Source organism: Streptomyces sp. NPDC047917 (assembly GCF_043204345.1).
Classification (GTDB): Bacteria; Actinomycetota; Actinomycetes; order Streptomycetales; family Streptomycetaceae; genus Streptomyces; species Streptomyces sanglieri.
This window is the reverse complement of the sequence record NZ_JBIDCA010000008.1, coordinates 172,808-288,150: the sequence shown is the minus strand read 5'-3', so window position 1 is coordinate 288,150 and position 115,343 is coordinate 172,808. Positions and strand designations below refer to the sequence as shown.

At 72.0% G+C, this 115,343-nt stretch carries 96 protein-coding genes and 4 tRNA genes (2 of these 100 running past the window's edge); 59 read left to right on the top strand and 41 right to left on the bottom strand.

Features of this window, described 5'->3' with window-relative positions:
* Positions 1-242, top strand: partial view of a hypothetical protein gene (locus ACGF8B_RS21260; protein WP_392740685.1) — the final stretch only. 3,313 nt of this gene lie to the left of the window's left edge; 242 of the gene's 3,555 nt are visible here — the last part of the coding sequence; its start codon lies off the left edge, out of view; the stop codon is at positions 240-242.
* A 70-nt stretch (positions 243-312) separates the two neighbouring features.
* Positions 313-666: a hypothetical protein gene (locus ACGF8B_RS21255; protein ID WP_392740683.1), complete on the top strand. Its 354-nt coding sequence runs from the start codon at positions 313-315 to the stop codon at positions 664-666.
* Positions 667-708: 42 nt separating this feature from the next.
* Here ACGF8B_RS21255 and ACGF8B_RS21250 read toward each other — a convergent pair whose 3' ends face one another.
* Positions 709-1,716, bottom strand: coding sequence for an SEC-C metal-binding domain-containing protein (locus tag ACGF8B_RS21250; RefSeq protein ID WP_392740680.1), 1,008 nt, complete (start codon positions 1,714-1,716; stop codon positions 709-711).
* Positions 1,717-1,802: 86 nt separating this feature from the next.
* Here ACGF8B_RS21250 and ACGF8B_RS21245 point away from each other — a divergent pair, with 86 nt between their 5' ends.
* The 6 genes from ACGF8B_RS21245 (at position 1,803) to ACGF8B_RS21220 (ending at position 6,853) form a co-directional block, all read left to right on the top strand.
* Positions 1,803-2,615: a class E sortase gene (locus ACGF8B_RS21245; protein WP_392740677.1), complete on the top strand. Its 813-nt coding sequence runs from the start codon at positions 1,803-1,805 to the stop codon at positions 2,613-2,615.
* 55 nt (positions 2,616-2,670) lie between these two features.
* Complete coding sequence (locus ACGF8B_RS21240; protein WP_124723383.1) at positions 2,671-2,829, top strand: DUF3311 domain-containing protein; 159 nt, start codon at positions 2,671-2,673, stop codon at positions 2,827-2,829.
* Positions 2,826-4,361: a sodium:solute symporter gene (locus ACGF8B_RS21235; RefSeq protein ID WP_392740676.1), complete on the top strand. Its 1,536-nt coding sequence runs from the start codon at positions 2,826-2,828 to the stop codon at positions 4,359-4,361. The genes ACGF8B_RS21240 and ACGF8B_RS21235 overlap by 4 nt, the downstream gene beginning before the upstream one ends.
* A gap of 128 nt (positions 4,362-4,489) precedes the next feature.
* A complete protein-coding gene (locus ACGF8B_RS21230; RefSeq protein ID WP_124723342.1) occupies positions 4,490-4,822 on the top strand; it encodes a DUF6412 domain-containing protein in 333 nt (110 codons plus the stop codon).
* 166 nt (positions 4,823-4,988) lie between these two features.
* Positions 4,989-5,759 carry a YidC/Oxa1 family membrane protein insertase gene (locus ACGF8B_RS21225; RefSeq protein WP_392740672.1) on the top strand — a complete coding sequence of 257 codons (771 nt, stop codon included), beginning with the start codon at positions 4,989-4,991 and terminating at the stop codon, positions 5,757-5,759.
* Positions 5,760-5,992: 233 nt separating this feature from the next.
* Positions 5,993-6,853, top strand: a complete 861-nt coding sequence (locus ACGF8B_RS21220; protein ID WP_392740669.1) for a fumarylacetoacetate hydrolase family protein — start codon at positions 5,993-5,995, stop codon at positions 6,851-6,853.
* A gap of 164 nt (positions 6,854-7,017) precedes the next feature.
* On the opposite strand, the gene ACGF8B_RS21215 is transcribed toward ACGF8B_RS21220, so the two are convergent.
* Positions 7,018-7,497: a heme-degrading domain-containing protein gene (locus tag ACGF8B_RS21215; RefSeq protein ID WP_392740668.1), complete on the bottom strand. Its 480-nt coding sequence runs from the start codon at positions 7,495-7,497 to the stop codon at positions 7,018-7,020.
* Positions 7,494-8,768 (bottom strand): Gfo/Idh/MocA family oxidoreductase, encoded by a 1,275-nt coding sequence (locus tag ACGF8B_RS21210; RefSeq protein ID WP_392740666.1) that lies wholly within the window; start codon positions 8,766-8,768, stop codon positions 7,494-7,496. Before ACGF8B_RS21210 ends, ACGF8B_RS21215 begins: the two co-directional genes overlap by 4 nt.
* 56 nt (positions 8,769-8,824) lie before the next feature.
* Between ACGF8B_RS21210 and ACGF8B_RS21205 the strand changes: the two genes are divergently transcribed.
* From ACGF8B_RS21205 to ACGF8B_RS21140, 14 genes are all read left to right on the top strand, one after another.
* On the top strand, positions 8,825-9,946 hold the full coding sequence (locus ACGF8B_RS21205) for an ROK family transcriptional regulator (RefSeq protein WP_392740663.1): 1,122 nt from the start codon (positions 8,825-8,827) through the stop codon (positions 9,944-9,946).
* 607 nt (positions 9,947-10,553) lie between these two features.
* The gene (locus ACGF8B_RS21200; protein WP_392740661.1) at positions 10,554-11,849 is read left to right on the top strand and encodes a hypothetical protein; all 1,296 of its coding nucleotides are present in this window, start codon (positions 10,554-10,556) and stop codon (positions 11,847-11,849) included.
* A 173-nt stretch (positions 11,850-12,022) separates the two neighbouring features.
* A complete protein-coding gene (locus ACGF8B_RS21195) occupies positions 12,023-12,793 on the top strand; it encodes a GntR family transcriptional regulator (protein WP_342283698.1) in 771 nt (256 codons plus the stop codon).
* A 238-nt stretch (positions 12,794-13,031) separates the two neighbouring features.
* On the top strand, positions 13,032-14,156 hold the full coding sequence (locus ACGF8B_RS21190) for a TIGR03364 family FAD-dependent oxidoreductase (RefSeq protein ID WP_392740658.1): 1,125 nt from the start codon (positions 13,032-13,034) through the stop codon (positions 14,154-14,156).
* Positions 14,153-14,860, top strand: a complete 708-nt coding sequence (locus ACGF8B_RS21185) for a phosphonatase-like hydrolase (RefSeq protein WP_392740655.1) — start codon at positions 14,153-14,155, stop codon at positions 14,858-14,860. Before ACGF8B_RS21190 ends, ACGF8B_RS21185 begins: the two co-directional genes overlap by 4 nt.
* The gene (locus tag ACGF8B_RS21180) at positions 14,857-15,957 is read left to right on the top strand and encodes an ABC transporter ATP-binding protein (RefSeq protein ID WP_392740652.1); all 1,101 of its coding nucleotides are present in this window, start codon (positions 14,857-14,859) and stop codon (positions 15,955-15,957) included. The genes ACGF8B_RS21185 and ACGF8B_RS21180 overlap by 4 nt, the downstream gene beginning before the upstream one ends.
* Positions 15,950-16,894 (top strand): 2-aminoethylphosphonate ABC transporter permease subunit, encoded by a 945-nt coding sequence (locus ACGF8B_RS21175; RefSeq protein WP_392740650.1) that lies wholly within the window; start codon positions 15,950-15,952, stop codon positions 16,892-16,894. The genes ACGF8B_RS21180 and ACGF8B_RS21175 overlap by 8 nt, the downstream gene beginning before the upstream one ends.
* Entirely contained in the window at positions 16,881-17,678 is a 798-nt protein-coding gene (locus ACGF8B_RS21170) for an ABC transporter permease (RefSeq protein WP_392740647.1), read from the top strand. Before ACGF8B_RS21175 ends, ACGF8B_RS21170 begins: the two co-directional genes overlap by 14 nt.
* A 65-nt stretch (positions 17,679-17,743) precedes the next feature.
* On the top strand, positions 17,744-18,805 hold the full coding sequence (locus tag ACGF8B_RS21165; protein ID WP_342283691.1) for a 2-aminoethylphosphonate ABC transporter substrate-binding protein: 1,062 nt from the start codon (positions 17,744-17,746) through the stop codon (positions 18,803-18,805).
* A gap of 173 nt (positions 18,806-18,978) precedes the next feature.
* Positions 18,979-20,442 (top strand): alkaline phosphatase family protein, encoded by a 1,464-nt coding sequence (locus ACGF8B_RS21160; protein WP_392741018.1) that lies wholly within the window; start codon positions 18,979-18,981, stop codon positions 20,440-20,442.
* Positions 20,443-20,711: 269 nt separating this feature from the next.
* Positions 20,712-21,500 (top strand): HAD-IIA family hydrolase, encoded by a 789-nt coding sequence (locus ACGF8B_RS21155; protein WP_392740644.1) that lies wholly within the window; start codon positions 20,712-20,714, stop codon positions 21,498-21,500.
* Positions 21,501-21,627: 127 nt separating this feature from the next.
* Positions 21,628-22,200, top strand: coding sequence for a hypothetical protein (locus ACGF8B_RS21150; protein ID WP_392740641.1), 573 nt, complete (start codon positions 21,628-21,630; stop codon positions 22,198-22,200).
* A 1-nt stretch (position 22,201) separates the two neighbouring features.
* Positions 22,202-22,882, top strand: coding sequence for a class F sortase (locus tag ACGF8B_RS21145; protein WP_392740638.1), 681 nt, complete (start codon positions 22,202-22,204; stop codon positions 22,880-22,882).
* A gap of 156 nt (positions 22,883-23,038) precedes the next feature.
* The gene (locus ACGF8B_RS21140; RefSeq protein WP_392740636.1) at positions 23,039-24,076 is read left to right on the top strand and encodes a glycoside hydrolase family 6 protein; all 1,038 of its coding nucleotides are present in this window, start codon (positions 23,039-23,041) and stop codon (positions 24,074-24,076) included.
* A gap of 52 nt (positions 24,077-24,128) precedes the next feature.
* Here the strand turns inward: ACGF8B_RS21140 and ACGF8B_RS21135 are convergent, their stop codons facing one another.
* The 3 genes from ACGF8B_RS21135 to ACGF8B_RS21125 form a co-directional block, all read right to left on the bottom strand.
* Positions 24,129-26,063: a galactose oxidase-like domain-containing protein gene (locus tag ACGF8B_RS21135; protein ID WP_392740633.1), complete on the bottom strand. Its 1,935-nt coding sequence runs from the start codon at positions 26,061-26,063 to the stop codon at positions 24,129-24,131.
* Positions 26,060-27,913, bottom strand: a complete 1,854-nt coding sequence (locus ACGF8B_RS21130) for a glycosyltransferase family 2 protein (protein WP_392740630.1) — start codon at positions 27,911-27,913, stop codon at positions 26,060-26,062. The genes ACGF8B_RS21135 and ACGF8B_RS21130 overlap by 4 nt, the downstream gene beginning before the upstream one ends.
* Before the next feature lie 590 nt (positions 27,914-28,503).
* Positions 28,504-28,577 (bottom strand) — tRNA-Lys (locus tag ACGF8B_RS21125).
* Between the two features lie 184 nt (positions 28,578-28,761).
* Here ACGF8B_RS21125 and ACGF8B_RS21120 point away from each other — a divergent pair.
* The 4 genes from ACGF8B_RS21120 (at position 28,762) to ACGF8B_RS21105 (ending at position 34,183) form a co-directional block, all read left to right on the top strand.
* Positions 28,762-30,108, top strand: a complete 1,347-nt coding sequence (locus tag ACGF8B_RS21120; protein ID WP_392740627.1) for a peptidoglycan-binding protein — start codon at positions 28,762-28,764, stop codon at positions 30,106-30,108.
* Between the two features lie 25 nt (positions 30,109-30,133).
* Entirely contained in the window at positions 30,134-31,747 is a 1,614-nt protein-coding gene (locus ACGF8B_RS21115) for an SPFH domain-containing protein (RefSeq protein ID WP_392740624.1), read from the top strand.
* A gap of 157 nt (positions 31,748-31,904) precedes the next feature.
* A complete protein-coding gene (locus tag ACGF8B_RS21110) occupies positions 31,905-32,495 on the top strand; it encodes a lytic polysaccharide monooxygenase (RefSeq protein ID WP_392740621.1) in 591 nt (196 codons plus the stop codon).
* Between the two features lie 26 nt (positions 32,496-32,521).
* Positions 32,522-34,183 carry an AMP-binding protein gene (locus ACGF8B_RS21105; RefSeq protein WP_392740618.1) on the top strand — a complete coding sequence of 554 codons (1,662 nt, stop codon included), beginning with the start codon at positions 32,522-32,524 and terminating at the stop codon, positions 34,181-34,183.
* On the opposite strand, the gene ACGF8B_RS21100 is transcribed toward ACGF8B_RS21105, so the two are convergent.
* The 8 genes from ACGF8B_RS21100 to ACGF8B_RS21065 all read right to left on the bottom strand — a co-directional run bounded on the left by ACGF8B_RS21100 (position 34,180) and on the right by ACGF8B_RS21065 (position 41,278).
* Positions 34,180-35,712: an MFS transporter gene (locus ACGF8B_RS21100; RefSeq protein WP_392740615.1), complete on the bottom strand. Its 1,533-nt coding sequence runs from the start codon at positions 35,710-35,712 to the stop codon at positions 34,180-34,182. The two genes, ACGF8B_RS21105 and ACGF8B_RS21100, sit on opposite strands and share 4 nt — an antisense overlap.
* Before the next feature lie 131 nt (positions 35,713-35,843).
* Positions 35,844-35,917: transfer RNA gene (locus ACGF8B_RS21095), tRNA-Lys, on the bottom strand.
* A 62-nt stretch (positions 35,918-35,979) separates the two neighbouring features.
* Positions 35,980-36,738 (bottom strand): IclR family transcriptional regulator, encoded by a 759-nt coding sequence (locus ACGF8B_RS21090; protein WP_392740613.1) that lies wholly within the window; start codon positions 36,736-36,738, stop codon positions 35,980-35,982.
* A 166-nt stretch (positions 36,739-36,904) separates the two neighbouring features.
* Complete coding sequence (gene ehuA / locus ACGF8B_RS21085) at positions 36,905-37,762, bottom strand: ectoine/hydroxyectoine ABC transporter ATP-binding protein EhuA (RefSeq protein WP_392740610.1); 858 nt, start codon at positions 37,760-37,762, stop codon at positions 36,905-36,907.
* The gene (ehuD, locus tag ACGF8B_RS21080; RefSeq protein ID WP_392740608.1) at positions 37,752-38,393 is read right to left on the bottom strand and encodes an ectoine/hydroxyectoine ABC transporter permease subunit EhuD; all 642 of its coding nucleotides are present in this window, start codon (positions 38,391-38,393) and stop codon (positions 37,752-37,754) included. Before ehuD ends, ehuA begins: the two co-directional genes overlap by 11 nt.
* Positions 38,390-39,130 carry an ectoine/hydroxyectoine ABC transporter permease subunit EhuC gene (gene ehuC / locus ACGF8B_RS21075; protein WP_392740605.1) on the bottom strand — a complete coding sequence of 247 codons (741 nt, stop codon included), beginning with the start codon at positions 39,128-39,130 and terminating at the stop codon, positions 38,390-38,392. The genes ehuD and ehuC overlap by 4 nt, the downstream gene beginning before the upstream one ends.
* Before the next feature lie 94 nt (positions 39,131-39,224).
* Positions 39,225-40,127 (bottom strand): ectoine/hydroxyectoine ABC transporter substrate-binding protein EhuB, encoded by a 903-nt coding sequence (gene ehuB, locus ACGF8B_RS21070; protein WP_392740602.1) that lies wholly within the window; start codon positions 40,125-40,127, stop codon positions 39,225-39,227.
* A 191-nt stretch (positions 40,128-40,318) separates the two neighbouring features.
* Complete coding sequence (locus tag ACGF8B_RS21065) at positions 40,319-41,278, bottom strand: D-2-hydroxyacid dehydrogenase (RefSeq protein ID WP_392740599.1); 960 nt, start codon at positions 41,276-41,278, stop codon at positions 40,319-40,321.
* A 200-nt stretch (positions 41,279-41,478) separates the two neighbouring features.
* On the opposite strand from ACGF8B_RS21065, the gene ACGF8B_RS21060 reads away from it, so the two are divergent.
* Both ACGF8B_RS21060 and ACGF8B_RS21055 read left to right on the top strand, forming a co-directional pair.
* Positions 41,479-42,282: a decarboxylase gene (locus ACGF8B_RS21060; protein WP_392740596.1), complete on the top strand. Its 804-nt coding sequence runs from the start codon at positions 41,479-41,481 to the stop codon at positions 42,280-42,282.
* Positions 42,283-42,439: 157 nt separating this feature from the next.
* Positions 42,440-43,537: an LLM class flavin-dependent oxidoreductase gene (locus ACGF8B_RS21055; protein ID WP_392740593.1), complete on the top strand. Its 1,098-nt coding sequence runs from the start codon at positions 42,440-42,442 to the stop codon at positions 43,535-43,537.
* A 155-nt stretch (positions 43,538-43,692) separates the two neighbouring features.
* On the opposite strand, the gene ACGF8B_RS21050 is transcribed toward ACGF8B_RS21055, so the two are convergent.
* Positions 43,693-45,561: a putative bifunctional diguanylate cyclase/phosphodiesterase gene (locus ACGF8B_RS21050; protein WP_392740591.1), complete on the bottom strand. Its 1,869-nt coding sequence runs from the start codon at positions 45,559-45,561 to the stop codon at positions 43,693-43,695.
* Between the two features lie 409 nt (positions 45,562-45,970).
* On the opposite strand from ACGF8B_RS21050, the gene ACGF8B_RS21045 reads away from it, so the two are divergent.
* Complete coding sequence (locus ACGF8B_RS21045; RefSeq protein ID WP_392740588.1) at positions 45,971-47,185, top strand: M6 family metalloprotease domain-containing protein; 1,215 nt, start codon at positions 45,971-45,973, stop codon at positions 47,183-47,185.
* Between the two features lie 60 nt (positions 47,186-47,245).
* On the opposite strand, the gene ACGF8B_RS21040 is transcribed toward ACGF8B_RS21045, so the two are convergent.
* From ACGF8B_RS21040 to ACGF8B_RS21010, 7 genes are all read right to left on the bottom strand, one after another.
* Positions 47,246-47,319 (bottom strand) — tRNA-Lys (locus tag ACGF8B_RS21040).
* A complete protein-coding gene (locus ACGF8B_RS21035; protein ID WP_392740586.1) occupies positions 47,310-48,026 on the bottom strand; it encodes a hypothetical protein in 717 nt (238 codons plus the stop codon). Before ACGF8B_RS21035 ends, ACGF8B_RS21040 begins: the two co-directional genes overlap by 10 nt.
* Before the next feature lie 164 nt (positions 48,027-48,190).
* Positions 48,191-48,532 (bottom strand): hypothetical protein, encoded by a 342-nt coding sequence (locus ACGF8B_RS21030; protein WP_392740583.1) that lies wholly within the window; start codon positions 48,530-48,532, stop codon positions 48,191-48,193.
* A 283-nt stretch (positions 48,533-48,815) separates the two neighbouring features.
* Positions 48,816-50,150 carry an AAA domain-containing protein gene (locus ACGF8B_RS21025; RefSeq protein WP_392740580.1) on the bottom strand — a complete coding sequence of 445 codons (1,335 nt, stop codon included), beginning with the start codon at positions 50,148-50,150 and terminating at the stop codon, positions 48,816-48,818.
* On the bottom strand, positions 50,147-51,754 hold the full coding sequence (locus ACGF8B_RS21020) for a hypothetical protein (protein WP_392740577.1): 1,608 nt from the start codon (positions 51,752-51,754) through the stop codon (positions 50,147-50,149). Before ACGF8B_RS21020 ends, ACGF8B_RS21025 begins: the two co-directional genes overlap by 4 nt.
* Entirely contained in the window at positions 51,745-52,926 is a 1,182-nt protein-coding gene (locus ACGF8B_RS21015) for a hypothetical protein (RefSeq protein WP_392740574.1), read from the bottom strand. The genes ACGF8B_RS21020 and ACGF8B_RS21015 overlap by 10 nt, the downstream gene beginning before the upstream one ends.
* Entirely contained in the window at positions 52,817-53,803 is a 987-nt protein-coding gene (locus tag ACGF8B_RS21010; RefSeq protein ID WP_392740571.1) for a phosphatase PAP2 family protein, read from the bottom strand. Before ACGF8B_RS21010 ends, ACGF8B_RS21015 begins: the two co-directional genes overlap by 110 nt.
* Positions 53,804-54,049: 246 nt before the next feature.
* Here ACGF8B_RS21010 and ACGF8B_RS21005 point away from each other — a divergent pair, with 246 nt between their 5' ends.
* Positions 54,050-54,646, top strand: coding sequence for a histidine phosphatase family protein (locus ACGF8B_RS21005; RefSeq protein WP_392740568.1), 597 nt, complete (start codon positions 54,050-54,052; stop codon positions 54,644-54,646).
* Positions 54,647-54,781: 135 nt separating this feature from the next.
* Here ACGF8B_RS21005 and ACGF8B_RS21000 read toward each other — a convergent pair whose 3' ends face one another.
* Entirely contained in the window at positions 54,782-56,131 is a 1,350-nt protein-coding gene (locus ACGF8B_RS21000) for a tetratricopeptide repeat protein (protein ID WP_392740566.1), read from the bottom strand.
* A 243-nt stretch (positions 56,132-56,374) separates the two neighbouring features.
* Between ACGF8B_RS21000 and ACGF8B_RS20995 the strand changes: the two genes are divergently transcribed.
* The 4 genes from ACGF8B_RS20995 (at position 56,375) to ACGF8B_RS20980 (ending at position 60,178) form a co-directional block, all read left to right on the top strand.
* Positions 56,375-56,818 carry a hypothetical protein gene (locus ACGF8B_RS20995; RefSeq protein ID WP_392740564.1) on the top strand — a complete coding sequence of 148 codons (444 nt, stop codon included), beginning with the start codon at positions 56,375-56,377 and terminating at the stop codon, positions 56,816-56,818.
* A 140-nt stretch (positions 56,819-56,958) separates the two neighbouring features.
* Complete coding sequence (locus tag ACGF8B_RS20990) at positions 56,959-57,894, top strand: spermidine synthase (protein WP_392740561.1); 936 nt, start codon at positions 56,959-56,961, stop codon at positions 57,892-57,894.
* 140 nt (positions 57,895-58,034) lie between these two features.
* Entirely contained in the window at positions 58,035-58,739 is a 705-nt protein-coding gene (locus ACGF8B_RS20985) for a response regulator transcription factor (RefSeq protein ID WP_392740558.1), read from the top strand.
* Positions 58,736-60,178, top strand: a complete 1,443-nt coding sequence (locus ACGF8B_RS20980) for a sensor histidine kinase (RefSeq protein WP_392740556.1) — start codon at positions 58,736-58,738, stop codon at positions 60,176-60,178. The genes ACGF8B_RS20985 and ACGF8B_RS20980 overlap by 4 nt, the downstream gene beginning before the upstream one ends.
* A 520-nt stretch (positions 60,179-60,698) precedes the next feature.
* On the opposite strand, the gene leuA is transcribed toward ACGF8B_RS20980, so the two are convergent.
* On the bottom strand, positions 60,699-62,465 hold the full coding sequence (gene leuA, locus ACGF8B_RS20975; RefSeq protein WP_392740553.1) for a 2-isopropylmalate synthase: 1,767 nt from the start codon (positions 62,463-62,465) through the stop codon (positions 60,699-60,701).
* 175 nt (positions 62,466-62,640) lie between these two features.
* On the opposite strand from leuA, the gene ACGF8B_RS20970 reads away from it, so the two are divergent.
* The 6 genes from ACGF8B_RS20970 (at position 62,641) to ACGF8B_RS20945 (ending at position 70,195) form a co-directional block, all read left to right on the top strand.
* The gene (locus tag ACGF8B_RS20970; RefSeq protein WP_392740551.1) at positions 62,641-63,333 is read left to right on the top strand and encodes a FadR/GntR family transcriptional regulator; all 693 of its coding nucleotides are present in this window, start codon (positions 62,641-62,643) and stop codon (positions 63,331-63,333) included.
* Between the two features lie 698 nt (positions 63,334-64,031).
* On the top strand, positions 64,032-65,360 hold the full coding sequence (locus ACGF8B_RS20965; protein ID WP_392740549.1) for an extracellular solute-binding protein: 1,329 nt from the start codon (positions 64,032-64,034) through the stop codon (positions 65,358-65,360).
* A gap of 245 nt (positions 65,361-65,605) precedes the next feature.
* A complete protein-coding gene (locus tag ACGF8B_RS20960) occupies positions 65,606-66,604 on the top strand; it encodes a carbohydrate ABC transporter permease (protein WP_392740548.1) in 999 nt (332 codons plus the stop codon).
* Positions 66,605-66,619: 15 nt separating this feature from the next.
* Positions 66,620-67,543, top strand: a complete 924-nt coding sequence (locus ACGF8B_RS20955) for a carbohydrate ABC transporter permease (RefSeq protein WP_392740545.1) — start codon at positions 66,620-66,622, stop codon at positions 67,541-67,543.
* Between the two features lie 52 nt (positions 67,544-67,595).
* The gene (locus ACGF8B_RS20950) at positions 67,596-69,059 is read left to right on the top strand and encodes a GH1 family beta-glucosidase (protein ID WP_392740543.1); all 1,464 of its coding nucleotides are present in this window, start codon (positions 67,596-67,598) and stop codon (positions 69,057-69,059) included.
* Between the two features lie 104 nt (positions 69,060-69,163).
* The gene (locus tag ACGF8B_RS20945; RefSeq protein ID WP_392740541.1) at positions 69,164-70,195 is read left to right on the top strand and encodes a LacI family DNA-binding transcriptional regulator; all 1,032 of its coding nucleotides are present in this window, start codon (positions 69,164-69,166) and stop codon (positions 70,193-70,195) included.
* Positions 70,196-70,876: 681 nt separating this feature from the next.
* Here the strand turns inward: ACGF8B_RS20945 and ACGF8B_RS20940 are convergent.
* The 3 genes from ACGF8B_RS20940 to ACGF8B_RS20930 form a co-directional block, all read right to left on the bottom strand.
* Positions 70,877-70,949, bottom strand: a tRNA-His gene (locus tag ACGF8B_RS20940).
* 126 nt (positions 70,950-71,075) lie between these two features.
* Positions 71,076-71,678 (bottom strand): oligoribonuclease, encoded by a 603-nt coding sequence (orn, locus tag ACGF8B_RS20935; RefSeq protein ID WP_360544527.1) that lies wholly within the window; start codon positions 71,676-71,678, stop codon positions 71,076-71,078.
* Positions 71,679-71,687: 9 nt separating this feature from the next.
* Entirely contained in the window at positions 71,688-72,923 is a 1,236-nt protein-coding gene (locus ACGF8B_RS20930) for a helix-turn-helix domain-containing protein (protein ID WP_392740537.1), read from the bottom strand.
* A 948-nt stretch (positions 72,924-73,871) separates the two neighbouring features.
* Here ACGF8B_RS20930 and ACGF8B_RS20925 point away from each other — a divergent pair.
* Positions 73,872-74,393: a universal stress protein gene (locus ACGF8B_RS20925; protein ID WP_093548508.1), complete on the top strand. Its 522-nt coding sequence runs from the start codon at positions 73,872-73,874 to the stop codon at positions 74,391-74,393.
* Positions 74,394-74,768: 375 nt separating this feature from the next.
* Here the strand turns inward: ACGF8B_RS20925 and glmS are convergent, their stop codons facing one another.
* The 3 genes from glmS to ACGF8B_RS20910 form a co-directional block, all read right to left on the bottom strand.
* Positions 74,769-76,598, bottom strand: a complete 1,830-nt coding sequence (gene glmS, locus ACGF8B_RS20920) for a glutamine--fructose-6-phosphate transaminase (isomerizing) (protein ID WP_342281506.1) — start codon at positions 76,596-76,598, stop codon at positions 74,769-74,771.
* 58 nt (positions 76,599-76,656) lie between these two features.
* Positions 76,657-76,932, bottom strand: coding sequence for a hypothetical protein (locus ACGF8B_RS20915; protein WP_392740533.1), 276 nt, complete (start codon positions 76,930-76,932; stop codon positions 76,657-76,659).
* A 158-nt stretch (positions 76,933-77,090) separates the two neighbouring features.
* Complete coding sequence (locus ACGF8B_RS20910) at positions 77,091-78,020, bottom strand: DUF4429 domain-containing protein (protein ID WP_392740530.1); 930 nt, start codon at positions 78,018-78,020, stop codon at positions 77,091-77,093.
* Positions 78,021-78,156: 136 nt separating this feature from the next.
* Between ACGF8B_RS20910 and ACGF8B_RS20905 the strand changes: the two genes are divergently transcribed.
* Complete coding sequence (locus ACGF8B_RS20905; RefSeq protein WP_392740527.1) at positions 78,157-79,785, top strand: beta-N-acetylhexosaminidase; 1,629 nt, start codon at positions 78,157-78,159, stop codon at positions 79,783-79,785.
* Positions 79,786-79,864: 79 nt separating this feature from the next.
* Here the strand turns inward: ACGF8B_RS20905 and ACGF8B_RS20900 are convergent, their stop codons facing one another.
* Complete coding sequence (locus tag ACGF8B_RS20900) at positions 79,865-80,506, bottom strand: GNAT family N-acetyltransferase (RefSeq protein ID WP_392740524.1); 642 nt, start codon at positions 80,504-80,506, stop codon at positions 79,865-79,867.
* A gap of 94 nt (positions 80,507-80,600) precedes the next feature.
* The gene (locus tag ACGF8B_RS20895) at positions 80,601-81,056 is read right to left on the bottom strand and encodes a MarR family transcriptional regulator (RefSeq protein WP_342281500.1); all 456 of its coding nucleotides are present in this window, start codon (positions 81,054-81,056) and stop codon (positions 80,601-80,603) included.
* A 160-nt stretch (positions 81,057-81,216) separates the two neighbouring features.
* Here ACGF8B_RS20895 and ACGF8B_RS20890 point away from each other — a divergent pair, with 160 nt between their 5' ends.
* Complete coding sequence (locus tag ACGF8B_RS20890) at positions 81,217-82,659, top strand: MFS transporter (RefSeq protein ID WP_392740521.1); 1,443 nt, start codon at positions 81,217-81,219, stop codon at positions 82,657-82,659.
* 128 nt (positions 82,660-82,787) lie between these two features.
* Entirely contained in the window at positions 82,788-83,567 is a 780-nt protein-coding gene (locus tag ACGF8B_RS20885) for a hypothetical protein (protein ID WP_392740518.1), read from the top strand.
* Between the two features lie 64 nt (positions 83,568-83,631).
* On the opposite strand, the gene ACGF8B_RS20880 is transcribed toward ACGF8B_RS20885, so the two are convergent.
* From ACGF8B_RS20880 to ACGF8B_RS20865, 4 genes are read right to left on the bottom strand one after another with little or no spacing between them, the layout of a single operon-like run.
* Positions 83,632-84,798, bottom strand: coding sequence for an acyl-CoA dehydrogenase family protein (locus ACGF8B_RS20880; protein ID WP_392740517.1), 1,167 nt, complete (start codon positions 84,796-84,798; stop codon positions 83,632-83,634).
* Between the two features lie 32 nt (positions 84,799-84,830).
* Entirely contained in the window at positions 84,831-85,772 is a 942-nt protein-coding gene (locus ACGF8B_RS20875; RefSeq protein WP_392740514.1) for a hydroxymethylglutaryl-CoA lyase, read from the bottom strand.
* Entirely contained in the window at positions 85,769-87,853 is a 2,085-nt protein-coding gene (locus tag ACGF8B_RS20870) for an acetyl-CoA carboxylase biotin carboxylase subunit (protein WP_392740511.1), read from the bottom strand. Before ACGF8B_RS20870 ends, ACGF8B_RS20875 begins: the two co-directional genes overlap by 4 nt.
* A 7-nt stretch (positions 87,854-87,860) precedes the next feature.
* Positions 87,861-89,468, bottom strand: coding sequence for a carboxyl transferase domain-containing protein (locus ACGF8B_RS20865; RefSeq protein WP_392740509.1), 1,608 nt, complete (start codon positions 89,466-89,468; stop codon positions 87,861-87,863).
* A gap of 316 nt (positions 89,469-89,784) precedes the next feature.
* Here ACGF8B_RS20865 and ACGF8B_RS20860 point away from each other — a divergent pair, with 316 nt between their 5' ends.
* The 6 genes from ACGF8B_RS20860 (at position 89,785) to ACGF8B_RS20835 (ending at position 97,227) form a co-directional block, all read left to right on the top strand.
* Positions 89,785-91,008: a DUF418 domain-containing protein gene (locus ACGF8B_RS20860; protein WP_392740507.1), complete on the top strand. Its 1,224-nt coding sequence runs from the start codon at positions 89,785-89,787 to the stop codon at positions 91,006-91,008.
* A gap of 33 nt (positions 91,009-91,041) precedes the next feature.
* Positions 91,042-91,647, top strand: coding sequence for a TetR/AcrR family transcriptional regulator (locus tag ACGF8B_RS20855; RefSeq protein WP_392740504.1), 606 nt, complete (start codon positions 91,042-91,044; stop codon positions 91,645-91,647).
* Positions 91,648-91,917: 270 nt separating this feature from the next.
* Positions 91,918-93,009, top strand: coding sequence for a glycosyltransferase family 2 protein (locus tag ACGF8B_RS20850; RefSeq protein ID WP_392740501.1), 1,092 nt, complete (start codon positions 91,918-91,920; stop codon positions 93,007-93,009).
* A 5-nt stretch (positions 93,010-93,014) separates the two neighbouring features.
* Positions 93,015-94,571, top strand: a complete 1,557-nt coding sequence (locus tag ACGF8B_RS20845) for a DUF6056 family protein (protein WP_392740498.1) — start codon at positions 93,015-93,017, stop codon at positions 94,569-94,571.
* Between the two features lie 119 nt (positions 94,572-94,690).
* Positions 94,691-95,476, top strand: a complete 786-nt coding sequence (locus tag ACGF8B_RS20840; RefSeq protein WP_392740496.1) for a phosphatase — start codon at positions 94,691-94,693, stop codon at positions 95,474-95,476.
* A gap of 122 nt (positions 95,477-95,598) precedes the next feature.
* Entirely contained in the window at positions 95,599-97,227 is a 1,629-nt protein-coding gene (locus tag ACGF8B_RS20835; RefSeq protein WP_392740494.1) for an NACHT domain-containing protein, read from the top strand.
* A gap of 6 nt (positions 97,228-97,233) precedes the next feature.
* Here the strand turns inward: ACGF8B_RS20835 and ACGF8B_RS20830 are convergent, their stop codons facing one another.
* The 4 genes from ACGF8B_RS20830 to ACGF8B_RS20815 all read right to left on the bottom strand — a co-directional run bounded on the left by ACGF8B_RS20830 (position 97,234) and on the right by ACGF8B_RS20815 (position 101,075).
* Positions 97,234-98,259 carry a cation diffusion facilitator family transporter gene (locus ACGF8B_RS20830; protein WP_392740491.1) on the bottom strand — a complete coding sequence of 342 codons (1,026 nt, stop codon included), beginning with the start codon at positions 98,257-98,259 and terminating at the stop codon, positions 97,234-97,236.
* A gap of 116 nt (positions 98,260-98,375) precedes the next feature.
* A complete protein-coding gene (locus tag ACGF8B_RS20825; RefSeq protein WP_259935169.1) occupies positions 98,376-99,251 on the bottom strand; it encodes an acyl-CoA thioesterase II in 876 nt (291 codons plus the stop codon).
* 19 nt (positions 99,252-99,270) lie between these two features.
* On the bottom strand, positions 99,271-100,428 hold the full coding sequence (locus ACGF8B_RS20820; RefSeq protein WP_342281486.1) for an acyl-CoA dehydrogenase family protein: 1,158 nt from the start codon (positions 100,426-100,428) through the stop codon (positions 99,271-99,273).
* A gap of 257 nt (positions 100,429-100,685) precedes the next feature.
* Positions 100,686-101,075: a peptidase inhibitor family I36 protein gene (locus ACGF8B_RS20815; RefSeq protein ID WP_392740486.1), complete on the bottom strand. Its 390-nt coding sequence runs from the start codon at positions 101,073-101,075 to the stop codon at positions 100,686-100,688.
* A 538-nt stretch (positions 101,076-101,613) separates the two neighbouring features.
* Between ACGF8B_RS20815 and ACGF8B_RS20810 the strand changes: the two genes are divergently transcribed.
* The 6 genes from ACGF8B_RS20810 to ACGF8B_RS20785 all read left to right on the top strand — a co-directional run bounded on the left by ACGF8B_RS20810 (position 101,614) and on the right by ACGF8B_RS20785 (position 109,614).
* Entirely contained in the window at positions 101,614-102,462 is an 849-nt protein-coding gene (locus tag ACGF8B_RS20810; protein ID WP_392740482.1) for a thiopeptide-type bacteriocin biosynthesis protein, read from the top strand.
* A 1-nt stretch (position 102,463) separates the two neighbouring features.
* The gene (locus ACGF8B_RS20805; protein WP_392740480.1) at positions 102,464-105,388 is read left to right on the top strand and encodes a lantibiotic dehydratase; all 2,925 of its coding nucleotides are present in this window, start codon (positions 102,464-102,466) and stop codon (positions 105,386-105,388) included.
* Positions 105,389-105,406: 18 nt separating this feature from the next.
* A complete protein-coding gene (locus ACGF8B_RS20800; RefSeq protein ID WP_392740477.1) occupies positions 105,407-105,550 on the top strand; it encodes a hypothetical protein in 144 nt (47 codons plus the stop codon).
* Positions 105,551-105,673: 123 nt separating this feature from the next.
* Positions 105,674-106,861: a lanthionine synthetase LanC family protein gene (locus ACGF8B_RS20795; protein ID WP_392740474.1), complete on the top strand. Its 1,188-nt coding sequence runs from the start codon at positions 105,674-105,676 to the stop codon at positions 106,859-106,861.
* A 181-nt stretch (positions 106,862-107,042) separates the two neighbouring features.
* Positions 107,043-109,208: an NACHT domain-containing protein gene (locus ACGF8B_RS20790; protein WP_392740472.1), complete on the top strand. Its 2,166-nt coding sequence runs from the start codon at positions 107,043-107,045 to the stop codon at positions 109,206-109,208.
* A gap of 85 nt (positions 109,209-109,293) precedes the next feature.
* Positions 109,294-109,614, top strand: a complete 321-nt coding sequence (locus tag ACGF8B_RS20785) for a hypothetical protein (protein WP_392740470.1) — start codon at positions 109,294-109,296, stop codon at positions 109,612-109,614.
* A gap of 11 nt (positions 109,615-109,625) precedes the next feature.
* Here ACGF8B_RS20785 and ACGF8B_RS20780 read toward each other — a convergent pair whose 3' ends face one another.
* The gene (locus ACGF8B_RS20780; protein ID WP_392740467.1) at positions 109,626-111,098 is read right to left on the bottom strand and encodes a PucR family transcriptional regulator ligand-binding domain-containing protein; all 1,473 of its coding nucleotides are present in this window, start codon (positions 111,096-111,098) and stop codon (positions 109,626-109,628) included.
* 123 nt (positions 111,099-111,221) lie between these two features.
* On the opposite strand from ACGF8B_RS20780, the gene ACGF8B_RS20775 reads away from it, so the two are divergent.
* From ACGF8B_RS20775 to ACGF8B_RS20765, 3 genes are all read left to right on the top strand, one after another.
* Positions 111,222-112,697 carry a sodium:solute symporter gene (locus ACGF8B_RS20775; protein ID WP_392740464.1) on the top strand — a complete coding sequence of 492 codons (1,476 nt, stop codon included), beginning with the start codon at positions 111,222-111,224 and terminating at the stop codon, positions 112,695-112,697.
* 93 nt (positions 112,698-112,790) lie between these two features.
* The gene (gene speB / locus ACGF8B_RS20770) at positions 112,791-113,759 is read left to right on the top strand and encodes an agmatinase (protein ID WP_124717598.1); all 969 of its coding nucleotides are present in this window, start codon (positions 112,791-112,793) and stop codon (positions 113,757-113,759) included.
* A protein-coding gene (locus tag ACGF8B_RS20765; protein ID WP_392740460.1) for a thiamine pyrophosphate-binding protein crosses the window boundary here: on the top strand, positions 113,756-115,343 show its 5' portion. It continues 98 nt past the right edge of the window; 1,588 of the gene's 1,686 nt are visible here — the first part of the coding sequence; it begins with the start codon at positions 113,756-113,758; the stop codon falls past the right edge of the window. The genes speB and ACGF8B_RS20765 overlap by 4 nt, the downstream gene beginning before the upstream one ends.

Genomic DNA, 115,343 nt, shown 5'->3' with positions numbered 1-115,343 from the left:
CGTCCGGTGTCGGGTTCGCCCTGGTGCTCAACTCCTCGGTGCCGGGCGCGGGGAGGAAGCTCCCGCGCTGGCTCGGCGGCACCTATCGGGGCCCCCTCTACCCGGGGGACCAGCGCGCCGAGCGCCCCGGTCTGCCGCCGCTCACCGTCGCCGAGGGATCAACGCAGGTTCTGCTGGTAATACGTAGCGATGCGGGAATTCCTCAAGGCTGGCGCATCCTCACGTCATACCCGAATAAATGACAATCGAGTGGGCGGGTGTTTTCTGGTGCCACCGAGAAAGCGTCGTAGCAAGCAAAAACTGGAGAAGTACATGTCTCCGGGTGATCCGTACACGGGGAATTCGCCCGGGATCGAGTGCTTCATCTCGTGGCTGCTGGTCTACTGCCTGGACGCATCCGAGGACGAGGCCCGTTCCTCCTGGCGTTCGATGGTCGTCCGCAGTCCGGACCAGGCGGCCGATGAGCTCCGGTGTGTCATGGCTGTCGCGGACGACCCGCCGCCCGACCTGATTCCGGTCATGAAGCAGTACGGGTCCGTCTACCTCTACCGCTGGAAGAAACACGACCGCATCCTGTACAGCGACGCCGAGTATCTCGAATGGCTGCGACGCATGGTGCGTGACTTCCGCGAGATCGCGGAGGAGGCGGGACTGGGGCCGTGTTGAGCGTGCGTGTGCTCAACACGGCCCCAGCGCCTCACCGATGCCTCACTCGCCCCCGTGGCACTCCCGATAGGCCCGCCCCGATCCGCACCAGCAGGCCGCGCTGCGGGCCGGGGGCCAGGGCACTGCCCGGCCGCGGGCGGCGAGGGTGGTGGCGTACTGGGGGAGGAGGTCCGGGTCGGACGGGGAGGCGGCCTCCGAGGCGGCGAACGCCTCGTACGACGGGATCGTGCCGGTCACCATGCCGAGGTTCGGGGTGCCCGCCTGGTGGAGGTCGCGCAGGGCGGCCTCCAGGTGGGCCAGGTGCTCGGGGTGGGAGGGGTACTCGTCGCGCAGGTCCGGGTAGGCGCTGAGGAGTTCGGCGAGTTCGGCGGCCGGCCAGTGCAGCACCGCGACCGGGAACGGACGGGACAGCGCGGTGCGGTAGGTGCCCAACTCGGCGCGCAGGCGGGTGATCTCGGCCTGGAGCTCGCCCGGGTCCGAGGAGCCCAGCGACCACAGGCGCTTCGGGTCGTGGAGCTCGTCCAGCGGGACGGTCGCGGTGTGCAGGGTGTCGGCCAGCTCGTCCCAGACGTCGTGGTCGACGCCCATCAGCCTGCGCACCCGGTGGCGGCCGAAGAGCAGCGAATGGGTGGCGTACGGGACCTCCTCGCCGGGCGCCAGGAGCAGCGTCAGCGCGGTCGAGAAGTAGTCGTGGGCCGCTTCGAGTTCGTCGTGGGCTTCGAGCGTCTCGGCGGCGATCTCCCAGGGGCCCGGGTCGAGCGGGCCCGCGGCACGGATGCCCTCGATGATCGCGCGGGCCTCCGCCTCGTGGCCGTACTCCCACAGGTTGGCCGCGTTGAGGGCCTTGACCAGGTGCGGGTGGTCGAGACCGAGGTCGGGGGAGCCGAGGAGTTCGTCGTAGAGGGTGGTGGCGCGGGCGCGGTCGCCGGCGAGTTCCAGATGGGCCGCGGCCTGGAGGAGCAGCGGCTCACGGTCCTCGGGGTACCGCGCCGCGGCGCGCAGCAGGCGCTCGGCTTCGGTGGTGTGGTCGGCAGGCGTGTCGGGGCGCATGGACCACACCGTACTGCTGTACGCCTTCGGGGCGGAGGGTTGTTCCAGGCCTGGAGAGTTACGGTCCGGGGGCCTATCGTGCGGCCGTGCGGGAGCGGATACCGGTGGTGGTGCAGCGGAACTCGCGGGGGCGCAGGGTCGTCGCGCGCGGGCTCTGGACGGGTGCCGAGTTGGTGGTGACCCTGGGCGTCGTCCTGTTGTTGCTCGTTGTTCATCAGCTGTGGTGGACCAATCGGCAGGCCCGCGCGGGAGCCGACCACCAGGTGCGGGCCCTTCAGCGGGAGTGGGGGGAAGGGCCGGGGAGCAGGACGGGCGGTTCTGATCCCGGAGATGGGGGCGATTCGGACGGAACGGGTAAATCCGATGATTCCGGTGCGTCCAGCGGGCGTTCGGACGAGGGCGGGAGCGAGGGCGAGGGTGGTGCCGCCGCGCGTTCCGCGCCCCGCTGGGACCAGGCGTACGCCGTCATCCGCATCCCCCGGCTCGGGCTCGTCGCGCCCGTCGCCCAGGGCATCAGCAAGAGCGGCGTCCTCGACAAGGGGTACGTCGGGCACTACCCGCGCACCGCGCAGCCCGGCCGGCCCGGGAACCTGGCACTCGCAGGGCACCGCAACACGCACGGCGAACCCTTCAGACACATCAACCGGCTGCGGCGCGGGGACCGGATCGACGTCGAGACCCGGGACGCCGTGTACACGTACACCGTCGACCGGACGCTGGCGCGGACGAGCCCGCGCGACGGCGGTGTCATCGCCGCCGTCCCGCGCAGCAATGTGAAGCCCTACACCGGGTACACCGAGGCCGGTTCCTATGTGACGCTCACTACCTGCACGCCCGAATTCACCTCCCGGTACCGGCTTGTCGTATGGGGGAAACTCGTGGATGTCCGGTCGCGGTAGCGGCATCGCACTAAGGTTCCCTGACGTGCTCAGACGACGTCCGCAGTTGTTGTGGTTGCTGGTCCCCTACGTGCTGTACCTGGGGGTGCTGCCGCTCGTGAACCGGGTCCACCCGGTGATTCTCGGGCTGCCGTTCCTCTTCGTGTGGCTGCTCGGGGCGACCCTGCTGACCCCCGTCGCCGTATGGCTGACCCGGCGGGGGGACCGCCGGTGAACGCCACCGTCGCGACCTCCGTCTTCGCGGTCTTCATGGTCGCCACCGTCGCCCTCGGACTGCTCGCGACGCGCGGGCGGCGCAAGGGGAACGGCGAGGGCGGCGGGCTCGCCGAATGGTCGGTGGGCGGACGCAGCCTCGGGACCGTCTTCATCTGGGTGCTGATGGCCGGCGAGGGCTACACCAGCTTCAGCTACCTGGGCGCCGCGGGCTGGGGCTACAACTACGGGGCACCGGTGCTCTACGTGGTGGCGTACATGTCCTGCGGATACGCCATCGGCTACGTCGTCGGCCCGATGCTCTGGGCGTACGCGCGCAGACACGGACTCGTCGGGATCACCGACATGGTCGCGCACCGCTTCGGACGGCCCTGGCTCGGCGCGCTCGTCGCCGTCCTCGCGACCGCCTTCCTGCTGCCGTACATCCAGCTCCAGATCACCGGCATGGGCGTGGTCGTCTCGACCATCTCCTACGGTGCCATCAGCCTGAACTGGGCCTACTTCATCGCCTTCGCCGTCACCACCGGCTTCGTCGTGGTGAGCGGGCTGCGCGGCAGCGCGTGGGTGTCGGTGCTCAAGGACGTCCTGGTGATCGCCACGCTCGGCTTCCTCGCCGTCTACGTACCGATGCACTACTTCGACGGCTACGGGCCCTTCCTCGACCGGATCGTCACCGAGAAGAGCGAGTGGCTGACCTTCCCCGGGCACGGGGACAGCGGACTCGGACAGGCCTGGTTCATCACCACCTCGTTCCTCAACTCGCTCACCGTGGTGATCTTCCCGACGACCGTCGCGGGCTACCTCGGCGCGAAGAACGCCGACGTGCTGCGCCGCAACGCGATGCTGCTGCCCGCCTACAACGTGCTGCTCTTCGTGCCGATGCTGCTCGGCATGGCGGCCCTCTTCGTCGTGCCGGGGCTCGTCGGCGCCGAGTCCAACCTGGCGCTCTTCAAACTGGTCGTGGACTCGCTGCCGGCCTGGACGGTCGGCGTCGTCGGAGTGGCCGCGGCACTGTCCTCGATCGTGCCGATGGCCGTCTTCATGCTGGTCATCGGCACGATGTGGGGGCGCAGTGTGCTCTCGCTCGTCCCCCGCCTGGAGCGGCGGCAGAAGGGCGCCGCGCAAGTGGTCGTCGTGATCGCGGGAAGCCTCGCCCTGCTGCTCACGTACACCGCCCCGAACACCCTGGTGCGGCTCTCCCTCATTTCGTACGAGGGAATGGCTCAGCTGCTCCCGATGGTGCTGCTGGGGCTGATGTGGCGGCGGCTGACCCTGCTCGGGGCGATGAGCGGGCTGGTCGTCGGCGTGGGCGTGGTGTGCGGGTTCGTGTTCACGGAGAACGACCCGGTCTGGGGTGTCAACGCGGGCATCGTGGCGCTCGGCGCCAACCTCGTCGTCGCCCTCGCGGTGACGTACGCGGGACCGCGCGAGCACGACGGACGGCCGGACGACGAGGTGCTCGCACGGGACGAGATCCCGGCTCCGGAACGGGCGCCGGAACCGGACGGCGCTCCTGCGGGAACGAGCCACTGACCGCCGCCGGGCGGACCGGTGCGCCGGACCCATCGTGTATAACGGCTGGAGAGCATCGGACGCGCGTGCGTACGAACAGCACGCGCGAGCGCGGCCGACCGGCCGCGAAGGGGAAGAGGGGAGGGGCCGTGAACGGTGACGTGAGTCGTCTGCGCGGTGGCCTCGCCCGGCTGCTCCGCCCCGCCGGACTGCTGCTCTTCCTCATCACCGAGGTCCTCCTCGCCGAGGGCGGCAGCCTCTCCGCCGCGGTCGCGCTCGCCGCGACCGCCGCCGCCGGCTCCGCGCTCGCCGTCGCCTCCCTCATCAGCGCCCGGTGCGCCGCCCCGGTGCCCCGCACCCGGGTCCGCACCGCCATCCGCGACCGGGAGAAACGCACCGCGTTCCTGCCGCAGCGGGATCCCGACGCCAAGGGGCGCAGGCGCCCCCGAGCCCCCGGCCGTGCCCTTCCGACGGCCGCGTAGGGGCGCGCAGCACTAGCAGCCACTCCCCGGCGGGCACCACTCCTCGGTGCCTCGTGGGCACCACTCATGGGTGCCCCGCGAGCACCGTTCCCCGGTGCCCCGCGCGGTCCGTCATGCCGAGTCCGTACTCACCCCCGGCACGACGAGACCCCCGGAGGGCTCATCCATGTCCGTCTTCATGTCCGCATTCGCCAGTCTGGTCGGCGCGCTGGCCGATCTGCTGCACCCGTTCTTCCAGACCGCGTCCGCCGCCGCCGCGATCGTGCTGTTCACCGCGCTCGTACGGCTCGCCGTGCACCCCCTGTCACGGGCCGCGGCGCGGGGACAGAAGGCCCGCACCAGGCTCCAGCCGCAGATCGCCGCGCTGCGCAAGAAGCACGGCAAGAACCCCGAGCGGATGCAGAAGGCGCTCATGGAACTGCACAAGGAGGAGAAGGTCTCGCCGCTCTCCGGCTGCCTGCCCAGCCTGTTGCAGATGCCCGCCTTCTTCCTGCTCTACCACCTCTTCTCCAGCCAGAAGATCGGCGGCGAGCCCAACGAGCTCCTCGGCCACCAGCTCTTCGACGCCCCGCTCGGCGAGCGCTGGCACGACGCGCTCTCGCACGGCGGGCTGTTCGGTCCGCAGGGCCTGGTCTACCTCGGCCTCTTCGCGATCGTCGCCGCCGTGGCCACGTTCAACTTCCGGCGCACGAAGCGGCAGATGGCCGCCAACCCCGTCGCTCCGACCACCGGCCCCGACGGGCAGCCGGTGCCCGGCATGGGCGCGATGACGAAGCTGATGCCGCTGATGTCCTTCGCCACCCTGTTCACCGTGTCCGTCGTGCCGCTCGCCGCCGCGCTGTACGTCGTCACCAGCACCACCTGGACCGCGATCGAACGGGCCGTGCTCTACCGCGACATGCCGGCCGCCGGGGCCACCGTCGCCACCGCGGCGTGACCGCGAACGCGAGGGTGCCGGTCCAGGGTGTGAACGGGGTGCCGGACCAGCGTGTGGGCGGGGCGCCCGACCGGTCTGTGAACGGGGTGGCGGCCCGGCGCGTGAAACGGGGCGCTGGTCCAGTGTGTGAACAGGGTCTTGCGGAGTGATCGGAGGTCTTGGACGATCGGACAAGCCTGCGATGGCCGCCACCCATCCGACGGGCCCGATCTCGACCAAGGGGAGATAGACCGTTGAAGCTGCTTCGTGTGGGTACGGCAGGCGCGGAACGACCGGCGCTGCTGGACGGGAACGGAACCCTGCGCGACCTGTCGGGAATCGTCACCGACATCGACAGTGCCCTGCTCGCGGACGAGTCGGCGCTCGCCCGGGTACGGGCCGCCGCGGCCGCGCCCGGCGAACTGCCCGAGCTCGACGCCGAGGGGCTGCGGGTCGGGCCGCCGCTCGCCCGGATCGGCAAGATCGTGTGCATCGGGCTGAACTACCACGACCACGCCACCGAGACGGGCGCGGCGATACCGGCCGAGCCGATCCTGTTCTTCAAGGCGCCGGACACCGTCGTCGGGCCCGCCGACACGGTGCTGGTGCCGCGCGGCAGCGTCAAGACCGACTGGGAGGTCGAGCTCGCGGTCGTCATCGGGCGCACCGCCCGCTATCTGGAATCCGCCGAGGAGGGGCTCGCGCACGTCGCCGGGTACGCGACCGCGCACGACGTCTCCGAGCGCGAGTTCCAGATCGAGCGCGGCGGCACCTGGGACAAGGGCAAGAACTGCGAGACGTTCAACCCGCTGGGTCCGTGGCTGGTGACGGCGGACGAGGTCGCCGACCCGCAGGCGCTGTCGCTGAAGCTCTGGGTCAACGGCGAGCTGAAGCAGGACGGCACGACGGCCGACCAGATCTTCCCGGTGGGCGAGGTCGTCCGGTACCTGAGCCACTTCATGACGCTCTACCCGGGCGATGTGATCAACACCGGAACGCCGGCCGGGGTCGCCCTCGGCCGGCCCGAGCCCAAGCCGTATCTGCGGGCCGGGGACGTCGTCGAGCTGGAGATCGCCGGGCTGGGACGGCAGCGCCAGGAGCTCAAGGACGCGTAGCGGGTACGGAGGGACCGGCGGGGACGGGGCCGGGCGACCGCCCCGCCCGTCCCTCCGCACGGAGCCACGCGTCAGTCACGCTTCGGGCGGGCGTCGGCCGGGCGGGCGCCGGCCGGGCGGGCGCCGGCCAGGCACCGGCCGGGCGGGCGCCGGTCACGCTTCAGTCACGCACCGAGCGTCGACGCGAACCGCTCCAGCGCCGCGACCACCATGGCGTGGTCCTCGGCCTGGGGCAGCCCCGAGACCGTGACCGAGCCGATGACGCCCGCGCCCTCGACCGCGACGGGGAACGAGCCGCCGTGCGCGGCATAGACGTCCGGGTCCAGGCGCGAGGAGTCCTCGAAGGTCGTCCCCTTCGCCCGGAACCTGGTCCCGACCAGGTAGGAACTCTCGCCGTACCGCTCCACGACCCTGCGCTTGCGGTCGATCCAGGCGTCGTTGTCCGCGCTCGAACCCGGCAGCGCGGCGTGGAACATCTGCTGTGCGCCGCGCCGGATGTCGATCGCGACCGGGGCATGGCTCTCCCGGGCCATCGAGACGAGCAGGGCGCCGAGGGCGTACGCCTCGTCGTAGCCGAAGCGCGGCAGGGTCAGCCGGCGCTCCTGGGCGATGAGCTCGGGGACGGTCGGAGCTGTGTGGCTCATGCGGGCTGCTCCTCGGTATCGGGGAAGTCGGCGGAATCGGTGGCGGACGGGGCCGTCGGGGCGGGCAGTTTCACGGTGACGCCCTCGCGGGCCGAGCGGCGGGCCGCTTCCAGGACATCCAGAGCGGCCGCCGCCTGAAGGGCGGTCACCGGATTTTCACCCGTTCCGCGCAGCGCCGCGGCCACCGCCGCGTAGTACGCGGGGTAGTCGCCCGGCCGTGAACGGACCGGGGTGCCGCCGCCCGTCAACGGGGACTCGCCCGAGCCGATCCGGCCCCACAGCGCCTCGGGCTCCTCGCCCCACGGCCGGTCCGCCGCCGGACGCAGGCCCGCGCGCAGATCGGCCTCCTGCGGATCGAGACCGTACTTCACGTAGCCGGCGCTCCGGCCGAGCACCCGGAAACGCGGGCCGAGCTGGGCCGTCGTGGCACTGACGTACAGATGCGAGCGCACCCCGTTCACATGGGTGATCGCGATGAACGTGTCGTCGTCGGCGGCGGCCCCCGGGCGGCGTACGTCGGACTCCGCGTACACCAGCGCCGCAGGCCCGAACAGGGTGAGTGCCTGGTCGACGACATGGCTGCCCAGGTCGTACAGCAGCCCGCCGATCTCCTGCGGGTCGCCCGACTCGCGCCAGCCGCCCTTCGGCTGCGGGCGCCACCGCTCGAAGCGGGACTCGAAGCGCTGTACGTCGCCCAGCGCGCCGTCCGCGAGCAGGCGGGCGAGAGTCAGGAAATCGTTGTCCCAGCGACGGTTCTGGAAGACCGAGAGGAGCAGCCCGCGCTCCTCGGCCAGGGCCGCGAGCGCCCGCGCCTCGGCCGCCGTACCGGCGACCGGCTTGTCCACGACGACCGGGAGACCGGCCTCCAGCGCGGCGGTCGCGATCGGTACGTGGGTCTTGTTCGGTGAGGCGATCACGATCAGATCGAGCGGGCCGCTCGGGCCGCTCGGATCGGGAGCGACGGGGCCCTGGCCGTCCGGACGCTCCCACAGCTCCTGCGGCGACGCGGCGAACCGTACGCCGGGGAACTCGGCGCGCGCCTGCGCCCGCCGCTCCTCGTTCGAGGTGACGATCGTGTCGAGGACGAGACCGTCGGTCGCGGCGATCAGCGGGGCGTGGAAGACGGAACCCGCCAGGCCGTAGCCGACGAGCCCGACACGCAACGGGGCGCCGGACGGCCCGGCGGTCCCGCCCGGGCCTCGGGCCCCGGACGCTGCGGGCGTCGCGCGGGTCTCGTGGGTCGCGTTGCCGGTCGTGTCTGCGCCAGTCATGCCTGCCACTTAAGCAACGCTGTTGCCATAGTGCAAGCGACAGCGACAATGGTGTGGTGAACAGGAGCAATAGCGGCGCGAACCTGCCGACGCTGCGCAGCCACAACGCGGCGCTGGTGCTGGATCTGCTGCGGGCGGCGGGTGAGCGCGGCATCAGCAGGCTCGAACTCGCCGAGCACACGGGGCTCACGCCACAGGCCGTCAGCAAGATCACCGCCCGGCTGCGGGCGGAAGGCCTGGCGGCCGGGGCGGGCCGGCGGGCCTCCACCGGGGGCAAGCCGCGCACCGTGCTGCGGCTGGTGCCGGACGCGGGGTACGCGGTCGGCCTGCACCTGGACCGCGACGAGCTGACGGCGGTGCTCGTCGACCTGTCCGGCGCGGTCGTCGCGAGCCGCACCGCCCCGCTGGACCTCGGTGCTCCGGCGGACGGGGTGCTCGCGGCGGCCACGGACGCGGTGACCGAGGTACGGGCCGGGGCGCCGGGGCCCGGGGCGGGGGACCGGCCGGTGCTCGGGGTGGGCGTCGCGGTCCCCGGTCCGCTCGATCACCGGGGCGGGGTGCTGCACCGCGTCACCGGGTTTCCGCAGTGGGACGGCTATCCGCTGCGGGACGCGCTCGCGGTACGGACCGGGCTGCCCGTCGTCGTCGACAAGGACACCAACGCCGCCGCCCTCGGACTGGCGCTGCGGGCGGCGGGCGGCGGCGACTTCGCGTATCTGCACCTGGGGACCGGGCTCGGTGCCGGGCTGGTACTCGGCGGGACGCTGCATCGCGGGGCCCGGACCGCGGCCGGTGAGTTCGGCCACCAGACCGTCCAGCTGGACGGGCCGGTCTGCGGCTGCGGGGGGCGCGGCTGCATCGAGGCGCTCTGCCTCGCCGCGGTCGCCCGGGGGGACGTCGCGGAGGCGGCCCGGGTGCTGGGGACCGGCGCCGCGAACCTGGTCGGGCTGCTGGACATCGACCGGGTGGTGCTGGGCGGCCGTACGGTGGCCGCCGACCCGGAGGCCTACGTACGGGGTGTCCGGGCCGTGATCGACGAGCGAGCCGCGCTGGGCGGCATGGACGCCCCGGTACCGGTGACCGCCGCCGGAGGAGGCGACCGACCGGTCGCCGAAGGAGCCGCCCAACTGATCCTGGCCCCCCTCTTCGGCCGGGCGGGCGGCGCGTACGGGGCGTGAGCCGGGGAGGCGGGGGAGGCGCGGGCGGGCCGGTCGGGCGGTGTGTACGGGGCGCGAGGCGGGCGGCGGCGGGGACCGGGGACGGACGGGGACGGGGAGGGGCGGGGCGGTGGCCCTGGGTGGCTGGGCTGACCGGGCGGGGCGGTGGTGCTTGCGGGACGTGGGCGGAGTGGAGGTGCGGGTGCGGGGCGGTGGTGTGCGTGGGGCGTGTGTAGGACGCAGGCCCGGGGGAGAGACTCGGGCGGGGATGGAGGCGCGGGCACGGGGCGTGGTGCGTAACGGGTGTGCGCGGGGTGCGGGCGGAGAGAGGTGCGGGCGGGGTGGTGGCGCGTAGTGCGGTGTGGGCGGAGTGGAGGCGCGGGCACGGGGCGGTGGTGCGTAACGGGTGTGCGCGGGGCGCGGGGCATGGGGTGGAGGTGGAGGGGTGAGGTGTGGGCCCCGGTGGCTGGGCCGATCGGGGGGATTGCGGGGGCCGGTCGGGCGGGGCCCCGGCATGTCGGGGCCGGGGGTCTCGCGCGTGCGTGGCAGCGTCGCGGCCCAGAACCGGTGAACTCCGGCGCACGGGGTGAGCCGACCGTTTCGCGACCAGCGAAGGATGATCCCCCAGATGCCCCCCACACCGCCCACGGCCGGGCCGCCTTCCAGGGCCTCCGCACCGGCCGGCCCGGAGCCCGGCCGCGTAACGGGTTCGACGCCCGGCCGGATCGCCGATTCCATCCCCAGCACCAGTCCCACGTCCATCCCCCTGACCACGGCCGCGTCCATTCCGGTGTTCACCGCCCCCGCGCGTCCCTCCTCACCCTCGCCCCCGCCGTCCCCCGGGCGGACCCGGCACGGATTCGCGCTCGGGCTGGCCGCGGCGAGCGTCGTCCCCGCCGTCGTGCTCGGCGGCACATCCGCCGTGCCCGCCTCCGCCGCGTCCTCGGCGACCCCGGTCTCCTCGCCCGGCTCCACCACCGCCGACCAGCAGCCCGCCTGCGGTGATCCGGCGGCGAAGGACTTCCCGATCAGCACCCGCATCCGCGGCGGCCCGGACACGTACGCGTCCGGCGGCGGCTACGGAACCTGGTTCCTGGAGCTGACCAACACCACGACCGAGTCGTGCCGGGCCATCCACCCCGTGCTCGTCCTCACCGACGAGGACCGCAAGCTGACCTCGGACCAGATCCAGCTGAAGTTCTCCGATCAGGCCAGCCCGGGCACCGAGCACCGCGTCACCTGGGAGACCACCGACCTGGACGAGCACATCGGTGTCTTCGGCGGCACGGGTGGCGACTCCTTCGACGGCTTCACCGTCCCCGCCGGGCGCACCGTCACCGTCCAGGTCCGGATGGCGTTCACCTCCGACACCAGCCCCGGCCGGATCACCGCCAACGCCGCCATCGTCCAGCGGCAGCACACGGCGGGCGGCACGGCCGGCAAGCCGGGCAAGGACGACGGGGCCTGGGTCGGTGAGTCCGAGGACTACCCCTTCACCGTCGTCGAGGACAGCGACGCCGGTGATACGAGTGACACGGGCGATACAGGCGATACGGGCGATACGGGTGATACGGGTGACACGGATGTCACTGGTGAGACGGGCGAGGTCGGTGGGACCGGAGAGACCCCGCGCGAAATCCCGCCCGAGACCCGGCCGGACACGAACCGGCCCGGAGTCGACACCGACACCGATGCCGACACCGACACCGATGCCGACACCGATGCCGATGCCGCCACCGACTCCACCACCGCCCCCCGGCCGCCCGCCGAGCCGGGCCGAACCCCTGCGGACAGCGGCCGCCCGGAGCTGGCCGCGACCGGCCCGGGCAGCCTCCTGCCCGCCGGCCTCACCGCCACCGGGCTCCTGATCGGCGGCGGCGCGATGGTGGTACGGACCCGTCGGCCGCGCCGCGCGCACCGCTGAACCGTCCTCGACCACTCCCCCCGCCCCCGCCCCCCCCGTCCCTCGCTCCGCGTACCCCTGAACCATCTCCGACCGTCCCGGCGCACCCCCGGGCCGCCCCGGTCCATCCGCGGACCACCCCTCCCGCGCCCGGATGTTCACAGATGTTCATGTGGGTCTGCCACCATCGGGACGTGGACTACCCGCACGACCAGGCACCTGGCGCACCCATCCGCTCCGGCATCCCGGAGCACGGCCGTATTCCCAAGTACTACGCGGTCAAGGCTCATGTCTCCTCCCTCATAGCGGAGTTGGGCGAGGGCGGCATGCTGCCCACCGAACGCGATCTGGCCGAGCGCTACGAGGTCTCCCGCGAGACGGTGCGCCAGGCGCTGCGGGAACTCCTGCTGGAGGGGCGGCTCGCCCGCCAGGGGCGCGGCACCGTCGTCGCAGGCCCCAAGCTGGAACAGCCGCTCTCGCTGGCGAGTTACACCGAGGGCGTACGCCGCCAGGGCCGCACGCCGGGCCGTCACCTCATCGGTCTTGAGCGGTTCCCCTGCCCCGAGGCGCTCGCCGCCGACATCGGGGTGGAGCGCGGCGAGCCGGTCTGGCACCTGGAGCGGGTGCTGCTCGCCGACGACGACCGGGTCGGCCTGGAGAGCACGTACGTCTCCGTCGCCCGACTGCCCGATCTGGACACGGACTTCGATCCGGACTCGTCCTTCTACTCCTACCTCCGCGACCGGCTCCGGATCCCCTTCGGCGACGCCGACGAGCGGATCGAGACGGTGCTCGCGACACCGCGCGAGGCGCTGCTCATCGGTACGCCGCCCGCACTGCCGATGCTGCTGATCCACCGGATCTCGCGCGACACCGCCGGGAAGCCGCTGGAGCGCGTACGGACCCTCTACCGCGGCGACAGGTTCTCCTTCACCGCGCACCTCGGACCGCAGGACGGCTGCTGAACGACCACGGCCCGGCAACCACACGCACGGCGATCACACGCGCGGCAACTACACGCACGGCGATCACACGCGCGGCGATCACACGCGCGGCGACCGCGCCCCCGAGGCTCCGCCCGTCGACGGTCGGCCGTGAAGATAACGAGAACGTAACGGGTCTAGGCCAAGCTTGGGGCCCAGTTCACCCTCCCGTTGCCGTACGGCTCGATGCGGGTCACTCGCCCCGAGGAGCGTAGCCGCCGTGAGAGTCATCGTCGTAGGAGCCGGCGTGGTGGGAACCATGCACGCCTGGCACGCAGTGAACCGCGGCCACGAGGTCGTACAGATCGAGCGCGAGAGTGAGGCGCGCGGGGCATCGCTCCGCAACTTCGGACAGATATGGGTCAGCGGACGGGCCGGCGGCGAGGAGCTGGAGACCGCGCTGCGCGCCCGTGAGCTCTGGGAGGGCATCGGGGCGCAGGTCCCGGACCTCGGATTCCGTGCCTGCGGCTCGCTCACCCCGCTCCGCACCGAGCTGGAGACCGCCGTCGCCGAGGCGGCGATCGCCCGGCCCGACGCGGCGGCCCGCGGCTACAAGCTGCTCACGGCCGACGAGGCCCGGGCGGTCAACCCCGCGCTGCGCGGGGAGTTCACCGCCGCCCTGTGGTGCGAGCGGGACGCCGCGGTCGAGCCGCGCACCGCACAGCTCGCGCTGAAGCGGGAGCTGCTGAAGTCCGGCCGGTACACCTTCCTCGGCGGCCGCGAGGTCCGCGAGGTGGTGGGCACCGCCTCCGTCCGCGACGACCACGGCGACGTGCACACCGGCGACGCCGTGATCCTGGCCACCGGCGCCTGGCTCGGCGGCCTCGTCCGCGAACTGGCCGGCCCCGATCTCCCCGTGCGCCGCGTCCGCCTCCAGATGATGCAGACCGACCCGCTCGGCGAGCCGCTCACCACCTCCGTCGCCGACGCGGACAGCTTCCGCTACTACCCGGCGTACCGGAGCGAGGCACTGGACGCGCTCAACGCCGGGCAGGCCCAGGAACCCACCGCCGCGGCGCACCGGATGCAGCTGCTGATGGTGCAGCGCCGGGACGGCGGACTGACCATCGGCGACACCCACGAGTACGAGCACCCCTTCTCGTTCGACACCGTCGAGGAGCCGTACGAGCACCTCACCGGGGTCGTCGAGTCCTTCCTCGGCCGCCCGCTGCCGAGGATCCGCCACCGCTGGGCCGGGGTCTACGCCCAGTGCACCGACACCAGCCGGGTCGTCCACCGCCAGCAGGTGCGGGACGGCGTCTGGCTGGTCACCGGACCGGGCGGCCGGGGCATGACCTGCTCGCCCGCCATCGCCGAAACGACCGCCAACGAACTGGGCTGGTGAAGAAGTTGAGCAACACCGAGAAGCTGAACCTGATCGTCCTCGACATGGCCGGCACCACCGTCGCCGACGGCGGCCTCGTCGAGCAGGCGTTCTCCGCCGCCGCCGGACGCCTCGGTGTCGAGCCCGGCTCCGCCGACCACGCCGGGAAGCTCGACTACGTGCGCGCCACCATGGGCGAGTCGAAGATCTCCGTCTTCCGCCACCTCTTCGGCGACGAGGACCGGGCCCAGCAGGCCAACACCGCCTTCGAGGAGGCGTACGGCGAACTGGTCGACGGCGGTCGCATCGCCCCGATCCCCGGCGCCCGCGAGGCCATCGAGCGGCTCAAGGGCGAGGGCCGGACCGTGGTCCTGTCCACCGGCTTCGCCCGCACCACCCAGGACGCGATCCTGGCCGCGCTCGGCTGGCAGGACCTGGTCGCCCTGACCCTCTGCCCGGCCGACGCGGGCGGGCGCGGCCGCCCCTACCCGGACATGGTCCTCGCCGCCTTCCTGCGCACCGGCGCCGTGGACGGCGTCCAGCAGATCGCCGTCGCGGGCGACACCTCGTACGACATGCTCAGCGGCGTGCGCTCCGGGGCCGGCATCGTCGCCGGGGTCCTCACCGGCGCGCACGACAAGGACCAGCTGACCCGCAACGGCGCCACGCATGTGCTCGGCTCGGTCGCCGAGCTCCCGGAGCTGATCGCGCGGGCCGAGGCATGACCGGCGGGGAGCGGTCCGTCCGCAGCGGAATCAGGTTCGACCGGGTCAGCGTCGCGTACGGCCAGAACACCGTGCTCGACCGGCTCGACCTGACCGTCGAACCCGGCGAGGTGATGGCCCTGCTCGGCCCCTCCGGGTCCGGCAAGACCACCGCCCTGCGCGCCGTCGCCGGATTCGTCCAGCCGGCCTCGGGCCGGGTCTACCTCGGCGACCGCGACGTCACCGGGCTGCCGCCGCACAAGCGCGGCATCGGCATGGTCGTCCAGCAGTACGCCCTCTTCCCGCACATGCGGGTCCAGGACAACGTCGCCTTCGGGCTCAGGGCCCGCAAGGCCGCCAAGGCCGAGATCCCCGAACGGGTCGCCGAGGCCCTCGAAATGGTCGGCATGGCCGCCTACGCCAAGCGCTACCCGCGCGAGCTCTCCGGTGGCCAGCAGCAGCGCGTCGCCATCGCCCGCGCGCTCGCCATCCGGCCCGGCGTCCTGCTGCTCGACGAACCGCTCTCCGCCCTCGACGCCCAGCTGCGCTCCGGCATGCTCGCCGAACTGGCCCGGCTGCACCGGGAGCTGCCGGACGTCTCCATCCTGTACGTCACCCACGACCAGGTCGAGGCGCTCACCCTCGCCGACCGGATCGCGGTCATGGACAAGGCGAGGCTCCAGGACTGCGGCACCCCGCAGGACCTGTACCGCCGCCCCCGCACCGAGTTCACCGCGTCGTTCGTCGGCAACGCGAACCTGCTGCCGGTCACCGTCGCCGAAGGCGCCGACTCCGTCGACTTCGGCGGCCGCGCACTCGACGTACCGACCGGCGACGTCACCCGGGGCGCCACCGCCACCCTGTGCGTCCGGCCCCACCTGGTCGGCCTCGGCGACGGACCCAACGCACTGAACGGCACCATCGCCGAGGTCCAGTGGCGCGGCTCCACCCACCGGCTCTACGTCGACATCGACGGGCACCGCATCAAGGCCGACCTGAAGGAGCTGCGCGAGACACCCGCGCTCGGCGACCGGGTCACGCTGCACTTCGCGGCCGAGGACGCGGTGCTGCTGCCCGCGGGCGCGGCACCGGGAGCCGGGGGAGAGGCCGATGGCTAGCGCCGCGCACCCCGTCGCATCGGACATCACGGCGACGAAGACCCCCCGTCGGCGCACCGGACCGTCCGGGGCGGTGCCTCCGAAGGACGGATCGCGGGAACCGGCCCGCCGGGCCCGCCGCGTACCCGCCTTCGTCTGGGCGCTGCCGCCCGTCGCCGTCCTCGCCCTCGTCTTCCTCTACCCGCTGGCCCTCGTCGTCCAGCAGTCCGTCAGCCCGGACGAGGGCGGCACCTCGATCGCCCCGTACGGCGACGTGTTCGCCTCCGAATCGTTCCGCTCGGCGCTGACCACCACCGTCTGGCTGGCGGTCGGCTCCACGGTCGGCTGTCTGGTGCTGGGCTTCGTCCTGGCGATGATCATCGCGTTCGTACCGTTCCCCGGTGGCCGGGCGGTCGCCAAGTTCATCGACGTCTTCCTCTCCTTCCCGTCGTTCCTGATCACGCTCGCCCTGCTGTTCATCTACGGCAACGTCGGCATGGCCAACGGCGTCTGGACGGACCTCACCGGGGCGGCCGACGGCCCCTTCGACTTCCTCACCACCCCGTGGGGCGTGCTGCTCGCCGAGATCACCTACTTCACGCCGTTCGTGATGCGCCCGCTGCTCGCCGCGTTCTCGCAGCTCGACAGCGCGCAGCTGGAGGTGGCGTCCTCGCTGGGCGCCAGGCCGGGCCGGATCGTGCGGCAGGTGATCCTCCCCGAGGCGCTCCCCGCGCTCGCCGCCGGCGGCAGCCTCGTCCTGGTGATGTGCCTCAACGAGTTCGGCATCGTGCTGTTCACCGGGGCCAAGGGCGTCACGACCCTGCCGATGCTCGTCTACAGCAAGGCGATCCTGGAGTCCGACTACCCGGCGGCCTGTGTCGTCGCGGTGGTGAACATCGCGATCTCCGTCGGTCTCTACAGCCTGTATCGGATGGTGAGCCGCCGTGTTGGTGCATAGCCGCACCGGGAAATGGGCCACCTGGTCCGTGTTCTTCGTGCTCTTCGTGCCGCTGTTCGCGGTGCCGCTGCTGGTCATCCTCGCCGCGTCGTTCACCACCAACTGGTCCGGCGCCTTCCCCTCCGGGCCGACCACCAAGCACTACGTGGCGGCGACCGGCGGCGACTCCCTCCAGGCGCTGACCACCAGCCTGATCACGGCCGTCGGCGCCAGCCTGCTCGCCCTGACCATCGGCTCCTGGGCCGCGCTCGCCGCCGCCTCGATGCGCAGCCGGGGCAGGCGCTTCCTCGACGCGCTGTTCATGCTGCCGGTCGCCGTGCCGTCCGTCGTCGTGGGCCTCGCCGTGCTCGTCGCTTTCAGCAAGCCGCCGATGCTGCTGAACGGGACGCGCTGGATCGTGATCCTGGCGCACACCATTCTTGTCACGGCGTTCGCCTATTCGTCGGTTTCGGCGGCAATAGTGCGTCTCGACCCGATGTACGAACAGGCGGCGGCCAGTCTGGGCGCCCGCCCCGGTTACGTCCTGTGGCGCATCAAGCTGCCGCTCCTGCTGCCGTCGCTCACGGCGGCCGCAGGGCTCTGCTTCGCGCTGTCCATGGGCGAGTTGAGCGCCACGATGATGCTCTACCCGCCGGACTGGACACCGCTTCCGGTGCAGATCTTCGCGGCCACCGACCGTGGCTCGCTCTTCACCGGAGCGGCCGTCGCCGTGGTCCTGATGGGAACGACGCTGCTGGTACTGCTCGGCGTCTCCCGGATCCGCACCAGGGCCTCGTACCGCTGATCCGCCGACACCCCCGTACTGACCTCCGGCCGGCTTCCGGCCGACTTCCAGGAGATACGACTGCCATGCGCAAGAACCACCTCAAGCCCATAGCCGCCGTCACCGGCTGCCTCGCCCTCGCCGCCACCCTCTCCGCCTGCGGCGGCTCCTCGGCCGCCTCCGACGAGAAGGTCGTCACCGTCTACAGCGCCGACGGCCTCAAGGGCGAGAACGGCGACGGCTGGTACGACAAGGTGTTCAAGGACTTCGAGAAGAAGACCGGCATCAAGGTCAAGTACGTGGAGGGCGGCTCCGGCGAGATGGTGCAGCGCGCCGTCCGCGAGAAGTCCAACACCCAGGCGGACGTCCTGGTCACCCTGCCGCCGTTCATCCAGCAGGCCGACAGCAAGGGCCTGCTCGCCGCGTACGCGCCGGCCGGGTCCGACAAGGTCGACGGCGCCGACAAGGCCTCCGACTCCAAGTGGACCTCGGTCGTCAACAACTACTTCGGCTTCATCTACAACAAGAAGGAGCTGAAGTCGGCGCCCGCCACCTGGGAGGAGCTGCTCGACGGCAAGTTCAAGGACAAGATCCAGTACTCCACCCCCGGAGTCGCCGGTGACGGCACCGCCGTGCTCATCAAGGCCATGCACGACTTCGGCGGCAAGGAGCCGGCGATGGCGTACCTGAAGAAGCTCCAGGCCAACAACGTCGGCCCGTCCGCCTCCACCGGCAAGCTGGCCCCCAAGGTCGACAAGGGCGAGCTGCTCGCCGCCAACGGCGACGTCCAGATGAACTTCGCGCAGTCCAAGGACATGCCGAACCTCGGTATCTGGTTCCCCGCGAAGCAGGGCGGCAAGTCCACCACCTTCGCCCTGCCGTACGCGGCAGGCCTGGTGAACAAGGCTCCGCACACCGCCAACGGCAAGAAGCTGCTCGACTTCATGCTCTCCGAGCAGGCCCAGAAGGACGTCAGCGCGGTCGGCGGCGGCTTCTCCGCCCGCAAGGACGTCGAGGCCACCGACGCCAACGCCATCGAGCTGGCCAAGCTGATGGACGGGGTGGAGGTCTTCGAGCCCGACTGGTCGGACATCGGCACCAACCTGGACGGCTACGTCGAGGCCTGGAAGTCGGCCACCGGCAGCTGACCGCTGCCGGAGGATTCACGGCACGGGTATGGACCTCCGGCGGATCATCGCGGAAGGATAACGGGTCTAGTCCCACGTTCAACTCACCGCCCCGGGGCGGTGAGTTGAACGTGTGCCCCCACGCCTCGACGGAGGACCCCGTGACCACAGGCATGTCCCGCCGCACCCTCCTCATGAGCGCGGCCGCCCTCGCCGCCGCCGGACCGCTCGCCGCGGCCACCACCGCACGGGCCGCGGCCCGTACCCCCAAGGTCCTGGTCATCGGCCTGGACGGCGCCCTGCTGAACCGGATCAAGGACGCGGACGCACCGAATCTCGACGCCCTGATGGCCTCCGGGCTCACCTCGGTCAGCCCGCTCTACGCCGACCCGATGGCGCCCACCCTCTCCGGCCCCGGCTGGTCCACGATCATCACCGGCGTCTGGCCCGACAAACACCGCGTCAAGGACAACGCCTTCACCGGTCACGCCTTCGCCCGGTACCCCGACTTCCTCACCCGGATCGAGACCGCGAAGCCGGGACTCTCGACGTACGCGGTCGCCTCCTGGAACCCCGTCACCGACACGATCTTCTCCGCGAAGGTCGACACCCGGGTCTCCACCCCGGAAGCCGAGTACGACACCGGCACCACCAGCAGAGCCGTCGCCGAACTGGCCGGCGGCAACCGCGACGCGGTCTTCGTCCACCTCGACAACGTCGACCACGCCGGACACAGCCACGGCGCCGCGAGCAAGGAGTACCTGGACGCCGTCCACGGCGTCGACGCCCAGGTCGGGCAGCTGGTCGCCGCCGTACGGGGCCGGGCCACCCACGCCTCCGAGGACTGGCTCATCATGATCACCGCCGACCACGGGCACACCGACGCGGGCGGCCACGGCGGCTCCAGCGCGGCCGAACGGCAGACCTTCCTCATCGCGAGCGGCGGCTCCGTCACCCCGGGCTCCACCCGGTACGACATCAAGATGCCGGACGTCGCCGCCTCCGCCCTCGCCCACCTCGGCATAGCCGTCGACCCGGCCTGGGACCTGGACGGCCGCCCGCTCCAGCAGCCCGTCCCCGACGCCTTCGACGCGCTGCGCCCGCAACTGGCGACCCGCGTCGACGAGACGGGCATCGGAGCGGCCGTGCTCGGCTTCACCCACACCCCGCCCGCCGGGTGGTCCATCGACAACAGCGCGATGGGCACCGGCGGAATCACCGAATGGCGCGGCTGGACCTTCACCACCGACGAGTTCTGGACCTCCGCCGAACGCGGCCAGTGGCGCGAGACCAATGTGCGGGCCCGGAACGTCTTCGCGGTCGCCGACGGCGACGAATGGGTCGACAAGGGCTTCACCGGCACCTTCGACTCCACCCTGGTCGGCCCGGCCTGGCCGGTCACCGGCGGCCGCACCGCCACCCTCGCCTACACCACCCACTACCGCCAGGAAGCCCCGCAGAAGGGCGAGGTGCTCGTCTCCTACGACGGGGGCACCCCGGCCGTCGTGAAGACGTACACCACCGACACCGTCTCCCGGGCCGAATCACTCACCCTCCAGGTCCCGGCCGGGGCCACCACCGCACAGGTCCGCTTCCGGTACACCGGCGGCAACAACTGGTTCTGGGCGGTCGACGGAGTGCGCCTCACACCCGCGTGATCCGGCCGTTCCGGCAGGTCGAACGGACGGCATGAGGCCGTCCGGGAACCAGGGGGCGGCGTCGCGGGGCTGGGCACGCACATCTGCGGCGTTGTCGTCAATCAACAACGCTCCGCGTTGCCTCAATCCTCCGCCTTGGCTGCACGCACCCAGCCCCGCTCCTTCTTCCACCCCCCGGTTCCCGGACGGCCTAAAATCGGGGGCGTCGGCGCTGCACAGCGCGGTGCCGCCGGCGTCCCCGCACACGGCGTACGGCAGGAGTCCCACACATGGCAGAGCGCAAGCCGATCTCGTCCTGGCTCACCGACATGGACGGAGTCCTGATCCACGAGGGGACGCCGATCCCCGGAGCCGACGCCTTCATCAAGCGGTTGCGTGACTCGGGGCTGCCCTTCCTGGTCCTCACCAACAACTCCATCTACACCGCCCGCGACCTGCACGCCCGGCTGAACCGCATGGGCCTGGACGTGCCGGTGGAGAACATCTGGACCTCCGCGCTGGCCACCGCCCAGTTCCTGGACGACCAGCGGCCCGGCGGCACGGCTTACGTCATCGGCGAGGCCGGCCTCACCACCGCCCTGCACGACATCGGCTACGTGCTCACCGACCACGAACCCGACTACGTGGTCCTCGGCGAGACCCGCACGTACAGCTTCGAGGCGCTCACCAAGGCGATCCGGCTGATCAACGGCGGCGCCCGCTTCATCTGCACCAACCCCGACGAGACCGGCCCGTCCGCCGAGGGCCCGCTGCCCGCCACCGGGTCCGTCGCCGCCCTGATCACCAAGGCCACCGGCAAGGCCCCGTACTTCGCGGGCAAGCCCAACCCGCTGATGATGCGCACCGGGCTCAACGCGATCGGAGCCCACTCCGAGTCCAGCGCCATGATCGGCGACCGGATGGACACCGATGTGCTGGCCGGGCTGGAGGCGGGGATGCAGACCTTCCTGGTCCTCACCGGGCTCACCACGGTCGCCGACATCGACAAGTACCCCTTCCGGCCGTCCACGGTCGTCGACTCGATCGCCGATCTGGTCGACCTCGTCGACGTGGGCTGAGCCCGGCGGGGCGCGGCCCCGGGGCGGTGGGGGAGGGGGCGCGGACGGTGTGCGCGGACCCGTCCCCCGCGCCGCTGCGGATGCGAAAAACCTCCGGAGGCGTGAACCTTCACTGAGGAGGTTCACAATGCGTTCCACAACCCTCACGTTCTGTGCCGCCGCGGTCGTCGCGGCGACCCTGGTGCCGGCCTCCGCCGCACTGGCCGACTCCGACTCCGGTCCCGCCCCCGAGAAGGGCAAGGACAACCGCGTCTCCCTGACGCTGACCCCGTCCTCCGTCGCACCGGGCGGCGAGACGGATCTGCGGCTGGAGGGCTGCGAGGGCCGCGAGGCCACAGGTGAATCCGAGGTCTTCGTCTCCGGGGCACGCTTCTCGCCCGCCGCGGACGGGGGCCTCTTCGCCGAGGCCCGGATCAGCTCGGACGCCTCCCCGGGCGAATACGGCATCCGGATCGACTGCAAGGACGCCAAGGGCGCCACCGCCGCCGGCACACTCACCGTCGTCGACCGCGGCCGGCCCAGCCCGCTCGCCCCGGTCCAGGCCGGAGGCGGCGGCACCGCCCTGTCCACCGAGCGGGAGGCCGAGCAGAAGGGCCCCGGCACCGTGCACGCGGTGATCGGACTGGCCCTGGCAGCCGTCGCGGCCGTCGCCGTCGCGTTCCGCAGCGCGCGCCGCCGTCGCCGTCCGGCCTCGGACTGACATGTCCGCCCCCGACAGCACCGCGGGTCACGGCAGGCTGCTCGCCGGCGTGGCCTGGGCCGTCCTGCTGCTCGGCCTGTGGCTCTGGGGCCGCGGCATCACCGACGGCTCCGGCGCCAGTTCCGCCCCGACCACCGGCGACATCGCCGCGGTGGGGCGCCCCCTCGGCGTACCGCTGCCGCCGCCGCACGACCCGATCGGGGGCGCGGTGCCGAAGCGGGTCGAGATCCCGTCGATCGGTATCAAGGCGCCCGTGGTCGCCCGCGGCCTGGACAAGGACGGCGCGATCGAACCGCCCTCCTTCGACACACCCCAGACCATCGGCTGGTACGGCGACGGCACCGAGCCCGGCGCGAAGGGCCCGGCCCTCCTCGTCGGCCATGTCGACACCGAGACCAGACCGGCCGTCTTCTACGGACTGAGCGCGGCCCGCCCCGGCGCCAGGGTCGACATCACCCGCGCCGACGGGACCGTCGCCGAGTTCACCATCGACGACGTCCAGGTCTTCACCCGGGCACGCTTCGACGCCGACAAGGCGTACGGCCCGCGCCAGGACGGCCGGGCGGAGCTCCGCCTGATCACCTGCGGCGGCACCTTCGACCGCAAGACGCACTCGTACGACGCGAACGTCGTCGTCTCCGCCTACCTGACCGGCGAGAAGCCCGCGGGCGACCGCGCCTGACGCCCGGCGCCGGAAACACAACCACCGCCGCCCGGAGCATTCCTGACGCAGCGTAGGCAGTCACTCACTCCCGGCTTTCGGGAGATGCGGACAGAAGCCCTGTGCCAGGATGGAACGGACGCGGCAGTGCGCCGCCGCCGCACCGAGGGGGAGCGCATGCACGGCAGTCACGACGGCCGGCGGGGCAGGCGTACGGGTCCGGGGCGGGCCGGTGCGGTGGCCGCGGCAGGGGCCCTGCTGCTGCTCGCGGGATGCGCCTCCGGGCCCGGCCCCGGTCCTGACCCCGCCCGCGGAGCCACCGGCCGGAGCCCCGCGAGCGGCGGCCGGTACTGGGTCGACCCGGACGGGAACGCGGCCAGGCAGGTCGCCGCGTACACACGGGACGGCGACGGGGCGAGCGCCGCGCTGATCGAGCGGATCGCCCGGCAGCCGGTCGGCGAATGGATCGGCCCGGACACTCCCGAGGCCGAGGCGAAGGGCCTCACCCTGGCGGCCACGAAGGCGGACCGGGAGGCGCTGCTGGTCCTCTACAACATCCCGCACCGCGACTGCGGGCAGTACTCCAGGGGCGGCGCCGCCGACGGCGACGCGTACCGGACCTGGCTGGAGGGCGTCGCCCGGGGCATCGGCGACCGGCGCGCCACGGTGATCCTGGAGCCCGACGCGCTGCTGCACATGGTCGACGGGTGCACCCCGCAGGAGTTCCACGAGGAGCGGTACGACCTGCTGAAGGGCGCGGTGGAGCGGCTCGGGCGGCAGCCCGGTGTCCGCGTCTACGTGGACGCGGGCAACGCCGGCTGGCGCACCCCCGACGCGCTCTTTTGGCCGCTGCGCCGCGCGGGCATCGGGGCGGCCGACGGATTCGCCGTCAACGTCTCCAACTTCCAGACCACACCGGCCAGTACGGAGTTCGGCAAGCGGCTCTCGGCCAAGGTCGGCGGCAAGCCGTTCGTCATCGACACCAGCCGCAACGGCAACGGCCCCTACCGCGGCGGTGCCCCGGGCGACAACTGGTGCAACCCGCCCGGCCGGGCACTCGGCGATCCACCGACGACCGACACCGGTGACGAACTGGTCGACGCCCACCTCTGGATCAAGCGGCCCGGCGAGTCCGACGGCGACTGCAGGGGCGGCCCGAAGGCCGGCGTCTGGTGGCCCGAGTACGCCCTGGGCCTGGCCCGGGCGGCGAAGTAGCGGAGCAGCCGAGGCGGGGGCGGGGGCACCCCGACGCCCCCGCCCCGCGGCCCTACGGGACCTCGACCCACCTGCCCTCGGACGGAGTCCCCCGGTCGTCCGTCACGAAGAGCATGTACCAACCCGACGGCACCAGCGCCCGGTTCCCCGGCACCGTGACCGTGAGCCCGCCCGGCGTCCGCCGCAGCCCCAGCGCCACCGAACGCTGGTCGGTGTCCGTGACATGGGTGACCGCACTGGGCCGGATCAGCTTCGCCGAGGTGATCGGCCGCCCCGGCGCCGTCGTGAGACTTCCCGTGCCGGCGCGCCGGAGGCTCTTCGGGCCGCCCGTCAGCACCGGGCGCGGACTCCGGTACAGATAGGGCGGGGTATAGATCTCGACGCGCTGCTCGAAGGCGCCCGGCCGGGTGTTCGCCCGGTCCGCGTAGAGCGGGTCCGAACCGAAGACCATGACGCGGCCGTCGGGCAGCAGCACCGACCCCGAGTGGTAGTTGCGGCCCACTGCCGGATCGGCGACCCGCCGGTACCTGTCCGCCCCCGGGTCGTACAGGCGGGCCTGGAGCACATTCGATCCGCCGCGCCCCCGGTAGTCGCCGGAACCGCCGGTGACCAGTACCGAATCGTCGGGGAGCAGGGAGGCGCCGGGATAACGGGTGCCCTCCGCCAGTGCGGCGCCGTCCCTGAACCTGGGGGCGGGGTCCTTCAGGTCGACCAGCCTGGACTTCGCGCTCGACCGGTCCGACTCACCGACCCCGCCGCCGCCGATGACCATGAACCTCTCGTCCTGGGCCGGGGCCAGCCGGACCGTCGCGGAGGTCTCCATCTCGGCGGCGTCGCCCAGTCCGGGGATCTTCCTGAAGCTGTTGGTCGCCAGGTCCCAGACGCCCGGGTCGCGGCCGATGTCGGCGGGACCGTATCCGGCGTTCGAACCGGAGTAGAAGAGCTTGCCGTCGCCCAGCAGGAAGACCGCGGGGTAGGTGGGGAACCTCCGGACGACGCCGGTGTACCGCCACTTCCCGGTCCTCGGGTCGTAGATCTCGTCCTTGCCGGGAACGATCTGCCCGATCTCGTCCAGCCCGGACAGGGCGAGCACCCGGCCGTCCTTCAGGGTGGTCAGCGTCGGGTACCAGCGCGCCTCGTTCATCGGGTCGACGGAGAGGTACTTCTCCGCCACCGGGTCGAACTCGAAGGCTTCCCGGATGCCCTGGAAATCCTTCTTGTCGAGGGCGATCTTCTGCGCGATCCCGTAGACGTCGCGGTTGTCGGAGCCGGTCAGGCCCGCGATCCGGTAGTTGTCCTCGGCGCCCGTCGCGTACCGCGCACCGGACTTCTCGGCCTCCACGTAGATCCGGCCCAGACCGGCGTCGTTGCGCAGGAACCTCCCGGTCCTCCGGTCGAAGACCTTGGTGGCCCTCTCCACCAGCACCGGGTCCTTGGACCGGTACGTCCTGCCGTTCGCCCGGCCCGTGAACCGGGTGCCCGCGGGCAGTGTGACCGGCCGGTCCGGGTTCTCGTTGTGGACGATCATCAGCCCGCCGGCCTTGGTGACATCGCCCTTGAGCTTCTCGTACCGCCTGGTGCCCCCGGCTATGAGGAGCTTGCCGTCGGGCAGCTGGGTGTGGCCCGAGCAGAACATGTCGTCGGGCGTGGGGATGTTCTTGAACGTGCCGGTCCGCGGATCCCACAGCACCGAGCGGAAGCTCTTCGCGTCGAAGTCCTTCCGGTTGTTGCCGGAACCCGCGACGAGCAGCACCTTCCCGGTGTGCAGCAACGCCGCGTGGATGGTGTTGATCCGGTACCCGGCGGGGACGTCCAGGAAGTCCCAGTGGCCGTTGGCGGCCTTGTAGCCCGGTCTGTTGATCGTGTAGTGGTGGTAGCGCTCGGTGCTCTCGCGGTACAGCCAGGGGCCGTTCGCCCCGGAGAGCGCCAGGACCACCGTCGTACCGATCGCCATCCGGCGGGTACGCAGGCTCGGACGGAACTTCATCGTTCACGGCTCCCGGTGGCGGTCTGCGGGGACTGTCGGGCGTCGGCGCGGCGCCGGCGCTTCTCGGCGCGGACGGTGTACCGCCAGCCGAGGACGGGCGCCGCGGTGATCAGCATCGCCATGGCGGCCCAGGTGAGCATCGCCGGATGGCTGTGGCCGAGGACGAAGGAGGCGGTGACGGAGCCGCCGAAGACCAGCAGGAAGAAGAGGTGGATCCGGAAGGTGCCGAAGAGCGTGTCCGGGCTGCACGAGTCGCCCTTGGGCGTCACCACGAACGAGCTCCTGCGGCGCAGCACGGCATCCAGCAGCGAGCGGGCGTAGACCGGGGCGCAGAGCGCGGACATCATCATGCCGGCCAGCCCGCCGGAGCCCTCGGGCTCGTGCGGCGAGACGTTGTGCCGGCGGTTCCAGATGTACAGCCCGATCTGGAGCGCCGAGGCATTGCCGTACAGCATCATCCAGACGACCGGGTCGATCTGTACGCCCGAGGCCCCGATGCCCAGGAACAGGGCACAACTCAGGGCCGCGAGGATCCAGTTCAGCGCGGACATCGGGTAGAAGGCGATCATCAGCGTGTAGTTGAGCAGCTTGCCCGGCGGGAGCGAGCAAAAGCCCTTCCAGTACTGCTTGAGGATCGTCTCGTACGTCCCGCGCGACCAGCGCAGCTGCTGGGTGAAGAAGTCCGTCCACGCGGTCGGGCCCTCGCCGACGGCCAGTACGTCCGGGGTGTAGACCGAGCGCCACTTGCGTCCGGTGCGCGGATTGCGGGCGCGGTGCATCTCGAAACCGGTCGCCATGTCCTCGGTGATCGAGTCGTACAGACCGCCGATCTGCCGGAGGGCCGAGATCCGCACCGCGTTGCTGGTGCCGACGAACATCGGGGCGCCGTAGCGGTTGCCCGCGCGCTGGATCAGCGCGTGGAAGAGGAACTGCTGGGACTCGGCGGCCCTGGTGACGAAGGTGTCGTAGTTGCCGTAGACCTGCGGGCCGACGACGAAGCCGATGTCCGGGTCGCGGAAGTAGCCGAGCATCCGCTCCAGGTAGTTGGGCAGCGGTACGTGGTCGGTGTCGACGGAGGCGAAGAACTCGTAGTCGCCGCCGTGCGCGTCGAGCCAGGCGTTGTAGTTGCCGTGCTTGGTCCTGGCGCGGTGCGGGCCCCGGTCCCGGTTCCAGTGCGCGACGCCCTTGCGGGAGAAGTGGTGCACCCCGAGCCGGGCGCAGACCTCCTTGACCGCCGGGTCGTCGCCCTCGTCGAGCAGCCAGACGTGCAGCAGCCCGCGGTGCCGGATGCGGACCGCGGCCTCCAGGGTCCTCGTCACCATCTCCAGGGGCTCCTTGCCCGGGACGAAGGACGTGAGGAAGGCGACCCTGGTGCCGGTCTCCGGAACGACCGGGACCGGGTCGCGCGCGACCAGCGTCGCGTGCGCGTTGGACAGGACGTTCAGTGTCCGGAACAGCTCGATCAGGCCGATCGGGACCAGCATCACGATGTCCAGGACCAGCAGCGTGCCGTTCCCGAGGTCCGGGTCGCGCCGGGTCCAGTGGCCGGGCTGCATCAGCCAGACGAACAGGCCGATCGAGACGAGCGGTGCGGCACCCAGCAGGAGCGCCGCACGGATCCTGTGCGGTTCCTGTGAGAGCAGTGAGCGGTACTGCACCCGGTACGGCAGTGCGGTGCCGGGCCCGGTCAGTGGCCCGGCGAGCCGGCTGTGGTGCTCGTAGTCGTATCGCGGCAACGGCTCCTTCGGCCGCCGACGTTGTTCCCCTGGTATCGGCTGCGCCGGTATCCGGGGCAGGGCGGTCCGGGAAAGATCGTTGTTCTGCCGGGCGCCGGTCGGCGTCGACGTCATGGGTCATCCCCCTGCACGCATGGTCGGTGCGTGACTGATAGGTGGTCTCGGCCGCGGCGGCTCCCCGTCGGTCGCCGCGGACGACATCAATGGCGGGCGGCCGTCCGCTCAGACACGGAACGCCGCCCTTCCGGCGGTCTCCGGCGCCCCCTCGACGCCAGTCCCCGAGCGGGGCCCCCACCCCGCGTTGCGGACCACCGGAACTTCCCCCTGTGCAGCCCCCAACTGCACGGTTCACCGGCCTGGTTGGGGCCGGTGACCCATAGACAGGTTGTCCGACCCCGGTCCCGACCGCAAGGGTGAAACGAGTGGGTTACCAGTCATACGTACGATTTGTGGCCCCCTTGCGCAAGGGGTGTGCCGAGGCGTACGGAAACGGACTTCGCGCCGGTGAGTAACCGTCCGGTGACCCTGTGACACCTGTGCGAAGACTGTGCGGCGCCTGTGCGGGTAGTGGTTGAAGGTGGCGCTGTGGGCGGCGTCACGGGGTGGAGGCCCGGCGCGAGGCTTCGGTGCGGGAGGCTTCGGCGTGAGAGGTTCGCGAACGAGCAAAGCCCCCTCGCGCGTGGTGAGGGGGCTTTGACTCTGCGTGCGCCGCCAGGGACTCGAACCCCGGACCCGCTGATTAAGAGTCAGCTGCTCTAACCAACTGAGCTAGCGGCGCCTGCTGACTTGGAGAACTCTACCCGAAGGCGGGGGGTGCTCCTGACCAATTACCGTCCATCACGGCCTGTCGGATGGTCGTTTTTTCACTTCTGTCCGTCAAAATGCGATATGTCAGGAGAGTTGAGACACTGGCGCCCGTGCAGATGCGCCCAAAGATCTTGACGAGTGCGGAGGGGAATCGCATGACTGTGCCGGCTTTCGAGGAGTACGTGCCCGCCATCGACTGCATCTGTGCGGGGTGCGCCGCGCAGCGGCGGGCCGCCGCCGGTGCGCTGCCCGTGCGGTACGGAGGTCATCCGGCCGCACACGGCGCCCGCCGCGCACTGGTGCTGGTCACCGCGGCCGGAGTGGTGCTGGGCAGCGGCGTCACCGAGGCGGCGAGCGCGTCGGGAGCGACGGGCGACCGGCCGGCGGAGGCGGCCGGAGCCGCCCGGGCCGACGCGGACGGGGGCAGCCCGCAGGGCGGCCCCGGACCACTGCGGGGCGGTGGCGCCTCGGGCCCGCCCTCGTCCACGACCACCACGCCCAAACTGCGCAAGAGCAGCCGGGCCGACATCATCAACCGCGCGAAGAAGTGGGTGTCCGCGAAGGTCCCGTACAGCATGACCAAGTACTGGCCGGACGGCTATCGGCAGGACTGCTCCGGCTTTGTCTCGATGGCCTGGAACCTGCCCGGCAACGAATGGACCGGCAGTCTCGCCGCGTTCGGCACGCGGATCGCGCGGGAGGAGCTCCAGCCCGGCGACATCCTGCTCTTCCACAACCCGGCCGACCCCTCGAAGGGCTCGCACGTCACGATCTTCGGCGGCTGGACCGACTACACGCACACCCACTACACGGCGTACGAGCAGACGAAGCCGCACACCCGCAAGAAGACGACGCCCATGGCGTACTGGACCAACTCCGGCAACTACGTCGCCTACCGCTACAAGGGGCTCAGCGGCGGAAGCGCCGGCAGCGGCTCGTCGGTGACGGGGTTCCCGGGCGCCGGGAGGTTCGGTCCCGGTGCCAGCAACACCTACGTCACCCGGCTCGGCAGGATGCTCGTGGAGCGGGGTGGCAAGCGCTTCTACAAGGTCGGCCCCGGGCCGGGCTGGGGCGAGGCCGACCGGCTGGCGACCCAGGCGTTCCAGAAGGCCCAGGGCTGGAAGGGCAAGGAGGCGGACGGCGTCCCCGGCCCCGACACCTGGCGGCTCCTGGTGAGCGGAACCGGCCACGACATCCCCCGCACCGGAAACGGGAGCGGGGGCGGAAGCGGAACGGGGGCCGGCCACGGCGAATCGAACCCGGATTCGAAGTTCCCCGGGCGGGGTCATTTCCGGCCCGGTCAGTCCAACAGCCATGTCGACAGGCTCGGCAGGCAGTTGGTGAAGAAGGGCTTCGGCAAGTACTACACCTCGGGGCCCGGACCCCGGTGGACCGAGGCGGACCGGCGCAATGTCGAGGCCTTCCAACGGGCTCAGGGCTGGCGGGGCGGAGCGGCCGACGGCTACCCCGGTCCGGAGACCTGGCGGCGACTCTTCGGGTGACACGACGGACATGACGGAGGCGGCTATGCGATCCACGGTGTCGGACAGCTCCGGATCCCCGGAGAACGGCGGGCGACGGGAGAAGGAGCGGGAACCGCTCGGGGCGGCCGGCCCGGACGGTTTTGCCGGGGCGGCGGTTCCGGCGAGCGGCGCGGGTCCGGGAGGCGGCGCGGGTCCGGAGCCCGGGCCGGGCTCCGTGGTCGACCTGGTGCTGGACCTGGTCCCGGGCGAGGACCGGGATCCGGCGCTGGGCGCGACATCGGCCTCGGTGTCGGTCCCGGCCGCGGCGACGGGCGGCGTGCCGGTGCCGGCCGCCGCCCCCGTCCCGGCCCCGGTCGTGGCCGGGAGCCGCGCGGAGGGCTTCGGCAGCCGCGCGGAAGTTTCCGTCAACCGCGCGGACCCGGTCGTCGGCGCCCCGTTCCCGCCCCGGCACCGCGTGGTTCCCGAGACCGTCTTCGACTCGCTCCCCGTCTCCGGCGGCGACGGTGGCGAACAGTCCGGCGAATCACTCTGGGGGAACGGGCGGCACCACGCGGTCATCGCCAACGAGCGGACCGCCACGATCCCGGTGCACCTGCTCTTCCGCGAGGACGCCGGGCGCGCCGACGCCGCCGCGCTGCCCACCGGTGTGCTGCGGCGGGGAGCCGGTGGCGACCAGCCGCAGGTGGGGGTGCGGCGGCCGCCCGTGCCGAGGGGGCCGCAGGTGCGGCCCTCGACCCGGCCGGCACCGGTCGCCGATCCACGGCTCACCGAACGGCCGGGGCCCGCGCTCCCGGGCTGGCTGGCGCTGCTCGCCGGGCTGTCGGGGGTCGCCGCCGGTGGCGCGGTGCTCTGGTGGATCGGCGCGCTGCCCGCCGCCGCGCTCGCCCGGTTCGGGATCGGCTCGCGGCCGTACGACGGGATCGGCCTCGGCGCCTGGGCGGCACTCGCCGGGCTGGTCTCGGTGGTGCTCTTCGCACTCGGCGGCCTGAGCCGCGGACGGGTGGGTCACGCCTGGGTGCTGACGCTGTTCGGCGAGTACCGGGGAAGCGTGCGGCGGACCGGGCTGATGTGGATCAGCCCCCTGCTGCTGCGCCGCCGGGTCGACGTACGCCTGCGGCACTGGCGCAGCGAACCGCTCCCCGCCGTGGACGCCAACGGCACCGCGCTGCGCGTCGTCGTCCTCGTGGTGTGGCGGATCAAGGACACCGTGCGGGCGGAACTCGGGGTCGCCGACCACGAGGAGTACCTGCGCGAACAGGTCGAGTCGGCGATGGCCCGGGTCCTGTCGCAGCTGCCCGCCGACGCCTTCCACGAGGACGCGCACACCCTGCGCAACGCCGAGGCGGTCGGCGACGCGCTGACCCGGATGCTGAAGGCGGACTGCGAGCCGGTCGGCATCGAGGTGTACTCGGCCCAGCCGACCGGGATCGAGTACGCGCCGGAGGTTGCCGCGGCGATGCAGCGTCGCCGGATCGCCGCCATCGACGCCAAGCACCGTGACAGCGTGCTGACTTCGGTGGTCGACGCGGTCGACGACACGGTCAACCGGCTCACCGCGCGCGGCATCGTGGAGCTGGACGACTACGAACGGAAGTCCCTGGTCAAGGACTTGACGGTGGCCTTCTACACCGGACGCAGCGGCGGGGAGGGGGCCTGAGGGCCCAGGGGGAGGCCGTGCGGTCAAGCGGAATCCGACTCTCATTGGTCTGGACATGTTCATATCCCGTCAATAATCTAAGCCTTGGTCTAGACCGCAAAACACGCGCGCAGCACGGCTCATGGAACCTCCCCCACGTTCTTGAGGAGCGACAGCAATGCGTAAAAGGGCAAGCGCGGCCGTGATCGGCCTGGCCATCGCGGGCGTCTCGATGTTCGCGACGAGCAGTGCCAGCAGCCACGGCTACACCGACAACCCCATCAGCCGCCAGAAGCTCTGTGCCAACGGCACGGTGACGGGCTGCGGCAACATCCAGTGGGAACCGCAGAGCGTCGAGGGCCCGAAGGGCTTCCCGGCGGCGGGTCCGGCCGACGGCAAGATCTGCTCCGGCGGCCACGGCGAATTCGCCCAGCTCGACGACCCGCGCGGCGGCAACTGGCCCGCCACGAACGTGACGGGCGGTCAGGGCTTCAGCTTCCGCTGGCAGTTCACCGCACGGCATGCCACGACGGACTTCCGTTACTACATCACCAAGGACGGCTGGGACCCCACCAAGCCGCTCACCAGGGCCGACCTGGAGTCGCAGCCCTTCATGACGGTGCCGTACGGCGGCAAGCAGCCCCCGGCGACCCTGACCCAGCAGGGCACCATCCCCACCCAGAAGAGCGGGAAGCACATCATCCTGAGCGTCTGGAACATCGCCGACACGGCGAACGCGTTCTACGCCTGCTCCGATGTTCAGTTCTGACGCCTAGTCGGTTACCGTGCGGCGCCATGGGGAGCGCAGGCACCGTCGCGGAGCTCGTACAGCGCCAATGGGGCGACCACCGGCCCGGACTGAGGCACCAGGACACCGTCCTCAGTCATCACCAGGTCGCCTCGGGCGCTGCCGCACGGGCCGCGCTCCTGGCGGATCTGCTGCCGGCGGGCGGCGAACCGCACCTCGGGGTGCTGCTGGACAACACCCCTGAATTCCCACTCTGGTTGAGCGCGGCGGCCCTGGCCGGGGCCGCCGTGGCCGGGATCAACCCGACCCGGCGCGGCGCCGAACTGGCCCGCGACATCCTGCACACCGACTGCCGGGTCCTGGTCACCGAACGCGCCCACCTGCCGCTGCTCGACGGCCTGGACCTCCCCGGCGTGCGAATGCTGGTGACCGACACCGACGCGTACGCCGGGCTCCTCGCCCCGTACGCCGGAGCCGAACCCGGCGACGCGGCCCGCGAGGGCATCGGACCCGCGACCCGGATGCTGCTCTACTTCACCTCCGGGTCCACCGGCGCGCCCAAGGCCGCGATCTGCACCCAGGGGCGGCTGGCGGCGGCCGGACAGTCGCTCGTCGACCACTTCGGCGTCCGGCGCGAGGACGTCCACTACATCTGCATGCCGATGTTCCACGGCAACGCGGTGATCGCCGACTGGGCGCCCGCACTGGCCGGCGGGGCCGCCGTCGCGCTGCGCCGCCGCTTCTCCGCCTCCGGATTCCTCGACGACGTACGGGCGCACGGGGCGACGTACTTCACCTATGTCGGCCGTGCCGTGCAGTACCTGCTGGCCACCCCCGAGCGCCCGGACGACCGCGAGCACCCGCTGCGGCTCGGCTTCGGCACCGAGGCCGGGGCGGTGGACGCGGCCCGGTTCCGGGAGCGGTTCGGGGTGCGGCTGGTCGAGGGCTACGGCTCCTCCGAGGGCGGTGCGGCGATCCAGCGGACCCGGGACACCCCGGAGCGGGCGATCGGGAGGGCGTCGGACCGGGACGATCTCGCGGTGGTGGATCCGGAGACCGGCGAGGAACGGCCCGCCGCCGTCTTCGACGGGGCGGGCCGGCTGACCAACGGGGACGAGGCGATCGGGGAACTGGTCAACCGGGGGCACACGCCCTTCGAGGGCTACTGGCACAACGAGGAGGCGGAGGCCCAGCGGGTGCGCGGCGGCTGGTACTGGACCGGGGACCTCTTCTTCCGGGACGCCGAGGGCTTCCTCTACTTCGCGGGCCGTACCGACGACCGGCTGCGGGTCGACAGCGAGAACCTGGCCGCCGCGATGATCGAGAACATCCTGGCCCGCTGGACGCAAGCGGCGGCCGTGGCGGTGTACGCGGTGCCGGACCCGGTCGCCGGCGACCAGGTGATGGCGGCGCTCGCCCTGCGGGAGGGGGCCGCCTTCGACCCGTCCGCCTTCGCCGCGTTCCTCGCGGAGCAGCCGGACCTGGGTACGAAGATGGCCCCCGCCTTCGTACGGACCGTCCCGGCGATGCCGGTGACGGCGACCAACAAGGTGCACCGGGTGCGGCTGCGCCGGGAAGGGTTCTGGCACGGCGGATCCGTGTGGCGCCGGGGGCCGGGCGGCACCTACGCCCGGCTCGACGACAGGCGACTGACGGCGCTGCTGGGCGAGTACGAGGCGCACGGGCACCCCGCGCCCGGGCCGCGCTAACCCGCCAGCGCCGGCTCGTCGGGTGCCGCCGTCCTCGTGTCCGCCGCCCCCGGGACCCTCCGCAGCAGCATCGCGGCCAGCACCGCTCCGGCCAGCAGCAGCGCCGCGCCCGCGACCGAGGCGTACTGCATGCTGTGCACGAAGGCCTCGCGTCCGACCCGGATCAGCGAACCGTCCCCCGTGGCCACCGCGCCGGCGAGGGTCTTGCGGGCGGTCTCCGGGGCGGAGCCCGGCATGTCCGCGGCGTAGATCGCGGTGGCCACCGCGCCCAGCAGGGCCATCCCCATCGCACCGCCGAACTCCTGGCCGGTCTCCAGCAGCGAGGCCGCCGAACTCGCCTTCTCCGGCGGGGCCGTGGACAGCGCGAGGTCCGACACCAGAGCCATCACGGTGACGATGCCGCAGCTCATCACGGCGCAGCCGCCGAGCAGCAGCCACAGGGAGTCCGTACCGGTCAGGGCCAGGATCGCGAAGCCGGCGGCGGCGATGACGAACCCGGCGCAGATGACCCGGGCACGGTCGGTCCGCTGGGCGATCGCGGTGGCCGTCGGGGCCGCCGCGCCCACCGCCAGGGACGGTGCCAGGCTCCACAGCGCGGCCTCCATCGTGCTCATCCCGAGCACCGACTGGAGGTACTGCGTGGTGAAGAACGAGGAGCCCATCATGGCGAACGCGGCCAGCGCGTTCAGCCCGATCCCGGCGGCGAAGCCGCGGTGGCGGAACAGCTCCCGGCTGATCATCGCGTCGGCGCGGCCGCGCTGGCGGCGGACGAAGAACAGACCGACGACCAGCCCCGCGGCGACGATCAGCGCGTTCTTCGCGTCGAGCCCGTGGGCGGCGCTCTCCTTGACGCCGTAGACGACCGGCAGCACGGCCCCCATGGACAGCGGCACGCTCAGGAAGTCGAACCGTCCGGGGTTCGGGTCCTTGTACTCCGGGACCAGCACCGGCACCAGGACCAGCAGCAGCACCATGGCCGGCACATTGATCAGGAAGACCGAGCCCCACCAGAAGTGCTCCAGCATGACCCCGCTGAGCACCGAGCCGAGCGCGATGCCGCCCGCCATGGCCCCCGACCAGATCCCCACGGCCCGGCCGCGCTGCCGTTCGTCGCGGAACATGTTCCGTACCAGCCCCATGGTCGACGGCATCAGGGTCGCCCCGCCGACCCCGAGCAGGGCGCGGGCCGCGATCAGCATCTCGGGGCTGTCGGCGTACGCGGCGGCGACGGACGCGGCACTGAACGCGAGGGCGCCGACGAGCAGCAGCTTGCGACGGCCGATCCGGTCGCCGAGTGAGCCCATCGTGATGAGCAGGCCGGCCAGGGCGAAGCCGTACACATCGAAGATCCAGAGCTGCTGGGTGGCGCTGGGGGCGAGGTCCCGGTCGATGGACGGGATCGCGAAGAAGAGGACGGAGATGTCCATCGAGACGAGGAGGAGGGGCAGCAGAAGGACCACGAAGGCGGTCCATTCCCGGCGTCCGGCGAGGTCGCCGCTCTCGGCGGTGGTGCTCGTAGCGTTCGTCATGCCAGAAAATGTACGAGCGTTTAAAACGCTTGTCTAGTACGAGTGTGTAAAACGTTCGTACATCTCTGCGGGCAGCAAAAAACGCACTGGGCGGTTCACGTGTGTACGTAAACCGCCCAGTGCGTCGTCTGTGCGCCGCCAGGGACTCGAACCCCGGACCCGCTGATTAAGAGTCAGCTGCTCTAACCAACTGAGCTAGCGGCGCTTGCTGACTCGAAAATAATACCTGCTCCCAAGGGGTGCTGATGACACCCCCGCCGGGCAGGTCTAGAGCGCCATCGACAGGAGCACCGGAGCCGCCCGCCGGTTCAGGGTGTCCGCCGCCGAGCGCAGCCGGTGTGCGTCCTCGATCGGCAGCGACAGCGCCAGGCAGCCCGCCGACGATCCGGCCGTCAGCGGCACCGCCGCGCACACCGTGCCGACCGCGTACTCCTGGAGGTCGAGCACCGGGACCGTCGCCGGCTGGCTGTCCAGCTTGGAGAAGAGCACCTTCTCGTTGGTGATCGTCCGCGAGGTGAGCCGGGGAGTCTTGTGGCGCGAGATGTGGTCCCGGCGGCCGTTCTGGTCGAGCTGGGCCAGCAGGCACTTGCCGACCGCCGAGGCGTGCGCCGCCGACCGGAAGTCCACCCACTCGTTGACCGCGGGGGTGAGCGGGCCGTCGGCGTACTGCGTGACCCGGATCTCGCCGTCGACGTACCGGCTGATGTAGACCGCCGCGCCGACCGAATCGCGCAGCTGCGCCAGGGTCTGCTGGAGCTTGGACTCCAGCGCCTGTCTGCGGGCCGGGCCGGAACCGATGAGCAGGAGCGAGGCGCCGATCACGTAGGCGCCGTCGGTGACCTGCTCCACGTAACCCTCGCGGCGCAGTGTCAGCAGCAGGGAGGTGAGATGCCCGATGGGCAGTCCCGTCTCCCTTGAGATCTGGGTGTCCGTCACGCCGTCGCCGTGCTTGGAGACCGTTTCGAGAACACGAAGGGCGTACTGCACCGAATGGAACGGTGCCGTCGGTTCGGGCTTCAACGCCACGGTTTCCCCCTACCAGGTTGTGACCGCAAGCTCTGAACTCACGATAACCGCCAAGACCCCGTTCCGGGGCGGCTGTTGGCGACTCGGCCCGACGCCCCGGCCCGGTGAGCTGGGGCGCATCCGTCCGGCATATGCCAGCGTCATGGGCGTTCAACAAACGGTGAGGTCACAGCACCGCGTCGAGGAACTCGCGCGTACGTTCGTGCTCCGGATCGGTGAAGATTTTTTCCGGCGGGCCGGATTCGATCACCCGCCCCGAGTCGAACATCAGTACCGTCTCCGAGACGTCGCGGGCGAAATTCATCTCATGGGTCACGCAGAGCATCGTGATGTCGGTGGTCCTGGCGATATCGCCCAGCAGCTCCAGCACCCCGGCCACCAGCTCCGGGTCGAGCGCCGACGTCACCTCGTCCAGCAACAGGATCTCCGGCTCCATGGCCAGCGCACGGGCGATGGCGACCCGCTGCTGCTGGCCACCGGAGAGCTGGGATGGGTGGGCGTCGATCTTCGCGGAGAGCCCGACCAGGTCCAGCAGCTCCCGGGCCCGGACCTCCGCCTCCTCACGGTCCTTGCCCAGCACGTTGACGGGCGCCTCGGTGATGTTCTGGAGCACCTTCATGTTGGGGAAGAGATTGAACTGCTGGAAGACCATGCCGATCTTCTTCCGGCCTTCGCGCAGATGCTTCTCGGGCGCCGGCTTCAGCACCCCGGCGGGCGTCCTGACGTGGGACAGCGGACTGCCGTCCACCCAGATCACGCCGTCGCTGACCTTCTCCAGCGTCATCAGCAGCCGCAGGATGGTGGTCTTGCCCGAGCCGCTGGGCCCGATCAGGGTGATGTGCTCGCCGCGCCGCACCGAGAAGTTCAGCCGGTCGAGGACGACATGGTCGCCGTACCGCTTCACCACGTCGTCGAAGCGGACCAGCGGATGGCCCGTCTCCGGCGCGACGGACGGGGCGGCGTCCGCGGGCACCGGGTCCGCCGCGCCGGGCGTCTTCTGCAGGGGGAGGGGTTCAGTGGCCAAGACGCTTCTCCAGCTTTCTCATCAGCAGCGAGGTGGGGTAGCTCGCGACCAGGAAGACCAGGCCGGCGAGCGTGAACGCCTCGGTGTACGCAAAGTGGTCGGCGCCGTACTTACGGGCCTCGAAGACCATTTCCTGCACTGTGATCACGGCGAGGAACGGCGTCTCCTTGAACATCGAGATCGCGTAGTTGCCGAGGGCGGGCAGCACATTGCGCACCGCCTGCGGCAGGATCACGGCCTGCCAGGTCCGCCGGGGGCCGAGCGAGAGCGCCCGGCAGGCTTCCCACTGGCCCTTCGGCACACTGTCGATCCCGGCGCGGTACACCTCAGAGGTGTAGGCGGCGTAGTGGATGCCCAGCACCACGATGCCGATCGTCAGTGGCTCCACCGAAGTGAACAGCGCTGCCGCGCCGACCAGTTGGACGAGCAGCGGGGTGGACCGGACGAACTCCGTCAAGGCCCGCACCGGCACCGTGATCAACCTGCTCGGGGCCCGGCCGGCGACCGCGACGGCCAGCCCCAGGACCGCGGCGACGAGCGTGCCGAGCACCGTCGCGAGCAGTGTGACCCGGAAACCTTCGAGGAGCAGGGGCAGGGCGTCACCGGCCGCGTTCCAGTCGAAACCGTTCACCGGGCACCTCCCTGGACGGAGGCGACGGCCTCGGTGGCGCTGCGGCTGCGCAGCAGCGAACCCGCGCCGGTGGGCAGCCCGAGCCGCCGCTTGGCGCTCCGCTCCAGCAGATTCATCAGCAGGGTCAGCGCGTACGCCAGCACGAAGTAGACGGCCAGCAGGGTCAGATACGCGGTGAGCGTCTCACCGGTACGGTCACGCAGCTGCTGGACCACGGTCATCAGGTCGGCCGCGGAGATCAGCCACAGCAGCGGGGTGCACTTCAGCAGCTGGATCAGCAGATTGGTGAAGGACGGGATCATCTGCACCCAGGCCTGCGGAAGGATCACCTTCCGCATCCGGTGCAGCGGTGACATGTTCAGCGCGACGGCCGCCTCGTACTGGCCGCGCGGCACGGAGCCGATCGCCCCGCGCACCACCTCGGCGCCGTACGCGCCGTAGTTGAGCCCGAAGGCGACGACACCGCAGAGCAGCGGGTCCAGCTGATAACCCGTCAGTGTCGGCATCGCGTAGTAGAGCCAGAACAGCTGGATGTACAGCGAGGTGCCGCGGAAGAACTCCACGACCACCCGCGAGACGCCGCGCAGCACCAGCAGCCGGCTGATCGACATCAGACCGAGGACGAACGACAGCAGCAGCGCGGCCAGCGCGCCCAGCACGGTGGCTTCGAGGGTCACCCACAACCCGGAGCGCACCTGCGGGAGTTCGCCGAAGAAGGCGGAGAAGAAGTCGCTCATGCGGTGTGGTCCGTCCCCGTCGGCCCTTGCGCAGTCGGCTCATGCGCAGCCGGTCCTTGCGCAGCCGGTCCTTGCGCAGTCGGTCCTTGCACCGTCAGCCCTTGCACAGATCGGCCGTCTTCAGCGTGGCCGGGGGAAGCTCGGTGGCGGAGAAGCCGTACTCCTGGAGCAGCGACACATAGCGCGACCGGTCCGAGACGATCTTCTTCAGCTCGCGGTTGAAGGCGTCCCGCAGGTCCTCGTTGCCCTTGCGGAAGACGGCGCCGCCGGGGCTGTACTGCTTGGTGCCGTCCAGCTCCGGCACGAACGGTTCGGTGACCTCGGTCTCCGGGTTGGTCTTCGCCAGCCAGCGCAGCGAGATGCCGGTGAGCAGGAACGCGTCGATCCGGCCGCCCTTGACGGCGTCGGCGCCGTCCTGCGGCTTCTGCAGCGTCTTGACCTTGTCACCGGCGATGCCGGCGCCCTCGGCGTACTTGCCCTCGACGGCGCCCGACATGACGCCGACGGTGATCCCGGAGGCCTTCGCGGACGCCAGGTCGGTGACCTTCTTCGGGTTGCCCTTCTTCACCATCAGCGCGGTCGGCGAGATGAACTCGGGCTCGGAGAACAGGGCGTTGGCACAGCGTTCGGGCGTGATCGCCATTCCGGCACTGACCACGTCGTACTTGCCCGCCTGGAGTCCGGGGATCAGGCCGTCCCACTCGGAGAGGGTGGGCTTGAGCTCATCGACGCCGAGCGCCTTGAAGATCTCCCGGTGCAGCGTGGGCGCCTCGCCCTTGAGCTCCTTGCCCTCCAGATAGCCGTACGGGGCCTCGTTGGCGTACGCGACCCGGACGAAGCCCTGCTTGCGGAGCTTTTCGAGCGCACCCGCACCGTCCGCGGAGCCGGCGGCGGTCTTGCTGCACGCGGAGAGCAGGCCGGGGACGACGAGCAGGCCGCCCACGGCCGCCGATCGGTTCAGAAAGCCCCGGCGGGACAGGTTCGGGAAGTCAGCCATGGTTCGCAATCTCCTGGAGGGATCGAACAGTCCGGACAGGTCAGGCGCCTGCCCGATCCCGGACGTCTATGCAGGAAGCGAGAGCATGTAATCGAAAGGTGGCCGGAATGTGACCTTCCCGAGTCCGATCGGGTCAGGGCGGGGCCGGGCCGGACGGGTGTCGCCGGCCGCTCTCCCGACCGCCGGCCCGACTACTCGCCCGGTTCCCGCACGGGGACGTAACCGCGCTGCTTGTCCACCACGTTGGGCAGGGGCTCCCCGGCCGCCCAGAGCTCGTACATCGCCACGAACTGCTCGCTCAGCCGGTCCCGCCAGCCCGCCGTGTCACCGCTCATGTGCGGCGACACGATCAGATCCGGTACGTCCCACAGCGGGCTCCCGGGCTCCAGGGGTTCCCGCTCGAACACATCGAGTGCCGCACCCGCGATCCAGCGCCTGCGCAGCGCTTCGGCCAGATCGTCCTCGACGACCAGCGGCCCGCGCCCCACATTGATGAAGCGGGCCGAGGGCTGCATCAGCCCGAAGAACCGGGCGTCGAACATGGCACGGGTCGACCCGGTCAGCGGGGCCGCGCAGATCACCCAGTCCGCCAGGGCGGTCAGCCGGTCCAGGTCCTCGGTGCCGTGGATGGTGCGCCGGGCGGTGCGCCCCACCAGCGCCACCTGGACCCCCAGCGCGATCAGCAGCCTGGTGATCTCCCGCCCGATCGGGCCGGCGCCGACGACCACCGCGCGGCTGCCCGCGAGCCGGGTGCTCTCCCGGTGGCGCCACTGCCGTCGGCGCTGGAGCTCCAGCGTGCCGGGGAGATCCTTCGCGAAGGCCAGCACCAGTCCGGTCACGTACTCGGCGATGGGCCGCTCGAAGATGCCGCGGGCGTTGGTCAGCACCGTGTCGCAGGCCGTGAGCTCCGGGCACAGCAGCCGGTCCACGCCCACGCTCGCGGTGTGCACCCAGGCCGGGCGCGGGCCCTCGCCGGGCCAGGCCTCCCGTACCGCGTCGGAGGCGAAGTCCCACACCAGCAGCGCATCGGCTTCCGGGAGCCGGGCGGCGAGTCCGGCCTCGTCCGTGTACCGGATGCGGGCCCGGCCGGTCAGCCGGCCGAGACGCGGCGACGGGTCGGTGTCCAGGACGAGCAGGGTGGGCTCTGGCATGAGAGACGGTCGCTCCGCTGCGTCTGGGAGACGGGTTACGGGTGGAACCACGCTCGCACCCGCCTCCGCCCTCGTCAACAGGCCGCAGCGGAGGTCACGGCATATGGGGGAATACTTGGATGAAGCGAGATGAAAGGTCGCAGCAGGCGACCGGACAGCAAGTCGCAGCCGACGACCGGACAGCAACAGGAAGGGCGGACATGACGACCGTCGGATTTCTCTACCCGGGCCATTTCGCGGCGGACGACTTCCCGCGGATGGAGATCCTGCTGGACGCCGTCCGGCTGGTGGTGAACCGCACCGAAGTCGACGACGACGCCTACCGGGTCGACGCGCTGATCCGGACCGGCACGCCCGAGCACCTGGCCGCCGGGGTGGAGGAGCTGCAACGCGCCGGGGCCGAGGCCGTCGTCTGGGCGAGCGGCGCAGGCAGCTTCCTGTACGGCTGGGAGGGCGCCCATGAACAGACCGCCGCCCTGGCCCGCGCGGCCGGTGTGCCCGCCTCCAGCACCTCGTTCGGCTTCGCCCACGCGGTACGGGAGCTGGGCGCCGGCCGGGTCGCCGTCGCCTCCACCTATCCCGAGCGGATCACCGCCCTGTTCGCCGAGTTCCTGCACGCCGCGGGCCTCGACGTGGCCGTCACCCGGGCCGCCGCTCTCGAATCGGCCGCCGAGGCCGCCGCCTGGGACCTGGACCGGGTGAAGGAACTGGCCGTCGCCGCCGACCGGCCGGAGGCGGACGCGGTGCTGCTGCCCGACACCGCGCTGCACACCGCCGGCCACGAGGCGGAGCTGGAGGAGCTCCTGGGCAAACCGGTCCTCACCGGCAACCAGGTCACGGTCCGCGAGGGCCTCCGCCTGGCCGGCCGCCGCGCCTGGTCCCCGAGGCTGGGCCGGATCTTCGCGGCCCGGGAGGCGCCGCCGGCCCCGGTCGCCGCCTGGGGCGAGGGCCGGGAACGCGCACACAGCGGGAGGCGCGCCCGGCCCGGCGACGTACGGGAATAGGAGGCGCGCCCCGACGGCGACGTACGGGAATAAGCGGAGACAACCTCCTGTTAGGCGCTTGAAGGACACGCGACGCAGGACACGCGACGCAGGACACAGGACGTACGGGTCGGACGTACGAGCCCGGCGCAGGAGCATCACCGAAAGAGGCCAGGACGTGGACGAGATTCGAGGCGACGAGATCCGTGGCAAGGCGGAGGGAGCGGCCACCGTTCCGCTCTCCGTGCTGGACCTGGTGACCGTCGGGCAGGGCCGCACCGCCACCCAGGCGCTGCGCACCTCCGTGGACATCGCGCGGCTCGCCGAGCGCCGCGGCTTCCACCGCTACTGGGTCGCCGAGCACCACTCGATGCCCGGCGTCGCCTCCTCCTCGCCCGCCGTGATCCTGGCCCACCTCGCCGCGCACACCGAGCGCATCAGGCTCGGATCCGGCGGCGTGATGCTGCCCAACCACGCACCGCTCGTCATCGCGGAACAGTTCGGCACCCTGGAGGCCATGGCCCCCGGTCGCATCGACCTCGGCCTCGGCCGCGCACCCGGCACCGACGGCGCGACGGCCGCCGCCCTGCGCCGCACCGACCGGCTGAACGAAGGGGCGGACGACTTCCCGCAGCAGCTCGCCGAGCTGACCCGGTTCCTGGACGACGACTTCCCCGACGGCCACCCCTACGCCCGTATCCACGCGGTCCCCGGCCCGGTCCAGGCCACGGCCGAGGGCGGCGTGCAGTCGCCGGCCCGCCCGCCGCTCTGGCTCCTCGGCTCCTCCGGCTTCAGCGCCCGGCTGGCCGGTGTACTCGGCCTGCCCTTCGCCTTCGCCCACCACTTCTCGGCCCAGAACACGATCCCGGCGCTCGACCTGTACCGGGAGTCGTTCCGGCCGTCCGCGGTGCTCGACGCCCCGTACGCCCTGATCGGCGTCTCGGCCCTGGCCGCCGACGACGAACGCGAGGCCCGCCGCCAGGTGCTCTCCGGCGCCCTGTCCATGGTCCGGCTGCGCACCGGCCGCCCCGGCCTGGTCCCGACGCCCGAGGAGGCGGAGGCGTACGCGTTCAGCCCGATGGAGCGCGAGTTCGTCGACGGCTGGCTCGCCAACATCGTCCACGGCACGGCGGACGAGGTCCGTACCGGCCTCGACGACCTGGCCAAGCGCACCGGCGCCGACGAGCTCATGATCACCGCCAACGCCCACGGCGGCGAGGCGAGGCTGCGCAGCTACGAACTGATCGCGGACGCGTACGGCCTGCCCACGACCTGATCCGGCGTGCTCGCGGCCTGGTTCGGCGCACTCGCGGCTTGATCGGGCCTGCCCACGGCCTGATCCGGCCTGCCCATGGCCTGGTTCGGCCTGCTCACCGCCTGCCCACGGCCCGATCCGGCCCGGGGCCGTGACGCGCTCCGGCTCCGGTGGCGTCAGTGCGTCATCGGGCGGGCGCCGATCAGCTCGGCGATCCGCTCCGGGGCGACGGCGCGCGAGTACAGCCAGCCCTGCCCGGTGTCGCAGCCGATCCTGCGCAGTCGTTCCGCCTGGCCGGCCGTCTCCACGCACTCCGCGGTGACGGTCAGGCCCAGCCGGTGGGCCAGCTGCACCATCGCCTCGACGATCGTCTCGTCGGCCGGTGAGGGGTGGGCGCCGTCGTCGTAGCGGAAGCCGCGTACGAACGAGCCGTCCAGCTTCAGTACCGAGACGGGCAGCCGGCTCAGATAGGCGAGGTTGGAGTAGCCGGTGCCGAAGTCGTCGATGGCGATCCGCACGCCCATCTCGCTGAGCGACTGGAGGGCCTGGATCGGCCGGCCCGCCGAGCCCATCACCGCCGACTCGGTCAGCTCCAGCTGGAGCAGCGAGGGATCCAGGCCGGTCTCGGCGAGGATCTCCGCGACATCGGTGACCAGGTCGGAGTCCCAGACCTGGCGTACGGCGACATTGACGCTGATGAACAACGGCGGATCGGCGGGGTGCTCCAGCTGCCAGCGCCGGGCCTGGCGGCAGGCCGACTGGAGCACCCACCGGCCGAGCTGGACGATCGAGCCGTCCTCCTCGGCGATCGCGACGAACCGATTCGGCGACAGCATGCCGAACTGCGGATGGTTCCAGCGGACCAGGGCCTCCACCCCGCGCACCACCCCGTCGGCCATCCCGACCAGCGGCTGGTACTCGATGGTGAACTCGCCGCGCTCCACGGCGGGCCGCAGCGTGGACGAGAGCGTCTGCCGGGTCATCCGGTGGGCGTTGCGCTCCGGGTCGAAGACCGTCCAGCGGGCCTTGCCGTCCGCCTTCGCCCAGTACAGCGTGGTGTCGGCGGCCTGCATCAGACCGGTGGCCGAGGTGCCGGTCACGGCCCGTTCCACCACCCCGATCGAGGCGGAGACGGAGAGCCGCTGCCCGGCCAGGTCGAAGGGTTGCTGGAGCGCGGCGAGCACCGCGCGGGCCAGGTCGGTGAGTTGCTGCGTGCCGGCCGAGTCCTCGACCAGGATCGCGAACTCGTCGCCGCCGAGGCGCGCCACGAGGTGGGCGCCGTCACGGTGCGGGCCGCCCTGGGCCGCGCAGTCGGTGAGCCGGGCGGCGACGGCGGCCAGCAGCCGGTCGCCGATCCGGTGGCCCATGGTGTCGTTGACGGCCTTGAAGCCGTCCAGATCCAGGTAGCAGAGCCCGACCCGGCCGTGGCCGGCGGTGCCGTCGTCGTACGGCGGAGTCTCCAGGACGGCCGAGAGCCGTTCGAAGAACAGCGTCCGGTTGGGCAGCCGGGTCACCGGGTCGTGCATCTGGAGGTGGCGCAGTCGTTTCTGCAGCTCGCGCCGGTCGCTGATGTCCGAGACGGAGAGCAGCAGCCGGCGGGGCCCGGCGCCGTCGGACGCGCCGGCCTCCTGCTCGGGCATCGGTACGACGGTGACCTCGGCCCACAGCGCCCGCCCGTCGGGGTGCTTGAGCCGGTGGGTGCGGCGGAACCGTGAGCGCCGGCCGTGCAGCACCTCGCGGTACGCGTGCCAGGTGCGGCCGTCCGCCGCGAGGTCGAGAAGATCGGCCGCGGACTGGCTGGTCAGTGCCGCGGCGGAGCGGCCGAGCAGGGCACCGAGGGCCTCGTTGGCGGTGACGACCAGGCCCTCGTGGTCGACGACGGCCATCGGCAGCGTGGCGGCCAGGAACGCGGCCCGGTAGCCGTGCGGCTCGGATCCACCGGTCCCGGCGCGAGGCCACTCAGTGTGACGTTCCGTGGTCGCCGGTCCTGCGGAATGCCTGGGTGTGCCCGCCGTGGGCCCGGGCCCTTCGGAGGTTCCGCTCACCGTTCGCTCCCGCCGTGCAGTTCTGTCCTGAACAGGTGTGGCCGGACTGGCCCGCCGCGTGGACCGCCTGGGTCGGAGGCGGAAACCACGCGGGAAAGCCTGGTGAAGCATAGAGGTTGGTGCGTCGGCGGTTCCAGCGCCCGACCCTTCCACGCCCCGCGTGCGCCCCGCATGGGCGATTCGTGCACGGTTCCGATTTGCCCGTAAGCGATCATTTCTGAGCGATTACGTTCCTGGGCAATGCCTCGTTGATCGATTGTGACTGTCCGTGATGGTTGGGGCCCGGGTCGGCCGCTGACTCGACTGGGGCAGCACAACAGGACGAAAGCTTCGAACCATCACAGGGTGAGTGGGTGACCGCAGCTCGCACCCGGAGGTAGATGTGCCGCGCCAGCGCAGGACCGGGGGAGTGGAGAGACCGAGCCTGCGCGGTGTCGCCGCCGCCGCGACCTCTCTCCTGGCGCTCGTCGCCACCTCCCTCGTCGCCGGGCCCGCCGTGGCCGCCACCGGAGAGGCGGGACCCTGCGCCCTGCCCCGGACCGAGGCACACCACTCGCTCGGCGTCAGTGACTGGAACAGTGCCTACCCCCGCCCGGACCACGCCCTCGACGCGGTCCTGGTCTTCCTCTCCTTCCCGGACCACCGTCCCGCCGCCACCCCCGCCCAGCTCACCGCCGACTACTTCCCCGCCACCAGCCAGTTCTTCCAGCGCGCCTCCTACGGGAAGTTCGACCTGCGCCCGCACCCGATGCGGCAGTGGATCCGGATGCCGAAGACGTCCGACCGGTACGGCATACGGCGTGACTGGGATAACGAGCGGCGCGGCAGCTACCTGCGCGACGCCGTCGCCGTCGCCGACCCGGAGATCGACTTCTCCCGGTACGACATCGTCTATCTGATCGCCGACCCGGACGCCCCCGGCGTCGACTCCGATGCCACTAAGGTCGTCAACTTCGACCGGCCGCTGCGCGCCGACGGTACGGACATCCGCCGTGTCGTCACCGTCTTCGAACAGCACCCGCCGGACCACAACGTGCTGGCCCACGAGACCGGGCACGTCTTCGACCTGCCGGACCTCTACCACCGGCCGTCCGACGGCAAGGGCGACTGGGACACCTACGTCGGCGACTGGGACGTGATGGGAAGTCAGTTCGGACTCGCGCCGGACTTCTTCGGCTGGCACAAGTGGAAGCTGGGCTGGCTGGACCGCAGGCAGGTGGTCTGCGTCCAGAGCAGCCGGGACATCACCCTGGAGCCGATGGCCGCCGTGCCCGAGCCCGGTGCCTCCATCGGCACCCGGCTCGCGGTGATCAGGACCGGCGAGGACAGTGCCGTGGCCATCGAGGCCCGCAGCGCCACCGGCAACGACAGCACGACATGCACCGAGGGGGTCCTGCTCTACCGGGTGCGCAACGAGACCCCGTCCGGCGGCGGTCCGGTCGAGGTGCTGGACACCCACCCCCGCACCGACGCCTGCTGGGACCGCTCGGTCTACGCGCCGCTGGCGGACGCCCCGCTGCGGGTCGGTGAGACGTACAGCATCCCCGGCGGACACACGAAGGTCGAGGTCGCCGACCGGACGCCGTCGGGCGCCTGGACCGTCAGGATCACCACCGGAACGTAGGGGCCCGCTCCCGGAAACGAAGAAACCCCCTCGCTCTCGCGAGGGGGTTTCTCCCGTCTGTGCGCCGCCAGGGACTCGAACCCCGGACCCGCTGATTAAGAGTCAGCTGCTCTAACCAACTGAGCTAGCGGCGCCTGCTGACGTCGTAGACATTAGCATCCGGATCGGCGGGAGGAAAAATCGAATTCCTGGCCGCCGACGAGGGCGCCGACCTGGTCACCCGGACACAGGCCCAGAGCAGTACATCGGGGCCCGGCAGCCAGGGGCTGCGGGTGTCGGGGGCCACCAGCCAGCGGGGGCCGGGCGTGGTGGAGGTGCAGGTCAGGGGAGGGACGGTCACCGCGTCCCCGGTGCCGTGGCAGAGCAGCGGCGGCACCTTGCCGTCGCCGTCACGCTCCTCGTCGTGCCCGCGCGGACCCATGGCGGCCCGGGGCTCGGGCCCGCCGCCCCACTCCTCCCAGTCGAGCAGCGAGGGGAGTCGCTGGGCCGTGCCGGGCGAGGCGAACAGCAGCATCCGGCCGCGGTGCGTGGCCACCGGCCCGGAGCCGGGGCCGTCGGACCACAGGTGCTCCAGCATCCGGCGCCCGAACAGGGTCGGCACGTTCACCACGTCGAAGGCCGACCCGCACGGCAGCACCCCGGGCGAGGAGGGGTGCGCCTCCCACTGGGCCAGCGTGCTGCGCGGATACGCGGCGGCGCCGGCCAGCCAGGCGGCACCGGCCGCCGTGACATGTGCCGTCTGGTTCGTGGCCTCGTTCCGCAGAACGGCGAAGAGGTCGGCGTCGGGGTGGCAGGCGTCGCCGTGGTGCAGGGTCGGGTTGTCGGGCAGCCATGCGGTCATACGGGCATGTCTACCGGCAGTGATCAAGCGGATTCCGAGAGTTGCCGGAAACCGGGACAGGCCAGGGTGGAGAGGAGTATCTTGCGCTCGGGCATATGCCAGTGGTTCTCCCCGGAGTCGGACCCGGCCGGGCCCGGCGGCCCGGCCCCGGGTCCGTGCGGCCGTCAGGGCGTGGAACCGCCCAGCAGGCCTCGGCCGAACTCGACCATCTTCTTCGCGTAGTCCTCGGTCCACTGCGCACGCTGAGCGATGTCCGCGGTCGTGAGCCGGTCGAACCGGCGCGGATCGGCGAGCTGCGCGGCGGCGATCGCCTGGAACTCGACCGCACGGTCGGTCGCGGCGCGGAACGCCAGGGACAGCTCGGTGGCGCGGGACAGCAACTCCTTCGGATCGTCCATCGACTCCAGATCGAAGAAGTGCTCGGGATCGGCGACGGCCGCCGACGGCTCGAAGAGCAGGGGCGCGGGGCGCAGCCGCTGCCGCTCGTTCCGCTCGGGTTGTGGCATGTGGTGTTTCCTCCTTGGGCGGGCCCGATGGCCACCCTCCATTGTCCAACGTCCCGCAAGAGGGCCCGGAGGGACGGTCGGGGCCGCCCACCGCCCCTGAGCCGACGCGGCGGTCACGGGCGCCGGGCGACCCGGTGTTCCGCCGGACGCGCCGGCACCGAATGGTTCGCCTCCCAGCCGTCCGGGGCTGTGGTCGCCGGCCGTCTCCGGCGGTGTGCCGGACTCCGTCCGGCGGCAGGGTGTTCGCCGGACCTGAGCCCGCGGGCCCGGCGGGGCGCCGCGGTCACGGGCGCCAGGCGACCCGGTGTTCCGCCAGATGCGCCAGCACCGAATGGTTCGCCTCCCAGCCGTCCGGGAACTTCACCGTGACGCCCAGCTGCACCGGCTCCGTGGACGGGTGTTCGTCCAGCAGCTCGGTGACGCCCGCCCGGCAGACCACGATGCAGGCGTGCCGGTGGCGCGAGGCCAGTACGCAGAGCCGGCCCGTCTCCAGGTGGAAGGCGGTGGCGTCCGGGCGGCCGGAGAGCGGGTGCAGGACCACCGTCACGTCGAACTCGCGGCCCTGGAGCCGGTTCGCCGTGTCCACGGCGACGCCCGTCACACCCAGCTCCGCGAGCGCCGCCCGTACCGCCGCGGCCTGGTCGCGGTGGGCGGTGCCGACCGCGACCCGGTCGGCCGTCACCGGAACGGGGTCCGGCGAGCGCTCGCTGGTCGCCGCGCCGCCCCGGTCCAGCAGCCGGCGCACCACCAGGGCCACCGCGCGTACCGCCTCCGGGTCGGTGCGCGGGGTGTGCCGGGCCGGGAGCTCCAGCAGGCCCCAGCCGGACTCCGCCGCCTCGTCCAGCACCCGGTCCGGGGCCGAACCGTCGCAGGCCACGCCGAACGACAGCCGCCGGTCGCCGTGGTCCGTACCGCTGCGGAACGGGGTGTACGGGTAGAACGCGTCCGAGACCAGCGGCGCGGCGGACGCGGGCAGCCGCCACGACACCGGCAGCCGGTGCTGCGGAAGCCTGGGGTTGTGCGCGAGCAGTGTGGAGACCGCACTCGCGGACGGGTCGTACGAGAGCCCCGCCCACTGGTCCGCGCCGACGATCGAGAACGGGTCCAGCTGGCCCGGATCGCCGACGAACAGCGCCCGCTCGAAGAGCCCCGCGACGGCCAGCAGCGCGTCCGAACGCATCTGGTACGCCTCGTCCACGATCGCGTGGCCCCACGGCTCGACGTTCTTCACGTGCGCCCACTTCGCGGCCGTCGAGATGACCACGTCGAGCCCGGCGAGGTCGCCGGCCTTCGCCGACTTCCGTACGTTGGCCAGCCCGTCCAGCACCTTGTCGTACGGGTCCGTGTCGTTGCTGTGCAGTCGGCCCACCGGCAGCCCGGGGTCCTTCTCGGCCAGCCGGACCACCAGGTCGTCGACCTGGGCGTTGGTCTGCGCGACCACCATCAGCGGATGCCCGGCCGAGGCGAGTTCGAGCGCGGCGCGCACCACGAGCGTGGACTTGCCCGCGCCCGGCGGGGAGTCCACGACGATGCCGCGCGACGTACCGCCCAGGGTGTCGGCGAGGATCGCGTCGGTCGCCCGCGCGGCCTGGGCGCCCGGGTCGGATACGGCGGTCACAGAAGGTCCTCCGCGGTCACGGGATCGGGGCTCTCGGCATGCCCGGCGGCGCCCGGCGGACCGCCGTGCGTCCAGGGCGTCTGCTCCGGGTCCGGCAGCTTCGGGCCGCCGCGCTGATCGTGCTCGAAGAGCGTCCAGGCGATCCGGTCGCCCGGCTCGGGCACCGAACCCGGGGCCGGCTCCTTGCTCCGGCCCATCCGATCGGTGATCCGCAGCACCAGTGGCGGCGCGCCCCCGTCCCCCGGCCCGGCGTACCCCACGAACTCGGCGGTCTGCGGCTTGCCGTCCAGCGAGCGGTACACCTTGGTGCGCTCGCCGAGATGCGGGCGCTCGTCCGTACGGACCGTGACCAGCGGGCGCGGCGAGGGGCGCTTCGACTCGCTGTACGCCATCACCACCTCCGTCACCTCACCGACGAACGCCTCACCGGCCAGCCGCCGCCCGGCCAGCACCAGCGGATCGTCCAGCGCCTCCTGGGCCTCCAGCTGGGCCTGCGCCGTCTCCCGCGAGGACAGCTTCTGCGCCGCCGTCACCGCGTCGTCCCGGCGCGGCTGCGGCGGCTCCCCGGAACGCACCCGGTCCCGGTGACCGGTGAACGACCAGCGGTCCCGGGTCCAGCGGTCCTCGGACCTGGACCCCTCGGGGAGCTCCCCCAGCAGGTCGAGACCCCGCCACACCGCGTCCCATGTCGGCCGCATCACGCCGGCCAGCAGCGCCCGGATCTCCCGCTCGGCGGCGGTCAGCTCACCGAGCCGGGCATCGGCCGCCAGACCGTCCTCGGCGGCCGCGAGCGAGGTGCGCGCCCGGTCGTACTTCTCGATGGCGGGCGCCAGCAGCCGGTTGTCGAACGCCGGGTCGGTGGCCGGACCGGCCGGCGGGCACAGCAGCTGCCCGCCGCCGTCCCGGTCCAGCTCCGCACGGAGCGCCGCCGAGGCCCCCGACTCGCCCGCCGGGGCGTCGATCCAGGCCAGCAACGCGCCCAGATGCTGATCCTCCAGGCTGCTCTGCCCGGTCGCCCAGTGCCGGTTCAGCAGATCGGTCGCGGCGAGCAGCAGCGAGGAGCCGGGCACCCTGGCCCGCTCCCCGTAGTGCGTCAGCCAGCGGCCCAGCAGCGGAACCCGGGCCGGGGCGGGATACGGGGCGTCCGGATCGTCCTCCGCCGTCCGACGGAACCGCATCGAGCGGCCCAGCAGCCGGACGAACTCGATACCCGCCCGGCTCGGCACGATCAGCTGCGGCGCGTCCGCGCACAGCTCGACCTCGACCTTGACCTTCTTGCCGGTCTCCGGATCGGTCTCGTTGCGCTCGGCCGGCTCGACGACGTCCTCGTACGCCTCGATGTGCGGTAGCACCGCCTCGGCCAGCTCGGCGAGGAACGCGAAGCGCAGATCCCGGTCGCGCGGCTGCGAGACCACCAGCAGCCGGGGCGCCTCCCGGTCCGTCCCGACCAGCGCGCCCAGCGGGGCGCCCGCCTCACCGGCCGTGGTCAGCGGGACCAGGACCAGCGGCCGGCCGGTGAGATGGCGGTGCCGGACCGTGGCCAGCGGCTGGGCCCGGCCGCTCTCCACGGCCTCCAGCCGGGCCAGGGTGCTGATCAGTGACATGCCGGACCGCCCGCCAGCGCCTCGGCGCGCAGGGCCGCCGCGCGCCGCAGGGCCGCGACCGTCGGGTCCGCCGGGTCGCCCTCCTTGCCCGCGGCCGCCGCCAGCACCTCGCCCACCATGGTCAGCCCGCCGAGCTCACCGCGCACACTCCGCCCCAGCGCCTCCACCGCACCGGCCGCGCGGGCCTTCGCCCGGCAGTGGAAGGCCAGCTCACAGGCGGCCAGACACTCCGGGGCGTACGCCGCGCCGACCGCCTCCACCGCGGCGTCGAGCTGCGGCCGGGGACACTGGGGGTCGAAGGTGGTGCCCTCGGGCAGGGCCGCCGCGATGTCCTCGATCCGGGTCAGCCTGGTCAGCTGGCGGCGGGTGACCGCGCGCTGCTTGCGCACATCGACGACCGAGGCCGTGGGCAGGTTGGAGAAGTCCTTCGGACAGACCAGCAGCACCCGGTGGCCGACCTCGGCGCCCTCGGTCAGCTCGGCGATCCGCTCCAGCGCCAGCACGTAGACGGCGGACTGCCGGGCCGCCGCGCCGACCTTCGCCGCGTCGGCCGAACCGTCGACCATGGGGAAGGACTTGATCTCGACGACGGTCCAGGTGCCGTCGGGGTGCACCGCCACCGCGTCCGGCTCCAGATAGGCGGGGGAGCCCGCCACCTCCAGGGCCAGCATCGGGTGGTCCAGCAGCGCCCAGCCGCCCGCCGCGGTCGCCTCCCGCAGCGCCAGCGCCGTACGCGCGGCGCGGCCCTCGGGGCCCGCCGCGGTCAGATCGGGCACCGAGACCTCGTCCGGCGCCGGGCCACCGCCGCCGAGGCGCTCGTACAGCAGCCGCATCAGCTCCGTGCCGCCGTCGGCCTTGACCCTGGCCTCGAACGCGTTGCCCCGGATGAAGGCGAACTGCGACTGCCCGAAGGGGGCCGGGGAGCCGAGCGCCTCGGCCAGCGCGCCCTTGTCCACTCCGGCGCCGTCCAGCAGGGCGCGGCGCCGGCAGCCGGGGTTGGCGGCGAGGGCGGCCAGCGCGCGGGCGTCCAGCGGGCGGGGCGGAACGGTCGGCCCCCGCAGCTCAGCGAGCCGCTGCCGGAGCGTCGTCGCCTGCCGCTCCCGCGCGGGCGCCGGGACCGGGCCGGGGTGCGCGACCGGCCGAGGCGTCTGCGTCGGCCGATGCCGCGGCATCGGTGGAGTCTGCGGAGGTGGTCCGCTGGCCAGGGATTCGCTCACCCGCGGAAGTCTTGCATCCGGCACTGACAATCGGGGACTTCGCTTCCGGGGCGATCCGCGGGAAGCGGTCCGCGACCCGGTCCCGGACCCGGTCCGCGAGACGCGTCACGGGCCGGGCCAGCAGGGCTCCGACACCCATCACGGCGGCGCCCGCGACCGCGTCGAGGAGGTAGTGGTTGGCCGTGCCCATCACCACGAACGTGGTGATCAGGGGGTAGGCGACGCCCGCGGCCCGGACGTACGGGTTCCTGCTGTGGCGCCACAGCAGGATTCCGCACCAGAGCGCCCAGCCGACGTGCAGGCTCGGCATCGCCGCGTACTGGTTGGTCATCCCGCCCATGCCGCGCGGGGCGCTGGCCTCCGTGCCCCACCAGCCGTACGAGCTGTACTGCGCCATCGTGTCGACGAAGCCGTACCGGGCCTCCAGCAGCCGGGGCGGGCAGGTCGGCAGCAGCGTGAAGCCGATCAGGCCGAGCAGCGTGGAGGTCATCAGCCAGGTGCGGGCCCGGCGGTACACCTCCTGGCGGCGGCGGAAGAGCCAGATCAGCACGGCCGGGGTGACGAGGTAGTGCAGGGACGCGTACGCGAAGTCGGAGGGTATGCCTATCGAGGGGTGCGCGGTGAGCAGCCGGTTGAGCGGATGTTCGAGGTTGATGTGGAGCGTCTTCTCCAGGCTCAGGATGCTCAGGCCGTGGTCGATGGCGGTGGACACGTCACCGCGCGCCACCAGCCGCCCCGCCGAATAGGCCCCGTACACCAGGGCCAGCAGCGGCAGCTCGGTCCACCAACGGGGCCTCGGGCGCGGCACGGGTGCGGTGCTGGCATGCTGCATCCGGAAGCTCTCCATCATGTGTTCAAGCGGCCGACGGCGGGCGTTCAACCGTACGGTGTGGATCGGTCGGGGTTCCTCCGGGGTCCGTTCCGGAGCCCCGTGCGCGCAAAGATTTCTCCGCGCAGAGTGGGACGCCGCTCGGGCCCGGGAGGTTGCCTCGCGATCATGTGCGAGATGATGGGAAAACCGGATGATCCGCCGCGTCCCGATCTCCGGCCTCAGATTCTCAGTTCAGGGAGAGCCGTCATGGCACCGCGTATCCTGCTCGCCCGGCACGGCCAGACCGAATGGTCCGTCAAGGGCAATCACACCGGCAGGACGGACATCCCGCTGCTCGACACCGGCCGTGCGGGCGCGAAGCTCCTCGGCGAACGGCTGCGGCACGGGCCGTGGGCGCAGCTGCCGGGCCTCGAAGTGCGCACCAGCCCGCTGGTACGCGCCAGGGAGACCTGCGAGATCGCGGGATTCGGGGACCGGGCCGAGCCCTGGGACGCGCTCATGGAATGGGACTACGGGGCGTACGAGGGAATGACCCCGGCCGAGATCAAGGCGATCCGCCCCGACTGGTTCATCTGGCGCGACGGGGTGCCGGAGGGCGAGACCCTGGCCGAGCTGTCCGCCCGCGCCGACGAGATCGTGGCGTGGGCCCGCTCCGCCGACCGCGATGTGCTGGTCTTCGCCCACGGCCACATCCTGCGGGCGCTGGGCGCTCGGTGGCTCGGCGAGGACGTGTCGTTCGCGGCGCGCGTCCGGCTCGATCCCACGTCGCTGTCGGTGCTGGGGTGGGCGTACGGCGCACCCGCGATCGAGCGCTGGAACGACACGGGTCACCTGGACCGGTAGGCCGCCGGGAGCTGTGTGGTGGTCCGGGGTTGAAGCGCCTCGGGCCGTCCGGGCCGGTGGGCCGCCGGGAGCTGTGTGGCGGTCCGGGGTTGGAGCGCCTCGGGCCGTCCGGGCCGGTGGGCCGGACGCACCGCCCTATGTCGCGGCCTTCGCCAGCTCCGTGTGCCGCTCCAGGAAGTCCCGTACCTCCGCCACGCCCCGCTGCGGCACCAGCACCCCCGCCGCCTCCGCCAGCATCGCCCGGATGCGGGTCGACCGGACGCGGTCCAGCAGGTCCAGCACCTGATGGCCCGCCGTCGCCGCCTCCGCGGCCCGGCCGGCGCGGGCGAGGTCCCAGGCCAGCTCGGCCCGGTACAGAGCCAGGTTCCGGGTGAAGTGCGGGTCCTGGAGCCGGGTGGCCCGCAGCGCGTGCCGGGCCGCCCTCGACCAGTCGCCCAGCGCCGACCAGCACTGCGCCTGAAGCATCTCCAGCTCCGCCTCCCGGAAGAAGGTCATCCACTCCGGATCGGCGTCGCGCGGACCGCGCCCGAACGCGGTGTGCGCCCGCCCGATCGCCCGTTCGCAGCCGGTACGGTCCCCGAGCCCCGCCCGGCCCCCCGCCTCGCGCAGCGCGAGCAGGGCCAGCAGCCGGGGCGAGCCCAGCGGCTGCGCCGCCCGCTGCCCGGCCTCCGCCGCGCGCACGGACTCACGGGGCCGCCCGGTGTCCCGGGCCAGGAACGAGGTGTTGCAGAAGGCGTGCGCCTCCAGTGCCGCGTCACCGGCCACCCGTGCCGTCGCGAGCGCCTCCGCGTAGTGCGAGCGGGCGTCCTCGAACCGGCCCGAGTCATGGGCCAGCCAGCCCACCGAGATGGCCAGCTCGCCCGCCCCGGCATGCAGCCGGTCGGCGGTGGAACGCCTGGTGGCCGTCCCGGAGTCGAGCAGTGCGTACGCCGCCCGCAGCGGCCCGGACGCCCTGCGGTACAGGCCGTCGCCGCCGTGCCGGTCGTCGAGCAGCCGGATCTGCCGCACCGCCTTCTCGACGGCGCCGATCTCTCTCTCGCCGACCCGGCGCGGGTCGGGCGGGGCGGCGGCCGCGGCGGACGAGCCGCCGGGGCCCAGGGTCGTGGCGGCCATCGCGGTGGTGCCGCTCGTCATGAACACGCGACGCAGCACGTCGCTCTCCTCGTCGGTGTCGCTGTGGGGCGTAGGGGGCGGTGGGGTTTCGGCAGTGGCCCGCGCCGCCCGGCCGCGCACGGTTTCGCGCGGCGAGAAGCCCAGGTCCGCCAGGGTCGTCCCGGGGAACATGTGCCGGAAGACCCGTTCGTACGCGTAGTTCGGGCAGCGGATCTCCCCGGACTCCACGCGTCCGATGTACCGGGCGTCGCACGCGACCTGCTCACCGATCTCGCGGGCGGATCTGCGTACCGCGGCAGCGAACTCCCCGGCGGAGCGCTGTCCGCGCAGCCGCCGGAAGGCGAGGTTGGGAACTGCCCCTGTCGACACCATGGACCGGAACCTCTCTTCCGCAGCCGGGGTTCCTGCTTCCGGTGTCCCGGCGGAGCAAGAACGTACCTGCTGTGACAGGTCACACACGGAGCGTTTAAGGTCAAAGCCGGGCATCTCGCCCGCAATCCGCCATGAACTGCCACCCTTTGCGGCGGCGTGGCACCGTAGCCGTTGACGCAGTCGGCGCGTTGGTCCATGAGGAGACGGAAACCGGCTCCGCCCGGCGATGAGAGGAGAGGTCCCTTGTTGCATCCCGGCACGGAGACCGACGCACGGACGACTGCGACGACCCCGGCCGCGACGGGTGCCGCGGCACCCGCATCCACGGAGGACCACGGCGCCGAACCCTGCGACCTGGTGACCGTGCCGGCCCGCCAGGGGCTGGAGGCCGTGGACATCCTGCGCCGGGACACCGGGCAGGACATCGGCCCGGTCCTGCACGACGGCACCTGCGACACCCTCGGCTTCCTCGTACCGCCGGGGACCGCCGAGGCCTGGGACGTGCCGGGCAGCGCCTGCACACAGACCGCCGGCCGCGGGCTGCGCATCCCCGCCGAGCCGCCGGTCACCGGAAGCGGCTGGCTGCTGCCGCCCGAGGAGGACGCCCCGGTCACCGACCCGGCCGTGCTGCGGGCCGCCCTCGACCAGGCGGCCCGGCTGATCGAGGCGGCCGACAGCTGCCGCTGACCGCCGGCTCCCCGGCCGCGTGCCCATGAGCGGTCGGTTCCCCGGTCGCGCGCCCATAATGGGCAGGTGGGCGGGTTTCCCCGGCACGGCCGGTTCCACGCCGGTCCGGAGCGAAGAGCAGTGAGCAGGCACGAGCAGCGGTGGCACGTCGAGGAGGGTCGGGCGGGGGCGCGGGCGCCCGGAAGCGGTCCGACCGCAAGGCCGAGAACAGGACCGAACGCGGTGCCGGGCGCGCCGCGCGCAGGACGGAGCCCCTCGCCGAACCGGTGGACGGCTCCCTCGCCGAGCTGGTGCCCGACCGGGAGCGTCCGCACGCCTGGACGCTGACGCTGGACGGCGCCCCGCAGTCCCATGTGGACCTGGACGACCCCACGTTCCTGTCCTTCGAGTACCAGCGCCGGATCGGCCACATCGTCGATCTCGTCGCGCCCCCCGGACAGCCGCTGCACGTGGTGCACCTGGGCGGCGGCGCCTTCACGCTCGCCCGCTACATCGCCGCGACCCGGCCCCGCTCCACCCAGCAGGTCGTCGAGGTGGACGCCGCCCTGGTCGAACTCGTACGCCGGGAGCTGCCGTTGGACCCGCAGGCCAGGATCCGGGTCAGGGCCACCGACGCCCGTGCCGGGCTCGGGAAGCTCCAGGACGGCTGGGCGGATCTCGTCATCGCCGACGTCTTCAGCGGGGCCCGTACCCCCGCACACCTCACCAGCACCGAATTCCTCGCCGAGGTCCGCCGGGTCCTGAAGCCCGGCGGGAGTTACGTCGCCAACCTCGCGGACGGGCCACCGCTGACCCATCTGCGCGGCCAGATCGCCACCGCGGCCACGGTCTTCCCGGAACTGGCTCTCGCCGCCGACCCGACCGTGTGGCGCGGCCGCCGCTTCGGCAACGCCGTGCTGCTCGCCTCGGCCCTGCCGCTGAAGGTCGCGGAACTGACCCGCCGGGTGGCGACCGATCCGCATCCCGGACGCGTCGAACACGGTCGGGCGCTGGCCGACTTCACCGGTGGAGCGGCCGCGGTGAACGACGCGGACGCCAGGCCGTCCCCGGCACCGCCCCCCTCCGCCTTCGGCTGAGCAGCCGCCCTCCTCCGCCTTCGGCTGAGCAGCCGCACGAGTTCACCGTAACCGGCACATCCTGCACCATCGGGCCGCCCGCCGTCGCGATACCCCCGCGACCGACACCACCCGCACCCGGATGGCGTACGGTGCCGCCCATGGCAAGTGTGCTCGTGGTCGAGGACGACCAGTTCGTACGTTCCGCCCTCATCCGGCACCTGACCGAGGCGTCCCATACGGTGCGGAGCGTGGGCACCGCGCTCGAAGCGCTGCGCGAGGTCGCCCACTTCCGCTTCGACGTGGTCATCCTCGACCTCGGCCTGCCCGACCTCGACGGCGCCGAGGCGCTGAAGATGCTCCGGGGCATCACCGACGTACCGGTGATCATCGCCACCGCGCGGGACGACGAGAGCGAGATCGTCCGGCTGCTCAACGACGGCGCCGACGACTACCTGACCAAGCCGTTCTCGGTGGAGCACCTGTCCGCGCGGATGGCCGCCGTGCTGCGCCGCTCGCGCGCCGCCGGGAACGAGGCGCCGCCGCCGAGCGCGATCCGGGTCGGCGGGCTCGCCATCGATCCGCTGCGACGCCAGGCCGAACTGGACGGCGCCACCCTCGACCTGACCCGCCGCGAGTTCGACCTGCTCGCCTTCCTCGCCGGCCGGCCCGGGGTCGTCGTGCCCCGCAAGGAACTGCTGGCCCAGGTCTGGCAGCAGTCCTACGGCGACGACCAGACCATCGACGTCCATCTCTCCTGGCTGCGCCGGAAGCTGGGCGAGACGGCCGCGCGGCCGCGCTATCTGCACACCCTGCGCGGCGTCGGCGTGAAGCTGCAGCCACCCGTCCCGGAGCAGCCTGCATGAGATGGGCGCTGGTCAAGGTCTGTCTCGCCGTCACCGCGATGGTCGTGGTCGCCTTCGCGGTGCCCCTCGGCCTCGTCGTCAAGGAGATGGCCCGGGACCGTGCCTTTTCCGACGCCGAACGGCAGGCCGCCACCATCAATCCGACGCTCTCCATCACCACCGACCGCGATGAGCTCGAAACGGCCATCTTGACCACCGAATCGGGCGGCGCGGGCCGGATGGCCGTGCACATCCCCGCCGCCGACGAGCCGGACAGCCGGCCGCTGGAGATCGGCACCGGGCACGCCACCCGCGAAGACCTGGAGACCGTACGGGAATCGGGGCGCGCCGCGATCACCGAGGTGCCGGGCGGCTCCGCGCTGCTCCAGCCGACCGCGCTCGGCTCCGCGGACAACGCCGTCGTCGAGGTGTTCGTGCCCGAGGCCGAGGTCTCCAACGGCGTCGCCACCGCCTGGCTGGTGCTGGCGGGCGTCGGCATCGCGCTGATCGTCGGGTCCGTCGCGGTCGCCGACCGGCTCGGCGTACGGATGGTGGAGCCCGCCCAGCGCCTCGCGGGCGCCGCCCACGACCTGGGGGAGGGCCGGCTGGGCACCAGGGTCGCGGAGGAGGGCCCGGCCGAACTGCGCTCGGCCGCCGCCGCGTTCAACTCCATGGCCGACCAGGTCGTCCAGCTCCTCGCCAACGAACGGGAGCTGGCCGCCGACCTCTCGCACCGGCTGCGCACCCCGCTCACCGTCCTCCGGCTCAACGCCGCGTCGCTCGGCGAGGGACCGGCCGCGGAACAGACCCGGGCCGCGGTCCAGCAGCTGGAGCACGAGGTCGACATCATCATCAGGACCGCCCGCGAACAGCGCCCGGCGTCCCAGGGGCCGCACGGCGCGGCCGGGGCGGGCTGCGACGTCTCCGAGGTGATCCGGGACCGGATGGCGTTCTGGTCGGCGCTCGCCGAGGACGAGGGCCGCGAGGTGCGCCTCGCCGGGGTGGACCGGACGGTACGCATCCCGGTCGCCAGGCCCGAACTGGTCGCCGCGCTCGACGCGTTGCTCGGCAACGTCTTCCGGCACACCCCGGTGGGAACCGCCTTCGCCGTCGATGTGCACCACAGCGGAGACGCGGTGATCGTGCTGGTCTCCGACGCGGGCGGCGGGATCGACGACCCGGCGACGGCCCTGGCCCGGGGCGGCAGCGGCCGGGCGGGAGGCTCGAAGGGCGCGGTGGGGTCGACCGGGCTCGGCCTCGACATCGTCCGCCGGGTCGCGGAGTCCACCGGCGGCGACGTGCGGATCGGGCACTCGGTGCTCGGTGGCACGGAGGTGCGCGTCTGGATCGGCCTCGAAGTGCAACGGCCCGAACGGGACCGGCGCGGGCACCGGGTGGGGCGGCGGCGCGCAGCGGGGCGCCGGAACGCGGTCCTCCGATCCCGTTCCGGGAAGGCTTGAGGGCCTGACCTCCGGCAGGAGGCTCTGCCCGATCTCCGGCAGGAGGCTCTGCCCGACCTCCGGCCGGGACTCCGCCCGGTTCTCGGACGCGGCTCCGCCCGATCTCCGGTCGGGGCTTTAAAGGCTGCCGATGTGCTCCTTAAGGCGTTCATAAGAAGTCCGGCCAAAGGCAGAAGAGCGGCATTTGCCGGTTCCGCTGCGGCTAGCGTTCTCCTGAAGTCCCCGACCACCGAGTCCACAACCACGCGTACGAGCAGGCCCCTTGCCCCGGGGGCCGCAACTGTTCCCCGTTCCCCGTTCCCCGTTCCCCGTTCCCCGTTCCCCGTTCTCCTTTCTCCGTCCTCTGCTCTCCGTCCACCCCCAGCCCGCGCGTCCCGGCCGGCCAACTCCCCCCGACCGGCCGGGACGCGCGCCCCTTTCCGTCCCCGGCGACACGCCGCCACGGACCGCACGGGACGGACCCCGGTCCGCCCCGGTCCGCACTCGGCCCGCCCCGACCCGCCCCCGCCTCGGTCCGCCTTCAGCCCGCCCGGTTCACCGCCGACAGCACCGCCAGGATCGAGGCCGTCAGCACGGAGGTGTCCTGGCCCGCACCCCAGCGCAATTCACCGCCCACCCGGCACTCCACGTAGGCCATCGCCGGACTGCCCTGCCCCGAACCCGTCGCCTGCTCCGTGAAGTCCAGGATGTCCACCTCGATGCCCGCTGCGGCCAGCGCGCGGGTGAACGCCGACACCGGGCCGTTGCCCGTGCCCTCGTAGTCGCCCTCCCGGTCGTCCACCCGCAGCGTGCAGATGAACCGGTGCTCACCGGCCGGGTTCCGGTCCGTGGACCAGGAGGTCAGGGCCACGCTCCCGGCCCGCCCGGGGGTCAGGTACGTCGCGTCGAACAGCTCCCACAGATCCTTGGGCGTGGCCTCCAGACCGCTGTCGTCGGTCGCGGCCTGCACCGTACGGGAGAAGTCCGCGCGCAGCCGGGCCGGCAGGTCCACCCCGTAGTTGCTCCGCAGCAGATGGGCGATGCCGCCCTTGCCGGACTGGCTGTTGACCCGGATGACGGCCTCGTACGTACGCCCCACATCCGCCGGGTCGATCGGCAGATACGGCACCGACCACAGCTCGGAGCCGCTGCTCGCGTGATGGGCGAAGCCCTTGCTGATGGCGTCCTGGTGGGTGCCGGAGAACGCGGTGTACACGAGATCCCCGCCGTAGGGATGGCGGGGCGCCACCGGCAGCCGGTTGCAGTACTCGACCGTGCGGCGGATCTCGTCGATGTCGGAGAAGTCGATCATCGGATCGACGCCCTGGGCATGCAGATTGAGGGCCAGGTTGACCAGGTCGACGTTGCCGGTGCGCTCCCCGTTGCCGAACAGGCAGCCCTCCACCCGCTGCGCGCCCGCCAGGACGGCGAGTTCGGCGCACGCGGTGCCGGTGCCGCGGTCGTTGTGCGGATGGACGGAGAGGATCACCGAGTCCCGCCGGTCCAGATGGCGGTGCATGTACTCGATCTGGTCCGCGTACACATTGGGCGTCGCGATCTCCACCGTGGCGGGCAGGTTGTGGATGACCGGCCGGTCGGGCGAGGCGTCCCACAGCTCGGTGAGGCTGTTGCAGATCTCCAGGACGAAGTCCGGCTCGGTGAGGATGAACACCTCGGGGGAGAACTCGAACCGGATGTCCGCCCCGGGCCGCGCCCGCGCCAGCCGTTCCATCTGCCGCGCGGACTTCATGACGGTGCCGTGCACCTCGGCCCTGCCCCGGCCGAGCACCACGTCGCGCCAGACGGGCGCGGTCGGGATGTACAGGTGGACGACCGCGCGGGCCATCCCCTCGACGGACTCGAAGGTCCGCTCGATCAGGTCCGGCCTGGCCGGGGTGAAGACGACCACGGTGACGTCGTCCGGCACCGCGTCGCTCCCGGCCAGATGCCGGACGAAGTCGAAGTCGGTGCGGCTCGCGGACGGATAGCCGATCTCGATCTCCTTGAACCCCATGGCGACGAGCAGATCGAACATCCGGCGCTTGCGCGGTGTGTCCATGGGCTCCGCCAGCGCCTGGTTGCCGTCGCGCAGGTCCACGGGCACCCAGAGCGGGGCGCGCTCGATACGGGCCTGCGGCCAGGTGCGGCCGGTCAGGGGTACCTCGACGCGGTCGAACGCCGAACGGTAGCGGTGCGAGGGCATGGAGCTCGCCCGCTGCGGATTCCAGCGGGGCGCGTCGGCGGGCACGGGCCCGCGCGGGGTACAGACGGTGGGGAAGCCGTGCATCGGTGACAGACGGTCGGACATGAAGAGGGCTCTTCTCGGATCGCCGGATGCGACCGGCGCAGCACGGCACCCCGCGGCGGGGTGCCGGTCGCTTCAGGCCCCGCCGCGGCAGCCGAGAAGAAGGAGACCGCTGTGCGTCATGGCCGGTAGAGTAGCCAGAAAGCAAGTCCTCAGACAACCTGACAGGTGAATCCCGGTGTCCTCGCTCGGTCCGCTCCGCCCCAGCCCCCTGGTCGAACAGGCCACGAACCATCTGCGCGAGCAGATCACCGAGGGGCACTGGCCGGTCGGCATGCGGATCCCCGGCGAGACGACCCTGGCCAGGACGCTCGGCGTGGGCCGCTCCACGGTCCGCGAGGCGGTGCGCACCCTGGCCACCCTCGGACTGCTCCGGTCCCGGCAGGGCGCGGGCGTCTTCGTCATCGCCGACCGGGTGACGGAGGACTGGCCGACGAGGCTGCGCCGGGCCGCGATCGCCGATGTGTACGAGGTGCGCATGCTGATCGAGGTGCAGGCCGCCCGGCTGGCCGCACGGCGCCGCACGGACGAGGACCTGTCCGCGCTGGACGAGGCGCTCACCGCGCGGCGGGCGGCCGGCGCCGGGGGAGACGCGGAGTTCGTCGACGCGGACATCGCGTTGCACCGGGCCGTGGTGGCCGCCGCGCACAACCCCGTACTCACCGACCTCTTCGGCGAGTTCGCGCCCGCGCTGCGGCAGGGGCTCATCGACCTCGTGGAGCTCTTCGGCCTGCGCCGTGAGAACCCGGACCACGGCGACGCCACCCATGACGCGTTGGTGCGGGCCGTGGTGGCCGGGGACGCGGAGTCGGCGGGCCGGGCCGCGCAGACGGAACTCGAAGCCACGCTGGCCCGGTTGCGGGCGGCGTAGGGCCGGGCGGCCCTCACGACTGCGGGCGGCGTGCGCCGGGCCGTCTCCAGCACCTGCGTGATGTGGGGCGGTCTTCGTGACCGTGGGCGGCGCAGGGGCGGGCAGCCTTCACGACTGCGCGCGGTACTGGCAGGGCGGCCTTCGCGACGCGGTTGTTCCGAAGCCCGGGTCCGCCACCGGCTTCGGAGGAAGAAGGCGGACGTACGCCGTCGACCCCCGGCTGCCCCCGCCGCGCGGCGTCCCGTTCACCTTCCGGCGGCTGGGCGGGTGTGAACCGGGGATGGCGGGAGCCGCTCGCCGCGACGGGCCGAAACGTGGCCCGGCAGGGCGGCCCGGCGCGGTGGAACCTCCCCGCCGGGCCGCCGGCCTGCACTTTCTCCGGGCAGTGCGAAACCCCGGGCGGCGCGGCCGACTTGTGGCAAGACCTCGGAGGGACACGGTCCCGTGACTTGCCGGACACGCTCGGGCAACGGAAGCGCCTTCAACTCTTGACACCCACCCCTCCGAGGCAGGAACCTTCCGACATCGATGCATGGGAGCGCTCCCACGTCGGGTGGGTCCGCCCACCCGAACGGCACCACGCGCGCCCTCCCCCACCGGAGCGCCCCCGGAGCGCCCCGCCCCGGAAGCCCCGCCCCTGAACCTCACCCCGGTACGTCACCCCCGGAACGTCCCACCCCGGAACAAGGAGTAGTGGAATGCGCATCACCCGCACCGTCACCGGCCGGAGCCGCAGAGCCGCGGTCCTGGCCACCACCGGCCTGACGGTCTCGGCCCTGCTGCTGACCGGCTGCAGCAGCGACTCGGACCCGTCGGGCAGCACCGGCCCCGACGCGAACGGGAACGTCACGCTGACGGTCGCCGACTTCGGGCAGTTCGGCTACAAGGAGGCCGGGCTCTTCGCCAAGTACCACGAACTGCACCCGAACATCACGGTCAAGGAGAACGTCACCGCCGACGAGCAGGTCTACTACCCGAAGTTCCTCCAGCAGCTCAACACGGGCAGCGGGCTGGCCGACGTCCAGGGCATCGAGGTCGGCCGGGTGAAGGAGCTCGTCGACACCAAGGCGGACGCCTTCGCCGACCTGGCCGGGGTCATCGACGCCGACCAGTGGGTCGGCTGGAAGGCGCTGCAGGCCACCACCGACGCGGGCAAGGTCATCGGCGCGGGCACCGACATCGGCCCGATGTCGCTCTGTTACCGCCGCGACCTGTTCGAGCAGGCCGGCCTGCCGGCCGACCGCGAGGAGGTCGCCGCCAAGGTCGCCGGAGGCTGGGACGACTACCTCAAGCTCGGCGAGGAGTACAAGAAGAAGGCCCCCAAGGGCACCTTCTACATGGACTCGGCCAGCGCCATGTACAACAGCGTGGTCTCCTCCAACGAGGAGCAGTACTACGCCAAGGACGGCAAGGCGATCTACAAGGACAGCGCCGGCGTCAAGGCGGGCTGGAGCCTCGCCGCCGAGGCCGCCGGGAAGGATCTGACCGCCGGCCTGGCCCAGTTCCAGGACCCGTGGAAGGCCGCACTGCGCAAGGGCACGGTCGCCACGGTCGCCTGCCCCGCGTGGATGGCCGCGCAGATCGCCACGTACGCCGGTGACGAGTTCAAGGGCAAGTGGGACATCGCCCGTACTCCGGGCCGGACCGCGGCCAACTGGGGCGGCTCCTTCCTCGCCGTGCCCGCCAAGGGCAAGAACGTCGAGGAGGCGCAGAAGCTCGTCAAGTGGCTGACCGCCCCTGAGCAGCAGGCCGCCGTGTTCAAGGCCGTCGGTGTCTTCCCGTCGAACAAGGGCGCCTACGAGCTCCCCGAGGTGAAGAGCGCCAAGCTCGCGTACTTCAACAACGCCCCCATCGGTGCGATCTACGCCGAGGAGGCCCAGGTCATCCCCGCGGCCGTGCTGGGCCCGAAGGACGGCATCATCAAGGACAGCATCTCCACCCAGATCAACAACATGGAGCAGCGGGGCACCAAGCCCGACGACGCCTGGAAGGCCGCCACGGAGGCCATCGACAAGGTGATCGGCTGAGAATCCCCATCGACGCGGGCGGCCGGGACCCCCACATCCGCGTCCCGGCCCGCCCGCACCGGGGCCGCCCCCAGGGCCTGTCCGCCGGATCACGGCCGGGGCCCGACCCCGATCCGCCGGACGGACCCCGCCCGCCGGCCCCGCCCGCCGGCCCCGCGCACGGACTCCGACACCACCGCCGGACCCGACCGGAAATCCGGCCCGCCCCCGCGGTGTCGGCACACCCCAGTGAAGGACTCCCCTCTGTGGCAACCTCGATCCCCGCCCGGGGCGCACCCGGTCCGAAGCCGGGCCGTCGCGTCCCGAGGGCCATGTCCCCCGGCCGCCAGGCATGGCGCGGCCGGCTGTGGCGATTCGACGACAAGGCGTCCCCCTACGCCTACATCGCCCCCTTCTTCCTCGTCTTCGGCGCCTTCGGGCTCTACCCCCTCCTCTACACCGGCTGGATCGCCCTGCACCGGGTGGAGATGATCAGCCTCGACCGGATGGAATGGGTCGGCTGGGAGAACTTCAGCAGGGTCCTCCAGGACCCGGAGTTCTGGACGGCCGTCGGCAACACCTTCGTCATCGGCGTGATCTCCACCGTCCCGCAGCTGCTGGTGGCGCTGGGTCTGGCCCACCTGCTGAACTACAGGCTGCGCGCCAGCACCTTCTGGCGGACGGTGATCCTCACCCCGTACGCCACCTCCGTGGCCTCCGCCGCCCTGGTCTTCGCCCTCGTCTTCCGCGCCGACGGCGGTCTGCTGAACTGGGCCCTCGACCTCATCGGTCTCGGCGACACCAACTGGGCCAACGGCCACTGGTCGTCCAAGATCGCCATCTCGGTCATCGTGATCTGGCGCTGGACCGGCTACAACGCCCTGATCTACCTGGCCGCGATGCAGGCCGTCCCGTCCGACCTCTACGAGGCGGCCTCGCTCGACGGCGCCTCGCGCTGGCAGCAGTTCCGCAACGTGACGATCCCGGCGCTGCGGCCCACGATCCTCTTCACGATCGTCATCTCGACCATCGGGTCGATGCAGCTGTTCGGCGAGCCGCTGCTCCTGGAGGGCGGCACCATCGGAGCGCAAGGGGGCAACGAGCACCAGTACGAGACGCTCAGCGTCTACCTCTACAACTACGGCTGGAAGCTCGGACACCTCGGTCCGGCCGCCGCGGTCGCCTGGGCCATGCTCGCCCTGCTGCTGCTCATTGCCGCGATCAACTGGCTCGTCGGGCGCTCCGTGCGCAAGACCTCGGCCTGACCGGGAGCGATACCCATGACCACGACCAGCCCCGTCACCGCCCCGGACCACCGCCAGGTGTCCAGGGCCGCAGTCCCCGGCACTCCTTCGCGGCGCAGCAGGTTCAAGCAGGGCGCGGGCCGCCAGCACCACGCCGGCCCCTTCGCCTACGTCGCCCTCGCCGTCGTCGGCATCGGCTCCCTCTTCCCGCTGTACTGGACACTCGTCGCCGCGTCCCGTACCCAGGACGAGATACTGGACACCACCCCGCCGTTCGTCCCCGGCGGCAACCTGTTCCACAACCTCGAAGCGGCCTGGGAACAGGCCCATCTCGGCAAGGCCATCTGGAACACGCTCGTCGTGTCCGCGAGCATCACCGCGGCGACGCTCTTCTTCTGCACCCTGGCCGGCTACGCCTTCGCCAAGATGCGCTTCAGGGGCCGCGGCGCACTGATGACCGCGGTCGTCGCCACGCTCACGATCCCGCCCCAACTCAGCGTCGTACCGCTGTTCATGATGATGTCCGACATCGGCTGGGGCGGTCAGCTGGAGTCGGTGATCTTCCCGACGCTGGTGAGCGCGTTCGGAGTGTTCTTCATGCGGCAGTACCTCAGCGAGGCGCTGCCCTACGAACTCATCGAGGCGGGCAAGGTGGACGGGGCGAACAACCTCCGCGTCGTGTGGAGCATCGTGCTCCCCGTGGCCCGCCCGGCCATGATGGTGCTCGGCATGCTCACCTTCGTACAGGCCTGGAACGACTTCTTCTGGCCGTACCTCGCCCTGAACCAGGAGAACCCCACGCTCCAGGTGGCCCTCGGCCAGCTGAGCGCCTCCTACGTCCCCGACCAGAGCATCGTGATGGCGGGCGCGCTGATCAGCACCCTCCCGCTGCTCGTGGTCTTCGTGGTCTTCGGCAAACGGATCGTCGGCGGGATCATGTCCGGCGCCGTCAAGGGCTGATACCGAACCATTCACTTCCATCCCCGCCCAACCATCCTGGGAGCGCTCCCGTATGACTGCCGTACGACCCGACACCGCCCCGAAGGCCGCACCCGAGGCGGCCGAATTCCCGACCGGCTTCGTCTGGGGGGCGGCCACGGCCGCGTACCAGGTCGAGGGCGCCGCCGCCGAGGACGGCCGGACCCCCTCCATCTGGGACACCTTCAGCCACACCCCGGGCAAGGTCCTCGGCGGCGACACCGGAGACATCGCCGCCGACCACTACCACCGCTACCGCGACGACGTGGCGCTGATGAAGCGGCTCGGCCTGACGGCCTACCGCTTCTCCGTCTCCTGGCCCCGGGTGCAGCCCACCGGCCGCGGCCCCGCCGTCGAACGCGGCCTGGACTTCTACCGCAGGCTCGTCGACGAACTCCTCGAAGCGGGCATCGCACCCGTCGCCACCCTCTACCACTGGGACCTGCCCCAGGACCTGGAGGACGCGGGCGGCTGGCCCCAGCGGGTGACCGCCGAACGCTTCGCCGACTACGCCGACATCATGGCCGGGGCCCTCGGCGACCGGGTCACCACCTGGACCACCCTCAACGAACCGTGGTGCTCGGCCTTCCTCGGCTACGGCTCCGGCGTGCACGCCCCGGGCCGCACCGAGCCCGCCGCCGCGCTGCGCGCCGCCCACCACCTCAACCTCGCCCACGGCCGGGCGACCGAGGTCCTGCGCGACCGCCTCCCCGCCACCGCGCAGATCTCGGTCACCCTCAACCTCCACCACGTCCGCCCGCTGACCGGCAGCGCCGCCGACGCGGACGCCGCCCGCCGGATCGACGCGGTGGGCAACCGGATCTTCACCGGCCCGATGCTGCACGGCGCGTACCCCGAGGACCTGATCGCCGACACCGAGCACCTGGTCGACTGGTCGGAGCTGGTCCACGACGGCGACCCGGCGGTCATCTCCCGGCCGGTCGACGTCCTGGGCGTCAACTACTACACACCGACGCTGGTCTCCACGCCCGCCGACGGCGCCGGCGACGCACGCGACGACGGCCACGGCAACAGCGACCACTCCCCGTGGCCCGGCTCCGAACACGTGGCCTTCCACCTCGCCGAGGGCCGTGCGCGCACCGCCATGAACTGGGCGATCGACCCCGACGGACTGTACGAGCTCCTCATGGACGTGGCCCGGGACAACCCCGGCCTGCCGCTGATGGTCACCGAGAACGGCGCGGCCTTCGACGACCAGGTCTCGCCCGACGGCCGGGTCGAGGACCCCGAGCGGATCGAGTACCTGCGCGGCCACCTCGACGCGGTGCGACGGGCCGTGGCCGCCGGGGCGGACGTACGCGGCTACTTCCTCTGGTCCCTGATGGACAACTTCGAGTGGGGCTACGGGTACTCCAAGCGCTTCGGCGCCGTCTACGTCGACTACGACACCCAGCGCCGCATCCCCAAGGCGAGCGCCCACTGGTACGCCGACGTCATCCGGCGCCAGCGTAGGATGGGAGCGCTCCCAGAGGGGTGATGCGGAGCGGCAGCCCGTCCCCGGACGGGCTGCCGGAGAAGCCGATCACAGGACTTGGCCCGGCCACCCGGCTGTGAGAAATTGACCGCGAACGGGAGGCAGCCATGACGGCAGCGCGAGTACGGAGCGGTGGCCGGCCCACGCTCGAAGAAGTCGCGGCACGGGCAGGGGTGGGGCGTGGCACGGCCTCGCGGGTCATCAACGGCTCACCGCGGGTCAGCGCACAGACCCGCGAGGCGGTGGAGGCGGCCGTCGCCGAGCTGGGCTACGTGCCCAATCGCGCGGCCCGCGCCCTCGCCGGGAACCGTACGGACGCCATCGCCCTGGTGGTGCCCGAGTCGGAGACCCGATTCTTCGCCGAGCCGTACTTCTCCGACATCGTCCGCGGTGTCGGGGCGGCGCTCGCCGACACCGAGATGCAGCTGCTGCTCACTCTCGCCGGCAACGACCGCGAGCGCCGCCGGCTGGCCCAGTACCTGACCGCGCACCGCGTCGACGGGGTGCTGATGGTCTCCGTCCACGCCGACGACCCGCTGCCCGACCTGCTGGAACAGCTCGGCATGCCGGCCGTGATGGGCGGTCGCAGATCGGCCTCCGAGACGCTCGCCGCGGTCGACTCCGACAACTTCGGGGGCGCCCGCGCCGCGGTCGGCCACCTGGTGACCCGGGGCCGCCGCGCCATCGCCACGATCACCGGGCCCGGGGACGTCCACGGTGCGCAGCGCCGCCTGGACGGCTACCGCGCCGCGATCCACGAGGCCGGTCTCGAACCGGACGAGCGGCTGATCGGCCCCGCCGACTTCTCCGAGGAGGGCGGCGCCCGCGCCATGCGTGAACTGCTGGCCCGCCGCCCCGACGTCGACGCGGTCTTCGCCGCCTCCGATGTGATGGCCGCGGGCGCCCGCCAGGTCCTGCGCGAGGCCGGCCGCCGCATCCCGGACGACGTGGCCCTCATCGGCTTCGACGACTCGGCGGTGGCCCGCCACATGGACCCGGCCCTCACCAGCGTCCGCCAGCCGATCGAGGAGATGGGCCGCACCATGGCCCGCGTGCTGCTCAAGGAGATCGCGAGCGAGACCCAGGAACGTCCCCAGATCGTGCTCCCCACCGAACTGGTCGTCCGCGACTCCTCGTGACGGGCGCCACCCGGCTGCCGGGGGCGGGAATTCCTTTCTCTGCGGTGCGCCGCCCCGGAACCTTTCCTGGACGGGGTTCTGTGGCTGCCGGTCCGGGACCTGCTCCCCCCGGGGCCGGGGAGAGGGCATACGGACAGGGGGGCGGGCATGCGGACGGGGAGCGGGCATGCCGGAGCGCCGGCCTGCCGGCCTGCCGAATTCATGGGAGAGGGCTGGTTGAGAGCCTGGCTCGGGCAGTCTCCGAAGGTCTGCTGCCTGATGGAGTGAGGATGCGGTGACCCCGGCGTTCTGCCGCGAACGGGAGAGCGGACCGTTTCGTGAGATCAGTGCCTTCTTCGGAGGCTCCGCTGATGCCCAGGTGTACCGCTGGTCAGAAGAGGAAGGTCCTCTTCCTCTTCCTCTTCTTGCGCTCGATGGCACGCTGCCAAACGAGAACGGCGGGGATGAACCGGCGGCGCCCGAGTCGTGTACCGGCGCACCGGCCCGTTGCGTTCCCGGGCAGTGCCCCTCGCGCGCCGGAGCCGCCGGAGCGGCGCCGGATGCCCCCGAGGCCCCGGCCTCAAGACTTCGAGGCCCCGAGGCCCTGAGGCCCCAGCTTCAAGACCCCGAGACCCCAGGCCCAAGTCCCTGGACATGAAGAAGGCCTGACCCGTTTTCACAGGTCAGGCCTTGATCATTCAGGGTGAGTAACGGGACTCGAACCCGCGACATCCTGGACCACAACCAGGTGCTCTACCATCTGAGCTATACCCACCATGTCCGGTCTTTTTCTGACCGGCCGAGAAAAAGTGTACAGGGTCCGAGAGGGTGCTCGCGCCCCAGTTGTTCAGCCGCCGGTCCCGACCCCCGAAAGGGCTATGACCAGCGGCTTCACGAGGTCCTACGGTGCGGGCGGTGCGACACGGGCCGCGACGGCCTTCGCGCGCTCCGAGTCCGGGCCGGGCTGCGGCACGAAGACCGCCTCGCGGTAGTAGCGCAGCTCCGTGATGGAGTCACGGATGTCCGCGAGCGCCCGGTGGTTGCCGTTCTTGGCCGGGCTGTTGAAGTACGCCCTCGGGTACCAGCGGCGCGCCAGCTCCTTGATCGAGGAGACGTCGACGATCCGGTAGTGCAGGTAGCCCTCCAGGGCCGCCATGTCCCGCGCCAGGAATCCGCGGTCGGTGGAGACCGAGTTCCCGCAGAGCGGGGCCTTGCCGGGCTCCTTCACATGCTCGCGGACGTAGTTCAGCACCTGGGCCTCGGCGTCGGCCAGGGTGGTGCCCCCGGCCAGCTCGTCGAGGAGGCCCGAGGCGGTGTGCATCTGCCGCACCACCTCGGGCATGGTCTCCAGGGCCGCGTCCGGCGGGCGGATCACGATGTCCACCCCTTCACCGAGCACGTTCAGCTCCGAGTCGGTGACCAGCGCGGCCACCTCGATGAGTGCGTCTTCCGTCAACGAGAGCCCGGTCATCTCGCAGTCGATCCACACCATGCGGTCGTTCATGGCCCCACCCTACGGGGCGCTCCGTTGACCCGGCAGGGTCGGGCGCTGGGTCGTGTACGCGTCGGGGCCGGGTTTCCCCTGCTCCGACTGGACCGGGCCGGCCGTCGGCGACGTGATGACATGCGGGCCCGGCGAGCTCGCCGTGGCCGTGGCACGCCGGATCGACGCACTGCCCTGGGCGGGCACGATCGGCTCGATCACCGGGGCCACCGGCTCCGCGCCACCGCCCTGCGGACGGCGGGCCCGGTAGGCGGCCCGGTACGCGGCGGGGGAGGAGCCCAGCTGTCGCCGGAAGTGTCCGCGCAGGGCGACCGGCGAGCGGAAGCCGCAACGGCCCGCCACCTCGTCGACCGAGTACTCGGACGTCTCCAGCAGCCGCTGCGCCTGGAGCACCCGCTGGGTGATCAGCCACTGGAGCGGTGCGCTGCCGGTGAGCGAACGGAACCTGCGGTCGAAGGTCCGCCTGCTCATGTAGGCGCGCGCGGCCAGCGTCTCCACGTCGAACTGCTCGTGCAGATGCTCCAGTGCCCAGGCCACGACCTCTGCGAGCGGGTCGGAGCCGATCTCCTCAGGTAAAGACCTGTCGAGGTAGCGCTCCTGACCGCCACTGCGCCGCGGCGGCACGACGAGCCGGCGGGCGAGTGCCCCGGCGGCCTCCGTGCCGTGGTCCGTGCGGACTATGTGCAGACAGAGATCGATGCCGGCGGCCGTGCCGGCGGAGGTGAGCACGTCGCCGTCGTCGACGAAGAGCTCACGCGGATCCACGTGGACCGACGGATAGCGCTTGGCCAGCGTCGGTGCGTACATCCAGTGCGTGGTCGCCGGACGGCCGTCCAGCAGGCCGGCGGCGGCGAGCACGAACGCCCCCGTGCACAGCCCGACGATGCGGGCACCCTCCTCGTGGGCGCGGCGCAGCGCCTCCAGCGCCTCGGCGGGCGGCGGCGAGGTGATCGAACGCCAGGCGGGCACCACGACGGTGCCGGCCCTGCTGATCGCCTCCAGCCCGTAGGGCGCGGTGAGTTCGAGTCCCCCGGTGGTCCGCAGCGGCCCTTCTTCCCCGCCACAGACGAGGAGTCGGTAGCGCGGAACTCCCGCGTCCTGGCGGTCGATTCCGAACACGGAGAGCGGGATCGAGCTCTCGAAGATGGGGCCGCCGCTGAACAGCAGCACGGCGACGACTTCTCGTCGTCGACGGCCACTGAGCTTCCGTACAGCCTCCGTTGCGGCGGCGGAGTCCTGGCTCATGACGCTAAGCCCCCCTCGGTGTTCGCGTCTCCCTGGTCCTTACGGGCCTGTCGCTCCTGCACTTTTCCCCTCGGTCCTGCACGAGTTCCCCAGACTTCGATGCCCAAGATCGAATCTACTGCGTCCCGTGGTGCCGGCGTGACAAGTTCACCAACCGGCGTTATGTCGACAAGGCAACTTGGCGGGATGCATTCGATCACGAAGCGTTTCATCCGGTGGACGCCCAGGGAAGTGCGCTTGGCGTTCATGGCCCGTCCCCGTCGGGTGGAAGCGTACCGCGCGGTCTCTTCCTGCCTGGTGACAAGGGGGTTGATCGGCCAAATCGACAAGGTGTCGGTAGGGGTATGAAGTTGGCTGAAAATAGATGGTTGTGCGTGTGTGATTCAGTCATTGAACCGGCGCACAACCCGGGTGATCAACCGCTTCTTTGCGCCCCCTGGGCAGGTCGGACGGCTGATCGTACGGATCGGACCGGTGGCAACCGAATGCGATCGGATTCCGCCGGGCGGGCCGGTGTCCGTCGTCGGCCGGCGGCTCGCCGGGAACGGGGCGGGCGGTCCGGAACGGGTGCGGTGCGACGCACGGGGCCGGTTCGCCGCCCCGCCGCCGGCGCCGGCGTGATGATCGACGCGGCGGCCGCACCGGGGCGCGGGGGGCCTCCGGCGTCCCGTACGGGTGACGGACGGGACCCGTCCGGTCACCGAGGGCGGCCGTCCGGGCCCGACGGCGTCGGTGTACGGCACAAGCGGCATTGCCATCCGGGTCCGCCTCGGGCATGCTCCGTGAAACGTCGCGCGCGCTTTGCGCGGGTCTGGGCAGTGGAGGAGTGGCGCCGTACCCTTGGGGGTAAGGGGTTGGGAAGATGATTCCCGGACACCGCAACACCGCCCGCTGACGCACCTTCCCCAAGTCGCTCTCCTCACGAGGACTCTCTTCGCCGAGACACCGATGGCCGGTCACGAAATCCCCGAACCCGCCGACCGCAAGCAGGTGGCCGACCCCGTGTCGGACCCGCAGACGGTCGAAGAAACACGTCATTCCTGCGACCCCGCGTTCCGCCATGGGGTCGTCGTCGGCTTCGACGGCTCGACCTCCAGCGAGCGCGCCCTCGCCTATGCCATCGGGATGGCCCGAAGATCGGGCTCCGGTCTGATCATCGTGCATGTCGCCAATCGGCTGCCGACCACGGTCTGGGCAGGCTGCGAGCCGCCCGTCTTCGTGGATGTGCCCGACCACCGCACCGAGGTGCTCGGCCTGGAGCTCGCCTGCGCGGACTACCTCTCCGAGGTCCCCTGGGTCCTCGTCGAGCGCGGCGGGGACATCTGTCACGAGCTGGAGGAGGTCGGCCGGGAGTACTCGGCCGACGCCATCGTCGTCGGCTCCACGCACGGCATCGTCGGCCGGATCTTCGGCTCGGTGGCGGGGCGCCTCGCGCGGCGCGCGCAGCGCCCGGTCGTCGTCATCCCCTGATCGCCCGGCGCCCCGGAAGTCCCTTTCGTCACTTCTGTGGCCCGTCGTGGCGCCCTCTTTCGATGTGGCGTCAAATCGCCTTCGTAAACCGGCATTTGATGTCCGACAGAGGTGAATTGCGTGCTTGTGAAGGGTATATGACAGGTACTCGGATGGGGCTCGGCGCCGGTCGTACCGGGGCGCACGTGCTGCCGGCCGGGGTGTGACGGTCAGGGCCGGAACGGCGGCCGGGCCGGTGCGCCGGGGCAGCCGCCGGCGGCAGTGGAACGGCCCCGTACCCGCGGTGGCGGCGGGTACGGGGCCGTTCTGCGGGTACGGGGCCCGCCCGGCAGGGCGCGCACGCGGGACCGTGCCCGCGGCGGCCGTGCGCGGGGGCTACTCGACGGTGACGGACTTCGCCAGGTTGCGCGGCTTGTCGATGTCACGGCCCATGGCCAGCGCGGTGTGGTACGCGAAGAGCTGGAGCGGGATGCCCATCAGGATCGGGTCCAGCTCGTTCTCGTTCTTCGGCACGACGATGGTGTGGTCGGCCTTCTCCTGCACCTGGTGGGCGACCGCGAGGATGCGGCCGCTGCGGGCCTTGATCTCCTCCAGCGCGGCGCGGTTCTTCTCCAGCAGATCGTCGTCCGGCACGATCGCGACCGTCGGCATCGCGGGCTCGATCAGCGCCAGCGGCCCGTGCTTCAGCTCGGAGGCCGGGTACGCCTCGGCGTGGATGTACGAGACCTCCTTGAGCTTCAGCGCGGCCTCACGGGCGACGGGGAAGCCGCGCACCCGGCCGATGAACATCATCGACTTGGCGTCCGCGTACTCGGCCGCCATCTTCTTGATCTCGTCCTCGTTCGCCAGGATCTCGCTGATCTGGGCGGGCAGCCTGCGCAGCCCGTCGATGATCCGCTTGCCGTCGGCGACCGACAGGTCCCGGATCCGGCCCAGGTGCAGGGCGAGCAGCGCGAACGCGACGACCGTGTTGGTGAAGCACTTGGTGGAGACGACACAGACCTCGGGACCGGCGTGGACGTACGTGCCGCCGTCGGCCTCCCGGGCGATCGCGGAGCCCACCACGTTGACGACCCCGAGCACCCGGGCGCCCTTGCGCTTGAGCTCCTGGACGGCGGCCAGCACGTCGTACGTCTCACCGGACTGCGAGACCGCGACGTACAGCGTGTCCGGGTCCACCACCGGGTTGCGGTACCGGAACTCGGAGGCGGGCTCGGCGTCCGCGGGGATGCGGGCCAGCTCCTCGATCAGCTGGGCGCCGATCTGGCCCGCGTGGTACGACGTGCCGCAGCCGAGGATCTTGATCCGCCGGACCCCGCGCGCCTCGCGGGCGTCCAGGTTGAGGCCGCCCAGGTGCACGGTGGCGAACCGGTCGTCGATCCGCCCGCGCAGCACCCGGTCGACGGCGTCGGCCTGCTCGGAGATCTCCTTGTGCATGTACGTGTCGTGGCCGCCCATGTCGTACGACTCGGCCTCCCACTCCACGGTGGTCGGCGTGGCCGTCGTGGACGAGCCCTCCGTGGTGTACGTACGGAAGTCGTCGGCCTTGAGGGTGGCCATCTCGCCGTCGTCCAGGGTGACGACCTGGCGGGTGTGGGCGACCAGCGCGGCGACGTCCGAGGCGACGAACATCTCCTTCTCGCCGATGCCGAGCACTACCGGGGAGCCGTTGCGGGCGACCACGATGCGGTCGTTGAAGTCGGCGTGCAGGACGGCGATGCCGTACGTGCCCTCGACCGAGCGCAGCGCCTCGCGGACCTTCTCCTCCAGGGTCTCCGCCTGGGCGCGGGCGATCAGGTGGACCAGCACCTCGGTGTCGGTCTCGGAGAGGAAGACGACACCGTCGGCGACGAGCTTCGCACGGAGCTCGGAGGCGTTGTCGATGATGCCGTTGTGGACGACGGCGACCTTGTTGTCCGCGTCCAGGTGCGGGTGCGCGTTCTCGTCGCTCGGGGCGCCGTGGGTGGCCCAGCGGGTGTGGGCGATACCGGTGGTGCCGGTGAAACGCTTGGGGACGCGGGCCTCCAGCTCGCGGACCCGGCCCTTCGCCTTGACCATCCGCAGGGCGGCGGGCCTGCCGGCCGACGCCTTGCCGGTGATGACGATGCCCGCGGAGTCGTAACCCCGGTACTCCAGCCGCTGCAGCCCTTCCAGCAGCAGCGGGGCCACATCACGCTTCCCGATATATCCGACGATTCCGCACATGGATTCTCTGCCCCTCCATCGACGTACCTGTGGTGCCCGTCGCCCAGCCGTGGGTTCTTCAGCCGTAGACGATGCGGCGCAGCTGGCGGAGCGAGAGCTCCGGCGGCGCGACCGCCCGGTGCGGCAGCTCGGCCGCGATCCGTTCGAAGATCTCCGCGTTGACCAGGCCGCCGGACTGCAGTTCGCGGTGGCGGCGGCGGACGAAGTCGTCGGTCGTCTCGTCGAAGTACGCCAGCACGTCGAGGATCACCCGGGCGGCTTCACCGCGCTGGAGCGCGGTGCTGCGCACCAGGTGATCGATGAGGTCGTCATGCGACGCGCGGCGTTCGAGCACTCGTTGATATTGCGGCGGTCGGGGCGCTTACGCAACAATTCTGCCCGATATCGGGCAGGGAAGCGTGTGATTGCCGTCTCGAATGGCCTCGAACGGGTCGGGGTGCCCGCTCGGAGGTTCTGCGGGCACCTGCTCGGACGTTCCTTCGGGGTGCCCGCTCAGAGGTTCTTGAGAACGGCCTGCTTGGCGGCGGCGAACTCGTCGTCGGTGAGGACTCCGGACCGGTGCAGCTCACCGAGCTCGCGCAGCCGTCGCAGCAGGACGTCGTGATCGTCGCCGGCGGGCGCGGGTACGGGTGGTGCGGCCGGGGCCGCGACCTCGGCGGGCGCGGCCCCTCCGGCCTCTCCCACCCCGACGGCCCCGACGGCCCCGGCCGTCCTCCCCGCCGTCCCGGGCAGCCGCACCAGTACCGCCGCCGCGACCAGTACCGCCGTGTACTCCTTCTTGGACAGCCCCCACAGGTCCAGCGAGTACAGGTCGTACTCGGCCGCCCGGACCGGCGCCGTCCCGTCGCCCCGTACGAAGCGCAGGTGCCCGTTCTCCAGGCCGATGGCGGGCACCCAGTGCACGGCGGTCACCTCCGACACCGGGAACGAGACCGGGCCGCCGGAGGTCTTGGCCTCCGTGGCCTTCCAGTTCCAGGTCAGGCGGACGGTCTCCCCGTCGAACGAGGCCGTGCCGTCCCCGCCACCGCCGGCCACCGGCACCGCGGGCCCCGGCAGCAGGAAGCCGTCCACCGCGTCGGTCGGCACCTGCTCGATCAGCAGGGCGTTGCGCACCTCGTCGGCGAAGTACTCCGCCACTCCGCCGCGGTCCTTCTCCACGGTCAGCTGGTACGGGTCCGCGGTGTCCTTGAGCCTGCCGCCGGCCGCGCGCAGGACCGGGCACGCGCCGTCGCGCAGCCGCAGTCGCAGCCGGCCGCCCTTGCGGTCCGGCTCGAAGGAGATGCCCGCCAGTGCCCTCAGCGGGACGACGCGTTCACCCAGCCCCTCCCGGAGCGGGTGGATGCCCTTGCCCCTGCCCGGCACGATCCGCACCGATTCGCCGTCGAAGGTCCAGGTCCCGTCGCGCTGGATTATTTCCGCCATGCGGCAGATTCTGCCAGCCCCATGAACAGGGGAGTGGTCTACACCTTGACCATGTGTGAGGCGGGCGATACGCATGGTGAAGGTTCGGTTGCTCAGGAGACCCACAGGTGTGAACCCGTCGAAAGGGACCCGGCTCGTGAGACTGCACAGGACACAGCGCACCGCCCTTCCCCGCCTGCTCGGCTCGCTGCTGCTCGTCACGGCGGCCGGGATCGCCGGCGTCGGCGCGGCTCCGGAGGGACCGGCGGTGAACAGCGCCCCGGCCGCCGCCTCCCCCCGTCCGCTGGGCCAGATCGTGCCCGCCCCCGCCGAGGCCAGGCCCGGCGGCTCCGCGTACACCATCACCGCGGGCACCCGGATCCGCGTCGCCGGCTCCGACGGGGCCCGGAGGGTCGGCGACTACCTGGCGGGCGTGCTGCGCCCGTCCACCGGATACCCGCTGCCGGTCACCGGTGACGGCGCCGACGGCATCCGGCTGCGCGTGGAACCCGGCAACGGCCGGCTGGGCGCCGAGGGCTACAGCCTGAAGTCCGCCCGGGGCTCGGTCACCATCACCGCGCGCGGTCCCGCAGGGCTCTTCCACGGCGTCCAGACGCTCCGCCAGCTGCTCCCGGCCGACGTCGAGCGGAAGAGCCCCCAGAAGGGCCCGTGGACGGTCGCGGGCGGCACGGTCACGGACGCGCCGCGCTACGCGTACCGGAGCGCGATGCTCGATGTCTCCCGGCACTTCTTCTCCGTCGGCGAGGTCAAGCGCTACATCGACCAGCTCGCCCTCTACAAGCTGAACAAGCTCCATCTGCATCTCTCCGACGACCAGGGCTGGCGGCTCGCCGTCGACTCCTGGCCGCAGCTCGCCACGTACGGCGGGCAGACGGAGGTCGGCGGCGGACCCGGCGGCCACTACACGAAGGACGACTACAAGGAGATCGTCCGGTACGCGGCCTCCCGCTATCTGGAGGTCGTCCCGGAGATCGACCTGCCCGGCCACACCAACGCGGCACTCGCCTCGTACGCGGAGCTGAACTGCGACGGGGTCGCGCCGCCGCTGTACACCGGCACGAATGTCGGCTTCAGCTCGCTCTGCGTGCCGAAGGCCGTCACGTACGACTTCGTGGACGACGTGGTCCGCGAGCTCGCCGAGCTCACCCCCGGCGAGTACCTCCACATCGGCGGCGACGAGGCGCACTCCACCAGCCACGAGGACTATGTGGCCTTCATGGACAAGGCGCAGGCGATCGTCGGCAAGTACGGCAAGACCGTGGTCGGCTGGCACCAGCTGACCGGGGGTACGCCGGTGAAGGGCGCGGTCGCCCAGTACTGGGGTTACGACCGTACGGGCGAGGCCGAGCGCAAGCAGGTCGCGGACGCCGCCGTGAACGGGACGAAGCTGGTGCTGTCCCCGGCCGACCGCAGCTACCTCGACATGAAGTACGACAAGGACACCGTGCTGGGCCTGGCCTGGGCCGGTTACGTCCCGGTGCAGCGCTCGTACGACTGGGACCCGGCGACGTACCTGGCCGGCGCCCCGGCAGAGTCGGTCCTGGGCGTCGAGGCGCCGCTCTGGTCGGAGACCCTGACCGACAGCGACGAGGTCGAGCAGATGGCGTTCCCCCGGCTGCCCGGGGTCGCGGAACTCGGCTGGTCGCCCGCGGCCACGCACGACTGGGACACGTACAAGGTGCGGCTCGGGGCGCAGGGGCCGAGGTTCTCGGCGCTGGGCATCAACTACTACCGGGCGCCGGAGGTTCCCTGGGCCGCCGAGTGAGCCGACCGGGCCCGTCCGGCGGCCGTGTTCCGGCCGGCCGCCGGACGGCCGTCGTGGACCAAGGTGTGCGCCGGTGGCGTCATGCCCCGAACTCCGCCCGGCAGCCGTCGAGTCCCTCGATGGTGACCTCGACGCTCCGGCACTCCTCCCAGCGTGCCCGGTCCATTCGCAGCCGTTGCACGGTGACCGGCGCTCCCCGTACGGCGGCGACGGTGATGCCGTCCGGCAGATAGCCGAGCCGGTGCGAGACGCCCAGCGAGCGCGGGTTGTCGGTCAGCGCGTCCGACACGGCGGTCCGGGCCCCGAGGCCGGCGAAGGCGAGATGCAGGGCGGCGGCCCGCATCTCGGTGCCGATGCCCCGGCCCTGGTGGGCGAGGCCCAGCCACGAGCCGGTGCCGACCTGGCCGGTCACGGCGAAGTCCTTCGCCGTCAGGTCCTGCCGCCCGACCACCCGGCCCTCGTGCAGCACGGCGAGGCTCAGCGCCCAGTCCTGGACCGACCAGTCGGCGACGGTGGACAGCACGTGCTGGAACACCGCCCTGCCGCGCTCCTCGGGCGGTACGTCGGTCCAGGGGATGGTGAACGGCATCTCGTCCGGTGCGTGCACCCCGTCGGCGGCGACCGAGGAGAGGCCGTCCAGCAACTCCAGGTCCGGGAGGCGTAGTTCCAGGCGGGGCGTGCGGAGGCGGAGCCCGTACAGGGGCCAGTGCTGCGGCTTCATGGACGGACTCTGCCGCGCGGTGCGGCGCGCTGTCGAACGGATTCCGTCGCATCCCGTCGCATCCCGTCCGGTTCCCCGGGCGGCCCGCGAACGGTCAGGGGCGCGGCCAGGGGCGGCCGCCCAGGCGCTCGATGTCGGTGTTGAAGCGCCGCAGGTAGGCGGCGAAGCCGGAGATGTCCTCGTCCGACCAGTTGGTCATGACCCGCTCCAGGGATTCGACGAGACCCTCGCGTTCCGCGTCGAGCATGCGGGCGCCCTCGTCGGTGATCCGGAACTTGCGGGCCATGCCGCCCTCGGGGTCCGGGATGCGTTCCACGAGTCCGGCGCGCATGGCCGCCGCGGTCTGCCGGTTGAGGGTGGAGGCGTCGAGCCCGAAGGCGTCGCTGAGCTCGCCGATCGACATCGGACCCTGGACGCGGACGCGGCTGAGCAGGATGTAGGCGCTGCGGTCCATCAGGCCGTCCTTGCGCCGCCCGCCCTTGTTCTGCAGGAGGCCGTGGCGGCTGAGGAGCATCTGCTCGTACTCGACCTCGTGTGTGGGCCTGGTCATGCGCCTGCCGCCTCCTGTTGTCGTCCGGGCGTCCCGGCGTGCTTCCGGATGTCGGCCCTCATCCTCCCACAGGTCTATGCAACATACATATAACGTGCCTGATGCATGAAGTGTGTACGATGCATAGTCTTCTTTCCGTGCATAACCCGAGGAGTCCCGGATGGGCGCGCCCCAGCCATCAACCCGCACCGGCGGTGTAGTCGCCACGCTGGCCATCGCCGGCACCACGGCGGCGATCATGCAGACCCTGGTCACCCCGCTCATCGCGGAGCTGCCGCAGATCCTGAGCACCACCCCCTCGAACGCGGCGTGGGTGATCACCGTCACCCTGCTGGTGTCCGCCGTCTGTGTGCCCGTCTCCGGACGCCTGGGCGACATGGTCGGCAAGCGCCGGATGCTGCTCGTGTGCTCCGTGCCGCTGATCGCCGGCTCGGTGGTGTGCGCGCTCTCCTCCTCCGTCGTCCCCATGATCGTCGGCCGCGGCCTGCAGGGCATGGGCATGGGTGTGCTGCCGCTCGGCATCGCCCTGCTGCGTGACGTGGTCCCGGCGGAGAAGCTCAGCTCCTCCATCGCGCTGGTCAGCGCCTCCATGGGCATCGGCGGCGCACTCGGCCTGCCGATCGCCGCGGCGGTCGCCCAGTACACGAACTGGCGGGTGCTGTTCTGGGGCTCGGCCGGCCTGGCCGCCGTGGTCGCGGTGCTGATCTGGTTCCTGATCCCCGATGTGCCGGCCGGCGCCAAGGGCCAGCGGTTCGACGTGCTCGGTGCGCTCGGTCTCGGGGCGGGCCTGGTCTGCCTGCTGCTCGCGGTCTCCAAGGGCGCCGACTGGGGCTGGGGCTCGGCCACCACGCTCGGCCTGTTCGCCGCCGCCGTCGTGGTGCTGCTCGCCTGGGGCCTGTGGGAGCTGCGTACCCGCGACCCGCTGGTCGACCTGCGCACCACCGCACGTCCCCGGGTGCTGATGACCAACCTCGCCTCGGTCTTCGTCGGCTTCGGCATGTACGCCAGCATGCTGATCGCGCCGCAGCTGCTCCAGTTCCCCTCCGCCACCGGCTACGGCCTGGGCCAGTCGATGCTCGCGGCGGGCCTGTGGCTGGCGCCCGGCGGCATCATGATGATGCTCATCTCCCCGCTCGGCGGAAAGCTCATCGACGCCCGGGGCCCGAAGTTCACCCTGGTGTGCGGCGTCCTGGTCATCGCGGTCGGCTACGGCCTGGCGCTGGTGCTCATGGGCTCCGCGTGGGGCCTGATGGTGGTGGGCATGGTGACCAGCAGCGGTGTCGGCCTGGCGTACGGTGCGATGCCGGCGCTGATCATGGGCTCGGTCCCGCTGTCCGAGACCGCCGCCGCCAACGGCTTCAACACGCTCATGCGCTCGCTCGGTACGTCGATCGGCGCCGCGGTGGTCGGCGTGGTCCTCTCCCAGATGACCGTCTCCATGGGCGGCTACGACCTCACCTCCGAGAGCGGCTTCCGTACCGGCCTCATGGTCGGCTGCGGCGTCGCCCTGGTCGCGGCGGTGATCGCCGCCGCCATCCCGGCCGCGCGCCGCGCGGGGGACGGCGCCGACGCCGTGCCGGAACCGGCCCCGGCCAAGGTCTGATCCGCGCTTCGCGTACTGCTCCGCCGCCGCCCGTTCTCCGCGTTCGCGGGGACGGGCGGCGGCGGTTCCGGTAGTGTCGCGCTCTTCGGACGGCGTCAGCCCCCGGAGCCCTGAAGGCGATCACGCCCATGACCTCCTCGCGCCCCTCCGCCGCGCACCTCGCCCGTCGCCGCCTCGACGCCGCGCTGGACAACCTCGCCGTCACTTTCCGCGGCATGACCGCCCGCCCCGACGAGAACAACTGCGAGTGCCACTGGGGCAGCGCCGAGGAGCTCGCCCGGCTCAAGGTGGCGGACATCGAGCTGGACCACGACCTCCTGCAACGCACCTGGCGGGCCATCGACTGGAGCGACCACGCGGCGGTGCTGCGCCGGATCCTCCCTCAGTTCGCGCGGTCCCTCGTCGCGGGCCGCGTCGAACCCTGCCTCGGCCCGGAGGAGATCGGCCGCTCGTTCGATCGGGGCCACTGGCAGCAGTGGCCGGGTGAACAGGCCTCGGCAGTACGGGAGTTCCTCCACTCCTGGTGGACCCACACCCTCACCGTCCCGGCCCCGGCCGTCCCGGCCCACGAACTCCTCGCCCTGCTCGTCGAGGCATCCGGCGCGCTCACCCCGTGGCTCGCCCACTGGGAGGCGCAGACCGGCGCCCCGGCCACCCAGCACCTCACCGAGGCCGCCGCCCACTGGGAGTACTACCTCCTCGGTGACGAACTCCCCTGGGATGCCTGGGACAGCGAGGACGACGGGGGCGAGAGACGCGCCGAGCTGACGGCCTGGCTGCTGGGCCACGCCCGGCCCCGCCTCATTGCCCACGGCGCCCCCGACGAACTGCTCCACCGCATACGTCTGGTCGGCCTCACCGGCCCGGCCCGCTGGGAGGACCCGTACTGGCCCAACCACCGCTACTGACCTCCGGGGCCGGCCGGGCGGGCCGACGGGATCGGCCCACCCGGCACGTACCGTCACCCGTACGTCAGGACGGCAGGCCCAGCTCGCGGGCGATGAGCATGCGCTGGACCTCGCTCGTGCCCTCGCCGATCTCCAGGATCTTGGAGTCGCGCCACATCCTGGCGACCGGGTACTCGTTCATGAAGCCGTAGCCGCCGTGGATCTGGGTCGCGTCGCGGGCGTTGTCCACCGCCACCGTCGAGGAGTACAGCTTCGCGATCGCGGCCTCCTTCTTGAAGGGCTCGCCCGCGACCATGCGCGAGGCCGCGTCGCGCCAGCCGACGCGGGCCATGTGGGCGCGCATCTCCATGTCCGCGATCTTGAACTGGATGGCCTGGTTGGCGCCGATCGGGCGGCCGAAGGCGTGGCGCTCGGCGGCGTACTTGACCGACTCGTCGACGCAGCCCTGCGCCAGGCCCGTGGACAGGGCGGAGATGGCGATCCGGCCCTCGTCCAGGATGCGCAGGAACTGGGCGTAGCCGCGGCCCTCCTCGCCGAGGAGGTTGGCCAGCGGGACCCGGACGCCGGTGAAGGAGAGTTCACGGGTGTCCGAGGAGTTCCAGCCGACCTTGGAGTACGGGGCGGCGACCGTGAAGCCGGGGGTGCCGGACGGCACGATGATGGAGGAGATGCGCGGGGCGCCGTTCTCCTTGCGGCCGGTCACCGCCGTCACCGTGACCAGCTCGGTGATGTCCGTACCGGAGTTGGTGATGAAGCACTTGGAGCCGTTGATCACCCACTCGCCGGCCGCCTCGTCGCGCACCGCCGTCGTCCGGGTGCCGCCCGCGTCCGAGCCGCCGTCCGGCTCGGTCAGGCCGAACGCGCCGAGCGCCTCGCCCGAGCAGAGCTTCGGCAGCCACTGCCGCTTCTGCTCCTCGGTGCCGAAGTGGTAGATGGGCATCGCGCCCAGCGAGACCCCCGCTTCCAGGGTGATCGCCACGGAGGAGTCGACCCGGGCCAGCTCCTCCAGGGCGATCCCCAGGGCGAGGTAGTCGCCGCCCATGCCGCCGTACTCCTCCGGGAACGGAAGCCCGAACAGGCCCATCCGTCCCATCTCCCGCACGATCTCGTACGGGAACTCGTGCCGTTCGTACAGGTCGCCGATCTTCGGCGCGACCACGTCGTGCGCGAACTCCTCGACGGTGCGCCGCAGTTCCTCGTGTTCGGCGGTCAGCCGGTGGTCCAGGGACATGGCAGGGGTCACTCCTTGTGGGAACGGGGGTTCTATCGCACCGAGAGCGCGCGGACGGTACGGGACGGGCTGGGTCGGCCCAGTTGTTCGGCGAGCCACACGCTGGTGGCGGTGAGCGCGTCGAGATCGACCCCGGTTTCGATGCCGAGGCCTTCGAGCATCCACACGAGGTCCTCGGTGGCGAGATTTCCGGTCGCGCTCTTCGCGTACGGGCAGCCGCCGAGGCCGCCCGCGGAGGCGTCCACCGTGGTCACCCCGTGCTGGAGGGCGGCGAGGGTGTTGGAGAGGGCCTGGCCGTAGGTGTCGTGGAAGTGCACGCCGATGGTGTCGGTGCGTACGCCCTCCTCGTTCAGCTCCGAGAGCAGGGTCTGTACGTGGCCGGGCGTGGCCACGCCGATGGTGTCGCCGAGGGAGAGCTCGTCGCAGCCGAGGTCCATCAGTGCCTTGGCGACCCGGACGACCTGGTGGACGGGGACGGGCCCCTCCCACGGGTCGCCGAAGCACATCGACAGATAGCCGCGCACATGCACCTTGTCGGCCTTGGCGCGGGCGACGACCGGCTCGAACATGGCGAGCGACTCGTCGACGGTGCGGTTGAGATTGCGGGCGGCGAACGTCTCGGTCGCCGAGCCGAACACCGCGATCCGGCGGGCACCGAGGGCCAGCGCCCGGTCCAGGCCGCGTTCGTTCGGGACCAGGACCGGCAGGGCGACGCCCCCGATGTCGGACAGCCGGGGGAACAGGTCCTCGGCGTCGGCCAGTTGGGGCACCCACTTGGGGTGCACGAAGCTGGTCGCCTCGACGGTGGTCAGGCCCGACGCGGCCAGCCGGTGGATGAACTCCGCCTTCACCTCGGTCGGTACGACGGCCTTCTCGTTCTGCAGCCCGTCGCGGGCACCGACCTCGTGGATGCGGACCCGGGCGGGCAGATCCGGGGCCGGGACGGTCATGGGGAGCGTGCGGGGCGTCGTCATGCCTCCTCCTCGGGAGCCTCTACGGGTGCGACCACGGCCAGGATCTGGTCCATGGCGACCGTGGCGCCGGCGCTGACGTCCAGCTCGGTCACGGTCCCGGCGTGCGGGGCGGAGATGACGTGCTCCATCTTCATGGCCTCCACCACCAGCAGGCTCTGGCCGGCCACGACCTCGTCACCGACCGCCACCTTCACCACGGTGACCGTCCCCGGCATCGGCGCGGCGAGGGTGTCCGCCCCGGAACGGCCCGCGCCGGCCAGCGACGCCTCCACCGGGTCGTGATCCTGTACGTGCCAGCTGTCGCCGTCCCGGCCGAGCCACACGCCCTCCGGGGAGCGGACATGGCTGAACGTGTGGGTGACACCGCCGAGTTCGAGGGTGAGGCGGGGGCCGGAGACCTCGACCGGTCTGGCCGTCTCCCGGCCGCCGGGCAGCGGCGCCAGCGGACCGCAGGCACCCGTCACCGGCTGCGGCGGCTCGGCGCCCTCCCCGACATGGCCGAACGTCAGCTCCGTACCGGCCGGGCAGGAGCGCAGCGAGACCTGCACCGGGTCGCGGCCCGGCAGCCGGAAGTCGAGCACCGTACGGGCCGGGGTGCCGCCGAGTCGCCAGCCGTCGGCCACCGAGAACGGGTCGACCCAGCCGGCGGCGTCGGCGGCGGGGTCCGTGGAGTGGCGCAGCAGGGCCGCTGCCGCGTACACCTCTTCGGGGACGCCCTCCGGGACCAGGCCGGACGCCTCGCGCTCCACCAGGCCCGTGTCCAGATCGCCCGCCACCACCGCCGGGTGGGCGAGCAGCCGGCGCAGGAATCCGGCGTTGGTCGGGACGCCGAGGATCACCGTCTCCGCGAGCGCCGCACGCAGCCGGCGCAGGGCGGTCGGCCGGTCGGGGCCGTACGCGATGACCTTCGACAGCATCGGGTCGTACAGGCTGCCGACCTCGCCGCCCGTGGCCAGGCCGGAGTCCGTCCGTACGCCGTTGCCCTGCGGCTCGTGCAGGGCGAGGACCGTGCCGCCGGAGGGCAGGAAGCCGCGTGCCGGGTCCTCCGCGCAGATCCGGGCCTCGATCGCGTGGCCGGTGAGGGTGATGTCCTGCTGCCTGTACGGGAGTCGCTCGCCCGCCGCCACCCGCAGCTGCCACTCCACCAGGTCCAGGCCGGTGATCAGCTCGGTGACCGGGTGCTCGACCTGGAGGCGGGTGTTCATCTCCATGAAGTAGTACGAGGCGGGGTCGTTGCCCGGGACGATGAACTCCACCGTGCCCGCGCCGACGTAGCCGCAGGAGCGGGCCGCCTGGACGGCCGCCTCGCCCATCGCCGACCGGGTCTCCTCGTCGAGCAGGACCGAGGGCGCCTCCTCGATGATCTTCTGGTGGCGGCGCTGGAGCGAGCACTCGCGCTCGCCGAGGTGGACCACGTTGCCATGGGCGTCGGCCAGCACCTGGATCTCGATGTGCCGGGGCCGGTCGATCCACCGCTCCACCAGCAGGGTGTCGTCGCCGAACGAGGACCGCGCCTCACGCCGGGCGGCCGCGATCTCGTCCCCGAGCAGTGCCTCGTCGCGCACCAGCCGCATGCCCTTGCCGCCGCCGCCCGCCGAGGGCTTCAGCAGCACCGGCATCCCGATCGCGCGGGCCGCGTCGACCAGTTGGGCATCGGTGAGCCCGCTCCCGGACGAGCCGGGCACCACGGGCACCCCGGCCGCCGCGACCGTCTCCTTGGCCCGGATCTTGTCGCCCATCAGCGTGATCGCGGAGGCGGGCGGGCCGATGAAGACCAGCCCCGCCTCGGCGCACGCCCGCGCGAAGCCCGCGTTCTCGGCGAGGAATCCGTATCCCGGGTGGACGGCCTGCGCGCCGGAGCGGCGGGCGGCGTCCAGCAGCGCGGGCACGCTCAGGTAGCTCATCGAGGCCGGGGCGGGCCCGATCCGTACCGCCGTGTCGGCCTCCCGGACGTGCCGGGCGTCCGCGTCCGCGTCGCTGAAGACGGCGACCGAGCGGACGCCCAGCTCCCGCAGCGTGCGGATGACGCGTACCGCGATCTCGCCGCGGTTGGCGACCAGAACCGTGTCGAACATCGTCATCTGTTCCTCACATCCGGAAGACGCCGAAGCCGGGTTCACCCAGCGGGGCGTTGGCGCACGCGGTCAGGGCCAGCCCCAGCACCTGCCGGGTCTCCAGCGGGTCGATCACACCGTCGTCCCAGAGCCGGGCCGTGGCGTAGTAGGCATTGCCCTGGGTCTCGTACTGCTCGCGGATCGGAGCCTTGAAGGCCTCCTCGTCGGCCGCGCTCCAGTCGTCGCCCAGTTGGTCGCGCTTGACCGTCGCGAGGACGGACGCGGCCTGCTCGCCGCCCATGACGGAGATCTTCGCGTTGGGCCACATCCACAGGAAGCGGGGGGAGTATGCCCGGCCGCACATGGAGTAGTTGCCCGCGCCGTACGAACCGCCGACCACCACCGTCAGCTTCGGCACGCGGGTGCAGGCGACCGCCGTCACCATCTTGGCGCCGTGCTTGGCGATGCCGCCGGCCTCGTAGTCCCGGCCCACCATGAAGCCCGAGATGTTCTGCAGGAAGACCAGCGGGATGCCGCGCTGGTCGCACAGCTCGATGAAGTGGGCGCCCTTCTGGGCGGACTCGGAGAACAGGATGCCGTTGTTGGCGACGATCCCGACCGGGTGTCCGTGGATCCGGGCGAAGCCGGTGATCAGCGTCGTGCCGTACTCGGCCTTGAACTCGGCGAACCCCGAGCCGTCGACGACCCGGGCGATCACCTCGCGCACGTCGTACGGGGTGCGGGAGTCGACCGGGACCGCGCCGTACAGGCCGGCGGGATCGACCCGCGGCTCCTCGACGGGCCGCACGGACCACGGCAGCGCGCCCCGGTCCGGCAGCGTGGCGACGATGTTCCGCACGATCCGCAGCGCGTGCGCGTCGTCCTCGGCGAGGTGGTCGGTCACCCCCGACGTACGGGAGTGCACCTCGCCGCCGCCCAGCTCCTCGGCCGTCACGACCTCGCCGGTCGCGGCCTTCACCAGCGGGGGACCGCCCAGGAAGATCGTGCCCTGGTTGCGGACGATCACGGCCTCGTCGCTCATCGCGGGGACGTACGCCCCGCCCGCCGTGCACGAACCCAGCACGGCGGCGATCTGCGGGATGCCCGCCCCCGACATCCGCGCCTGGTTGTAGAAGATCCGCCCGAAGTGCTCGCGGTCCGGGAAGACCTCGTCCTGCATCGGCAGGAACGCGCCGCCCGAGTCGACCAGGTACAGACAGGGGAGGCGGTTCTCCAGCGCCACTTCCTGGGCGCGGAGGTGCTTCTTCACCGTCATCGGGTAGTACGTGCCGCCCTTGACGGTCGCGTCATTGGCGACGATCACGCACTCCCGGCCGCTGACCCGGCCGATCCCGGCGATCACGCCGGCCGCCGGGGCGGCGCCCCCGTACAGCCCCTCGGCCGCCAGCGGGGCCAGCTCCAGGAACGGGGAACCCGGGTCGAGCAGGGTGTCCACCCGGTCCCTGGGCAGCAGCTTGCCGCGCGCCACATGCCGGGCGCGGGCCCTCTCACCCCCGCCGAGCCTGGCTGTGGCGAGCCGCTCACGCAGCTCGTCGGCGAGTGCGTGATGCGCCGCCTCGTTGGCCTTCCAGGCCTCGGAGGCGGGATCGGCCGCGCTCGTCAGCACCGGTGCCTGCTGCATCGTGTCGAGCCCCCTTGCCCGTACCGCAGTAGTTAGTGACCGTTAACGTCCGGCTTCAGGTTAACGAGCGCTAACAGCCTTGTCCAGGGCAGTCGGTCGGTACTCGGTCCGCGTCTGTGCCGATTCCGCTCGGTCCGGTCGATCTGGCGGTCGGTCCGGTCGGTCCGGTCGGCCCGGTCGGTCTGGCCGGTCTGGCTGGTCGGTCTGGTCGGTCGGGTCGGTCGGGATAATGGCCCGCGCCGCTCCCTGACCCGGAGCGGGGTCGGTCGTCGGCCTGTGACGGCCTTCGGGGTGGGGAAAAGGGGGAAAAGGGCGGATGACGCAGCAATCGCAGGTGGCGCAGGCGCAGGCGCAGGAGCAGATGGTGCGGGACGTGGGTGCGGGCGGGAGGTCGCGCATCCTCGAAGTGGACGCGCTGCGCGGGTTCGCGCTCGCCGGGATCCTGGTCGTGAACCTCATGACGACCGCCGGGCCGCCGGGCGCCAGGGACCTCCTCGCGGAGGTGCACGCGGCGGACGGAGCCGTGCAGTGGCTGGTCGTGCTCCTCGCGCAGTCGAAGTTCTACCTGCTCTTCTCCTTCCTGTTCGGATACAGCTTCACCCTCCAGATGGACTCGGCCGCCCGCGCCGGGGCGCGCTTCGTGCCCCGGATGTCGCGGCGGCTGGCCGCGCTCCTCGTACTCGGGTTCGCCCACGCGGTGCTGCTGTACTCCGGCGACATCCTGATGATCTACGCCCTGTTCGGGCTGCTCCTGCTGGCCGTCAGGAACGCCGGGCCCGGCGCGGTCCGACGCGCGGCGCTGTGGGTGTTCGGCGCCGCCGGCGGCTTCCTGATCCTGATCGGCCTGGGGGTCGCGCTGCTCGACCCGGCCGAGGCGGGCGCGGACGCCACGGCGAACGCCGAGCTGACGGCCGCCTACCGGGGCGGATTCGCCGAGGTCGTCGGCGCCAACTTCCGGGCGCTGCCCGAGACGGCGGCGGCCGTCGTGCTGATGGGCGGGTTCGTCGCCGCCGCCTTTCTCATGGGGTTCGTGGCTGGACGGCGGCAGTGGCTCGGCGCGGCCGCCCTCGCCGACCGCTCGCGGCTGCGCCGCATCCTCCTGACCGGGCTCGCCGTCGGGATCCCCGGGGCGGTCTTCTCCGCCGCGGCGATCGTGGGACCGCTGTCGGAGCGCTGGCTGCTGCTGGGCCTGGCGGTCGGCATGGTCGCGGCCCCGGCGCTCTCGGCCGCGTATGCCACCGCGCTGCTGCTGTGGTTCGCCACACCGGGTGGCGCCGCGACGGCCCGGGTCCTCGCGCCCGCCGGGCGGATGGCGCTGACCAACTACCTGACCCAGTCCCTCGTCATGGCCCTCGTCTTCTCCGGGTACGGGCTCGGGCTGTACGGCCGTACGGGCGCCGCGGCGGCGGTCGGCGGGGGAATCGTGCTGTACGCCGGCCAGCTCGCGCTGAGCGAGTGGCTGATGCGCCGGTACCGGTTCGGGCCGGTGGAGTGGCTGTTGCGCACGGTGACGCTGTGGGCGCGGCCCGGCGTCGGTTAACGTTCGCTAACCCGACTGTCTAGAATCGAATCCATGACCACGAGGACGGACGCCCCCACCCGCCGCGAGCAGATCCTCAAGGAGGCCGCCCGCCTCTTCGCCGAGCGCGGTTTCCACGGCGTCGGTGTCGACGAGATAGGCGCTGCCGTCGGCATCAGCGGACCCGGGCTCTACCGCCACTTCCCCGGCAAGGACGCGATGCTCGCCGAGCTGCTGGTCGGCATCAGCGAGCGGCTGCTGGCCGGCGGGCGGCTGCGGGTGTCGCAGGACGCGGCCAGTCAGGACGGCTCCCCGCAGGCGCTGCTCGACGCGCTCATCGAGGGCCACATCGACTTCGCCCTCGACGACCGCCCCCTGATCACCCTCCACGACCGCGAGCTCGACCGTCTCCGGGACGCCGACCGCAAGCGGGTCCGCCAGCTCCAGCGGCAGTACGTCGAGGTGTGGGTGGAGGTGGTCCGCGAGATGTACCCGGACCTGCCCGAGCACGAGGCCCGCGCCGCCGTCCACGCCGTCTTCGGCCTGCTGAACTCGACCCCGCACCTGGGCCGGCCCGGCGCGCTCCCGGACCGCGCGGACACGGCGGCACTGCTGCACCGGCTGGCGCGCGGGGCGTTCGAGGCGGCGGCCCGCGCCTGAGCGCGAGCGTGGGGCGGACGCGGCGTGGCGGCGGACGCGGCGCGGGGAGGGTTTTCCGTGCGAGGCGAATGATCACGCCGCTGCAAAAATATGAATTTATGCGCGAGTGTATGAATTTATGTGCGAGGGGGGATGGTCGATCGGATTCTCCTTCCCTTTCCCTTTCGTTTCTCCCGCTCTTTTCCCGGTGCGGCGATGTCCGTCGGGGTGTTGCGGTGATCCACAGGCATATGGTTTGAACCGTCTCGACCACGCCTGATGGGAATGTGAATGAAAACATGTCAGGTCTCGGTCGTCGTCCCCTGCTTCAATGAGGACGAGGTGATCGAGGCGTTTCACCGTGCGCTGGTCTCCGTTCTCGAACCCACTCGGCGGACGTTCGAGATCTGTTATGTCGACGACGGCAGCAGCGACCGCACCAGAGCCCGGATCGGCTCGCTCGCCACCGCGGACCGGCGGGTCCGCTACACCTCCTTCAGCCGCAATTTCGGCAAGGAGGCCGCCATGCTCGCCGGGCTGCGCATGTCCCGCGGCGATGCCGTCGTCCTCATGGACGCCGACCTCCAGCACCCGCCGGAACTCCTGCCCCGCATGCTGGAGCTGCGGCAGCGCGGGTACGACCAGGTCGTCGCGAGACGGGACCGCACCGGCGAGGGCGCCCTGCGCACGCTGCTCAGCACCGCCTACTACCGCGCCGTGGGCCGGTGCATGGACGTGCCGGTCATCGACGGCGAAGGCGACTTCAGGCTGCTGTCGCGCACCGCCGTGGACGCGGTGCTCGCACTGCCCGAGACCAACCGGTTCTCCAAGGGGATCTTCTCCTGGATCGGCTTCGACACCGCCGCCTTCACCTACCGGAACGTCCGGCGGGCGGCGGGAAGTTCGAAATGGGGCGGCAGGCATCTGCTCAATTACGGGATCGACGGACTGATCTCCTTCAACAGCCGCCCGCTGCGCCTGGCCATCTACGCCGGTCTCGCCCTCGCGCTGGCGGCACTGGGATACGCCCTGTGGATCATCGTCGGCGTCGCGGTGCACGGAATCGCCGTGCCCGGCTACACCACCCTGCTGACCGCCGTCGTGGCCCTCGGCGGAATCCAGCTCGCCACGCTGGGGGTCATCGGCGAATACGTGGGGCGCATCTACGGCGAGGCCAAACACCGGCCGCATTACGTGGTGCGGGAAACGAGTGAATCCCCGCGCGTTTCCCCGAATTCCGTCGCAGCGGGTGCGGATGCGGGCGCGGGTGCGGGTGCGGGTGCGGATGCTGGCACCGGCACCGGCACCGGTGCGGATGAGGGTGTGGATACGAGTGCGGATACGGGTTCGTCGCCGGTTCGGGCTTCGGCGGACGCGGGGTGAGCGGCGTGGACACGGAGAAGACCGCGGACGTCACGGGGCCGGTTGCCGTACAGGAGGGGAGCGCGGGGCGCGCCCCGGTGGAGGGCGGGCCGGTGGAGGGCGGGCCGGGACGGCCCGTGACGCGCCGGTGGGCGGCGGTCCGGACGGCGGCCCTCATCCTGTTCCCGCTCGCCCTGCTCGGCGCGGCCTTCCGGATCGGCCGGCTGGTCCGCCCGGGAGCGGACGACTGGTGCTTCCTCCCGGTCGTGCGGGACGAGGGCGCCTCCGGGATGATCGCGAAGTTCTACCTGCACGACAACGGGCGCGTCGCCAACGCCCTGCTGGTCGTCGCGTACGGGGCGTTCGGTGTCCCGGGCCAGCAGTGGTACGCGCTGGTCAGCGGGGTGGTCGTGGTCGGCGTCCTCCGGGCGCTCGTACTCGCCGTGCTCGGCCGGGCCGGGCTGAGCGCGCCGCGCGGGGTGCCGCTGCTGGTGGCCGCGACGGCCTCGGCGGTCTTCCTGCTCGCGACGCCCGACACGTACAAGACGTTCTACTGGCCCGCCTCCTCCGTCTCGCACACCGTCTCCCCGGTGCTGGCCTGTGCCGCCGTGATTCCGCTGCTGCGTGCGCGGAGCAGCCGGGGACGGGCGCTCGCGTCCGTCGTGGCCCTCGCCGCCGGAGTCTTCATCGGGACGCTGTCGGAGGAGACCTCGGTCGTCGCGTGCGTCGTGCTCTGCGCCGTACTGCTGCTCAGCTTCCGGACCGTTCCGGGACCCGTTCCCGGACCTGGGCCCGGACCCGTCCGTACGCGCGTCTGGTGCGCGGCCGCCTTCGCCGGGGTCGTGATCGGGGCGGCCGTCCTGTACTTCTCGCCCGGCGCGCACGCCCGGCACGAACGGTTCGGGGCCGACGCGGGCTCCATGTTCGGCGCGGAGCAACTGGGCGCGGCGCTGCGGGCGTTCGGCGAGATCCTGGCGACGGTCCTCACGACGTGGCAGTACGCGGGGGCGCTCGCCGTCGGTGTACTGCTCGGCCTGTCGGTGCGCGGTGACGGGCAGGGGCCGGACGGGCCCCGGGTGCGCGGGCCCCTGCTCCCGGTCGGTGTCGGTGTCCTCGCCTTCCTGGTCTCCGGTTGTCTCTGCACCGTCGTCACCTATCCGGTCTTCGGGCCGGGCGTGGTGACGGCGGCCCGCGTCTGGGGCGACTTCCTCCTGGTGTACGTGCTGCTGCTGACCGGCGTCGGCGCGCTGCTGGGGCGGGAGCTGCGAGCCCGCCGGTGGCGGACGCGTACGGCGACGGCGGTCGCCGCGTCCGCCGTCTCCGTGCTGACCTGCGTCGGTCTCGCCGTTCCGCTGTTCCGGCTGGGTACGGAGATGCAGGTGCGTGCCGAGCGCTGGGACCGGCAGGACCGCTCGCTGCGGGACGGGGCGGCGCGCGGCGCCCGGGTGCTCCCGTACACGCCGGTGCCGGTCGGCCGGATGCTGGAACCGTTCGCCGGGCACGGCCGACGAACGTGGCCGGCGCAGTGCGTCGCCGAGTACTACCACCTGGAGAAGGTCACGTACTCGACGCGCCTGCCCTGACCGGCGGGCCCGGACAGTGCCGGGCCCGGACGGACGCGGGCCCGTTCCCGGTGCGTATCGATACGTCCGTCGGTCAAGACACCGGGCACACAGCGCACACCTGACGGCACAATGGGTTCATGCCGATACCCAGCCGTGCCGCCCTCGTCGAACATCTCGTCCGTACGCGTATCGCCGGAGACGTCGCCACACCCCGCGACAACAACCTCTCCCACTACCGCAAGCTCGCCAACGGCGACCGTCATTACTGGCTGGGCCTGGAGCTGGGCGACCGGTGGCGCGACGAGCAGGACGTGCTGGCGGTGATGGCCGAGCGCTGCGGGGTCAGTGACGACCCGGAGCACCGGTTCGGGCAGGACACCATCGACCCGGAGCTGACCGTCGACGCCCTGGAGCGGATGGCGGCGCGGCTGCGGAAGGCGGTGGCGGGCGCGGAACGGGTGCTGTTCGCGACCGGGCACCCGGGCGGGCTCCTCGACGTGCACCGGCAGACCGCCGCCGCGCTGCGAGCCGCCGGATGCGAGATCGTGGTGATTCCCTCGGGGCTGATCGCCGACGAGGGCATGGTGTTCCAGTTCGCGGACGTCGCGGTACAGGAGCGCGGCGCGACCCTCTGGCACACGCACTCGCCCGCCCCGATGGCCGCCATCCTGGACGGTCTGGAGCGCGAGGGCCGCCCGCTGCCGGACCTGGTGGTCGCCGACCACGGCTGGGCCGGGTGCGCGGCGCAGCGCGGTCTGGACGCGGTGGGGTACGCGGACTGCAACGACCCGGCACTCTTCCTCGGCGAGGCGGAGGGAACGCTCCAGGTGGCCGTTCCGCTGGACGACCACGTGCTGGACCCGCGGTTCTACGACCCGATGACGGAGTACCTGCTGGACGCGGCGGGCCTGACGCGGGGCTGACGCCGAGCCGATCCCGGTGGCGGGCCGGGGACCGGTCCCCGGCCCCGTCCCGGGACTCCACGGTCTGCCCGCACAGTTGCTACTCTGCGCCACGAGCATCGGACGTCGGGTGTGGGGGGCGCATGTTTGCACCGGGGCAGCGACCCCGCAGGAGCGGTTCGAGATCGGTTCTCACCGGGCTGCTCATCCTGCTCGCCCTCTTCATCCTCCAGGAACTCGCCGCCGGGCTGCTGCCCGACATCTACAAGGGCTTCGCGGGCGACGACCGCCGGACGCTCGTCGTGGGCGCGACCGTCGCCTTCGTGCTGGTCGGCCTGCTCCTCTACATCGTGCATCTGCGCGGCCTGGTGCCACAGGACGCGGTCCCCGAGCCGGGCGCCGGTGAACGGGCCTCGGCGCGCGCCGCCCTGCTGCACGCCGTGCGCCGGAGCTGGACGGACGGCGCCGACCGGACCTGGGAGCGGTCGGTACGGATCGAGCTGGGCCTGGCCGAGCAGCAGGCGGCCGTGCACGACCCCTGGGGTGCGCCCCGGCTCATCACCGGCGGGCAGGGAAGCGGGGCGCCGCTGCCCGCGGGCACCCGGGTCGACGAGGTCTTCGACCGCCACCGCGGCCAGCTCCTCGTGCTGGGCGCCCCCGGCGCCGGCAAGACCTCGCGGATGCTCGAACTGACCGAGAAGCTGATCGAGACGGCCGAGCGGGACGGCACCGCGCCCGTGCCTGCCTTCCTGCTGCTGACCGACTGGCACGGCGAACCGTTCGCACGATGGATCCTCGACGAACTGCACACCCGGTACCGGGTGCCCCGGGCGACCGGCCTCGCACTGCTGCGGGACAACGGCATCGCCCTGGTCCTGGACGGGCTCGACGAGGTCGCCCCGGACCTGCGCGGCGACTGCGTCCGGGCGATCAACGAACTGCTCTCCGCCGAGCAGCACCCGCAGTGCCCGATCGCCGTCTCCTGCCGCTCGACCGACTACGACGAGCTGGCGCAACGGCTCACCGTCAACGGAGCGGTCTGCGTACAGCCCCTTGAGGTCGCCGCCGTGCACGCCCTGCTCAACAGCGCGGGCGGACGGCTGCGCGGCCTGGCGGCAGCGGCGGCCGCCGATCCGGTGCTGGCCCGGCTGCTGACCACACCGCTCATGCTGGGTGTCGCCGTCCTCGCCTACGAGGGCGTGGACGAGACCGAGGTCGCGGCCTCCGGCGACGCGGGGGAGCGCAGGGGGCGCATCTTCGACGCCTACATCGAGCGCATGATCCACCGCGACCGGAGCCTGCGCGGCCGGCCGATCACGCCGGAACGCCCCGCCGGCCAGGTGCAGGCCGATCTGCTGCGGCTCGCCCAGAGCCTGAGCCTGGTCCACGCGACGGTGTACTACCCGAACGATCCCTCGCACGTCGTGCTCCAGGCCCCGGACGACGTGGCCAGACGGCTCCTGCCGTCGTGGATGTACTGGATGCTGCGGGGCATGCGGCGGATGAGCGGGTACGAGGCCGGGAATCCCGCCAGCAGGCCGAACCGGGTCTACCGGGGCATGATCTTCGTCTACCGGGTGCCCCTGCCGTTCCTGGGGTCGCCCGTGATGGACCACCTCCAGCGGAAGTTCCTCGACTACGCGACCGACCGGGCGATCATGCGCCGCGCCGGGGAGGGGTACGCCTTCCTGCACAAGACCGTCCAGGACCACCTCGCGGCCCGCGCCGGGAGCATGTCCGTCCAGGAACTTCGGAACCTGGCCCGCTCGTAGGCCCGGTCAGGCACCCGCCCCGCCCGCCCGGCGCCGCTGCTGCCGCAGCCCCGGCGTCGGGTCCAGGTACACCCGGCGCACCGACGGATAGCGTTCCCGCAGCTGTTCCTCCGCCTCCTCGCACGCCCACTCGATCTGGTCGGCGGTCGAGGCGTCCCGGAAGTCGACCTTCGCGGCGATCAGGAACTCCGTCGGGCCCTGGATGAGCGTGGTGAGTTCCAGTACGTCGACGATGTGCGGGACGGAGAGCAGCTCTTCGCGGATGCCGGCCCGCACCGACTCCGGCACCGGACGGCCGATCAGCAACTGCGCGTTGGAACGGCCCAGTACCCAGGCGACGTACACCAGCAGCAGACCGATCAGGACCGACGCGATGCCGTCCCAGACCCCGGAACCGGTCAGCTGGCCGCCGAGCAGGCCGCCCGCGGCGAGCAGCAGACCCGCCAGCGCCGCCGAGTCCTCCATCACCACGGCCTTGACCGCGGTGTCGGGGGTGAGGCGGAAGTAGCGCCGGACGGGTGCCCGCAGCCGGGCGGCCTCGTGGCGGACCTGCCGGACCCCGATGCGCAGCGAGAAGGCCTCCAGCACGAAGGCCACGCCGAGCACGATGTACGAGATGAGCGGATCGCCGGGCTTCCCGCCCTCGGCGAGGGCGTGGATGCCGTCGTAGACGGAGAAGACCGCACCGCCGACGAACGTGGCCACGGAGGCGAGCATCGCCCAGATGTAGCGCTCGGGGCCGTAGCCCAGCGGGTGTCCCTCGTCGGCGGGCTTCTCGCTGCGCTTCAGCGCGGTGAGCAGCATCAGCTCGGTGACCATGTCGGCGAACGAGTGCGCCGCCTCGGAGAGCATCGCGCTCGATCCGCTGATCAGCCCGGCGACCGCCTTCGCGACGGCGATGCCGAGATTGGCCAACGCCGCGACGACGACGGTGAAGACGGACTCCCCGCCACCGGACTTCCCGCCACCGGGCTCCGCTCCGCCGGACTCCCCACCACCGGTCCTCGCGCCACTCGTGGTCTCGTCGTTCATGGTGGGGAGTATGTCCGAACCGTCCGTCCACGGCCCGCCGACGCGAGGCGTGTCAGTACCGGAGCGCGCCCGTACCGGAGTGCGTCGGTCCCGGAGCGCCTCGGTACCGGAGCGTGTCAGTCCCGGGGGACGCGGACCACGCCCTCCTGGATGACGGTGATCGCCAGTCGGCCGTCCTGGGTGTAGATCCGGGCCTGGCCGAGCCCGCGGCCGCCGGACGCGGACGGCGACTCCTGGTCGTACAGCAGCCACTCGTCGGCCCGGAACGGCCGGTGGAACCACATCGCGTGGTCGAGGCTCGCGCCGACCACGTCACCGACCGCCCAGCCGCCGCGCCCGTGGGCGAGGAGCACCGAGTCGAGCAGCGTCATGTCGGAGACGTACGTCGCCATGCAGACATGGAGCAGCGGATCGTCCGCGAGCTTGCCGTTGGTGCGGAACCACACCTGGGAGCGGGGCTCCCGCGGTTCGCCGACGGTGCCGAAGGGCGGCGCGTCCACGTAGCGCAGGTCGACCGCGGCCCGCGCCTCGATCAGCCGGTCCACGACGCCCGGCCCGCTGAAACGGTCCGCGTACCGGGGCAGCATCTGCGCCGCCGTGGGCAGCGTCTCCGGGTCCGGGGCGGACGGCATGGCCGCCTGGTGCTCCAGGCCCTCCTCGTACGTCTGGAACGAGGCCGAGAGGTGGAAGATCGGCTGGCCGTGCTGGACGGCGACGACCCGGCGGGTGGTGAAGGAGCGGCCGTCGCGGATGCGGTCGACGCTGTAGACGATCGGCGCGCCCGGGTCGCCCATCCGGAGGAAGTAGGAGTGCAGGGAGTGGGCGGTCCGGTCAGCGGGGACGGTACGGCCCGCGGCGACCAGGGCCTGCGCCGCGACCTGGCCGCCGAAGACACGGGGGACGACCGCCGAACGGCTCGTACCCCGGAAGATGTCCCGCTCGATCTGCTCCAGGTCGAGCAGATCGAGCAGGGAGTCGAGTGCTGCGCTCATGGGAGGAACGTAGCCGCTCTCACAGGCCCATGGACTTGGCGATGATCGACTTCATGACCTCGTTGGTGCCGCCGTAGATGCGGTTGACCCGGTTGTCCGCGTAGAGGCGGGCGATCGGGTACTCGTTCATGTAGCCGTAGCCGCCGTGCAGCTGGAGGCAGCGGTCGATGACGCGGTGCGCCACCTCGGTGCAGAACAGCTTCGCGGAGGCGGCCTCGGCGGCGGTCAGCTCACCGGCGTCCAGGGCCTCCAGGGCGCGGTCGGCGACGGCCTCGGCGGCGTCCACCTCGGCCTGGCAGGCGGCCAGCTCGAACTTCGTGTTCTGGAAGGACGCGACGGTCTTGCCGAAGACGGTGCGCTCCTGCACGTACTGCTGCGCGAACCGGACCGCGGCCCTGGCCTGCGCGTACGCGCCGTAGGCGATGCCCCAGCGCTCGGACGGCAGGTTCTGGCCGAGGTAGTAGAAGCCCTTGTTCTCCTCGCCGAGCAGGTCCGCGACCGGCACCTTCACGTCGGAGAAGGCCAGCTCGGCGGTGTCGGAGGTCCGCAGACCGAGCTTGTCGAGCTTGCGGCCCAGGGAGTAGCCCTCGGACTTGGTGTCGACGGCGAACAGGGAGATGCCGAAGCGGCGGTCCTCGGCGGTCGGCGCCGAGGTGCGGGCGCAGACGATGACGCGGTCGGCGTGGACGCCACCGGTGATGAAGGTCTTCGAACCGTTGAGCACGTAGTGCGTGCCGTCGTCGGAGAGCTTGGCGGTGGTCTTCATGCCCGCGAGGTCGGAGCCGGTGCCCGGCTCGGTCATCGCGAGCGCCCACATCTCCTCGGCGGAGACGAACTTCGGCAGGTAGCGCTTCTTCTGCTCGTCGTTGGCGAGCATCTTGATGTACGGCAGGGCGAGCAGGACGTGCACGCCGGAGCCGCCGAAGTTGACGCCCGCGCGGGCGGTCTCCTCGTACTGGATGGCCTCGAACTTGTGGGTCTCCAGGCCGGCGCCGCCGAACTCCTCGGGCACGTTGATGCCGAACAGGCCGAGGTCGGCGAGCTTGGTGTAGAGCTCGCGCGGCACGATGCCCTGCTGGAACCACTCGTCGTAGTGGGGGACGACCTCTGCCTCGATGAAGGCGCGTATGGTCTCCCGGAACGCCTCGTGGTCCTCGTTGAATACCGTACGGCGCACGGGGTGCCTCCTAGATCAGCTTCGGTCGGCGTGGGCTCGGCCGGTTCTCGGTCGGTGTTCTCTCGGCGGTCGGTCTCGGGTCCGCCCCGAACAATTCGGCCCGGCCTGGCTAAGCGCTTGCTCAGATACATTCAAAAGTTACCCGGCAGTCATGGAGGCTGTCCAGGGTGATGCTCCGCACGCCCGGACGCGGACATGCGGAGGTCCTCCCCGGCCGCCGACCGGGGAGGACCTCCGTACCTCTGGTGCCGCCGGTGCTACTGGGGCTTGAAGGAACGGATCTGGTAGTTCCCCTGGAGGTTGCCGCCGTTGCCGGCGGGGGTGGAGCCGACCCGGGCGTTGTAGTTGGTCTGGGTGTAGTACTGCACGCGGTGCCCGGTCGCGTTCCACACGGAGCGGACGTTCTGGCCCCGCTGGATGAACGAGCAGTCGTCGGCGGTATTCGCCCGCTGCTTGTCGGACCACTGGCAGCGGGTGCCACCCCCGTTCCAGTCGCTGTAGATACAGAAGTAACCCGGGCTGCAGCTGAACGAAGCCCTGGTGCTCTCGGGGGCGGCGTTCCCGGTGGCCGCGGTCGCGGCGGGTCCGGTGCCCAGCCCCAGGGCGAGGGCGAGAGAGGTGAGGGCGAGCGCGCTGAAGCGGTTCATGGCAGAGACCTCTTTCCAGACGTCGGCCGGGGATCCGCCCCCGGCCAACCGGGGATCCGCCCCCGGTCAACGTCAGCGTGGCACGGCCGTGACCTGCGCAGACAGGCGGAAAAAGGGGCGCTCGAAGCCCGGATGCGGCTCGGGTCCGCCGTTGCCGTGGATCGTGCGACGGCGCGGGTTTCTGCGCTCCAGGCTCACGGGTCACGCCAAGCGCACACCGGTCCATGATCTGACTAATTGCCATATTTCTTTCAGTCGGTGTTGACGAGGGAATTGACCTGTCGACGGACCTGACCGGTCCGGCGCAGACAGACAGGGCTTCCGGTTCCGACCGGGTCGGCCCGGGCGCATCCGGTCCGGCCGGCAAGCGGCCAGGGCGTTCAGAAGCGTCCCGTGAGTCCGCGAATCCGTAGACGACACAGCACCCGACAGGGCTTCTCGTGATTTCCGGGCGATACCCGCGGCGCCCACTCCGCGGACACATCCGGCGATCCCTGAGATGCGCCGTCATGCCGAGAACACGACACACGGAGGTCCCATGCTGGGGGTGGAGCACCCGGAGGCGAGCTGGGTTCAGGTGAATCTGGCCCCGCAGCCGCGTTCATGGCCGCGCCTGTACGAATGGCTCGCCGGTACCGCGCACGACCTCCTCGACGAACACACCGCACGCGCCTTCTTCTTCATGCACAAGGCACCCGGTCTGCGCGTGCGTTTCCAGGCGTCGAGGTCGGCCGGCCCCGTTCTCCTGCAGGCCGAACTCCTCGGCCGGATCAAGGAGTTCGGCGGGCTGGCCGGGCCGCCGGTGTGTGCGGTGTACGAGCCGGAGTCCTACCTCTTCGGCGGCCCCGGCTCCATGCCGTGGGTGCACGACGTGTTCACCGCCGACTCCCTGGCCTGGCTCGACCACCACACCCGGCGGCCCGGTGACGGCGGCGGGCACGCCGCGGCCGACTGGCGGCTCTCGCTCGCCCTGCTCCGCGAGCTGTTCGACGGCCTGGGCATCGTCGGCTGGGAACACCGGGGCGTCTGGGACGCGGTGCGCACGGACACCGGACGCCGCCTTCCCGAGGGACTGCGGGACGCCGCGCTCCGCCGGGCGGCGCAGGGCATCCGCGCGTACTGGGAACAGCCTCGGGCCCAGCTCCTCACCGGTCTGTCCGAGACCTGGCGCGCGGGCCAGGAGCGCCACTGCGAGGCGGTGCACCTGGCCGCGGCCCGCTGGCGCACCGGCTACTTCGAGTCCGGCTACGCCCAGCGCGGCCCGCGCCGCGCCGCAGCCCACGCCGTGATCTTCCACTGGAACCGGGCACGGCTCTCGCACGCCCGCCAGAGCCTGATCGCCGAGGCGCTGTTCGACGACGGGGCGGACGACGGGGCGGTGGGCTGACATGACCGGGCTCCACGTGGCCTCGCCGGTACCTGCTCGCTCCGGCACGAGCGGCGGCCGGCTCCTCGGCGCCACCGCCCTGGTGCGCGCCTGTGGCGTCCCCGCCCCGATCTGGACGGCCGCCGGCGGTTCCGGGCTGTTCGGCCGGGTCGTCGAGCACGCCGACGCCGTCGAGCGGCAGGGCGAGCAGGCCCCGCGCCTCGCCGAGGCGTTGAGCGGCGTCGTCCCCGACCGGCGCCTGACGGACGCCGAGCGCCGTGCCGTGCTGGCCCTGCGGCGGCGCCTGCACTCCGGCTCGGCGCCGGGTCCGGCGGACTGCCGATTCCTGGAGACGGTGACCGCCGTACCCGAGTGGCTCGCACGGGAGGCCGGAGCGCTCTGCCGCGCCGCCGCCTCGGCCCGCGCGACCCGGGCGGAACTGGAGCGCGCGCTCGGCGACGAGCGCGAGCGGGTGGGAGCGCTGGCCTGGTCACTGGTGTCCGCCAGCCCGGTCCTGCGGGAGTTCGTCGACGGAGCGAGCCCCGGGCTGGCGCAGGACGTGGCCGCACGCCTGGCCGACGGTGAGACGTGGACCGGGAAGCGGCTGCGCAAACGTTCCGCGTATCTGTGGCGGGCCGTGGGCCGGGCAGCGGCGAAGACCACGCCACGGGGCTGGGTGGGACAGGTCGCTCCGGTCCCGGTCGGCGGTTCCGGCTTCGCGGACGGGGCGGGGTTCGGGCTGCTCGCCCCCGGTGCCGAGCTGGCCGGACTGGCCGCCGCCGCGGTGGAGAACGTTCACGTCGTACGCACCCTCGCCGGCGCGCGGGACCTGCGGGGTGCCGACCCGGCCACCGCGCTCGCGCCCGCCCCGCTGTCCCTCACCGACGGCGGCGACGAGGGCGGGGCGGGAACGCTGCGCTGCTACGCGATCGACCCGGGCGATCCTGGGCGGCTGAGGCAGGTCGCCGTGCGGCGTACCGCGCTGCTGGACCTCCTGCTAGCCCTGTTCGCCGAGGGGCCGCGCACCCTCGCGGAACTGGAGTGCGCGCTGCCGGTCGCCGACCCCGTCGTACTGCGCGGGTTCCTCACCCACCTGACGGGGCTGGGCGTGCTCCAGATCTGCGTGGCCCCGCGCCATCGCCGCATCGCCTGGTCCCCGGCCGCCCGGGTGGCCGGATCCGGGCGGCTGCCCCGACCGGGCAGCCGGTCCGGAGGACCCGAGCCGGACGGCTGGTTCCTCGACTCCTACCGAGGTCTGGACGCCCGCGTGTCCGACCGGGCCGCCGCCCGCGTCCAGCGCGCCCTGCGGACCGCCCACCGCGTGGCCGCCCTGCGCCGGGCCGACCGGGACGCGGGCTCCGGCGCACCGGCCCCCACGCCGGGCACCGAGCAGTTGGACGAGCGTCCGCGTCCGGTCGGCGAGATCCTGACCGCGCTGCTGTCGTCGGGCGAGCGGCCGTCCCCCGGGCCGGCCTCGCGCCGCTACGGGGGATGGCATCCGGCCCACGGACCGGAATCCGGATACGCCCGGCTCCTCGGCCACCTCGCCGCCCACCGCGACGCGGCGCAGGTCGACATCGACGACGACCTCCTGGACGAGCTCGGAGCGCCGCCCGCCGAAGCGGCGGTGCCGCCCTGGCCGCTGGACTGTCTGGTGCGCCCGCTGCCCGGCCCGGGGCCCGTCGCGGTGCTGGAGACCGCCTCGCCCGCCGGAGTCATCGACGCCCGGTTCGCCGAGGCGCTCCAGGACCTGTACGGCGGCTACGGCGCCGTCGACGCCTACCGCGACTTCCTGGACGCGGTGGAGCGGCGAGCCGGGGTGAGGTTCGTCGAACTGCTCGTACCGCCGGTGTCGGAGCGCGCGGCCAACGCCGTCCGGCGCCCCGTCACCACCCGCTGGTGGACGGGCGACCCCAACCCGGCTGCGTACTTCGGCCTCGGGAGGCCTGAAAGCCCTGGGGGCTGCGGGGGCCCCGGAAGCGCCGGTGGCGCCGGAAGCCCTGGAAACGCCGGAAGCCCTGGTGAAGCTGATGACCTCAACGGCCCCAGCAGCCCCAGCAGTCCAAGTGGCCCCAGCAGCCCCAGCAGTCCAAGTGGCCCTGGTGGTCCTGTCAGCCTCGGCGGTCCCAGTAGCCCCGGTGGTTTTAGTGGCCCCAGTGGCCCCGGTGGTTCCAGCAGCCCCGGCAAGTCCAGTGCCCCCAGCGGTCGCGTCGTCGCCGGCCCGCGCTATCTCCCCCTCGACCGCATCACCCTGCGCCGCTGCGGCGGCCGGATCGTCGCCGAGGTGGACGGGGAGCGTGTGCTGCCCGTCCATCACGCCACCCGTAGCCCGATGCCCCCGTACGACATGCTGTTCCGGTTGCTGCTGTCGGCCGGGCACCCGTGGGCGGCCACGGTGCTCCGGCTCGACGGTCTCGCCGCGGCCTTCCCCGCGCACCCGGACGTCGTCCGTACGCCGAGGGTGACGATCGGTACCGACCTGGTCGTCTCCCCGGCCACCTGGCGGGTTCCCAGGGCCCGGCTGTGGCGGCCCGGCGACGCGGAGCTCGACCGGGTACGGACGCTGGCCGTGCTCGTACGGTCCGCCGCGATGCCGCGGTTCGTCTTCGTGCGGCCCGCCTTCGAGGCCAAGCCGACGCCGGTCGACCTCGAAGCGCTGACCGCGCTGAACGCCATCGAGCGAGCCTGCGCCGCGCTGCCCGGGGACGAGCTGGTCATCGAGGAGATGCTGCCCGGCCCGGTGGCCGGACCGCACGGGCCGACGCTGTCCGACGCACTGCACGAGGGCGCACCGGTCGCCGCCGAGCTGATGCTCAGGCTGCCCTTCGACCGGACCGCCGAGGAGCTGGCCGAGCCTGCCGCCGCCGCCCTCACCCAGAACGTCCCCGGCCCGTCCGCACCCGGTGCGGACGGATGCCGGGGCGGCAACCCACCAGGGAAACAGTAGGAAACAGGAGGAAACACCATGTCCACCATGGAGATCACCGACCTCGACACCCTCATCGACGAGCTGGACGAGCGCATCACCGGCACCGAGCTGCCCGTGCTGACGGACGGCTACAGCACCCTGTGCACGATCATCGTCTGCGACTCGGTCATCTGCAGCTGAGGCCGCCGGCCGACCGTGTCCGACCGGACGCGACGCGTCCATCACTGAGTTGAGACGCGTCCGTCACTGAGTTGAACGGAGCCACCCGGACCGGTCCGGGTGGCTCCCCGACGAGGAGGCCCGATGCCACCGCACGGCCCCGGACCGCATCCTTCGGCACTCGATCTCGCCCGGCAGTTCCTGGACGGATACCCCGAGTCCGAGAACACCACCTCCGACCCGGGCGTCCCGGTACTGGCCTCGCTGGCCGCCCGGGCGGGCGACCCCGCCGCGGCGGCGAGCGCCCGGCGCGCGGTCGCCGCCTGGTCCCGGACCGTGGGCCGCGGCCTTTCCCACGGCGGACTGCTCGACGGCGGCCTGGCCGGAACCTATGTCGGCCTGCGCCGGGCCGCCCGGATCCACCCCCCGCTGCACCGCGCCGCCGACCGGCTGCGCGACCACCTGCTGAGCAGCGCCTCGGCGCACCCCTGGCGGACGACGGACGTCGGTCTGCCCGACTACGACCTCATCGGCGGACCGGCCGGCACCCTGCTCGCGCTCTGTACACAGGAACCACAGCCGTCCGTACGCCAACTCCTGCCGTTCGCCGCCCACTTGGCGGCGCTGTGCGACAGCGACGACCTGCGCCGGCTGCACATCGGCCAGTACGCGGACCACCCTCGGCTGGGCTGGATGCAGGGCCGGGTGAACACCGGGATGGGCCACGGAGTGGCGGGACTCGTCGCCGCGCTCACCGCCACGGTCCGCCGCACCGGGCCACGGCCACGGCTGACGGATGCCCTGCGCCGCGCCACCCACTGGCTGGTGGAGCAGTCCTTCGAGGACGACCGGGGTGTCCGGAGCTGGGACGGCGCGGGCCGCGACGGCCCGCCGCCCGCCGGGGCGCGGGCCCGGCAGGCCTGGTGCTACGGCACCCCCGGCATCACCTGGGCACTGTGGGACGCGGCCGACGTGCTGGGCGACCGGGCGGCGGCCGACTGGGCGGCGGCCGCCTTCGCCACCCTCGCGGAGCGGTACGACGAGGACTTCCACCTCTTCGGCGACCCGCTGACGGACCGGCTCGCGCTGTGCCACGGCGCGGCGGGCGTGCTGGTCGTGGCGGACGCCTTCCACCGCTGGGCCCGGCTGTCGGCCGCCGCCGTGCTCGGCGCCCGGCTGGCCGAGCACCTGACCACCCGGCTGCCGGCGGCCCTCGCCCCGGACCGGCCCCGGACCTCGCTGCTCACCGGAGCCCCGGGCGCACTCAGTGCCCTGCTCACCGCCACCCACGACACCTCGCGCGACTGGCTGCCCTGCCTCGGGCTGCGGTAGCGGGCGCCGCCGGGCCGATCACCGCCTCCGCAGGGCGTCGCTCGGCCATCAACTGACGTTTGCGCCCCGGGAGTATCCGCTGGGGCGGCATGATCGGGGGATGCTCGGATTAGAGGAACGCCGCCATCGGCGCAGTAGGCGGGTCGTGCGTGTCGTGTGCGCGGTGTTGATTGCGGCAGGCGTGACTTTCGCCGTATGGAACATCGTCGCCGACAATGAGCGCAAGCCCGTCGATATCGCGACTCTTCTCGGTGTTCCGATCGGTGTGGTCGGTCTGGCGATCGCGGTCAAGCCGGTCGAGAGAAATGGCGTCGAACTCGCGCGTGGCCGTGCCGGAAAGCTCGCCGGGGAGGTCAAGAAGGGTGAAAGCAGGGTCCGGCGGCAGCTGCTCGGTTCCGACGTCCAGCGCATCAACCTCACCTATGTCCTGCACTCGATGAGCGAACGGGCCGCTACGGCCCCGCCTGCCGGGCGTACGTTCGCCGACGGTCCCGCCACCTTGCCCGATGTCCTGGAGTACTACCGCTCCACCCGGCCCCGGCGTCTGGTCGTCACCGGGGCTGCCGGGGCGGGAAAGACCGTCCTGGCCCTGGAACTCATGCTTGCCCTCATCGAAGACCGCGCCGAGGGCGATCCCGTGCCGGTCCGGATCTCGCTGGCCCAGTGGGACACCGACCAGCCCCTGACCGACGTGCTGGCACGGCGTCTGGCCGAGGCGTACGGCTGGCCGGCCGGCACGGCTGCCGGCCTGGTCGAGCACGGGATGGTCCTGCCGGTCCTGGACGGGCTGGACGAGATGGATCCGCTGCGCCCGGACGGCACCCCGGATCCCGACGCGCCCCGCGCCCGTGCCGTTCTGGAAGCGCTCAACACCTACCAGGACGGCCGGAACGCCGGTTCCCTCGTACTGACCTGCCGCACCGCTCACTACGACGCTCTCGCCCCCACGGACCGGCTGATCGACGCCGCACGCATCGCCGTCGCCCCTGTCGACGCCGACCACGCCGTCACCTATCTCCGCGCGCGGGCCATCGACACCCCCCGCTGGCAGCCCCTGATCGACCACCTCGAAACCCAGCCCGCCAGCCCGCTGACCACCACCTTGTCCACGCCCTGGCGGCTGTGCCTGACAGCCACCGTCTACCACCGCGACGGCGATCCCTCAGAACTCCTCCACCACACCGACGGGCACGACCTCGACGAGTACCTCCTCACCCGCTACGTCCCCGCCACCGTCGCCAACACGCCCAACCCTCGCGGCTACCGGCCCGAAGACGTCCATCGCTGGCTCCACCACCTCACCGGCCACCTCACGGGCGCCCCGTCCACCGACCTCACCCTCCACCGACTCTGGACCCTGGCCGGCACCACCCGCGTCCGCATCGCCGACATCGTCCTCACCACGCTCGCCGTCGCTGCCGTCCTTGCCTTCGCCTTCGTGGGCCTCATCGAGGACGAACCTTTTCCGACCACCCTCTTCGCCGCGCTGGCAGCGTTCGCCGGCATCGCCTCCTTCCGTCCGACACCCGGGCCCAACCGGCTCCGCATCCCCCGGGGAACGCTCCAGCGCGGATTCAGGGCCAGGTTCTGGGCCGGATCGAAGATCTGGTTCGCCGTCGGCTTCGCGATCGGAGTCGCGATGCTGGTGTCCTTCGAAGGCAGGGGGTGGTACGCGCTCGCGGAACTCTTCGACCTCCAGCTCAATATCCCGAATGCGTTCCCGGGGATCGAGCTGGGTGTCGAGGTCGGGCTCGTGGTCGGCTGCACCGGCGGAATCATGGCCGGGCTCACGGGCGGGTTCGCGACCGGTTTCAGTACCTGGTTCAGGGTCTGGTTCGCACTCGGGCTCGCGTATGGACTCGGGGCCTCGGATTTCGGGTCCGGGCTCATGGGCGGACTCAGACTCGGACTTTTCGTCGGACTCGTCTTCGCGCTCGCGGGCGGGCTCATCGGCGGCTTCGTGAACGGACTCAAGGAAGAGCCGACCACTGTGGCCAACCCTTGGGCGATTGTCCGCGACGACATGGCCTACGGACTCGTGATCGGGCCCCTTGCCGGGCTCATGGCCGGGCTCATGGTCGGGTTCACGATGTGGGTCAGGGGTGGAGCCATGGGGGCCGTGGTTGTGGCTGTTGTCGGGCTCGTGGTCGGGTGCGCGAGCGGACTGGCGGGTGCGGCGCGGAGGTACGGGGTGTTCCTGCTGTGCTCGCGCGGCAAGCTGCCCTTCCGCCTCGCGGTCTTCCTCGACTGGGCCGTCACCGCCGGCCTCCTGCGCTACAGCGGGCCCAGCTATCAGTTCCGCCACCGCGAACTTCAGCAATGGCTCACTCGGCACTCCCGGCCTTGACCGTGTCACGGCGACGGTCCCGTCCGACGACGGGGCCGGTCGGTCGAAGTGCTGTTGAGGCGTTCAGCCCTGGAGGGGCCCGCCCTTGACGGAGGTGACGAACGCGGACCAGCCGGCAGGCGTCTCGGCGCGACTGCTTCCGTGGTCCAGCGCGGAGGGCAAGCCCTGCTACGTCGTCGGTGACGGAACCGGACGCGTCTCCCGCGTGGCCGACAACATCGAGAGCGTGCAGCCCGGCATGGCGCTCGAACGGTTCGACCACGCCGACGACATGCTCGACGACGGCCAGGTCACTTCGGCGCAGCTCCGGTACGTCCTGGCCCGCATGGCCGAGGCATTGCGCGATGTGCACCGGATCGCCCGGAGCCGGGGCGAGCGGCTCGCTGCTTCAGCCCGCGAGGGCTGAAGCCTCCCCGTTCACCGCACCCGCAGTGCGAACCACAGCTCCGTCCGCACGTCCATGTCGTCCAGGTCCACGTCCAGCAGGGCCGCGCAGCGGGCGATGCGCTGGCGGACCGTGTTGCGGTGGATCCGCAGGGCCGTGGCCGTACGGTCCCAGCTGCCGTGGAGGCTCAGCCAGCAGCGCAGGGTCTCGGTCAGCGGCTCGGTGAGCGGGGCGAGGAGGGCGCGGGCGTGCGCCTCGGCGCGGTCGGGCGGGATCAGCGAGGCCAGGCCGCCCCCGCCACCGTTGTTGTGGTGGGCCAGTGGGGTGCGGGTGGCGACAGCGCGGCCCAGGGCCCTGGAGGCCTGGTCGTCGGCGAGTCCGAGGGCGGTGATGGCGGCCGGGGCGGACGCGCCGAGGGTCCAGCCGGACTGCGGGGTGATCCGGTCGCCGCCGGGGACCAGCACCCGTACGGCGTCGCCGCTCCGGCCCGCGTCGACCAGGGCCGAGCCGAGGGCGGCACCCAGCGCGCCGGTGGTGAGCGGGTCGACCGGGCCGTCGCCGCTGCGGCGCGCGTGCACCACCGTCCACTGCTCGGCGCCCCCGAGCAGCGGCGCCACGTCCTGCGGGTCCGCGCCCAGCAGCATCCGTACCAGCGCGGCCGAGCGGCCCGCGGCGTCGGCGCCCTGGTGCGGGGCGGCCAGCAGGGAGAGCAGGACCACCGCGATCCCGGCGATGGTGTGGTCGCCCGCCTCGCGCCGGTCCGTCGCCAGCGCCAGGACCAGCCCCTGGCCGCCGCCCAGCGCGTAGGCCGACAGATGGGTGTCCCGCAGGGTGTCGGTGGCGGACGCCGGGGCGGGGCGTGACCCGGCGCGGACCACCCGGGTGAGTCTGGTCAGCGCCGCTCCGGCATCGGGGGCCGGGCGGCGGCCCGAGGCGTGCAGCTCCTCGCCGTCCGCGGCGAGCAGCGCCGCCCGGCCCTCCAGCTGGGCCGCCAGCTGGTGCAGCACCGCCGGGACCGGGTCCGGCCGGGCCGCCGCCGAGGCCAGGGCCTGCTGGGCGCGCGTCACCCGGCGCAGCTCGCGGTGGCGGGCCTCGGCCATCAACCGCCACACCGTCCGGGCGATCGCCGTGAACGGGGTCTCGGGCGGCACCTCCAGCAACGGCAGACCGTGCCGGTCGCACGCCTCGATCAACGCCCGCGGCACCGTGTCGAACACCGGCGTCACCCCGAAACCGAGCGCCGCCGCCCCCGCCTCCACCAGCCGGTCCACGAACGCGTCCGGGTCCTTCAGCAGCACCCCGGCGCTCAGCAGCAGCTCACCGCCGAGGAGATACGGGTACGGGTCGGCCATCTCCGAGGTGTGCACCCACAGCAGATCCGCCTCCGCCGGACCCGCGATCCGGCGCAGTCCGAGCTCCTCGTGGGCCAGCAGCTCGGCGAGCGGGATCGGAGGGGTGGGCGGGGGAGCGGGCGTCGGGGTCGGCCCGCCCGGGGCTTCCGGCATGGACGGTCCATCCATCAGGGGCTTCGATTATGGATGAAACGTACTCTTCAGCGTCGCTTGCGGGCCACCTACCGTCTTCTTCACGTAAGGCATGTGCACTTGTGACCGAAGTGGAGGAAGCCCATGGCCGTCGACTACGCGGTGATCATCGTCTATCTGGCCGGCATGCTCGCCATGGGCTGGTGGGGCATGCGCCGCGCCAAGTCCAAGAGCGAGTTCCTGGTGGCGGGCCGCAGGCTCGGCCCCGGCATGTACTCCGGCACGATGGCCGCCATCGTCCTCGGCGGTGCCTCCACCATCGGCGGTGTAGGACTCGGTTACCAGTACGGCCTCTCAGGCGCCTGGATGGTCTTCACCATCGGCCTCGGACTGCTCGCCCTGTCCGTCTTCTTCTCCGCACGCATCGCACGGCTGAAGGTCTACACCGTCTCCGAGATGCTCGACCTGCGCTACGGCGGCCGGGCCGGGATCATCTCCGGCGTCGTGATGTGGGCGTACACGCTGATGCTCGCGGTCACCTCGACCATCGCGTACGCCACCATCTTCGACGTCCTCTTCGACCTGAACCGGACCGTCGCGATCATCCTCGGCGGCACCATCGTCGTGGCGTACTCCACGCTCGGCGGCATGTGGTCGATCACGCTCACCGACATGGTGCAGTTCGTCGTCAAGACCATCGGCGTGCTGCTGCTCCTGCTGCCCATCGCGGTGATCAAGGCGGGCGGCTTCAGCGAGATGAAGGCGAAGCTGCCCACCGAGTACTTCGACCCGCTCGGCATCGGCGGCGAGACGATCTTCACCTATGTGCTGATCTACACCTTCGGCATGCTGATCGGCCAGGACATCTGGCAGCGGGTGTTCACCGCCCGCAGCGACAAGGTCGCCCGCATCGGCGGCACCGTCGCCGGTACCTACTGTCTGATCTACGCCGTCGCCGGCGCCGTCATCGGCACCGCCGCGAAGGTCATGTACCCGAAGCTGCCCAGCGCCGACGCCGCGTTCGCGACCATCGTCAAGGACGAGCTGCCGATCGGCGTGCGCGGGCTGGTGCTGGCCGCCGCGCTGGCCGCGGTGATGTCCACCTCCTCCGGCGCGCTGATCGCCTGTGCCACCGTCGCCAACAACGACATCTGGTCCCGGCTGAGGGGAGTGGTGTCCCGGGGCGGCGAGGCCGCCGGGGGCGAGCACGACGAGGTGAAGGGCAACCGGGTCTTCATCCTCGTCATGGGCGTCGCCGTCATCGTGATCGCCATCGCGCTCAACAACGTCGTCGAGGCCCTGACCGTCGCGTACAACCTGCTCGTCGGCGGCCTGCTGGTGCCGATCCTCGGCGGTCTGCTGTGGCGCCGGGGCACCGCGGCGGGCGCGCTGGCCGCGGTGTCGGTCGGCGGCCTCGCGGTGATCGGCCTGATGGCGGGATACGGGATCCTCGCCAACGAACCGGTCTACTACGGCCTGCTGGCCTCGCTCGCGGTGTACGTGACCGTCTCCCTGGCGACGAAGCCGACCGACGCCGCCGTACTCGCCGCCTGGCGCGAGCGGCTGGCGGGACGGGGCGCGACTACGGAGGAGCCGGCGCACGAACCGGCCGCGACATAACCGTTCCCGCACTCCCCGGGAGGGGCGGCCATGCCCCTCCCGCCCCGCCCCGCACACTGGACAACGCACGCAACCCGAAGGAAGGCACCCCACATGAGCAGCAACGAAACGCCGCGCGGCCCCGTCGACTCCTCCCGCGTCCCGCGGTACGCCGGGCCCGCGACGTTCGCCCGGCTGCCCCGCCTCGACGAGGTCGGCACGGCCGATGTCGCCGTCGTCGGCGTGCCCTTCGACACCGGTGTCTCCTACCGTCCCGGCGCCCGCTTCGGCGGCAACGCGATCCGTGAGGCCTCGCGCCTGCTGCGCCCGTACAACCCGGCCCAGGACGCCTCGCCCTTCGCACTCGCACAGGTCGCCGACGCCGGTGACATCGCCGCGAACCCGTTCAACATCAACGAGGCCGTCGAGACGATCGAGGCCGCCGCCGACGACCTGCTCGGCACCGGCGCCCGCATGATGACGCTCGGCGGCGACCACACCATCGCGCTGCCGCTGCTGCGTTCGGTCGCCAAGAAGCACGGCCCGGTCGCCCTGCTCCACTTCGACGCGCACCTCGACACCTGGGACACCTACTTCGGCGCCGAGTACACCCACGGCACCCCGTTCCGCCGTGCCGTCGAGGAAGGCATCCTCGACACCTCCGCGCTCTCCCACGTCGGCACCCGCGGCCCGCTCTACGGCAAGCAGGACCTGGACGACGACGCGAAGATGGGCTTCGGCATCGTCACCTCCGCCGACGTGATGCGGCGCGGCGTCGACGAGGTCGCCGACCAGCTGCGCCAGCGGATCGGCGACCGGCCGCTGTACATCTCCATCGACATCGACGTGCTGGACCCGGCGCACGCCCCCGGCACCGGCACCCCCGAGGCCGGCGGCCTGACCTCCCGCGAGCTCCTGGAGATCGTCCGTGGGCTGTCCTCCTGCAACCTGGTCTCCGCCGACCTGGTCGAGGTCGCCCCCGCGTACGACCACGCCGAGATCACCTCCGTCGCCGCCTCCCACACGGCGTACGAGCTGACCACGATCATGTCCCGCCAGATCGCAGAGGCCCGTACGAAGTGAGCCACGACCACCACGACGAGCGGCCGCGGCTCACCTCCGAGCAGATCGCGGCCGCGCTGAACCCCCCGGCAGGCCGCAACGGCGGTGACCTCGTCGTCGAGACCCTCCAGGGCCTCGGCGCGACCACCGTCTTCGGGCTGCCCGGCCAGCACGCGCTCGGCATGTTCGACGCGCTGCGCCGTTCCTGTCTGACGTACATCGGGCTGCGCGTCGAGAACAACGCGGGCTTCGCCGCGGACGCGTACGGCCGGATCACCGGGGAAGTGGCGCCCCTGCTGCTCTCCACCGGGCCGGGCGCCCTCACCTCCCTCGCCGCGCTCCAGGAGGCGGCGGCCGCCTCCGCCCCCGTGCTGGCCATCTCCAGCCAGATCCCGGTGGCGGGCCTGGGCGGCGGACGCCACGGCTATCTGCACGAACTGCGCGACCAGAAGGCGTCGTTCCGGGACATCGTGAAGTCCGTCCACACCGTCCGCACCGCCTCCCAGATCCCGTCGGCGATCGCCGCCGCCTGGGAGTCCGCGCTGACCGCCCCGCACGGCCCGGTCTGGATCGAGATCCCGCAGGACGTGCTCCTCGCCGAGACCACGCTTCCGGCCGTCACGGCGATGGACGCCACCCCGCGCGAGCTGTACGCCCGTCCCGAACTGACCGCCGTGGCGGCCGACCTGCTCTCGAAGGCCGGGCGCCCGGCGATCATCGCGGGCGGCGGAGTCGTTCGGTCCGACGCGTCCGGCAAGCTGCGGGCACTCGCGGAGAAGCTCGACGCTGCCGTCGTCACCACCTTCGGAGGCAAGGGCGCCTTCCCGTGGGAGCACCCGCTCTCGCTCCAGTCCTGGCTGGAGGACCGGTACACGACGGAGTTCCTGGAGTCCGCCGACGTACTGCTGGTCGTCGGCTCCGGACTCGGTGAACTCTCCTCGAACTACCACACGTTCACCCCGCGCGGCCGGGTGATCCAGATCGAGGCGGACGCCGGGAAGCTGGAGTCCAACCACCCCGCGCTCGGCATCCACGCCGATGCCCGAGAGGCGCTGTCCGACCTCCTCGAAGCGGTCGACCGCCGCGAGGACCCGTCGGCGCCGGACCGGGTCCGTACGGTCCTCGACGCGGTACGGGAAAGGATCGCCGCCCAGGAACTCACCCTGGAACAGCGGCTGATCGCCTCGGTCCGCGAGGCGCTGCCCGACACGGCCCCCAGCTTCTGGGACATGACGATCCTCGCCTACTGGGCCTGGTCCGCGTTCGACGCCCGCCACCCCAACACGATGCACTCGGCGCAGGGCGCGGGCGGCCTCGGCTACGGCTTCCCGGCCGCCCTCGGCGCGGCGGCGGCCGACCGTACGCGGCCGGTCCTCGCGGTCTCCGGCGACGGCGGCGCGATGTACTCGATCGCGGAACTGGCCACGGCCCGCCAGTACGACCTACCGGTCACCTGGCTGATCGTCGACGACGGCGGCTACGGCATCCTGCGCGAATACATGACGGGTGCCTTCGGCGAGGCCACCGCGACGGAGCTGGCCCGCCCCGACTTCGTGGCCCTCGCCGAGTCCTTCGGCGTACCCGCGACCCGCACCACCCCGGAGA

Bases quoted from the DNA above. Each gene is read 5' to 3' on its own strand.
- ACGF8B_RS21255 (WP_392740683.1), top strand. From the start codon at position 313: ATGTCTCCGGGTGATCCGTACACGGGGAATTCGCCCGGGATCGAGTGC.
- ACGF8B_RS21250 (WP_392740680.1), bottom strand. From the start codon at position 1,716: ATGCGCCCCGACACGCCTGCCGACCACACCACCGAAGCCGAGCGCCTG.
- ACGF8B_RS21225 (WP_392740672.1), top strand. From the start codon at position 4,989: ATGTCCGTCTTCATGTCCGCATTCGCCAGTCTGGTCGGCGCGCTGGCC.
- ACGF8B_RS21215 (WP_392740668.1), bottom strand. From the start codon at position 7,497: ATGAGCCACACAGCTCCGACCGTCCCCGAGCTCATCGCCCAGGAGCGC.
- ACGF8B_RS21210 (WP_392740666.1), bottom strand. From the start codon at position 8,768: ATGACTGGCGCAGACACGACCGGCAACGCGACCCACGAGACCCGCGCG.
- ACGF8B_RS21200 (WP_392740661.1), top strand. From the start codon at position 10,554: ATGCCCCCCACACCGCCCACGGCCGGGCCGCCTTCCAGGGCCTCCGCA.
- ACGF8B_RS21180 (WP_392740652.1), top strand. From the start codon at position 14,857: ATGACCGGCGGGGAGCGGTCCGTCCGCAGCGGAATCAGGTTCGACCGG.
- ACGF8B_RS21175 (WP_392740650.1), top strand. From the start codon at position 15,950: ATGGCTAGCGCCGCGCACCCCGTCGCATCGGACATCACGGCGACGAAG.
- ACGF8B_RS21165 (WP_342283691.1), top strand. From the start codon at position 17,744: ATGCGCAAGAACCACCTCAAGCCCATAGCCGCCGTCACCGGCTGCCTC.
- ACGF8B_RS21160 (WP_392741018.1), top strand. From the start codon at position 18,979: ATGAGCGCGGCCGCCCTCGCCGCCGCCGGACCGCTCGCCGCGGCCACC.
- ACGF8B_RS21155 (WP_392740644.1), top strand. From the start codon at position 20,712: ATGGCAGAGCGCAAGCCGATCTCGTCCTGGCTCACCGACATGGACGGA.
- ACGF8B_RS21150 (WP_392740641.1), top strand. From the start codon at position 21,628: ATGCGTTCCACAACCCTCACGTTCTGTGCCGCCGCGGTCGTCGCGGCG.
- ACGF8B_RS21145 (WP_392740638.1), top strand. From the start codon at position 22,202: ATGTCCGCCCCCGACAGCACCGCGGGTCACGGCAGGCTGCTCGCCGGC.
- ACGF8B_RS21140 (WP_392740636.1), top strand. From the start codon at position 23,039: ATGCACGGCAGTCACGACGGCCGGCGGGGCAGGCGTACGGGTCCGGGG.
- ACGF8B_RS21135 (WP_392740633.1), bottom strand. From the start codon at position 26,063: ATGAAGTTCCGTCCGAGCCTGCGTACCCGCCGGATGGCGATCGGTACG.
- ACGF8B_RS21130 (WP_392740630.1), bottom strand. From the start codon at position 27,913: ATGACGTCGACGCCGACCGGCGCCCGGCAGAACAACGATCTTTCCCGG.
- ACGF8B_RS21120 (WP_392740627.1), top strand. From the start codon at position 28,762: ATGACTGTGCCGGCTTTCGAGGAGTACGTGCCCGCCATCGACTGCATC.
- ACGF8B_RS21115 (WP_392740624.1), top strand. From the start codon at position 30,134: ATGCGATCCACGGTGTCGGACAGCTCCGGATCCCCGGAGAACGGCGGG.
- ACGF8B_RS21110 (WP_392740621.1), top strand. From the start codon at position 31,905: ATGCGTAAAAGGGCAAGCGCGGCCGTGATCGGCCTGGCCATCGCGGGC.
- ACGF8B_RS21105 (WP_392740618.1), top strand. From the start codon at position 32,522: ATGGGGAGCGCAGGCACCGTCGCGGAGCTCGTACAGCGCCAATGGGGC.
- ACGF8B_RS21100 (WP_392740615.1), bottom strand. From the start codon at position 35,712: ATGACGAACGCTACGAGCACCACCGCCGAGAGCGGCGACCTCGCCGGA.
- ehuC (WP_392740605.1), bottom strand. From the start codon at position 39,130: ATGAGCGACTTCTTCTCCGCCTTCTTCGGCGAACTCCCGCAGGTGCGC.
- ehuB (WP_392740602.1), bottom strand. From the start codon at position 40,127: ATGGCTGACTTCCCGAACCTGTCCCGCCGGGGCTTTCTGAACCGATCG.
- ACGF8B_RS21065 (WP_392740599.1), bottom strand. From the start codon at position 41,278: ATGCCAGAGCCCACCCTGCTCGTCCTGGACACCGACCCGTCGCCGCGT.
- ACGF8B_RS21060 (WP_392740596.1), top strand. From the start codon at position 41,479: ATGACGACCGTCGGATTTCTCTACCCGGGCCATTTCGCGGCGGACGAC.
- ACGF8B_RS21035 (WP_392740586.1), bottom strand. From the start codon at position 48,026: ATGACCGCATGGCTGCCCGACAACCCGACCCTGCACCACGGCGACGCC.
- ACGF8B_RS21030 (WP_392740583.1), bottom strand. From the start codon at position 48,532: ATGCCACAACCCGAGCGGAACGAGCGGCAGCGGCTGCGCCCCGCGCCC.
- ACGF8B_RS21020 (WP_392740577.1), bottom strand. From the start codon at position 51,754: ATGTCACTGATCAGCACCCTGGCCCGGCTGGAGGCCGTGGAGAGCGGC.
- ACGF8B_RS21015 (WP_392740574.1), bottom strand. From the start codon at position 52,926: ATGCCGCGGCATCGGCCGACGCAGACGCCTCGGCCGGTCGCGCACCCC.
- ACGF8B_RS21010 (WP_392740571.1), bottom strand. From the start codon at position 53,803: ATGCAGCATGCCAGCACCGCACCCGTGCCGCGCCCGAGGCCCCGTTGG.
- ACGF8B_RS21005 (WP_392740568.1), top strand. From the start codon at position 54,050: ATGGCACCGCGTATCCTGCTCGCCCGGCACGGCCAGACCGAATGGTCC.
- ACGF8B_RS21000 (WP_392740566.1), bottom strand. From the start codon at position 56,131: ATGGTGTCGACAGGGGCAGTTCCCAACCTCGCCTTCCGGCGGCTGCGC.
- ACGF8B_RS20985 (WP_392740558.1), top strand. From the start codon at position 58,035: ATGGCAAGTGTGCTCGTGGTCGAGGACGACCAGTTCGTACGTTCCGCC.
- ACGF8B_RS20980 (WP_392740556.1), top strand. From the start codon at position 58,736: ATGAGATGGGCGCTGGTCAAGGTCTGTCTCGCCGTCACCGCGATGGTC.
- leuA (WP_392740553.1), bottom strand. From the start codon at position 62,465: ATGTCCGACCGTCTGTCACCGATGCACGGCTTCCCCACCGTCTGTACC.
- ACGF8B_RS20965 (WP_392740549.1), top strand. From the start codon at position 64,032: ATGCGCATCACCCGCACCGTCACCGGCCGGAGCCGCAGAGCCGCGGTC.
- ACGF8B_RS20955 (WP_392740545.1), top strand. From the start codon at position 66,620: ATGACCACGACCAGCCCCGTCACCGCCCCGGACCACCGCCAGGTGTCC.
- ACGF8B_RS20950 (WP_392740543.1), top strand. From the start codon at position 67,596: ATGACTGCCGTACGACCCGACACCGCCCCGAAGGCCGCACCCGAGGCG.
- ACGF8B_RS20945 (WP_392740541.1), top strand. From the start codon at position 69,164: ATGACGGCAGCGCGAGTACGGAGCGGTGGCCGGCCCACGCTCGAAGAA.
- orn (WP_360544527.1), bottom strand. From the start codon at position 71,678: ATGAACGACCGCATGGTGTGGATCGACTGCGAGATGACCGGGCTCTCG.
- ACGF8B_RS20930 (WP_392740537.1), bottom strand. From the start codon at position 72,923: ATGAGCCAGGACTCCGCCGCCGCAACGGAGGCTGTACGGAAGCTCAGT.
- ACGF8B_RS20925 (WP_093548508.1), top strand. From the start codon at position 73,872: ATGGCCGGTCACGAAATCCCCGAACCCGCCGACCGCAAGCAGGTGGCC.
- glmS (WP_342281506.1), bottom strand. From the start codon at position 76,598: ATGTGCGGAATCGTCGGATATATCGGGAAGCGTGATGTGGCCCCGCTG.
- ACGF8B_RS20910 (WP_392740530.1), bottom strand. From the start codon at position 78,020: ATGGCGGAAATAATCCAGCGCGACGGGACCTGGACCTTCGACGGCGAA.
- ACGF8B_RS20900 (WP_392740524.1), bottom strand. From the start codon at position 80,506: ATGAAGCCGCAGCACTGGCCCCTGTACGGGCTCCGCCTCCGCACGCCC.
- ACGF8B_RS20895 (WP_342281500.1), bottom strand. From the start codon at position 81,056: ATGACCAGGCCCACACACGAGGTCGAGTACGAGCAGATGCTCCTCAGC.
- ACGF8B_RS20890 (WP_392740521.1), top strand. From the start codon at position 81,217: ATGGGCGCGCCCCAGCCATCAACCCGCACCGGCGGTGTAGTCGCCACG.
- ACGF8B_RS20885 (WP_392740518.1), top strand. From the start codon at position 82,788: ATGACCTCCTCGCGCCCCTCCGCCGCGCACCTCGCCCGTCGCCGCCTC.
- ACGF8B_RS20880 (WP_392740517.1), bottom strand. From the start codon at position 84,798: ATGTCCCTGGACCACCGGCTGACCGCCGAACACGAGGAACTGCGGCGC.
- ACGF8B_RS20875 (WP_392740514.1), bottom strand. From the start codon at position 85,772: ATGACGACGCCCCGCACGCTCCCCATGACCGTCCCGGCCCCGGATCTG.
- ACGF8B_RS20870 (WP_392740511.1), bottom strand. From the start codon at position 87,853: ATGACGATGTTCGACACGGTTCTGGTCGCCAACCGCGGCGAGATCGCG.
- ACGF8B_RS20865 (WP_392740509.1), bottom strand. From the start codon at position 89,468: ATGCAGCAGGCACCGGTGCTGACGAGCGCGGCCGATCCCGCCTCCGAG.
- ACGF8B_RS20860 (WP_392740507.1), top strand. From the start codon at position 89,785: ATGACGCAGCAATCGCAGGTGGCGCAGGCGCAGGCGCAGGAGCAGATG.
- ACGF8B_RS20855 (WP_392740504.1), top strand. From the start codon at position 91,042: ATGACCACGAGGACGGACGCCCCCACCCGCCGCGAGCAGATCCTCAAG.
- ACGF8B_RS20850 (WP_392740501.1), top strand. From the start codon at position 91,918: ATGAAAACATGTCAGGTCTCGGTCGTCGTCCCCTGCTTCAATGAGGAC.
- ACGF8B_RS20840 (WP_392740496.1), top strand. From the start codon at position 94,691: ATGCCGATACCCAGCCGTGCCGCCCTCGTCGAACATCTCGTCCGTACG.
- ACGF8B_RS20835 (WP_392740494.1), top strand. From the start codon at position 95,599: ATGTTTGCACCGGGGCAGCGACCCCGCAGGAGCGGTTCGAGATCGGTT.
- ACGF8B_RS20830 (WP_392740491.1), bottom strand. From the start codon at position 98,259: ATGAACGACGAGACCACGAGTGGCGCGAGGACCGGTGGTGGGGAGTCC.
- ACGF8B_RS20825 (WP_259935169.1), bottom strand. From the start codon at position 99,251: ATGAGCGCAGCACTCGACTCCCTGCTCGATCTGCTCGACCTGGAGCAG.
- ACGF8B_RS20815 (WP_392740486.1), bottom strand. From the start codon at position 101,075: ATGAACCGCTTCAGCGCGCTCGCCCTCACCTCTCTCGCCCTCGCCCTG.
- ACGF8B_RS20810 (WP_392740482.1), top strand. From the start codon at position 101,614: ATGCTGGGGGTGGAGCACCCGGAGGCGAGCTGGGTTCAGGTGAATCTG.
- ACGF8B_RS20805 (WP_392740480.1), top strand. From the start codon at position 102,464: ATGACCGGGCTCCACGTGGCCTCGCCGGTACCTGCTCGCTCCGGCACG.
- ACGF8B_RS20800 (WP_392740477.1), top strand. From the start codon at position 105,407: ATGTCCACCATGGAGATCACCGACCTCGACACCCTCATCGACGAGCTG.
- ACGF8B_RS20795 (WP_392740474.1), top strand. From the start codon at position 105,674: ATGCCACCGCACGGCCCCGGACCGCATCCTTCGGCACTCGATCTCGCC.
- ACGF8B_RS20780 (WP_392740467.1), bottom strand. From the start codon at position 111,098: ATGCCGGAAGCCCCGGGCGGGCCGACCCCGACGCCCGCTCCCCCGCCC.
- ACGF8B_RS20775 (WP_392740464.1), top strand. From the start codon at position 111,222: ATGGCCGTCGACTACGCGGTGATCATCGTCTATCTGGCCGGCATGCTC.
- speB (WP_124717598.1), top strand. From the start codon at position 112,791: ATGAGCAGCAACGAAACGCCGCGCGGCCCCGTCGACTCCTCCCGCGTC.